The sequence below is a fragment of the Ruegeria sp. AP11 genome (assembly GCF_056535865.1).
On record NZ_JBQFJB010000001.1, the window covers coordinates 2651053 to 2766395 of the forward strand.

At 60.7% G+C, this 115343-nt stretch carries 96 protein-coding genes and 1 tRNA gene (2 of these 97 only partly in view); 62 read left to right on the forward strand and 35 right to left on the reverse strand.

Going from position 1 to position 115343, the window contains the following annotated elements:
- Positions 1-467, reverse strand: the 5' end (the start) of a protein-coding gene (locus tag ACR3E4_RS13280; protein WP_480529968.1) for a xanthine dehydrogenase family protein molybdopterin-binding subunit. 1774 nt of this gene lie to the left of the window's left edge; only the first 467 of its 2241 coding nucleotides appear in the window; it begins with the start codon at positions 465-467; its stop codon lies off the left edge, out of view.
- A 3-nt stretch (positions 468-470) separates the two neighbouring features.
- Entirely contained in the window at positions 471-935 is a 465-nt protein-coding gene (locus ACR3E4_RS13285; protein ID WP_480529966.1) for a (2Fe-2S)-binding protein, read from the reverse strand.
- Positions 936-1033: 98 nt separating this feature from the next.
- Here ACR3E4_RS13285 and ACR3E4_RS13290 point away from each other — a divergent pair, with 98 nt between their 5' ends.
- Positions 1034-1612, forward strand: coding sequence for a TetR/AcrR family transcriptional regulator (locus ACR3E4_RS13290; RefSeq protein WP_480529965.1), 579 nt, complete (start codon positions 1034-1036; stop codon positions 1610-1612).
- On the opposite strand, the gene kynU is transcribed toward ACR3E4_RS13290, so the two are convergent.
- Positions 1605-2798 carry a kynureninase gene (kynU, locus tag ACR3E4_RS13295; protein WP_480529963.1) on the reverse strand — a complete coding sequence of 398 codons (1194 nt, stop codon included), beginning with the start codon at positions 2796-2798 and terminating at the stop codon, positions 1605-1607. The two genes, ACR3E4_RS13290 and kynU, sit on opposite strands and share 8 nt — an antisense overlap.
- 197 nt (positions 2799-2995) lie before the next feature.
- On the opposite strand from kynU, the gene ACR3E4_RS13300 reads away from it, so the two are divergent.
- From ACR3E4_RS13300 to ACR3E4_RS13320, 5 genes are all read left to right on the forward strand, one after another.
- A complete protein-coding gene (locus tag ACR3E4_RS13300; protein WP_480529961.1) occupies positions 2996-3445 on the forward strand; it encodes a methyltransferase family protein in 450 nt (149 codons plus the stop codon).
- Positions 3446-3577: 132 nt separating this feature from the next.
- Entirely contained in the window at positions 3578-5149 is a 1572-nt protein-coding gene (locus tag ACR3E4_RS13305) for a Re/Si-specific NAD(P)(+) transhydrogenase subunit alpha (RefSeq protein ID WP_480529959.1), read from the forward strand.
- Between the two features lie 13 nt (positions 5150-5162).
- A complete protein-coding gene (locus ACR3E4_RS13310) occupies positions 5163-6617 on the forward strand; it encodes an NAD(P)(+) transhydrogenase (Re/Si-specific) subunit beta (protein WP_480529957.1) in 1455 nt (484 codons plus the stop codon).
- A 153-nt stretch (positions 6618-6770) separates the two neighbouring features.
- Positions 6771-7127, forward strand: coding sequence for a VOC family protein (locus tag ACR3E4_RS13315; RefSeq protein ID WP_480529955.1), 357 nt, complete (start codon positions 6771-6773; stop codon positions 7125-7127).
- 107 nt (positions 7128-7234) lie between these two features.
- Positions 7235-8521: a DUF3422 family protein gene (locus ACR3E4_RS13320; protein ID WP_480529953.1), complete on the forward strand. Its 1287-nt coding sequence runs from the start codon at positions 7235-7237 to the stop codon at positions 8519-8521.
- 108 nt (positions 8522-8629) lie between these two features.
- Here ACR3E4_RS13320 and ACR3E4_RS13325 read toward each other — a convergent pair whose 3' ends face one another.
- The 3 genes from ACR3E4_RS13325 to ACR3E4_RS13335 all read right to left on the reverse strand — a co-directional run bounded on the left by ACR3E4_RS13325 (position 8630) and on the right by ACR3E4_RS13335 (position 12406).
- Positions 8630-9610, reverse strand: a complete 981-nt coding sequence (locus ACR3E4_RS13325) for an ABC transporter permease (protein ID WP_480529951.1) — start codon at positions 9608-9610, stop codon at positions 8630-8632.
- Positions 9603-10610, reverse strand: coding sequence for an ABC transporter permease (locus ACR3E4_RS13330; protein WP_480529949.1), 1008 nt, complete (start codon positions 10608-10610; stop codon positions 9603-9605). Before ACR3E4_RS13330 ends, ACR3E4_RS13325 begins: the two co-directional genes overlap by 8 nt.
- 89 nt (positions 10611-10699) lie before the next feature.
- Positions 10700-12406, reverse strand: coding sequence for a peptide ABC transporter substrate-binding protein (locus ACR3E4_RS13335; protein WP_480529947.1), 1707 nt, complete (start codon positions 12404-12406; stop codon positions 10700-10702).
- Positions 12407-12691: 285 nt separating this feature from the next.
- Here ACR3E4_RS13335 and ACR3E4_RS13340 point away from each other — a divergent pair, with 285 nt between their 5' ends.
- The 5 genes from ACR3E4_RS13340 to ACR3E4_RS13360 are packed head-to-tail and all read left to right on the forward strand — an operon-like array spanning position 12692 to position 19243.
- Complete coding sequence (locus ACR3E4_RS13340; protein WP_480529945.1) at positions 12692-14512, forward strand: ABC transporter ATP-binding protein; 1821 nt, start codon at positions 12692-12694, stop codon at positions 14510-14512.
- Between the two features lie 5 nt (positions 14513-14517).
- Positions 14518-15684 (forward strand): acetylornithine deacetylase, encoded by a 1167-nt coding sequence (argE, locus tag ACR3E4_RS13345; protein ID WP_480529943.1) that lies wholly within the window; start codon positions 14518-14520, stop codon positions 15682-15684.
- 29 nt (positions 15685-15713) lie between these two features.
- Complete coding sequence (locus ACR3E4_RS13350) at positions 15714-16880, forward strand: M20 aminoacylase family protein (RefSeq protein ID WP_480529941.1); 1167 nt, start codon at positions 15714-15716, stop codon at positions 16878-16880.
- A gap of 18 nt (positions 16881-16898) precedes the next feature.
- A complete protein-coding gene (locus ACR3E4_RS13355) occupies positions 16899-18062 on the forward strand; it encodes a M20 aminoacylase family protein (protein ID WP_480529939.1) in 1164 nt (387 codons plus the stop codon).
- 17 nt (positions 18063-18079) lie between these two features.
- Positions 18080-19243 carry a M20 aminoacylase family protein gene (locus ACR3E4_RS13360; RefSeq protein ID WP_480529937.1) on the forward strand — a complete coding sequence of 388 codons (1164 nt, stop codon included), beginning with the start codon at positions 18080-18082 and terminating at the stop codon, positions 19241-19243.
- Positions 19244-19285: 42 nt separating this feature from the next.
- Here ACR3E4_RS13360 and ACR3E4_RS13365 read toward each other — a convergent pair whose 3' ends face one another.
- The gene (locus tag ACR3E4_RS13365; RefSeq protein WP_480529935.1) at positions 19286-20608 is read right to left on the reverse strand and encodes a 3-deoxy-D-manno-octulosonic acid transferase; all 1323 of its coding nucleotides are present in this window, start codon (positions 20606-20608) and stop codon (positions 19286-19288) included.
- A 1-nt stretch (position 20609) separates the two neighbouring features.
- On the reverse strand, positions 20610-21617 hold the full coding sequence (gene moaA / locus ACR3E4_RS13370; RefSeq protein ID WP_480529933.1) for a GTP 3',8-cyclase MoaA: 1008 nt from the start codon (positions 21615-21617) through the stop codon (positions 20610-20612).
- A gap of 92 nt (positions 21618-21709) precedes the next feature.
- On the opposite strand from moaA, the gene ACR3E4_RS13375 reads away from it, so the two are divergent.
- Positions 21710-22126 (forward strand): hypothetical protein, encoded by a 417-nt coding sequence (locus tag ACR3E4_RS13375; protein WP_480529931.1) that lies wholly within the window; start codon positions 21710-21712, stop codon positions 22124-22126.
- Here ACR3E4_RS13375 and ACR3E4_RS13380 read toward each other — a convergent pair.
- The 3 genes from ACR3E4_RS13380 to glmU are packed head-to-tail and all read right to left on the reverse strand — an operon-like array spanning position 22114 to position 25979.
- A complete protein-coding gene (locus ACR3E4_RS13380) occupies positions 22114-22806 on the reverse strand; it encodes a DNA alkylation repair protein (protein ID WP_480529929.1) in 693 nt (230 codons plus the stop codon). The genes ACR3E4_RS13375 and ACR3E4_RS13380 overlap by 13 nt on opposite strands.
- On the reverse strand, positions 22803-24623 hold the full coding sequence (gene glmS / locus ACR3E4_RS13385; protein ID WP_480529927.1) for a glutamine--fructose-6-phosphate transaminase (isomerizing): 1821 nt from the start codon (positions 24621-24623) through the stop codon (positions 22803-22805). The genes ACR3E4_RS13380 and glmS overlap by 4 nt, the downstream gene beginning before the upstream one ends.
- 3 nt (positions 24624-24626) lie before the next feature.
- Entirely contained in the window at positions 24627-25979 is a 1353-nt protein-coding gene (glmU, locus tag ACR3E4_RS13390; protein WP_480529925.1) for a bifunctional UDP-N-acetylglucosamine diphosphorylase/glucosamine-1-phosphate N-acetyltransferase GlmU, read from the reverse strand.
- Between the two features lie 134 nt (positions 25980-26113).
- Between glmU and ACR3E4_RS13395 the strand changes: the two genes are divergently transcribed.
- The 3 genes from ACR3E4_RS13395 to ACR3E4_RS13405 all read left to right on the forward strand — a co-directional run bounded on the left by ACR3E4_RS13395 (position 26114) and on the right by ACR3E4_RS13405 (position 29340).
- Positions 26114-26785: an HAD-IA family hydrolase gene (locus ACR3E4_RS13395; protein WP_480529923.1), complete on the forward strand. Its 672-nt coding sequence runs from the start codon at positions 26114-26116 to the stop codon at positions 26783-26785.
- A 39-nt stretch (positions 26786-26824) separates the two neighbouring features.
- On the forward strand, positions 26825-28015 hold the full coding sequence (locus tag ACR3E4_RS13400; RefSeq protein WP_480529921.1) for a DegT/DnrJ/EryC1/StrS family aminotransferase: 1191 nt from the start codon (positions 26825-26827) through the stop codon (positions 28013-28015).
- 161 nt (positions 28016-28176) lie between these two features.
- Positions 28177-29340 (forward strand): isovaleryl-CoA dehydrogenase, encoded by a 1164-nt coding sequence (locus ACR3E4_RS13405; RefSeq protein WP_480529919.1) that lies wholly within the window; start codon positions 28177-28179, stop codon positions 29338-29340.
- Between the two features lie 48 nt (positions 29341-29388).
- Here the strand turns inward: ACR3E4_RS13405 and ACR3E4_RS13410 are convergent, their stop codons facing one another.
- Positions 29389-29994: an OmpW/AlkL family protein gene (locus tag ACR3E4_RS13410; RefSeq protein ID WP_480529917.1), complete on the reverse strand. Its 606-nt coding sequence runs from the start codon at positions 29992-29994 to the stop codon at positions 29389-29391.
- Between the two features lie 136 nt (positions 29995-30130).
- On the opposite strand from ACR3E4_RS13410, the gene ACR3E4_RS13415 reads away from it, so the two are divergent.
- The 30 genes from ACR3E4_RS13415 to ACR3E4_RS13560 all read left to right on the forward strand — a co-directional run bounded on the left by ACR3E4_RS13415 (position 30131) and on the right by ACR3E4_RS13560 (position 58663).
- Positions 30131-31657 (forward strand): AMP-binding protein, encoded by a 1527-nt coding sequence (locus ACR3E4_RS13415; RefSeq protein WP_480529915.1) that lies wholly within the window; start codon positions 30131-30133, stop codon positions 31655-31657.
- Positions 31654-32193, forward strand: a complete 540-nt coding sequence (locus tag ACR3E4_RS13420) for a hypothetical protein (protein ID WP_480529913.1) — start codon at positions 31654-31656, stop codon at positions 32191-32193. Before ACR3E4_RS13415 ends, ACR3E4_RS13420 begins: the two co-directional genes overlap by 4 nt.
- A 2-nt stretch (positions 32194-32195) precedes the next feature.
- Positions 32196-33803, forward strand: a complete 1608-nt coding sequence (locus ACR3E4_RS13425; RefSeq protein ID WP_480529911.1) for a carboxyl transferase domain-containing protein — start codon at positions 32196-32198, stop codon at positions 33801-33803.
- 1 nt (position 33804) lies between these two features.
- On the forward strand, positions 33805-34227 hold the full coding sequence (locus ACR3E4_RS13430) for an ASCH domain-containing protein (RefSeq protein ID WP_480529909.1): 423 nt from the start codon (positions 33805-33807) through the stop codon (positions 34225-34227).
- 3 nt (positions 34228-34230) lie between these two features.
- Positions 34231-36159, forward strand: a complete 1929-nt coding sequence (locus ACR3E4_RS13435) for an acetyl/propionyl/methylcrotonyl-CoA carboxylase subunit alpha (RefSeq protein WP_480529907.1) — start codon at positions 34231-34233, stop codon at positions 36157-36159.
- A 74-nt stretch (positions 36160-36233) separates the two neighbouring features.
- Positions 36234-37088, forward strand: a complete 855-nt coding sequence (locus ACR3E4_RS13440) for a hydroxymethylglutaryl-CoA lyase (RefSeq protein ID WP_480529905.1) — start codon at positions 36234-36236, stop codon at positions 37086-37088.
- 3 nt (positions 37089-37091) lie between these two features.
- Positions 37092-37880 (forward strand): crotonase/enoyl-CoA hydratase family protein, encoded by a 789-nt coding sequence (locus ACR3E4_RS13445; protein WP_480529903.1) that lies wholly within the window; start codon positions 37092-37094, stop codon positions 37878-37880.
- A 187-nt stretch (positions 37881-38067) separates the two neighbouring features.
- Complete coding sequence (locus ACR3E4_RS13450; RefSeq protein WP_170325678.1) at positions 38068-38433, forward strand: NADH-quinone oxidoreductase subunit A; 366 nt, start codon at positions 38068-38070, stop codon at positions 38431-38433.
- Entirely contained in the window at positions 38424-38957 is a 534-nt protein-coding gene (locus ACR3E4_RS13455; protein ID WP_480529901.1) for a NuoB/complex I 20 kDa subunit family protein, read from the forward strand. Before ACR3E4_RS13450 ends, ACR3E4_RS13455 begins: the two co-directional genes overlap by 10 nt.
- Positions 38958-38968: 11 nt before the next feature.
- The gene (locus ACR3E4_RS13460) at positions 38969-39571 is read left to right on the forward strand and encodes an NADH-quinone oxidoreductase subunit C (RefSeq protein WP_480529899.1); all 603 of its coding nucleotides are present in this window, start codon (positions 38969-38971) and stop codon (positions 39569-39571) included.
- 3 nt (positions 39572-39574) lie between these two features.
- Positions 39575-39751 (forward strand): hypothetical protein, encoded by a 177-nt coding sequence (locus ACR3E4_RS13465; RefSeq protein WP_480529897.1) that lies wholly within the window; start codon positions 39575-39577, stop codon positions 39749-39751.
- 126 nt (positions 39752-39877) lie between these two features.
- Positions 39878-41101, forward strand: coding sequence for an NADH-quinone oxidoreductase subunit D (locus tag ACR3E4_RS13470; protein WP_170352614.1), 1224 nt, complete (start codon positions 39878-39880; stop codon positions 41099-41101).
- Entirely contained in the window at positions 41101-42234 is a 1134-nt protein-coding gene (gene nuoE / locus ACR3E4_RS13475; RefSeq protein WP_480529895.1) for an NADH-quinone oxidoreductase subunit NuoE, read from the forward strand. The genes ACR3E4_RS13470 and nuoE overlap by 1 nt, the downstream gene beginning before the upstream one ends.
- A gap of 31 nt (positions 42235-42265) precedes the next feature.
- Positions 42266-42487, forward strand: coding sequence for a DUF5337 domain-containing protein (locus tag ACR3E4_RS13480; RefSeq protein ID WP_480529893.1), 222 nt, complete (start codon positions 42266-42268; stop codon positions 42485-42487).
- Between the two features lie 12 nt (positions 42488-42499).
- Positions 42500-43798, forward strand: coding sequence for an NADH-quinone oxidoreductase subunit NuoF (gene nuoF / locus ACR3E4_RS13485; protein ID WP_480530585.1), 1299 nt, complete (start codon positions 42500-42502; stop codon positions 43796-43798).
- 5 nt (positions 43799-43803) lie between these two features.
- The gene (locus ACR3E4_RS13490; protein WP_480529891.1) at positions 43804-44220 is read left to right on the forward strand and encodes an MAPEG family protein; all 417 of its coding nucleotides are present in this window, start codon (positions 43804-43806) and stop codon (positions 44218-44220) included.
- A gap of 8 nt (positions 44221-44228) precedes the next feature.
- Positions 44229-44576: a hypothetical protein gene (locus ACR3E4_RS13495; RefSeq protein WP_480529889.1), complete on the forward strand. Its 348-nt coding sequence runs from the start codon at positions 44229-44231 to the stop codon at positions 44574-44576.
- Positions 44577-44674: 98 nt separating this feature from the next.
- A complete protein-coding gene (locus tag ACR3E4_RS13500) occupies positions 44675-45079 on the forward strand; it encodes a DUF5333 domain-containing protein (protein ID WP_480529887.1) in 405 nt (134 codons plus the stop codon).
- 3 nt (positions 45080-45082) lie between these two features.
- Entirely contained in the window at positions 45083-47104 is a 2022-nt protein-coding gene (gene nuoG / locus ACR3E4_RS13505; protein WP_480529885.1) for an NADH-quinone oxidoreductase subunit NuoG, read from the forward strand.
- A gap of 204 nt (positions 47105-47308) precedes the next feature.
- Complete coding sequence (gene nuoH, locus ACR3E4_RS13510) at positions 47309-48346, forward strand: NADH-quinone oxidoreductase subunit NuoH (RefSeq protein ID WP_480529883.1); 1038 nt, start codon at positions 47309-47311, stop codon at positions 48344-48346.
- A gap of 1 nt (position 48347) precedes the next feature.
- Positions 48348-48842 (forward strand): NADH-quinone oxidoreductase subunit NuoI, encoded by a 495-nt coding sequence (gene nuoI / locus ACR3E4_RS13515; RefSeq protein WP_170331439.1) that lies wholly within the window; start codon positions 48348-48350, stop codon positions 48840-48842.
- A complete protein-coding gene (locus tag ACR3E4_RS13520; protein WP_170545589.1) occupies positions 48839-49249 on the forward strand; it encodes a carboxymuconolactone decarboxylase family protein in 411 nt (136 codons plus the stop codon). The genes nuoI and ACR3E4_RS13520 overlap by 4 nt, the downstream gene beginning before the upstream one ends.
- Positions 49246-49848: an NADH-quinone oxidoreductase subunit J gene (locus ACR3E4_RS13525; protein ID WP_170793604.1), complete on the forward strand. Its 603-nt coding sequence runs from the start codon at positions 49246-49248 to the stop codon at positions 49846-49848. Before ACR3E4_RS13520 ends, ACR3E4_RS13525 begins: the two co-directional genes overlap by 4 nt.
- 79 nt (positions 49849-49927) lie before the next feature.
- Complete coding sequence (gene nuoK, locus ACR3E4_RS13530) at positions 49928-50233, forward strand: NADH-quinone oxidoreductase subunit NuoK (RefSeq protein ID WP_005984024.1); 306 nt, start codon at positions 49928-49930, stop codon at positions 50231-50233.
- A gap of 6 nt (positions 50234-50239) precedes the next feature.
- Positions 50240-52402: an NADH-quinone oxidoreductase subunit L gene (gene nuoL, locus ACR3E4_RS13535; RefSeq protein WP_480529881.1), complete on the forward strand. Its 2163-nt coding sequence runs from the start codon at positions 50240-50242 to the stop codon at positions 52400-52402.
- Positions 52402-53946 (forward strand): NADH-quinone oxidoreductase subunit M, encoded by a 1545-nt coding sequence (locus ACR3E4_RS13540; protein ID WP_480529879.1) that lies wholly within the window; start codon positions 52402-52404, stop codon positions 53944-53946. The genes nuoL and ACR3E4_RS13540 overlap by 1 nt, the downstream gene beginning before the upstream one ends.
- Before the next feature lie 15 nt (positions 53947-53961).
- A complete protein-coding gene (gene nuoN / locus ACR3E4_RS13545; protein ID WP_480529877.1) occupies positions 53962-55404 on the forward strand; it encodes an NADH-quinone oxidoreductase subunit NuoN in 1443 nt (480 codons plus the stop codon).
- A 54-nt stretch (positions 55405-55458) separates the two neighbouring features.
- Entirely contained in the window at positions 55459-56208 is a 750-nt protein-coding gene (locus ACR3E4_RS13550) for a biotin--[acetyl-CoA-carboxylase] ligase (RefSeq protein WP_480529875.1), read from the forward strand.
- A gap of 11 nt (positions 56209-56219) precedes the next feature.
- Positions 56220-56999: a type III pantothenate kinase gene (locus tag ACR3E4_RS13555; RefSeq protein WP_480529873.1), complete on the forward strand. Its 780-nt coding sequence runs from the start codon at positions 56220-56222 to the stop codon at positions 56997-56999.
- The gene (locus tag ACR3E4_RS13560; protein ID WP_480529871.1) at positions 56996-58663 is read left to right on the forward strand and encodes a ribonuclease J; all 1668 of its coding nucleotides are present in this window, start codon (positions 56996-56998) and stop codon (positions 58661-58663) included. The genes ACR3E4_RS13555 and ACR3E4_RS13560 overlap by 4 nt, the downstream gene beginning before the upstream one ends.
- On the opposite strand, the gene ACR3E4_RS13565 is transcribed toward ACR3E4_RS13560, so the two are convergent.
- Complete coding sequence (locus ACR3E4_RS13565) at positions 58660-59361, reverse strand: NUDIX hydrolase (RefSeq protein ID WP_480529869.1); 702 nt, start codon at positions 59359-59361, stop codon at positions 58660-58662. The two genes, ACR3E4_RS13560 and ACR3E4_RS13565, sit on opposite strands and share 4 nt — an antisense overlap.
- Positions 59358-59756, reverse strand: coding sequence for a DUF983 domain-containing protein (locus ACR3E4_RS13570; protein WP_480529867.1), 399 nt, complete (start codon positions 59754-59756; stop codon positions 59358-59360). The genes ACR3E4_RS13565 and ACR3E4_RS13570 overlap by 4 nt, the downstream gene beginning before the upstream one ends.
- A gap of 220 nt (positions 59757-59976) precedes the next feature.
- On the opposite strand from ACR3E4_RS13570, the gene ACR3E4_RS13575 reads away from it, so the two are divergent.
- Genes ACR3E4_RS13575 through ACR3E4_RS13590 form a run of 4 tightly spaced genes read left to right on the forward strand, consistent with a single transcriptional unit; the run spans position 59977 to position 61860 of the window.
- Positions 59977-60432, forward strand: a complete 456-nt coding sequence (locus ACR3E4_RS13575; RefSeq protein ID WP_480529865.1) for an EF-hand domain-containing protein — start codon at positions 59977-59979, stop codon at positions 60430-60432.
- Positions 60433-60438: 6 nt separating this feature from the next.
- Entirely contained in the window at positions 60439-61053 is a 615-nt protein-coding gene (locus ACR3E4_RS13580; RefSeq protein WP_480529863.1) for an RNA polymerase sigma factor, read from the forward strand.
- Positions 61046-61390: a hypothetical protein gene (locus ACR3E4_RS13585; protein WP_480529861.1), complete on the forward strand. Its 345-nt coding sequence runs from the start codon at positions 61046-61048 to the stop codon at positions 61388-61390. Before ACR3E4_RS13580 ends, ACR3E4_RS13585 begins: the two co-directional genes overlap by 8 nt.
- Positions 61387-61860 carry a periplasmic heavy metal sensor gene (locus ACR3E4_RS13590; RefSeq protein WP_480529859.1) on the forward strand — a complete coding sequence of 158 codons (474 nt, stop codon included), beginning with the start codon at positions 61387-61389 and terminating at the stop codon, positions 61858-61860. Before ACR3E4_RS13585 ends, ACR3E4_RS13590 begins: the two co-directional genes overlap by 4 nt.
- A 4-nt stretch (positions 61861-61864) precedes the next feature.
- Here ACR3E4_RS13590 and ACR3E4_RS13595 read toward each other — a convergent pair whose 3' ends face one another.
- Positions 61865-63265, reverse strand: coding sequence for a diguanylate cyclase (locus ACR3E4_RS13595; RefSeq protein WP_480529857.1), 1401 nt, complete (start codon positions 63263-63265; stop codon positions 61865-61867).
- 89 nt (positions 63266-63354) lie between these two features.
- Between ACR3E4_RS13595 and ACR3E4_RS13600 the strand changes: the two genes are divergently transcribed.
- The 5 genes from ACR3E4_RS13600 to ACR3E4_RS13620 all read left to right on the forward strand — a co-directional run bounded on the left by ACR3E4_RS13600 (position 63355) and on the right by ACR3E4_RS13620 (position 67725).
- Positions 63355-63639: a DUF3572 domain-containing protein gene (locus ACR3E4_RS13600; RefSeq protein ID WP_480529855.1), complete on the forward strand. Its 285-nt coding sequence runs from the start codon at positions 63355-63357 to the stop codon at positions 63637-63639.
- 18 nt (positions 63640-63657) lie between these two features.
- The gene (locus tag ACR3E4_RS13605; protein ID WP_480529853.1) at positions 63658-64350 is read left to right on the forward strand and encodes an HAD family hydrolase; all 693 of its coding nucleotides are present in this window, start codon (positions 63658-63660) and stop codon (positions 64348-64350) included.
- Positions 64351-64467: 117 nt separating this feature from the next.
- Positions 64468-66027 carry a trimethylamine methyltransferase family protein gene (locus tag ACR3E4_RS13610; protein WP_480529852.1) on the forward strand — a complete coding sequence of 520 codons (1560 nt, stop codon included), beginning with the start codon at positions 64468-64470 and terminating at the stop codon, positions 66025-66027.
- Positions 66028-66142: 115 nt separating this feature from the next.
- Positions 66143-66730 (forward strand): heme NO-binding domain-containing protein, encoded by a 588-nt coding sequence (locus ACR3E4_RS13615; protein WP_480529851.1) that lies wholly within the window; start codon positions 66143-66145, stop codon positions 66728-66730.
- Positions 66727-67725, forward strand: coding sequence for a diguanylate cyclase domain-containing protein (locus tag ACR3E4_RS13620; protein WP_480529849.1), 999 nt, complete (start codon positions 66727-66729; stop codon positions 67723-67725). Before ACR3E4_RS13615 ends, ACR3E4_RS13620 begins: the two co-directional genes overlap by 4 nt.
- A gap of 15 nt (positions 67726-67740) precedes the next feature.
- Here ACR3E4_RS13620 and ACR3E4_RS13625 read toward each other — a convergent pair whose 3' ends face one another.
- The 8 genes from ACR3E4_RS13625 to ACR3E4_RS13660 all read right to left on the reverse strand — a co-directional run bounded on the left by ACR3E4_RS13625 (position 67741) and on the right by ACR3E4_RS13660 (position 75326).
- Positions 67741-68427, reverse strand: coding sequence for a CbiX/SirB N-terminal domain-containing protein (locus tag ACR3E4_RS13625; protein WP_480529847.1), 687 nt, complete (start codon positions 68425-68427; stop codon positions 67741-67743).
- A gap of 62 nt (positions 68428-68489) precedes the next feature.
- Complete coding sequence (locus ACR3E4_RS13630; RefSeq protein ID WP_480529845.1) at positions 68490-69422, reverse strand: AEC family transporter; 933 nt, start codon at positions 69420-69422, stop codon at positions 68490-68492.
- Between the two features lie 46 nt (positions 69423-69468).
- Positions 69469-70266, reverse strand: a complete 798-nt coding sequence (locus ACR3E4_RS13635; RefSeq protein ID WP_480529843.1) for an MBL fold metallo-hydrolase — start codon at positions 70264-70266, stop codon at positions 69469-69471.
- Positions 70263-71069, reverse strand: coding sequence for a TatD family hydrolase (locus ACR3E4_RS13640; protein ID WP_480529841.1), 807 nt, complete (start codon positions 71067-71069; stop codon positions 70263-70265). The genes ACR3E4_RS13635 and ACR3E4_RS13640 overlap by 4 nt, the downstream gene beginning before the upstream one ends.
- Complete coding sequence (locus ACR3E4_RS13645; RefSeq protein WP_480529839.1) at positions 71069-72187, reverse strand: DNA polymerase III subunit delta'; 1119 nt, start codon at positions 72185-72187, stop codon at positions 71069-71071. The genes ACR3E4_RS13640 and ACR3E4_RS13645 overlap by 1 nt, the downstream gene beginning before the upstream one ends.
- 7 nt (positions 72188-72194) lie before the next feature.
- The gene (tmk, locus tag ACR3E4_RS13650; RefSeq protein WP_480530583.1) at positions 72195-72806 is read right to left on the reverse strand and encodes a dTMP kinase; all 612 of its coding nucleotides are present in this window, start codon (positions 72804-72806) and stop codon (positions 72195-72197) included.
- 11 nt (positions 72807-72817) lie between these two features.
- Complete coding sequence (locus ACR3E4_RS13655; protein ID WP_480529837.1) at positions 72818-73984, reverse strand: D-alanyl-D-alanine carboxypeptidase family protein; 1167 nt, start codon at positions 73982-73984, stop codon at positions 72818-72820.
- Positions 73985-74000: 16 nt separating this feature from the next.
- Complete coding sequence (locus ACR3E4_RS13660) at positions 74001-75326, reverse strand: SPOR domain-containing protein (RefSeq protein WP_480529835.1); 1326 nt, start codon at positions 75324-75326, stop codon at positions 74001-74003.
- Between the two features lie 204 nt (positions 75327-75530).
- Here ACR3E4_RS13660 and ACR3E4_RS13665 point away from each other — a divergent pair.
- Positions 75531-75620, forward strand: a tRNA-Ser gene (locus ACR3E4_RS13665).
- 84 nt (positions 75621-75704) lie between these two features.
- Here ACR3E4_RS13665 and ACR3E4_RS13670 read toward each other — a convergent pair.
- From ACR3E4_RS13670 to ACR3E4_RS13700, 7 genes are all read right to left on the reverse strand, one after another.
- Positions 75705-79070 (reverse strand): hypothetical protein, encoded by a 3366-nt coding sequence (locus ACR3E4_RS13670; protein WP_480529833.1) that lies wholly within the window; start codon positions 79068-79070, stop codon positions 75705-75707.
- Positions 79070-82873, reverse strand: a complete 3804-nt coding sequence (locus ACR3E4_RS13675; protein WP_480529832.1) for a hypothetical protein — start codon at positions 82871-82873, stop codon at positions 79070-79072. Before ACR3E4_RS13675 ends, ACR3E4_RS13670 begins: the two co-directional genes overlap by 1 nt.
- Positions 82863-83897, reverse strand: coding sequence for a hypothetical protein (locus tag ACR3E4_RS13680; RefSeq protein ID WP_480529830.1), 1035 nt, complete (start codon positions 83895-83897; stop codon positions 82863-82865). Before ACR3E4_RS13680 ends, ACR3E4_RS13675 begins: the two co-directional genes overlap by 11 nt.
- Positions 83897-85993 carry a hypothetical protein gene (locus ACR3E4_RS13685; protein ID WP_480529828.1) on the reverse strand — a complete coding sequence of 699 codons (2097 nt, stop codon included), beginning with the start codon at positions 85991-85993 and terminating at the stop codon, positions 83897-83899. The genes ACR3E4_RS13680 and ACR3E4_RS13685 overlap by 1 nt, the downstream gene beginning before the upstream one ends.
- Position 85994: 1 nt before the next feature.
- Positions 85995-95741, reverse strand: a complete 9747-nt coding sequence (locus ACR3E4_RS13690; protein ID WP_480529826.1) for a DUF6603 domain-containing protein — start codon at positions 95739-95741, stop codon at positions 85995-85997.
- Positions 95738-96490: a hypothetical protein gene (locus ACR3E4_RS13695; RefSeq protein WP_480529824.1), complete on the reverse strand. Its 753-nt coding sequence runs from the start codon at positions 96488-96490 to the stop codon at positions 95738-95740. Before ACR3E4_RS13695 ends, ACR3E4_RS13690 begins: the two co-directional genes overlap by 4 nt.
- Positions 96491-96558: 68 nt before the next feature.
- Positions 96559-96756, reverse strand: coding sequence for a hypothetical protein (locus ACR3E4_RS13700; RefSeq protein ID WP_480529822.1), 198 nt, complete (start codon positions 96754-96756; stop codon positions 96559-96561).
- A gap of 277 nt (positions 96757-97033) precedes the next feature.
- Here ACR3E4_RS13700 and ACR3E4_RS13705 point away from each other — a divergent pair, with 277 nt between their 5' ends.
- The 4 genes from ACR3E4_RS13705 to ACR3E4_RS13720 all read left to right on the forward strand — a co-directional run bounded on the left by ACR3E4_RS13705 (position 97034) and on the right by ACR3E4_RS13720 (position 104974).
- Positions 97034-97924, forward strand: coding sequence for an adenylate/guanylate cyclase domain-containing protein (locus ACR3E4_RS13705; RefSeq protein WP_480529820.1), 891 nt, complete (start codon positions 97034-97036; stop codon positions 97922-97924).
- Between the two features lie 115 nt (positions 97925-98039).
- A complete protein-coding gene (locus ACR3E4_RS13710; protein WP_480529818.1) occupies positions 98040-98501 on the forward strand; it encodes a hypothetical protein in 462 nt (153 codons plus the stop codon).
- Positions 98502-98516: 15 nt separating this feature from the next.
- Complete coding sequence (locus ACR3E4_RS13715) at positions 98517-102935, forward strand: serine/threonine-protein kinase (RefSeq protein ID WP_480529816.1); 4419 nt, start codon at positions 98517-98519, stop codon at positions 102933-102935.
- A gap of 458 nt (positions 102936-103393) precedes the next feature.
- Positions 103394-104974 (forward strand): AAA family ATPase, encoded by a 1581-nt coding sequence (locus ACR3E4_RS13720; protein ID WP_480529814.1) that lies wholly within the window; start codon positions 103394-103396, stop codon positions 104972-104974.
- 18 nt (positions 104975-104992) lie between these two features.
- Here ACR3E4_RS13720 and ACR3E4_RS13725 read toward each other — a convergent pair whose 3' ends face one another.
- The 4 genes from ACR3E4_RS13725 to ACR3E4_RS13740 form a co-directional block, all read right to left on the reverse strand.
- Positions 104993-106048 carry a TAXI family TRAP transporter solute-binding subunit gene (locus tag ACR3E4_RS13725; RefSeq protein WP_480529812.1) on the reverse strand — a complete coding sequence of 352 codons (1056 nt, stop codon included), beginning with the start codon at positions 106046-106048 and terminating at the stop codon, positions 104993-104995.
- Positions 106049-106078: 30 nt separating this feature from the next.
- Positions 106079-108646 (reverse strand): coiled-coil domain-containing protein, encoded by a 2568-nt coding sequence (locus ACR3E4_RS13730; RefSeq protein ID WP_480529810.1) that lies wholly within the window; start codon positions 108644-108646, stop codon positions 106079-106081.
- Between the two features lie 321 nt (positions 108647-108967).
- Complete coding sequence (locus ACR3E4_RS13735) at positions 108968-109678, reverse strand: aspartate/glutamate racemase family protein (RefSeq protein WP_480529808.1); 711 nt, start codon at positions 109676-109678, stop codon at positions 108968-108970.
- Positions 109675-110379, reverse strand: coding sequence for a GntR family transcriptional regulator (locus tag ACR3E4_RS13740; RefSeq protein WP_480529806.1), 705 nt, complete (start codon positions 110377-110379; stop codon positions 109675-109677). Before ACR3E4_RS13740 ends, ACR3E4_RS13735 begins: the two co-directional genes overlap by 4 nt.
- A gap of 111 nt (positions 110380-110490) precedes the next feature.
- Between ACR3E4_RS13740 and ACR3E4_RS13745 the strand changes: the two genes are divergently transcribed.
- Complete coding sequence (locus ACR3E4_RS13745; RefSeq protein ID WP_480529804.1) at positions 110491-112185, forward strand: thiamine pyrophosphate-binding protein; 1695 nt, start codon at positions 110491-110493, stop codon at positions 112183-112185.
- On the opposite strand, the gene ACR3E4_RS13750 is transcribed toward ACR3E4_RS13745, so the two are convergent.
- Complete coding sequence (locus ACR3E4_RS13750) at positions 112146-113066, reverse strand: LysR family transcriptional regulator (protein ID WP_480529802.1); 921 nt, start codon at positions 113064-113066, stop codon at positions 112146-112148. The two genes, ACR3E4_RS13745 and ACR3E4_RS13750, sit on opposite strands and share 40 nt — an antisense overlap.
- A 97-nt stretch (positions 113067-113163) precedes the next feature.
- Between ACR3E4_RS13750 and ACR3E4_RS13755 the strand changes: the two genes are divergently transcribed.
- The gene (locus ACR3E4_RS13755) at positions 113164-114297 is read left to right on the forward strand and encodes an enolase C-terminal domain-like protein (RefSeq protein WP_480529800.1); all 1134 of its coding nucleotides are present in this window, start codon (positions 113164-113166) and stop codon (positions 114295-114297) included.
- Positions 114294-115343, forward strand: partial view of an NAD(P)/FAD-dependent oxidoreductase gene (locus tag ACR3E4_RS13760; RefSeq protein ID WP_480529798.1) — the 5' portion only. Its footprint extends 201 nt past the window's final position; 1050 of the gene's 1251 nt are visible here — the first part of the coding sequence; its start codon is at positions 114294-114296; its stop codon lies beyond the right edge, outside the window. The genes ACR3E4_RS13755 and ACR3E4_RS13760 overlap by 4 nt, the downstream gene beginning before the upstream one ends.

Genomic DNA, 115343 nt, shown 5'->3' on the forward strand with positions numbered 1-115343 from the left:
ATCCGCATCCGCTCGAACCCGTCTTTCATCGAGGTCGAGCCGCCGGTGACCTGCAGGCTGAGCGTTCGGCCCAGAACGCCCAGAGCCTCACCCAGATTGTGCTGGAAGTCCGAGACGTCATAGCCTTTGTTCGGCAGACCCTCACCCACCAGCGCATGGTTGTAATAGGCCGCCGCAGCCGGTCCGTGCAGAACGCGGATATCGTCCAGTTCGACATCCAGTTCCTCGGCGATCAACGCGGCCCATGTGGTCATTACGCCCTGACCCATCTCGGCGCGGGGGGCGAACAGGGTGACGCCCTGCTGGTCGATCAGAACAAAGGGGCTGAGCGCCGTTTCACCGTCTCGCGGTTTCAGCGGGTTGGCGGCAGGGCGGGTGACGTAATAGGCACCAAAGGCCACACCGCCCACAATGGCGGCCGAGCCGATCAGGAAGGTGCGGCGCAGGATTTTTCCGATGCTGGCCATGGATCAAGCCTCCTTCAGCTTGGATGCGGCGTCGTGGATGGCGGCGCGGATGCGGGGATAAGTGCCGCAGCGGCACAGGTTGCCCTGCATCGCCTCGTCAATGTCGGCATCGGTGGGTGCGGGGTTTTCGGCCAGAATAGCCGCGGCCTGCATGATCTGACCGGACTGGCAATAGCCGCATTGCGCCACCTGATGATCAACCCACGCCTGCTGGATCGTGGCCATGGCGTCGGGCGTGCCTAGACCTTCGATCGTGGTCACATCACCCCAGACGTCCGACAGCGCAACCTGACAGGACCGCACCGCCTCACCATCGATATGCACGGTGCAGGACCCGCAGGCGGCGACCCCGCAGCCGAATTTGGTGCCGGTCAGGCCGATCTCATCACGCAGAACCCAAAGCAGGGGGACATCATCGGGAAGGTCAACCTGATGGGTGTTGCCGTTGATCTTCAGAGTGGTCGCCATGGCGCACCTCATTTGGCTGTGGCTGGTTGCTGACATAATTATCGAAAAGTGTCAGGGTGTCAATTGACAAAATCGGCAGAAAATGTCAGAGCGGATTTATGAAAGACGAACTGAACGATCCCAAGCAGCAAGCAATCCTGGCTTCGGCGCTGGAAGCCTTTGCAACCTACGGGTTTCGCAAGACATCAATGGATGACATCGCCAAGGGCGCGGGCATGTCACGTCCGGCGGTGTATCTGCATTACAAAAACAAAGAGGCGATCGTTCGCAGCCTGACGCAAGCGCACTATGCCGAGAAGATCGAAAACGTGGCGCAAGCCCTGTCCGGTGACGGCAGCGTTTCTGAACGACTGGCGCGCGCGATTGATTGGCAGACCAAAGGGCTGTCCGAGATTCTCACCTCACCCCATGGCAAGGAAATGCTGGATACCAGCAAGTCGACTGCCCCGGATATTCTGGCCGAAGGCGAGGCCGCGCTGGCCGCGCTCTATGCCGACTGGCTGCGGGGCGAGGACCGCGCCGGACGTGTCCGCCTGCCCAACGGGCCGGAGGAGACGGCCGAGACCATCAACGCAACCCTGATGGGCGTTAAGCTGACCGCAAGCAGCGCCGATGAATTCGAGCGGCGCATTTCGCAACTGGCCGAACTGCTGGGCGCGGGGCTTGAGGTCAGGTGACGCGCTGACGGATTTTGTATTCCGGTTTGTCCCAGAGATTGTTGGCGATGATATCGGCCAGAATGTCGACCGCCTGTTCCACATCGGTTTCATCGACATAAAGCGGCGTGAAGCCGAACCGCATCACGTCTGGCGCGCGGAAATCACCGATGACACCCCGCGCAATCAGCGCTTGCATGGCGGCATAGCCTTCCGCGAACCGGAACGAGACCTGACTGCCGCGCCGCTGCGGATCGCGGGGGCTGGCGAGCGTCAGGCCGGGGCAGGTGGCCTCGACCCGGGCGATGAACAGCTCGGTCAGTTCGATGGACTTGGCGCGGACATCCGCCATGTCGGCCATGTCCCAGATATCCATCGCCGCTGACAGCGCCGACATTTGAAGCACCGGAGGGGTTCCGACCCGCATCCGCTCGATCCCCGCACCGGGACGGTAATCCAGATCAAAGGCAAAGGGGGCCTCATGCCCCAGCCACCCCGACAGCGCCGGGCGCACCTTGTCCGACAGGCGCGGGGCGATATAGATGAAGGCGGGCGCACCGGGGCCGCCATTTAGGTACTTATACGTGCAACCGACCGCGAAATCGGCATTGCACCCGGCCAGATCGACAGGGATGGCACCGGCTGAATGAGCAAGATCCCAGACCGTGATCACCCCGTTTGCATGGGCCAGTTCGGTCAGCGCCTTCATGTCGTGCATGCGGCCTGTGCGGTAATCGACTTCGGTCAGCATCAGCACCGCGACCTCTTCGGTGATCTGTGCGGCAACACCTTCGGGGTCGACCACGCGCAGTTCATAGTCGGGCCCAAGCGACCGCAGCAGGCCGTCCGCCATGTATAGATCGGAGGGGAAATTGCCGTTGTCAGACAGAACCACCTTGCGGTTCGGGTTCAGTTCCAGTGCCGAAGCGACCGCCTGATAGACCTTGATCGACAGGGTGTCGCCCACCACGACGCTGCCGGGTTCGGCCCCGATTAGGCGTCCGATCCTGTCGCCCAGGCCCGTGGGCAGGCCCATCCACCCGGCCTTGTTCCAGCCGGTGATCAGCAATTGCCCCCATTCGTCCTGCATCATGCCCGCCACGCGGTCGCTGGCCGATTTCGGCAGCGGACCCAGAGAGTTGCCGTCCAGATATAAAACGCCGTCAGGCAGGTGGAACATGGATTTGGTTTTGGAGAAATCAGTCATGGCAGGGCTATGCCTTTCGGAAACGGTCAGGTTGTAACCGGCCTATCTGATCCGGTCTGGCCTGTCTATTGTTGCAGACTGCGATGCGCCTTGTGGCGATGCGACACCCTGCGCTTTTGCCAATGCTGTCAGAAAACGGTAGGACAGCGATCAGAAGCGACATGTGCCACTGTGTGTCGCCGTGTTAGGGGATGGCCATGCGCCTGATCGACATACCGCCCCTCTGGCTTGTGGGCTTCGCCGTGCTCGCCTGGGTGCAGGCACGCGTATTGCCTTTGGGCCTGTCACTGGATGGTGCGGTGACCGATCTCCTCAGCGGTATTCTGATCGGCGGCGGTATCATTCTGGCCATCATGGCGGTGCTTGAGTTTCGCCGCCACAAGACGACGGTTTTTCCACATGAAATGCCGACGTCCATGGTGCAAACCGGGATCTACAAGCGCAGCCGCAACCCGATTTATCTGGGCGACGTTCTGATCCTGGCCGGGCTGATCCTGCGCTTTGATGCGGTGCTGTCGTTGGTGCTGATCCCGATCTTCGTCTGGCTGCTGGAACGACGCTTTATCATCCCGGAAGAAGATCGCCTGCGCCGCACATTTCGCGCCGATTTCGCCCGATACGAACGCAAAACCCGAAGGTGGATCTGAGGGTGTGTGCCTTAGGACACAACGTTATAATTGCTGCGCTTGCGAAACAATCTTGCGCAAGATAAGTGTCTGCTTGTCAAACAATGCCGGACACCCGCCTGGCTTGAACCAAAAATTAGGGGGAACCGACTGGTGAAGATAGGAACGCCAAAGGAAATATTTAGTGGCGAGAACCGGGTCGCGATGACGCCGGACTCGGCGGCTCAGTTGCAGAAGCTGGGATATGAGTGTCTGATCGAGAAGGGCGCGGGTGCTGCTGCGGGCTTTTCGGACGCCGCGTATGAGGCGGCGGGTGTCGAGGTCGTCAAGACCGCTGCCGCGCTGTGGAAGGCGGCTGATATCATTGCCAAGGTACGCCAGCCGAACGAGACCGAGCTGAAGCGGCTGACCAAGGACAAGACCCTGATTTCGTTTTTCAATCCCGCCGGGAATGAAGAGGGGATGGAACTGGCCAAGTCCAAGGGCGCGACCGTTATCGCCATGGAAATGGTGCCCCGTATCAGCCGCGCGCAGAAAATGGACGCGCTGTCGTCCATGGCCAATATCGCAGGCTACCGCGCGGTAATCGAGGCGGGCAACAACTTCGGACGCTTCTTCACTGGTCAGGTGACGGCGGCCGGCAAGGTGCCACCCGCGAAGGTGCTCATCGTCGGTGCCGGTGTGGCTGGTCTGGCGGCCATCGGCACCTCGACCTCGCTGGGCGCGATTACCTATGCGTTCGACGTGCGCCCCGAAGTGGCCGAACAGGTCGAATCCATGGGGGCCGAGTTCGTCTATCTGGATTTCGAGGAAGAACAGCAGGACGGCGCGGCCACCGGCGGGTACGCCTCGGTCCAGTCTGAAGAGTTCCGCGAGGCACAGCTGGCCAAGTTCCGCGAACTGGCGCCGGAGATGGACATCGTCATCACCACAGCCCTGATCCCCAACCGCCCGGCGCCCAAGCTGTGGCTTGAGGATATGGTCAAGGCGATGAAGCCGGGCTCGGTCATTGTTGACCTTGCGGCGGAACGCGGTGGCAACGTCGAAGGCACCGTGCCGGATGAGAAGGTGGTGACCGACAATGGCGTCACCATCATCGGCTATACTGACTTCCCCAGCCGGATGGCGGCGCAATCCTCGTCGCTCTATGCGACCAACATCCGTCACATGATGACTGACCTGACGCCCGAGAAGGACGGCAAGGTCAATCACGACATGGAAGATGACGTGATCCGTGGATCGACGGTGACCCATGAGGGCGAGATCACCTTCCCGCCGCCGCCGCCCAAAGTGCAGGCGATTGCGGCGCAGAAAAAGCCCGAGGTCAAGGAACTGACCCCGGAAGAGAAGAAGGCACAGGAGATTGCTGCCTTCAAGGCGCAGACCCGGCAGCAGTTTACCCTGTTGGGTGTGGGTGGCGCGCTGATGCTGCTGGTGGGGCTGGTTGCTCCGGCCAGCTTCATGCAGCATTTTATCGTCTTTGTGTTGGCCATCTTTGTGGGCTTCCAGGTGATCTGGAACGTCTCGCATTCGCTGCACACACCGCTGATGGCGATCACCAACGCGATCTCGTCGATCATCATCGTTGGGGCCCTGATGCAGATCGGATCGGGCTCGTTCCTGGTCATTCTGCTGGCGGCGCTTTCTGTCTTCATGGCCGGGATCAACATTTTCGGCGGCTTCCTCGTAACCCGGCGCATGCTCGCCATGTTCCAGAAATCTTAAGGAGGCCAGGTAGATGGATTTTGGCTTCACCACTGCCGCTTACGTCGTTGCGGCTGTCCTTTTCATCCTTTCCCTTGGCGGTCTGTCGAACCAGGAAAGCGCCAAGCGCGCGGTCTGGTATGGCATCGTCGGTATGGCGCTGGCGGTTTTCGCCACGCTGGTTGGCCCCGGTTCAGGCCTGTGGCTGCTGTCGCTGCTGCTGATCGCGGGCGGCGGTCTGATCGGCCAATATGTGGCGCAGCGCGTGCAGATGACCGAGATGCCGCAGCTTGTGGCCGCGATGCACTCGCTGGTTGGTCTGGCGGCTGTGTTCGTGGGCTTCAACGCGCATTTCGAGATCGGCAACGTGGCGCAGGTCATGGCGATTGCCGACAGCGCGAAAGAGGCGGACCTGTCCGATCTGGGCGCTTTCGCCAAGCTGATTGCCAAGAAAACATCCGCGGAACTGGCGATCCTGCATGTGGAACTGTTCCTGGGCATCTTCATCGGTGCGATCACCTTTACCGGGTCGGTTGTCGCTTATGGCAAACTGGCGGGCAAGGTGACCTCGGCGGCGACCAAGCTGCCCGGCGGCCACGCGCTGAACGCGGCTGCTGCAGGTCTCTCGCTGATCTGCCTGATCTGGTACACCTCGACCGGTGGTCTGTTCCCTCTGTTCCTGATGACGCTGGCGGCGCTGTTCATCGGCTATCACCTGATCATGGGCATCGGCGGCGCCGATATGCCGGTGGTTGTATCGATGCTGAACTCGTATTCGGGTTGGGCCGCGGCGGCGATTGGCTTCTCACTGGGCAACGACCTGCTGATCGTTGTTGGTGCTTTGGTGGGCTCGTCCGGTGCGATCCTGTCCTACATCATGTGTAAAGCGATGAACCGGCATTTTGTCAGCGTGATCCTGGGCGGCTTTGGCGGCCCGCAGGGAGAGCAGATGGCGGTTGAGGGCGAACAGATCGCCATCGAAGCAGATGGTGTGGCTGCGGCTCTGAACGACGCCGATAGCGTGATCATCATCCCGGGCTACGGTATGGCGGTGGCGCAGGCGCAGCAATCGGTTTCCGAACTGGTCCGTAAGTTGCGTGCAAAAGGAAAGAACGTCCGATTTGCCATCCACCCCGTGGCGGGTCGTCTGCCGGGCCATATGAACGTTCTTCTGGCCGAAGCTAAGGTGCCGTATGACATCGTGCTGGAAATGGACGAGATCAACGAGGACTTCCCGGAAACGGACGTGGCGATCGTGATCGGCTCGAACGACATCGTGAACCCTGCGGCGCAGGAGGACCCCAACAGCCCCATCGCCGGTATGCCGGTTCTGGAATGCTGGAAGGCGAAACAGGTGTTCGTGTCGAAACGCGGTCAGGGCACCGGCTATTCGGGCATCGAAAACCCGCTGTTCTTCAAGGAAAACACCCGCATGTTCTATGGCGACGCCAAAGCCTCGCTGGATAAGCTGCTGCCGATGATCGACTGAGCAGGGTTATTTGATCCAATTGCAAAGGGCGCCTGCGGGCGCCCTTTTCTTGTTTGTCCAGGATGGGGGCTTTGCCCCCAAACCCCCAGAGTATTTTCGGCCGATGAGGGCCGTAGGATGTGGTAAGATGGTGCATTACTCAGGAGGGTGGCGATGCAGAAGGTGAACGGCATAGGCGGTGTGTTCTTTCGGGCCCGCGATCCGCGGGCGCTGAGCGCGTGGTACGAGGAGCATCTTGCGGTCAACTACTACGATCCCGTACCCTGGATGCAGCGCGAGGGGTATACGGTGTTTGCGCCATTTGCGCAGGATACGGAGTATTTCGGTCGACCTGAGCAGCAGTGGATGATCAACTTTCGCGTCGATGATCTGGCGGCCATGATCGCCCAGCTTCAGGCGGCTGGAATACCGGTCGAAACCAATCCGGAATGGGATAGCGAGGTTGGAAAGTTCGCCCGGATTCATGACCCCGAGGGCAATCCCATCGAGCTGTGGGAGCCAAATCAATGAGATAGCGGGATTGCATACCGTGGTATCCATGTAAGTATATGAAATAAAAAGAGAATTGATGTATTTTTCAGGTTCCGTATAGTGCGCGGGTCGAAACGGAGCCTCAGATGACCCCCATGGACGACCACCCGCTGCGTTATGCGCTGGCCAACGAACTGCACGCGCGGCCGTTTCCAACGGCGAATACACCTTGTACCGTTGTCTTTCTGGCGATCAAGAAACCCGAGGTGGCGGTTGCGCGGGATCGTGGTGAGGACATTGCGCATCTGATCAATCTTTTGGACCGTCACGGGGCACAGCATCCCCGGCCTGACGCCACACATTATTCGGGTCAGATCGGGCGTCATTTCCTCAAATGGGAACAGCATACGGAATTCGTGACGTATACGTCGATCACTCCTAACGTGAGTGATCGCCCGTTCAATCCGGCTGACTTCGAGGTTTTCCCCGAAGATTGGCTGATGGCCGGGCCAGGCCTGCGGGTGACTTCGACCATGATCCGTGTTGTTGAACGTCAGGATGATGCGTCAGTCCGTGCGGCTTTGACCGATTGGTTCGAACCCGAGAGTCTCGCTGTCGCGCAGGTGTTGGATAATGCCGCTATTTGCGCCAGTGATTTTCGTATCGATCCGGCCGGGCATATGCGGTTTGCGCTGTTTGTGGAGAAGGGAACGGGCGAACGCCGCACCGGTCGGGTGATTCAGCGTCTATGCGAGATTGAAACCTATAAAGCCATGTCGATGCTGGGTTTTGCCCGCGTCAAGCAACTTGCACCGCGTGTCGGGGAACTGGATGGGCAGTTGACGCGATTGATGGGTCAGATGCGGGACGATGCGGCGCATCCCGATGCGTTGTTGCCGGATCTGTTGTCGATCTCGACCGAGCTTGAGACCCTTTCGGCCCAGTGTTCATTCCGGTTCGGTGCAACCGGGGCATATGAGGCCCTGGTCAATCAAAGGATCGAAGTGTTGCGGGAAGAACGGTTCGAGGGTGGCCAGACCTTCGGTGATTTCATGATGCGCCGCTACGATCCTGCCATGCGCACGGTGAAATCGACCGAACGGCGGCTGCAGACGCTGTCAGATCGTGCGATCCGGGCGGGTGAACTGCTGCGGACGCGTGTGGATGTCGAGCGCAGTGCGCAGAACCAGGCTTTGCTGGAGAGCATGGATCGCCGTGCCGATCTTGCGCTGCGGCTTCAACATACGGTCGAGGGGCTGTCGGTGGTGGCGATCAGCTATTATGCGGTGTCTCTGGCCAGCTATCTGCTGTACCCGTTGACCAAGGCAGGGATCAGCAAGGGATTGCTTACAGCAATGCTGACCTTGCCCGTGGTCGCGTTGGTGTGGTGGTCCATCCGCCGTATTCGCCACCGGCTGGAAACCCATGATTGACCGGATAAAATCCCCTGTTCATCTGGCTCTAAATATCCCGGAGCGCGAAGCAGAGCTTCGCAAATGAAACAGCCGCCCCGAAGGGCGGCCGCATTTTTTTCAACGCAATCAGCGCCCGCGAATGCGCGGATCCAGCGCATCGCGCAGGCCATCGCCCAGGTAGTTCACACTGAGAACCGTCAGCGAGATCGCAAGGCCGGGCCAGAACACGCGTTCGGGGTATTGCTGCAGATAGTCGACGCCATCAAACAGCAGGCGGCCCCAGGTCGGGAAATCTGGCGGGAAGCCAAGGCCGAGGAAGGACAGTGCGCTTTCCGTGATGATCGCCGTTGCAATCCCCAACGTGGCCGAAACCATAATCGGCGACAGCACGTTTGGCAGGATATGCCGGGTGATGATCTGCGAATTGCTGGTGCCGATGGATCGCGCGGCCAGAACGAATTCGCGCTCCTTGATAGCCAGCACATCGCCGCGCACGATCCGCGCCGTGGGCATCCACGAGGTGATGCCGATGGCGCAGACGATCAGGATGAAAATCCCGCGCTCCAGCCCGAAGGCTGCGGACAAAGGCTCGCGGAACAACAGCATCATGACCAGCAACAGCGGCAGCAGAGGCAGGGCCAGGAACAGGTCGGTCAGGCGCATCAGCGGCCCGTCAAGCCGCCGGAAGAACCCGGCCAGAACCCCGATGAACGACCCAAGGAACAAGGCCAGCAGCATCGCCGTAATGCCGACCGAGACCGAGGTTTGTCCCCCGGACATCATCCGGGCCAGAATATCCCGTCCCAACTGATCGGTGCCGAACGGATGCGCAAGGCTCGGCCCCTGATTACGGGACCGAATGTCGATCTGGGTTGGATCAATGGTCCAGATGAAAGGCCCGAGATAGACGGCCGCCACGATGAAGATGAACAGGACAGCCCCGATCATAGCACCTTTGTGCGTTTTGAACTGATCCCACACATCGCGCCATTGGCTGCGGGGGGGCGTGGCCAGTTCCTCCATCACGTCCGCCGTTGGCAAGGCGGTCGAGGCCGGCGCCAGCCCTTCGTCAGGGATCAGCGTGTCTGATTTGTCGGTATCAGTCATAGCGAATCCTCGGGTCAAGAATGCCATACAGAACGTCTGCGATCAGGTTGAACAGCACGATCAGCACGGCAAAGATGAAGGTCAGGGTCTGCACCATCGGTAGGTCATTGGCCTGAATGGCCCCGATCAGCAACTGGCCGATGCCGTTCACTTTGAACACTTGCTCGGTGATGATGGCGCCGCCAAAGATGGCAGGGATACCCAGCGCGATCACGGTGACCACGGGGATCATCGAGTTGCGCAAGACGTGGACCATGACCACGGTGTATTCGCTCAGGCCCTTGGCGCGGGCGGTGCGGACGTAATCCTGATTGAGGTTGTCCAACATCGAGGCGCGCATGAAGCGGGAAAGCTGTGCGGTGATCTGCAGCGCCAGAACCATGACCGGCATGATCATCTGTTTCAACTGTACGACAAAGCTGTCCCAGCTGTTGACCACGTGAGTCGTGTCATAGATCGACGGGAACCAGCCCAGCTGGACCGAGAAGATCACGATCACCAGCACGCCCGAAAAGAAGGGCGGGACCGAGAAGCCGACCATCGACACGAAGGTGCCCATCTGGTCGAACCAGGAATACTGTCGGTAGGCCGAATAGATGCCGATGGGCAGGGCGATCAGGATGGCGACCACATATGCGGTGCCGACAACCCACAGGGTCTGTGGGATACGCTGAACGACGATGTCCATGACGGGTGAGCGAGTCTGCCACGAAATCACTCGCAGGTCGCCTTCGGAAAAGGTGGTGCCAAAGATCGAGTCGATCAGCACCTGCGGTTCAATCCAGAAGAACTGCACGATCCACTTCCAGAACCGGATATGCATCGGCTGACCGAGGCCAAGCGCCTCGCGCATCTTCTCTTTGACTTCAGGGGGGACAGTAAGCGGAACCTGCGCCATCGGGTCGCCGGGGGCGAGTTCGAGAAGCAGGAAAATGACGAGGCTGATGAACAGCAGTGTGGGAACGGCCAGCACCAGTCGTCTGATGGTGAAGTTTAGCATTAAGAGGCGCCTTTATATGCGTCTTCTTGTTGGGGTGCTGCAAATGACCGCGCCCCGAAGGCCGGGGCGCGGCATTGCACGGTTAGGGCTTAGGAACCGGTCTTGCGGTGCCAGTCCGCAATGTTCCACAGCTCGCTGTCCCAAACGTTCAGGACAACGCCACCCAGCGTGTTCGAATGCGCCGACAGACGACCGCGGTGTACCAGCGGGATCATGCCACCGTTTTCGACGATGATGTCATTCAGCTTCTTGGCGATCTCGGCGCGCTGCTCGAGACCGGCGGTTTCGGCCAACTGAGCGTGCAGAGCGTCGAACTCCTCGTTGCAGAAGCGGCTGATGTTCTCGCCCTGCCACTGCGACTCGGGCTTCGGTGCCTTGTCGCACAGACCGTTGCCCAGATAGGACTGCGGGTCGGTGCCGTTGAAGGTGTTGGCATACATTTCAACGTCAGCATAGAACTTCTGGAAGGTGTCGGGCGAGCCCGGATCACCACCGAAGAAGACCGATGCGTTGATGTTGCGCAGCTCGGTTTCGATGCCGATCTGGCTCCACCATTCCTTGATCAGCGCCTGGAAGTCCTGACGGACAGCGTTGGTCGAGGTCTGATAGACGATTTTCAGCGGTACACCGTCTTTTTCACGAACGCCGTCGCCATTGGTGTCAACGATCCCAGCTTCGTCCAGCAAAGCGTTCGCGCCCGCGATATCCTGCGTATCACAGGTCATCGAGGTCGAGTTGAACGCAGCAGGAGCTGGAACCCAGTTGCAGGTCACTTTGCCCGCCTGACCATAGCCGATTTCGACCAGCAGCGGGCGGTCGATGGCCATGGACATGGCTTTGTAAACGGCCGGGTCCTGCAGGAACGGATGCGGATGCGCGGCCGTCGAGCGTTCGCCTTCGGCCAGCTCTGGCGAAGGGTTGGTCTGGTTCAGCATGATACGCTCGACCAGCGGGCCGAAGCCTGCGACCGGCGTGCCTTTGCCGCCTTCCTGCATCTGCGCGATCACTTCGGGCGCAAGCTGCAGGTTCCAGGCATAATCGAATTCACCGGTTTCCATTACGGCACGACCAGCAGCTGTTGCATCACCGCCGCCCTTGAATGTCACGGTCGCAAAAGCAGGCTTGGCCGGATCACGATAGTTGTCGTTGGCGGCAAAGGTGATCACGTCATTCGGCTTGAATTCGGTAACCACAAACGGCCCGGTGCCGATGGGGTTAAAGTTCTGCTCGGTGCATTCGGGTGCTTTGGCGCCGAGGCAGTCCGCGAACTGGGCGGCCTGAATGATCGGGCTTTCGCCACCCACGAACGGGCCATAGGGGAAAGGAGTGGGGGCGTCGAATGTGACTTTGACGGTCAGATCATCCACGGCTTCGACCGAGGTGACGCCTTCGAATTTGGTCACCTGCGCACAGCCGCCCTCGGGGTGCATGCAGTAATCAGCGGTGAATTTCACGTCGGCCGAGGTGAACGGGGTGCCATCCGACCAGGTGATTCCCGGTGCGATTTTCCAGGTGATCGAGGTCAGATCTTCGCTGACGCCACCATTTTCCACGGTCGGGATTTCCGATGCCAGATACGGCACCATGTTGCCGTCCTGGTCATAGCGCGCCAGCGGTTCGATCACCAGCGAAGCCGATTCCACATCCTTGGTGCCGCCTGACAGGAACGGGTTCAGGATCGACGGCGCTTGCCAATAGATGATGCTGACATTGCCGTCCGAACCGCGCTCGGCAAAGGCCATCGGGGCCATCGCCGTGCTTGCGATCGCACCAAGCAAAAGGGTTTTGATTTTCATCATACACTCCATGTTGGACACTTGCGTGTCTCGATTATCTCCGCAATGCCTGCGGATTGGGCGTTGCCGCAATGGGGTGTAAGTCGTTGATAAACAACGATGGTGGATGTCACGCTAACGTGTATTCCGTCTTCTCCCCAAAACGGTTACGCGGCGTATCGAAACAGAGTTTTGAAAAATTGCAAGCCTTGGCTTGCGGTTTTTGACCAATTGGTTTGACTTTTCCCATCTCGCCGCCTTAGCGTTTGGCATCCGTTCAGAATTGCCGCGAAGGGGAGAGCGCGCGTGCTGGATCAGCCAATTGCCCAGATAAAAAAACTGCGTGTCGAGTTTCAGACCAAGGATGGCCCCGTCGTGGGGGTCGAGGATGTTTCGTTCGAGGTCAACCCCGGCGAAACCGTTTGTATCGTTGGTGAATCGGGGTCGGGGAAATCGGTTTCGTCGCTGTCGCTGATGCGGTTGGTCGAATTTGGCGGGGGTGAGATCGCGGGCGGTGAGCTGCTGTTTGATCGCCGCGACGGGGCCGAGATGGACCTGTCCGAGGCCGACCAGGATCTGATGAAACAGATTCGCGGCAATGAGATCGGGATGATCTTTCAGGAGCCGATGACAGCTCTGAACCCGGTATTCACGGTTGGCCGTCAATTGACCGAAGGTTTGCGCATCCACAAGGACATGTCCAAGACCCAGGCCGAGGAACGCGCGCTGGAACTGCTGCGACAGGTCCGCATCCCTGAACCAGAGCGTCGTTTGAAACAATATCCGCACGAGCTGTCGGGCGGTATGCGCCAGCGGGTTGTGATCGCCATGGCGATGGCGTGCGAGCCGCGCCTGCTGATCGCGGATGAGCCCACGACCGCGCTGGATGTGACCATTCAGGCCGAGATCCTGGCGCTGATGGATCGTCTAAAGCGTGAAACCGGCACGGCGGTGATGTTCATCACTCATGACATGGCCGTGGTCGCGCAGATGGCCGACCGCGTGGTGGTTATGTTCCGGGGCAACAAGGTGGAAGAAGGCACCGTCAAGGAAATTTTCGAAAACCCGCAGCACGATTACACCAAGGCGTTGCTGGCGGCGGTGCCGAAGCTGGGTGAAATGCAGGGCAAGTCCGCGCCTGAACCGATGAAGCTGCTGGGTGCCGAAGGCCAGACCATCGCGCCGATTCCGGGCACCGAAGAGGTGCTGCTGACGGTCAAGAATCTGACCACGCGATTCGCGGTCAAAGGTGGCCTGCTGCGCCGGACGATCTCGAACGTTCATGCGGTCGAGGATGTCTCGTTCACGCTGAACCGGGGACAGACCCTTAGCCTTGTGGGTGAATCGGGCTGCGGCAAATCTTCGGCCGGGCGGTCGATCCTGCGGTTGGTCGAACCGATGCGGGGCGAGGTCAATCTGGATGGCGTCGACATCATGAAGCTGGACCAGAACGGGTTGCGCAAGGCGCGGCTGGACATGCAGATGATTTTTCAGGACCCGTTCGCCTCGCTCAACCCGCAGATGCAGCTGGTCGATCAGGTGGCCGAGCCGATGCGCAACTATGGCGTGGCGACGGGGTCCGAACTGCAGGACCGGGTGGCACAGCTGTTCGACAAGGTGCAACTGCCGCGCAGCTTCATGCGCCGTTTCCCGCATGAGATGTCGGGCGGTCAGCGCCAGCGTATCGCAATTGCCCGCGCTCTAGCGTTGAACCCCAAGCTGATCATCGCGGATGAGGCGGTCTCGGCCCTGGATGTGTCGGTGCAGGCGCAGGTGCTGAACCTGATGATGGAACTGCAATCCGAACTCAGCCTCAGCTATCTGTTCATCAGCCATGACATGGCTGTGGTCGAACGGGTCAGCCACCATGTGGGTGTGATGTATCTGGGCCGTATCGTCGAACTGGGTCCGCGTGCCCGCGTGTTCGAGAACCCGCAGCACCCCTATACTCAAGCGCTGATGAAGGCGGTTCCGATTGCGGACCCGAACAAGCGGAAGTCGGAAAAGGATTTGAATTTCAAACCCATACCGTCGCCAATTCATCCGATTGATTACACGCCCGAACCTTCCGAGTACAATGAGGTCGAGCCGGGGCATTTTATCCTGACCACCGACAGCGGGTACTGATCCGCATGGCACAGCGCCTGACGCCGCTTGAGATCATGACCAGGCTGATCTCATTCCCGACGGTAAGCCGCGACACCAACCTGCCATTGGTGGATTGGGTCGAAGCGTATCTGCGTGAACATGGGATTGAATCACACCGCTGGCCCGACCCGGAGCAGCCGCATAAGGCGGCGATTTTCGCGCATGTGGGTCCGTGGGAAGATGGGGCCGTAGTTCTGTCGGGTCACACGGATGTGGTGCCGGTGGATGGCCAGCCGTGGGATACCGACCCGTTCACGGTGACCGAGAAAGACGGGAAATACTTCGGGCGCGGCACCTGCGACATGAAAGGTTTCGATGCGCTGGCGATCTGGGCGCTGGTCGAGGCGCATCAGGCAGGCGTCAGGCGCCCGCTGCAATTGGCGCTTAGCTTTGATGAAGAGGTCGGTTGCACTGGTGCCCCGCCCATGATCGAGGCGATGAGCAAAACGCTCCCGAAAGGTTCAGCGGTGATTGTGGGAGAACCATCGGTCATGCAGGCGGTCACCGGACACAAGGGCGGGTTCGGCTATGACACGCATGTGGTGGGGTTCGAAGTCCACAGTTCGATCATGCACACAGGCGTCAGCGCGATCATGGAAGCAGCGCCTCTGATCGACTGGGCCAATAAGCGCAATGCCGAGAGTATGGCGTCGCAACCGTCGGATATTGCAGCCGTGTTTGATCCACCCTGGACCACCTGCCATGTGGGGATGATCGAAGGCGGAACGGCGCATAATATCACCGCTAAGGATTGCCGCTTTGCGATGGATTTTCGCACCGTGCCCGATGAAAGCAAGGCCAGCTGGCGCGATGCCTATTTCCAGCAGGTGCGCGCGATTGAGGCCCGTATGCAGGCGGTTCGCCCCGAAGCGCGGATCAATCTGACCGAAGCCTTTTCGATCCCTGGTCTGGTGCCCGAAACGGATGGAGAGGCAGAGGCCCTCGTGCGTGCCCTGACCGGCGACAATGCCAGCCATGTGGTGAGTTATGGCACCGAAGCGGGTCAGTTTCAGGAGGCGGGTTATTCTGCGGTGATTTGCGGCCCGGGTGACATCGCGCAGGCGCATCAGCCGAATGAGTTCATCTCGGTCGCGCAATTCGAAGCGGGCCACGCGTTCATGCAGAGGTTGGTCGAAAAGCTGTCGACCTGACCCGCCAACCATGTGAAGGGAGACCTAAGATGCCGGTGAAGAACAGGCTTGCCGAGACCCATGGCGAGATCACCAAATGGCGCCGCCACCTGCATGCGAACCCAGAGCTGATGTATGATGTTCATCAGACGGCGGCCTTTGTGCAGGACCGGCTGAAGGAATTCGGCGTCGACGAGATCACCCCGGGCATCGGAAAAACAGGCGTGGTTGCGGTGATCAAGGGTCGCACCGATACCAAAGGCCGGGTCATCGGGTTGCGCGCCGACATGGACGCCCTGCCGATTGAGGAGGCGACGGGGCTGGACTATGCCTCGACCGTTTCGGGCAAGATGCATGCCTGCGGGCATGACGGCCATACCTCGATGCTGCTGGGCGCGGCGCAATATCTGGCCGAGACGCGGAATTTCGACGGCACCGTGGTGCTGATCTTTCAACCGGCCGAAGAAGGCGGGGCCGGAGGACTGGCCATGTGTCAGGACGGGATGATGGACCGCTGGGGCATTCAGGAAGTCTATGGCATGCACAATATGCCCGGCCTTCCGGTCGGAGAGTTCGCGATCCGCCCCGGGGCACTGCTGGCCTCGTCCGATGAGTTCGAGATCGTGGTTACCGGCAAGGGCGGCCATGCCGCCGCGCCGCATGAGGCGGTGGACACTACGCTGGTTGCCTCGCATATCGTGGTGGCCTTGCAATCGGTTGTGGCGCGCACGGTCAACCCGATCAAACGTGTGGTGCTGACCGTTGGGACGTTCGTGACCGACAGTGTCGCATCAAACGTGATTGCGCATACGGTTCGATTGCAAGGGACCGTTCGGACGTTGGACCCCGAATACCGAGCGATTGCCGAGGAACGGGTGCGGCGGATCGCCGAAGATACGGCGTCGGCCTTTGATGCGACGGCTGAAATGACGTGGACACCGGGTTATCCGGTGACGGTAAATTCCGAGACCGAAACCATCTATGCCGCCGAAGCGGCAGCGGCGGTGGCGGGCAGGGTCAATGACAGCACCGATCCGATCATGCCGTCGGAAGATTTCGCCTACATGCTTGAAGAACGGCCCGGAGCCTACATCTTTATCGGAAACGGGGACACGGCCATGTGCCATCACCCGGAATATAATTTTGACGATGACGCCATTCCCGCCGGGTGCAGCTGGTTTGCTGAACTGGTCGAACGGCGATTACCCGTCGCATAACAAACAGCGGAGGATCATATGCCAATTCGAAACCGGCTTGCGGAACTGCATCAGGAAATCACCGATTGGCGTCGGGACATCCATGAGAACCCGGAAATCCTCTATGACACGCACCGCACCAGCGCGCTGGTTGCCGAAAAGCTGAAAGAGTTCGGCTGTGATGAGGTGGTGAGTGGCATCGGGCGCACCGGCGTGGTCGGGGTGATCAAGGGCAAGACCGACACCAAGGGCCGCGCCATCGGCTTGCGCGCTGATATGGACGCGCTGCCGATGCAAGAGCAGACCGGTCTGGACTACGCCTCGAAAACCGAGGGCGCGATGCATGCCTGTGGCCATGACGGGCACACCGCGATGGTTCTGGGTGCCGCAAAGTATCTGGCCGAGACCCGGAATTTCGATGGCACTGCCATCGTGATTTTCCAACCCGCCGAAGAAGGCGGAAATGGTGCCGAAGCCATGTGCAAGGATGGCATGATGGACCGGTTCGGCATTCAGGAAGTCTATGCCATGCACAATGTGCCGGGCGTGCCCACTGGTCAGTTCGCCATCCGCTCGGGGCCGTTGCTGGCAGCTGCGGATGAGTTCGATATCCATCTGGAGGGCCGTGGCGGTCACGCGGCCAAACCGCATGCGACCGTGGATACCACGGTGATGCTGTCTCAGCTGATCGTGGCCCTGCAGACGGTTGTATCGCGCAATGCCGATCCGATCGAGCAGGGCGTTCTGTCTGTGACCTCGGTCGAGACTTCGTCGAAGGCGTTCAATGTCATTCCGCAATCGGCCCGTGTGCGCGGTACGGTGCGCACCCATTCCAACGCGATGCGCGCAGTGATCGAGAAACGTTTGACCGAGATTGCCACGGGTATCGCTGCCACAATGGGCGGCACGGCCACGGTGACTTACAACAAGGGCGTTCCGGTTACGATAAACGCCGAGGAACAGACGGGTTACGCCGAAGAGGCCGCGATTGCCGTGGGTGGCAGCTGCGGCGAGGCGCCGATGGTGATGGGGGGCGAGGATTTCTCGTTCATGCTGGAAGAACGTCCGGGCGCTTTCATCATTCTGGGCAACGGCGACAGCGCCGGGTTGCACCACCCCGAATACAATTTTAACGACGAGATCATTCCAATCGGATGCTCATGGTTTGCCGAAATGGTCGAGCGCCGGATGCCGGCGGCTTGAATTAGGAGAGAAAAGAGATGCCAGTCAAAAACCGCTTTGCCGAATTGCAGGAAGAAATCACCGCTTGGCGACGGGATATTCACGAAAACCCGGAAATCCTGTTCGAAACCCATCGCACCAGCGCTCTGGTTGCGGAAAAGCTGAAGGAATTTGGCTGTGACGAGGTTGTCACCGGCATAGGCCGCACCGGTGTTGTGGGCGTGATCAAGGGTAAGTCCGACAGCAAGGGTAAGGTCATCGGCCTGCGCGCGGATATGGACGCGCTGCCGATTCACGAGGCGACGGGGCTGGACTATGCCTCGAAAACCGATGGTGCGATGCATGCCTGTGGGCATGACGGGCATACGGCGATGTTGCTGGGGGCGGCGAAATACCTGTCGGAGACACGGAACTTCGATGGCACCGTTGTCGTGATCTTCCAGCCCGCCGAAGAGGGCGGCGGCGGGGGCCGCGAGATGTGCGAAGACGGCATGATGGACCGCTGGAACATTCAGGAAGTTTACGGAATGCACAACTGGCCCGGCAAGCCGGTTGGCAGTTTCTCGATCCGTCCGGGTTCGTTCTTTGCCGCCACGGATCAGTTCGATATCACTTTCGAAGGGCGCGGCGGGCACGCAGCGAAACCGCATGAGACCGTGGATACAACGGTACTGGCGGCGCAGGCGGTGCTGGCGTTGCAGATCATCGCCTCACGCAATGCGGACCCGATTGATCAGGTGGTCGTGTCCGTGACCTCGTTCGAGACCGCGTCCAAGGCGTTCAACGTGATCCCGCAGACGGTTCAGATCAAGGGCACCGTGCGCACCATGAGCAAGGACATGCGCGATCTGGCCGAAAAGCGGATCAATGAGATTTGCAACGGTATTGCCGCAACCTTCGGGGGCACGGTGGATGTGACCTATATCCGCGGCTATCCGGTCATGGTGAACACCGACGAGCAGACCGCGTTTGCCGCCGATGTGGCGCGGTCCGTGTCAGGGGATTGTGAAGAGGCGCCTCTGGTCATGGGCGGCGAGGATTTCGCCTTCATGCTGGAAGAGCGTCCGGGGGCTTATATCCTGGTGGGCAATGGCGACACGGCTATGGTGCATCACCCGGAATACAACTTTAACGACGAGGCCATTCCGGCTGGCTGCAGCTGGTGGGCCGAAATTGTTGAGCAGCGGATGCCTGCGGCTTGATTGTGCAAGTGGGGGCTCTGCCCCCACACCCCCGGGATATTTTTAGCCAGATGAAGAAGGATCCCCTACGGTCAGGTTGAGCTGGCTGCAGAGCGTTTCGATGACCGTGTTCAAGGCATTGGCCTGCGTGTTGACGCAGGAATTCGCTGCGTTTCTTGCGGTTTGCAGGGCGTCCGGGTCCGAGAGCCATTGGGCGACCGTCGTTGACAGCTCTGCTGCGGTGTGGACCTGTGTCGCGCCGCCGGTTTCGATCAGCGGGGCGAAAGTTTCCGCAAAGTTGAAATATCCCGGACCGGTGATGACAGCGGCACCTGCCTGTGCGGGTTCGAAAGGATTATGGCCTCCGATTTCTTTCAGCGAGCCGCCGAGGAAGACGATCGGGCAGAGCGCATACCAGGTGCCCAGCTCGCCGAGCGTATCGGCCATGTAGATCTGTGTCTGCGGCATGATGGGCTGATCGGCGCTGCGCAGGGCAAAGGTGAGGTCGTTGGCTGTGATTAACTGAGCGATCTCGGTGCGCCTCTCGGGGTGGCGCGGGATCAGCAGCAGCAGCAGGTCGGGCCAACGGTCGAGCAGGGTCTTATGCGCGGCCAGAACGGTTTCCTCTTCGCCCTGATGGGTGGAGCTGGCGATCCAGACCGGGCGGTTGCCGATCTGATCCCTGATCTGCGACAGAGCTGTGGAATCCACCGGCAGCGGGTCTGACATGGCCTTGAGGTTGGTGCCGGGCTGTACCCGTTCGGGTGGGGCGCCCATGGCGATAAGATTGGTGGCGGTCTTGTCGTTCTGGGTCAGGAACAGATCGAAGTGGCCAAGGATGAACCGGGCGGTCTTGGGCCGTTTTCTCCAACCAGAGACGGATTTCTCAGACAGGCGGGCGTTCAGCAGGGCAATCGGCGCCCCGCGTTTTGCCGTTTCGACAATCAGCCGGGGCCAGATTTCGCTTTCGACGAATATGGCTGCGTCGGGTTGCCAGTGGTCCAGAAACCGGCGCACCGAACCCGCGCTGTCAAGCGGGGGGTATTGGTGGCGCGTGCGCGGAGGCATGCGTTTGGCGATCAGTTCGGCGGATGTGGGTGTGCCCGAAGTGATGAGGAATTCAGTGCCGGGCAGACGTTCGGCCAACCGATTGATCAGGCTGAGGACAGACAGGCTTTCGCCGACGCTGGCTGCGTGAAACCAGATCAGGGGTCCATCCGGGCGGATCAGGCTGGCATGGCCTAAACGTTCTTGCTGGCGGGGCTCGGGGACGTTGGCGGCCTGCAATTTGGCACGCACTTTGCGCCAGATCAGCGGCCCGATAAGCGAGGTCAGGCCGCAGTACAGTTTGTACAGCAGTGTTGGCTTTCCGAGGCGTCCGGGCAAGTTAGCCGCCTGTATGGCTCATGTGGCGGCTCATCTGGCCGTCGACGGCCTGCCGGGAATAGTCGAAATCATGCCCCTTGGGCTTGAGATTGATCGCCGCGCGGATCGCATCTTCCAGCGGTTTTTCGGTATCGGGATGGTCGCGCAGGGGCGCGCGCAGATCGGCCATATCCTCTTGCCCGAGGCACATATAAAGCTCACCGGTGCAGGTCAGGCGCACGCGGTTGCAGCTTTCGCAGAAATTATGGGACAGGGGGGTGATAAAGCCGATTTTCTGGCCTGTTTCTTCCAGCCGCACATAGCGTGCCGGGCCGCCGGTGCGTTCGGCCAGATCGGTGACCGCATAGTGGTTTTCGTATTCCTTGCGCACGTCCTTCAGCGACCAGTACTGATCCAGACGATCCTCGTTGCCGATGTCACCCATGGGCATGACCTCGATCCAGGTCAGGTCCATGTCGCGTTCGGCGCACCATTCGGTGATGTGGGGCAGTTCCGGTTCGTTGAAGCCCTTCAGCGCCACGGCATTGATCTTGATCCGCAGCCCGGCCCTTTGCGCCGCGTCGATTCCGTTCAGCACCTGTTTCAGGCGGCCCCATCGGGTGACTTTCGCGAATTTGTCATCGTCCAGCGTGTCCAGCGAGACGTTCACCCGGCGCACGCCCGCCGCATACAGATCATCGGCAAAACGGTGCAGCTGCGAGCCATTGGTGGTCAGCGTCAGTTCTTTCAGCGCGCCGCTGTCCAGATGCCGCGTCATGCTGTTGAAGAAGGACATGATGTTGCGGCGCACCAGAGGCTCCCCCCCGGTGATACGCAGCTTTTCGACGCCCATGTTCACGAAGGTTGTGCAGATGCGGTCCAGCTCTTCCAGGGTCAGAAGGTCCTTTTTGGGAAGGAACTTCATATCCTCGGACATGCAATAGACGCAGCGGAAATCGCAGCGGTCCGTGACGGATACACGCAGATATGTGATGGCGCGGGCAAATGGATCGATAAGCGGAGCTGTCATGCAGGTATAGGTAAAGCGCAGGCCGCCCACCGGCAAGGGCGAACTGTGTTTTTGGCTGGCGCAGATGGGCGCAGCGCTCTAGGTATTTCAGTATGAGATATGTATTGTTTCTGGCTTGCTCTCTGATTGCTGGTTGCGATGCGGTCCGGTCCACGACGGATCGTGTTTTCGGAGCCGCGCCAGCAGAGCCTGAGGTCGCACCTGCTGTTGCCGAACCCGTTGAAGAGGTCGCAACACCGGTGGTTGGCGCTGTTGGTTGGATCGGGGCCAAAAGAACGATTGCGGGTTTGGGTGATCCCAACACGCCGGGGCGTTGGCTGCAGACACCGCTGGTCGAGACCGAGATCAACGGGCGCATCGTGGTGCCCCGGACAGGTGCACAGGCCTATGTGGCGCTTGTCCCTGCACCCGGACCAGAGGGTGGCGGCAGCCGTTTGTCGCTTGAGGCGATGCGGGCCCTGCTGATCCCGTTCGATGAGTTGGTCGAACTGGACGTTTATTCAGACTGAAGGTATTTCCCGGCCTCTTTGCGGGCGAAGGGTTTCATCGCCGCACCGTGTTGGGCAAGGAAATCAACCACGCGATCGGGATCGTGTTTGGAAAGCTCGCGCAGCCACCAGGCGACGGCTTTCTGGATGAACCAGTCCCGGTCTGGGACATATCCCGCGGCCCAGCCGAGCACGCGGTCACGGCACGCCAGTTCTTCGGGCTTCGGGTGGTTTTGTTTGGTCCAGGGCAGGGTGGAAACCAGCGCAGCGCGCCGGGACCACATGTGATCGGACCGGGTCCAGAGCTCAACCTGATCCAGTCGTGAGGGATCAGCCGTCAGCCGTTTCTGTATCGCCATGCAGGCATGGTCCGCGATGGCCCAGGCATCGAAATCGGGCAGCCAGCTTTGCAGCAGGTCCCAGACGGCATCGTCAGGGCGTATCCGCGCCTGTGTCAGCAGTTTTGCGGCGGCCACGCGGGCTTCGTGTATGTTGGTCTGCCAGAGGGCCGAGGCCAGATCGACCCGTGCGGGCACATCCAGTTCTCGCCGCCAATCTTTGGTCAGATCATTCAGGATCGGGTTTGCGACGCCCAGATAAAGGCGATCGACCTTATGATAGGCCGCCACCTGTTCGGCCCGTGCCGGATCGGCGTGGGCCTTGATCTGATCCAGATGGGTATTCAGCAGAGCATCGCTCATTCGACGGTTACGGATTTTGCCAGATTGCGCGGCTGGTCCACATCCGTCCCCTTGGCGACGGCCGTGTGATAGGCCAGCAGTTGCGCAGGGACCGAATAGAGGATCGGCGTGAGGCTGGGGTGAACATGCGGCATACGGATCGTGCTCCAGGCTTCGTCCCCGGCCTCGGCAATGCCGTCATCGTCAGATACAAGGATGACTTTGCCTTTGCGCGCCATCACCTCTTGCATGTTCGATACGGTCTTATCGAACACCGTGTCGCGCGGGGCCATGACCACCACCGGCATGTGCTTGTCGATCAGGGCGATGGGGCCGTGCTTCAGCTCACCCGAAGCATAACCTTCGGCGTGGATATAGCTGATTTCCTTTAGTTTCAGCGCGCCTTCCATGGCCAGCGGATACATCAGGCCGCGACCCAGAAACAGAACGTCGCGCGCCTCGGACAGGCGCTGGGCCGACTTGCGGATGGCGCGGCCTTGGTCCAGTGCGGTGTTCAGGACCGACGGCAGCCCGCGCAGCGCAGCGGCGTGATCCGCCAGTTCTTCGGCGCTCAGCGTGCCCCGGTCCGCCGCAGCCTTGAGCGCCAGCATCAGCAGCACGCTGAGCTGACAGGTGAAGGCTTTGGTCGAGGCCACTCCGATCTCGACCCCGGCATGGATCGGCAGGGCGATATCGCTTTCCCGCGCAATCGAGCTTTCGGGAACGTTGATGACCGAAGCAATCTTGTCCGCCTTGCCCTCGCAATAGCGCAGTGCCGCGAGCGTATCAGCGGTTTCGCCCGATTGGCTGACAAACAGCGCCAGCGTTCGGTCGGTGATCGGAGGTTCGCGATAGCGGAACTCGCTGGCGATATCGACCTCGACAGGCATTTTGGCCAGTTGCTCGAACCAGTATTTAGCGGTCAGGCAGGCGTAGAATGCGGTGCCACAGGCGACCATGGTCAGCCGGTCAAGCTTGGTGAAGTCCAGATCTTCGGGCAGAACGATCTGATCGCTGCCGGTGGGCAGGTACGAGCGGATTGCCTCGGCCACCACCACGGGTTGCTCGGCGATTTCCTTGGCCATGTAATGCTTGTGCCCGGCCTTGTCCGTACGGGACTGATCCAGCTTGATCCGGCGCATCTCGCGGTTGGCAATCTCACCGGCCTCATTGCGGATCTCAAGCGAGGTGCGGGTCAGAACCGCCCGGTCGCCTTCTTCCAGATAGGTGATGCGATCGGTCAGTGGCGCCAGCGCGATGGCGTCCGAGCCCACATACATCTCACCATCGCCATGACCGATGGCCAGCGGTGATCCCTTTCGAGCCGCAACGATCAGGTCGTCCTGCCCGTGGAACAGGAAGGCGAGCGCAAAAGCACCCTCAAGCCGATCAATGGTCTTATAGGCTGCGTCGACCGGGGTCAGACCTTGCGACATATAAAGCTCGGTCATCAGGGCAACGGTTTCCGTATCGGTTTCGGTCTCGAATCCGATGCCGTGATCGGCCAGTTCAGCGCGCAGTTCGCGATAGTTCTCGACGATGCCATTGTGCACCACGGCGACCGGCCCGGCCTTGTGGGGGTGGGCGTTGCTGACCGACGGCGCGCCATGGGTGGCCCAGCGGGTGTGGCCGATGCCGGACTTGCCGGGCAGCGGATCGTGCACCAACAGGTCGCTGAGGTTGACCAGCTTGCCGACCGCCCTGCGGCGGCCAAGAACACCGGCATTGACCGTCGCGATCCCGGCGCTGTCATAGCCGCGATATTCCAGCCGTTTCAGCGCCTCGACCAGAATGGGCGCGGCCTCGTGGCTGCCCAGAACACCAATAATTCCACACATAACTCAGGCTCCCTTGTCGCGGCGCGCCTTTTTCGCCTTCAACATTTCAAACAATTTTCGCGCATAGCCGGGCTTGTTGTCCTGCTTGGCGCGCGCCACGGCCAGAGCATCCGGTTCAACATCCTTGGTCACCACGGTCCCGGTTGCGGTCATCGCGCCATCGCCCACAGATACCGGAGCGACCAGCATTGTGTTGGACCCGATGAACACGTTCTCGCCAATCGTGGTCTTGTGTTTCATCACACCGTCATAGTTGCAGGTGATGGTACCGGCGCCGATATTTGTGGCGGCCCCGACGGAGGCATCACCGATATAGCTGAGGTGGTTGACCTTCGCGCCCTCGGCAATCTCGGCATTCTTGATTTCGACGAAATTGCCGATGCGGGTGTTTTCCGCCAACTCGGTTCCCGGGCGCAGACGCGCATAGGGGCCAACGGTGGCGCCCCGGCTGACATGGCAGCCTTCCAGATGCGAAAACGCACGGATTGTGGCGCCGCTTTCGACGGTCACACCCGGTCCGAAAACCACGTTCGGCTCAATTACCGTATCGCGCCCGATGATGGTATCTGCGGCCAGATAGACCGTCTCGGGCGCCATCAGCGTGACCCCAAGTTCCAGCAGTTCGCTCCGCGCCCGCGCCTGAAAAATCGCATCCGCTGCCGCAAGATCGGCGCGCGAGTTCACGCCCAGCGTCTGCGCCTCATCACAAGCGACGGCAGTGACGCGCAGGCCGCGGTTGCGGGCGATCTCGACCACATCGGTCAGATAGTATTCGCCCGAGGCGTTGTCGTTGCCGACCGCATCGATCAGCGAGAACAACGTTTGCGCATTGCACGCCATAAGACCGGAGTTACAGAAGGTTATGGCGCGTTCCTGATCCGACGCATCCTTGAATTCGACGATCCGTTCCAGCGTTTCCCCGTTCATCACCAGACGGCCATAGCGCGCGGGATCGGCGGCCTTGAACCCGAGGATGACCAGATCATTCTCGGCCCGTGCTGCGATCATACGTTCCAGCGTGTCGGGCTGCAGGAACGGTGTGTCGCCGAACAACACGACCGCATCGCCCTCGAACCCGGTCAGCGCATCGCGGGCCTGGGCGACGGCGTGTGCAGTTCCGAGCTGCTCTTCCTGTACAACAATCCGGGTTGCTTCGTCTTCGGCCTGCGCAACTTTCGAGACGGCCTCGGCCCCGTGGCCCGCGACGATTACGGTATGGGCAGGGGACAGGGCAGATCCGGCGCGCATGGCGTGAACCAGCATCGGCACCTGCGCGATAGGGTGCAGCACTTTGGGCAGGTCAGAGTTCATTCTTGTGCCTTTCCCGGCAGCAAGAATGACAAGGGCGGTGGTCATGAAATCGTTTTCTCTTTGTGTTTTGTTGCGCCCCGTTTTATCCGCTGAGGTCAAAGGCGCAAGCGGTTGAGCCATCAAACAAGATTGCCGTTTGCAACATGGGGTGGCGAAAAACCGCTGAGGCAGGAGGCGATATGCGTACAGTGATCTTCGATCTGGACGGGACTTTGGCGGATACGTCCGGCGATCTGCTGGCGGCGGCCAACCATTGTTTCCGGCAGATGGGGCATGGCGATGTGTTGGTTCACGATCAGGATGCCGGGGTCGCCTTGCGCGGTGGGCGGATGATGCTGACCCATGGCCTGAAACGCGTGGGCGCTTATGCCGAGGACACGGTTCTGGCCTATTATCCGGTTCTGCTGGAGGCTTACGCCGAAGCGATTGATACGCACACCCGGTTCTATCCCGGTGCGCTGGAAGCGGTGGAGCGACTTGCGCAAGATGGCTATGGGGTAGGCATCTGCACCAATAAGCCCGAGGGGCTGGCAGATTTGTTGCTGACCCGATTGGGCGTGCGTGACAAATTCGCTTCGTTGGTAGGCGCGGACACATTGCCCGTGCGCAAACCCGACCCGGAACCGCTGCGTGAGGCGGCGCGGCGTGCGGGGGGGCATCCGGATCATTGCGTTCTGATCGGTGATTCCGATACCGACCGGAATACCGCGCGGGCTGCCGGTGTACCTTCGGTTCTGGTCACATTCGGCCCCTCGGGTGACGATATGGCTGCGCTGGAGCCCGAGGCATTGCTGCATCACTTCGACGATTTGCCGAAAATGGTCTCGGATTTGATCGGAGCGGCGGCCTGATCTCTTGACCCTTGCACGTTCCGGCCCCAGAACGAATCCATGACCGAGACATTCACTGGCAGTTTCACCCAACAGGAACCCATTCCCGAAGAAGCGATCGAGGCCGCATTGGCCGTGATGCGCCACGGGCGCCTGCATCGCTATAACGTCGCACCCGATGAGCTGAGCGAGACCGCTTTGCTGGAGCAGGAATTTGCCGCTCAGATGGGGGCGAAATACTGCCTGGCGGTGTCGTCGGGGGGGTATGCGCTGGCGACTGCGCTGCGGGCGGTCGGGGTCGGGCCGGGTGATCCGGTTCTGACCAACGCGTTCACGCTGGCTCCGGTCCCCGGGGCGATTGCTTCGGTCGGGGCGAAGCCGGTCTTTGTTGGCGTGACCGAGACGCTGACCATCGATCTGAATGATCTTCAGGCCAAACTGGGGCAGGCAAAGGTCCTGATGCTCAGCCATATGCGCGGGCATCTGTGTGACATGGATCGACTGATGCAGATGTGCGACGCGGCGGGTGTGATCGTGATCGAGGATTGCGCGCATACGATGGGGGCGGCCTGGCGGGGGCAGCTTTCGGGGCGTCAGGGGGCTGTGGGGTGTTACTCATGTCAGACCTATAAGCATGTGAATTCCGGTGAGGGCGGGCTGCTGGTCACGGATGACCCGGAACTGGCGGCGAAGGCGACTATGCTATCCGGGTCGTATATGCTGTATGAACGCCATCTTGCAGCGCCTGCGCCGCAGGTGTTCGAGCAGATCAAATACACCACGCCCAATGTTTCGGGTCGTATGGACAACCTGCGCGCGGCAATCCTGCGTCCGCAATTGCGGGATCTGGACCGGCAGGTCGCGCGCTGGAACGAACGCTATGACGAGATCGAGCGCGGATTGCGTGAAACGCCGGGTCTGACGGTGGTGGAGCGTCCGGCGGAGGAATCCTATGTCGGGTCTTCGATCCAGTTTCTGTTGCTGGACTGGACGCCGGAGCGTATTGCCGAGGTGATACGCCGTTGCACCGCGCGCGGGGTTGAGTTGAAGTGGTTTGGAGGGGCAGAGCCTTCGGGTTTCACCTCACGCTACGACAGTTGGCGCTACGCGGACAGTGTGCCGATGCCGGGGAGTGACCGGATCCTGGCCGGTATCATGGATATGCGCGTTCCGCTGACGTTTTCGCTGGACGATTGCCGCCTTATCGCGCGGATCATCCGAACCGAGGTGAGCGCGGTCCATCAGTCGTAACCCAGCGGAGTGCGCTTTCAGCGTACGCTCGATTCTTTGGAAAACGCCGCCCCATGCAGGGCGGCGTTTTGCGTTGCCCACACGCATCGTTGACCGGAGGCGGAATCGCTGCTATCTGTTTATTGAACACTTGTTCATTAACGCGGTTGGAGGAGCCCTGCATGTTTATGGCCACAATGCAATTTGATCTGGGCGAGGACGTGAACGCCCTGCGTGAAATGGTGCATCGCTGGGCACAGGAGCGCGTGAAGCCGATGGCGGCGGAGGTCGACAAGTCCAACGCCTTCCCAAACGAGCTGTGGAAAGAGATGGGAGAGCTTGGCCTGCTGGGTGTCACCGTGCCTGAAGAGTATGGCGGTGCGGGGATGTCCTATCTGGCGCACACCATCGCCGTGGAAGAGGTGGCGCGGGCCTCGGCCTCGGTATCGCTGTCTTATGGGGCGCATTCGAATCTGTGTGTGAACCAGATCAAGCTGAACGGCACGGATGAGCAGAAGCAGAAGTATTTGCCGCGGCTGATCTCGGGCGATCATGTGGGGGCGCTGGCCATGTCCGAGCCCTCGGCCGGTTCGGATGTGGTGTCGATGAAGCTGCGCGCTGAAAAGCGCAATGATCATTACCGGCTGAACGGGAACAAATACTGGATCACCAACGGGCCAGACGCGGATACTCTGGTCGTTTACGCCAAGACCGACCCGGAGGCGGGGTCGAAGGGCATCACCGCCTTTCTGATCGAGAAAGAGATGAAGGGTTTTTCCACATCGCCCCATTTCGACAAGCTTGGGATGCGGGGATCGAACACGGCCGAACTGATCTTTGAAGATGTCGAAGTGCCGTTTGAAAACGTGCTGGGCGAAGAGGGGCGGGGTGTCGCCGTTCTGATGTCAGGGCTGGATTATGAGCGGGTGGTTCTGGCCGGGATCGGCACCGGCATCATGGCCGCCTGTCTGGACGAGGTCATGCCCTATCTGGCCGAGCGCAAGCAGTTCGGCAAACCCATCGGGTCGTTCCAACTGATGCAGGGCAAGATCGCGGACATGTACACCGCGATGAACTCGGCCCGGGCTTATGTCTATGAGGTTGCCAAGGCGTGTGACCGGGGGGATGTGACGCGGCAGGATGCGGCGGCGTGTTGTCTTTATGCGTCCGAGCAGGCGATGGTGCAGGCGCATCAGGCTGTGCAGGCGCTGGGCGGGGCCGGGTTCCTGTCGGATTCTCCGGTCAGCCGCATCTTCCGCGATGCCAAGTTGATGGAGATCGGTGCGGGCACCAGTGAAATTCGCCGGATGCTGATCGGTCGGGAAATGATGAACGAAATGCTGTGAAGGAAAACGCCCCGCGATTCAACGAACTGCGGGGCATCTTTCAAAGGATCAGAACTGATGCACGTAGGACAGGCCAACCAGGAACGGATCGACTTCGGCGGTGCCGATTTTGGTGCCGTTCACCGAGACATCCGCGTCGATATCGAACCAGCGCACGTTCAGACGCACGGCCCCTTTTTCGGTAATCTGATAGTCCAGGCCCGCTTGCAGCGAAACACCAAAGGAATCGTCGACTTTCAGGCCGTCGATCGGAGAATCTTCGTCGAAGAAGATGGTATAGTTCAGACCCGCGCCAACATAGGGTTTCCAGGCGCTGTTGGTGGGGAAGTGATAGTTCAGCGACAAGGTCGGCGGCAGTTGCTTGACGCTGCCCGCGTCAAAGCTGCCAGCGAGGGTAATATCGTGCTTGAACGGTGTCGAGGCCAGCAACTCGATACCCAGATTGTCGCGCACGAAATACTCGGCGGTGAAGATCGGGCGGGTGCTCGAGCCGATACTGGCGCTCGCGCCGTCCAGCGTGCCGTTGTCGGATTTAGGATCGACATAGCCAACACCGATTCCAAGCGTCCAATCGCCCTGCGTCTGGGCAAAGGCCGGCGCTGCAAGTGCAACAAGGGCGGTAGACAGGGTCAAAGCGGCGAGTTTTCTGGTCATATTCATGCCTTTGGTTCTGTTAATGCCGCAGTTTTGAACCGGGAAGAATTCAAGGACTCTGATCTGTATCAAATTTCGGGGCTGTCTATTGGTTCCTGTGGCGAAGCAAAGTCCCGTAAAACAAGGGAAAACCAGCGTGCTTTCCACTGAGTGCATACCGGGTTTGCGCTCCGATGGCAGCTGGGACATCCCTGACAGGCTGAACATGGCGCGGCAGTGTCTGGCGCAGCCCAACGACCGCGTGGCGCTCATCGATCTGACCGGCCAGCGCGCTGAACCTGTCACCTTTGGTGCGCTTGCGGGGCAGGTGGACAGTATTGCGCGGGCGCTGCTGGGACAGATCCGACCAGGGGATCGGGTGGGGGTATTGCTCAGCCAGTCGCCGTGGTGTGCGGCAGCCCATCTGGCGATCTGGAAGATCGGTGCGATTTCGGTGCCGTTGTTCAAACTGTTCAAACGGGATGCTTTGGCCTCTCGCATCGGCGATGCGGGCGCGCGAATTGTTCTGACGGATGCCGAAGGCGCGGCGTTGGTCGGTGAGCTTGCCCAACCTTTGCTGGCAGATCAGATCGGACAGGAGGGCGACCCGGTGCCCTTCGCCAATACCGGTCCCGAGGATCCTGCGGTTCTGATCTATACCTCGGGCACCACCGGCAGCCCCAAGGGCGCGTTGCACGGGCATCGGGTGCTGACGGGCCATCTGCCCGGCGTGTCGATCAGCCACAATCATCTGCGCGACGGTGACTGCCTGTGGACACCCGCCGACTGGGCCTGGATCGGCGGGCTGTTCGATGTGCTGATGACGGGGCTGGCGCTGGGTATTCCGGTCGTCGCGGCGCGGCTGGACAAGTTTTCGCCCGAGGCCTGCGCTGATGTGATCACGCGCGGCGGTGTGCGCAACGTATTCTTCCCGCCGACGGCATTGCGGATGCTCAAGGCGGCGGATCAGGCGATCCCCGGCCTGCGCTCGGTTGCATCGGGTGGTGAGCCGCTGGGGGCCGAGATGCTGGCCTGGGGGCGGCAGGCGTTTGGCCTGACAATCAACGAGTTCTACGGCCAGACAGAATGCAACATGGTTGTGTCCTCCTGCGCACAGGACTTTCCCGTGCAACCCGGCTGCATTGGCAAATCGGTGCCGGGGCATGAGGTTGCGGTGATCGATGAGGATGGTCAGTTGTCTGACGACGAGGGTGATGTGGCCATCCGGCGCGGCTCGGCCTCGATGCTGCTGGAATACTGGAACAATCCGCAAGCGACCGCTGAGAAGTTCTGGGGCGATTGGCTGATCACCGGAGACCGCGGCGTGTGGGAGGGCGACTATCTGCGCTTCGTTGGCCGCGATGATGATGTGATCACCTCGGCTGGCTATCGCATTGGACCCGCCGAGATCGAGGATTGCCTGCTGACCCACCCGGCGGTGGCGACAGTGGGCGTGGTCGGCAAACCTGACCCGCTTAGGACAGAGATCGTGAAGGCCTATGTGGTTTTGAAACCGGAAGTCGAAGCGTCGGAGCAGGAATTGCAGGATTGGGTCAAGGACCGTCTGGCGCAGTACTCCTATCCGCGTGAGGTGGCGTTTTTGGAGGAACTGCCGATGACGGTGACGGGGAAGGTGATCCGGAAGGAATTGAAGGCGCGGGCGGCGGGGGAGTTGAACAAGTGATATTCGAATTGAGAAGCTTCTTAATTTTGGCGACTACGCTGGGTGCAGTTGGCTTGGCAACACAAGCCGAGACAGCTGCCCCCGAAAGGTTTGATACAGTCGCATTTTTGCGAGCCTGCACTGATCTTGTTCCAAATGTCGACTATGCGCTTCCTATGGATGTGGAATGTGTCGGCCAAAGCCACAGGATGTGCACGTTGGCGGACCCAAGTGCTGAGGTCGAAAGATGCGTTTTGGTGGTGTCAAAGTGGATGCGCGACAAAACGATTTCGGAGTGGTCTCAAATCCCAGAAACAAACCGTCTTGGTTACGAAGATCCTCCTGCGGCGCAGGACGTAATAAGAGATGCAAAGATAATATTCGACAATGAAATATTAGCACAATTTGCACCAGCGATAGCTGATTGTGACGATATTCAGATCGAAGGTGTCTCCGAGCAGGATGCTTGTGGCTATGCGGACGCATTGGCTGGCTGGCTCACGCTGAGAATTCTCCAACGCGCGACTGAACGCGAAGAAGAAAAACAGGTGCCTTAGACATGAAACTCACATCCAAAGCCATGCCCACCTCTGAGGGCTTCAGGGCAAACCGCGCGGCTCATCTCGACGCGCTGTCCCAAATCTCTGCCGCCGCTGAAGCCGCCCGCATGGGCGGAGGTGAGAAATCCCGCGCGCGGCATGAATCGCGGGGCAAGATGCTGCCGCGTCGTCGGGTGGCGAACCTGCTCGACCCGGGGTCTCCGTTCCTTGAAATCGGCGCGACGGCGGCGCATGGGATGTATGGCGATGCCGCACCCTGTGCTGGGGTCATTGCGGGCATTGGCCGGGTGCAGGGGCGTGAGGTCATGGTGGTGTGCAATGATGCCACCGTGAAGGGCGGCACCTATTATCCGATGACGGTCAAGAAGCACCTGCGCGCGCAGGAGATCGCCGAGGAAAACCATCTGCCCTGCATCTATCTGGTCGACAGCGGCGGCGCGAACCTGCCCAATCAGGATGAGGTCTTCCCCGACCGCGACCACTTTGGCCGCATCTTCTATAACCAAGCGCGGATGAGCGCGAAGGGGATTGCTCAGATTGCCGTGGTGATGGGGTCCTGTACGGCGGGCGGGGCCTATGTGCCCGCGATGTCGGATGTGACGATTATCGTGCGCGATCAGGGGACAATCTTTCTGGCCGGACCGCCTCTGGTCAAGGCCGCGACCGGAGAGGTGGTGAGTGCCGAGGATCTGGGCGGTGGCGACGTGCACACGCGCCTGTCCGGTGTGGCGGATTATCTGGCCGAAGATGATGCCCACGCGCTGGCGCTGGCGCGCCGGGCGGTCGGGTCGTTGGGGGGTGCCGGGCTGAAGCCCAGCCTACGGTTCGAGGCATCGGAAGAACCCGCTTATGATCCCGAGGAAATTCTGGGCGTTGTCCCAGCCGACCTGCGCACGCCGTATGACATCCGTGAGGTGATTGCACGGCTGGTCGATGGCTCGCGCTTCGATGAATTCAAGCCCCGGTTCGGCGAGACGCTGGTGACCGGTTTTGCCCATGTCAAAGGGTGTCCGGTGGGCATCATCGCCAATAATGGGGTGCTGTTTTCCGAGGCCGCGCAGAAGGGCGCGCATTTCGTGGAACTGTGTTCGCAGCGCAAAACGCCGCTGGTGTTCCTGCAGAACATCACCGGGTTCATGGTTGGCCGCAAATACGAAAACGAAGGTATCGCGCGGCACGGGGCCAAGATGGTGACGGCGGTCGCGACGACTTCGGTGCCCAAGATTACCATGTTGGTGGGCGGGTCCTTCGGGGCCGGGAACTATGGCATGGCGGGGCGCGCCTATCAGCCTCGGTTCCTGTGGACATGGCCGAATTCGCGCATTTCCGTGATGGGTGGAGAGCAGGCCGCGGGCGTGCTGGCCACCGTCAAGCGCGACGGGATTGAACGGCAGGGCGACACGTGGTCGGCTGAGGAAGAGGCCGAATTCAAACGCCCGACGCTGGAGATGTTCGAGGAACAGTCGCACCCGCTCTATGCATCGGCGCGTTTGTGGGATGACGGCATCATCGACCCGCGCAAAAGCCGCGATGTGTTGGCCTTGTCGCTGAGTGCTGCGCTGAATGCCCCGATTGAGGAGACACGTTTCGGCGTGTTCAGGATGTAAGATGAGCAGACTGGAACAACTGAAAACCCGCTATCCGGGCGCGCAAACTTTCAAGTTCGGCGACAATGCACTACTGAGCGCCGAGCTGCTGGACTTGGTGCGCGCAGGGAAAAAAACCGCGACCTGCGGCGCGTTGCGCGACTATCCGGAAGGCAGCGCTGATACGCCGGTCGTTGGGCGGCGGGATATTGCACTGGATTGGGATGATCGCCCGGCCTTGGTGATTGAAACTGTCGAGGTCTCGACCCGCCGCTATTGCGATGTGACCGAGGATTTTGCGTTGGCCGAAGGCGAGAATGAAACGCTCGAAGGATGGCGTGAGGATCACCGCCGGTATTTCGAGCGAAATGGCGGGTTCGATCCCGAGATGGAATTGCTCTGCGAACGGTTTCGCCTTGTCGAAGATCTGGCGGTTGAGGGGTAAGCCATGTTCAACAAAATCCTGATTGCCAACCGGGGCGAGATTGCCTGCCGGGTCATGGAAACCGCTCAGAAAATGGGTGTCTCATGCGTTGCGGTCTATTCCGATGCGGATAAGTCGGCAAAGCATGTGCAGATGGCGGATGAAGCCGTTCATATCGGTGGTGCGGCCCCGGCTGAGAGCTATCTTAAGGGCGATGTGATCATTCAGGCCGCGCTGAGTACGGGCGCGCAGGCGATCCATCCCGGCTATGGCTTTCTGTCCGAGAATCCGGATTTCGTGGATGCGGTTGAGGCTGCGGGGCTGACCTTTATTGGCCCTTCGGCGGATGCGATCCGCAAGATGGGTCTGAAGGACGCCGCCAAGGTGTTGATGGAGCAGGCGGGGGTTCCCGTGGTGCCCGGCTATCATGGGGACAATCAGGACCCGGAACATCTGTCGGGCGCGGCGGATACCATCGGCTACCCTGTTCTGATCAAGGCCGTTGCGGGCGGTGGCGGCAAGGGGATGCGGCTGGTCGAGCGGCCCGAGGATTTCGCGACCGCTTTGGACAGTGCGCGTGGTGAGGCGAAGACCGCCTTTGGCAATGATGCCGTTCTGGTCGAGAAATTTGTCGCCAAGCCCCGCCACATCGAGGTGCAGGTCTTTGGTGATGGTACCCATGCGGTGCATTTGTTCGAGCGCGATTGCTCGCTCCAGCGGCGGCATCAGAAGGTGATCGAAGAGGCCCCGGCCCCCGGCATGACAACTGAAATGCGCGAAGCGATGGGGCAGGCGGGCGTGCGCGCGGCTGAGGCCATCTGGTATAAAGGCGCGGGGACGGTTGAGTTCATCGTCGATGCCTCGGACGGGCTGCGACCGGATCGGTTCTGGTTCATGGAGATGAACACGCGCCTGCAGGTCGAACACCCTGTGACTGAGGCGATCACCGGTGTCGATCTGGTGGAATGGCAGTTGCGGGTGGCGGCGGGCGAAAGCCTGCCGAAACAGCAGGATGATTTGTCGATCAACGGGCATTCCTTCGAGGCGCGGCTTTACGCCGAGGATGTGCCCAAGGGCTTTCTGCCTGCGACCGGTACTCTGACCCATCTGCATTTCCCGCAGGAATGTCGCGCCGATAGTGGTGTACGGGCAGGGGATACGATCAGCCCGTGGTATGATCCGATGATCGCCAAGGTCGTGGTGCACGGCCCGACACGCGCGGTCGCCTTGGAGAGCCTGCATCGCGTCTTGCGCCGCACCGAGGTTGCCGGGACGGTGACCAACCTTGCATTCCTTGGCGCCTTGACGCGTCACAGCGGGTTTGCGTCGGGCGATGTGGATACCGGGCTGATCGGGCGCGACCTTGAGGATTTGGTACAGTCGGCTGACACTGGTCATGCGTCAGCGGTGGCTGCGGCTATGACGGCGCTGGGTCTGGCAGACACAAATTCTGTAACAGGCTTTACCCTCTGGGCTCCGTTACACCGCGCGGTGCAGTTGCTGCGGAATGGAGAGAGTGTTGATCTGGATGTACAGGTCGAAGGCCCGGATCGGCAGGTTTGGGAGGTTGAAGGCGCGCAACTCGTTGCACAGCACCTCGGTAGTTGGACCATCGATGGAAAACCCATGCCCAACGTTGCCTTCGCAGGATCTCAGGTCACCGTGTTCGATGATTATGGGCAGGTGTTCGAGGTCGTGGACCCTCTGGACCGTGATGCCAGTGCGGCGGGCGACAACAACGTGATCGAGGCGCCGATGCCCGGTTTGGTCAAGGCCGTCTTTGCCTCGGCTGGGCAGGCGGTGAAGGAAGGCGACCGTCTGGCCATCCTGGAAGCCATGAAGATGGAGCATTCGCTGCTGGCCGCGCGCGACGGTGTAGTGGCCGAGGTGCTGGCCGAAGCAGGCGCTCAGGTCGAGGCCGGGGCGGCGCTGGTTCGGCTGGCTGAGGATTGATCTGTTCGGACAGTGCATTGCGTGGCACAGTCATCCGTATTTGAAACGAGAAGAAGCCGGGAAGGAATGCGCTGATGAAAGAACGGGTCGAGATATTCGAGGTCGGGCCGCGGGACGGGTTGCAAAACGAACAGCGCGAGATTCCAGTGGCCGAGAAGGTGGCGCTGGTCGATTGCCTCAGCCGGGCCGGGTTCAATCGGATCGAGGTTGCCAGCTTTGTCTCTCCCAAATGGGTGCCGCAGATGGCGGGCAGCGGTGATGTTCTGGCCGGGATCTCGCGGGCCGACGGCGTGCGCTATGCTGCGCTGACGCCGAATATGCGCGGGTATGAGGACGCGTTGGCGGCCAAGGCGGACGAGATTGCGGTGTTTGCTTCGGCGTCCGAAGGGTTCTCGAAGGCGAATATCAACGCGACGATTGCCGAATCCATCGAACGGTTTGTGCCCATTCTCGAAGCGGCGCGGCATATCGATCTGCCGGTCCGGGGCTATGTCTCCTGCGTGACGGATTGCCCTTATGACGGACCGACACCGCCCGAAAAAGTGGCCGAGGTGGCGGATGCCCTGTTTGCCCACGGCTGCTATGAGATTTCGCTGGGCGATACGATTGGGCAGGGGACCCCGGACAAGATCGCGCATATGTTGCTGGCCGTGCGTGAACGGGTGCCGGTTACCCGGCTCGCGGGGCATTTCCACGACACCAACGGACGGGCGATTGATAATATTGACGCCTCGTTGGCGCTGGGCGTGCGGGTATTTGATTCCGCCGTGGGGGGGCTGGGTGGCTGCCCCTATGCGCCGGGCGCTGCGGGTAATGTCGCGACCGAAGCTGTAGCCGCACATCTGGAGCGGTTGGGATATGAGACCGGTCTGGATGCGTCTGTTTTGGAACAGGCGGCAGACATGGCGCGGGCAATGCGGGCGGAATAGGAAATGTTCGAGACCATTACGCTGAATACAGACGCACGCGGCGTCGCAACACTCACGCTGGATCGTTCTGAAAAGCACAACGCGCTGTCCGCGCAGATGATTGCCGAGCTGACGCAGGCCGCCGGTCAACTGACTAATGATGAGGCGGTGCGGGTGGTGGTTCTGACCGCCTCGGGCAAGAGTTTCTGTGCCGGTGGTGATCTGGGATGGATGCAGGCGCAGATGGCGGCCGACCCCGAGACGCGCTTTGTCGAGGCGCGCAAGCTGGCCGAGATGCTGAATGCGCTGAACACCCTGCCCAAGCCCTTGATCGGAGCATTACAGGGCAATGCGTTTGGCGGCGGGGTCGGTATGGCATCGGTCTGTGATGTGGCGATCGGGGTAGAGAGCCTGAAGATGGGCCTGACCGAAACCCGTCTGGGTCTGATCCCGGCCACCATCGGCCCCTATGTCATCGCCCGCATGGGTGAGGCGCGGGCACGACGGGTCTTTATGTCGGCTCGCCTGTTTGATGCGGCGGAAGCGGTCGAGCTGGGTCTGCTGGCCCGGACAGTGCCCGCCGACGCTCTGGCGGATGCGGTTGAGGCCGAGGTGCTGCCTTATCTCTCCTGCGCGCCCGGAGCTGTCGCCTCGGCCAAGGAGCTGGTCCGGTCGCTGGGGCCATCTATTGACGATGCAGTGATCGACCAGACCATTCGCGGGCTGGTCGCGCGTTGGGAAACCGATGAGGCGCGCGAGGGAATCGCCGCGTTCTTCGACAAGCGAAAACCTATATGGAATAAACAGGTTTAGCCCGATTGCCGCGACTCTCGGCTGGGATGCAACGTCAGCGCCGCTTGTTGGGAAAGCAAGCGCAATAATAGCTCTCTGCGCGTCTGTGTTCGGTTGACCCTCTGACCCCGCACGGATAGAGAATGTCCAGTCAACACGCCAATTGACCGTGCGTCCCTTTGGGGTTTGCGCAGGAAAGGAGCTATACGTGGAAGACCTGCTACGGGAGTACCTCCCGATTCTGGTGTTTCTGGCCGTTGCCGTAGGCCTTGGAATCGTCTTGATTCTTGCCGCTGTTGTATTGGCCGTCCGCAATCCCGACCCGGAAAAAGTCAGCGCATATGAATGTGGCTTCAACGCCTTCGATGACGCGCGGATGAAATTCGATGTCCGATTCTATCTGGTCTCGATTCTCTTCATCATCTTCGATCTGGAAATCGCCTTCCTGTTCCCTTGGGCCGTCGGCTTCAAAGACATCAGCGATGTCGGCTTCTGGTCCATGATGGTGTTCCTGGCGGTGCTGACCATCGGCTTTGCCTATGAATGGAAGAAGGGGGCCCTGGAATGGGAGTGATGACGGGTGCAAACACCGGCGGCGTCGACAAGGAAGTCGCCACCCAGGCCCTGAATGCCGAGCTGCAGGACAAGGGATTCTTGCTGACATCGACCGAAGACATCATCAACTGGGCGCGCACTGGTTCGCTGCACTGGATGACATTCGGTCTCGCCTGCTGCGCGGTTGAGATGATGCACACCTCGATGCCGCGCTATGATGCGGAAAGGTTCGGTATCGCGCCGCGTGCCTCTCCGCGTCAGTCGGATGTGATGATCGTGGCCGGTACGTTGACCAACAAGATGGCCCCGGCACTGCGCAAGGTCTACGACCAGATGCCCGAGCCACGCTATGTGATCTCAATGGGATCCTGCGCCAATGGCGGCGGCTACTATCACTATTCCTATTCGGTCGTGCGTGGCTGCGACCGCGTTGTGCCGGTGGATATCTATGTGCCCGGCTGCCCTCCGACCGCCGAAGCATTGCTGTACGGTCTGATGCAACTGCAACGCAAAATCCGCCGTACCGGCACGATTGTACGCTGAGGAGAGTGGGGATGAGCGAAGCACTCAAGGAACTCGGCACGCAGCTGGAACTGAAACGGGCCGATTGCGTTCTGTCCTGGGACGTGACCCATGGCGAGCTGAATGTCGATGTGGCGCCTTCGAATCTGGTAGAGTTCGTCGAGTTTCTGCGGAACGATCAGAACTGCAAGTTTTCGACCCTCGTGGACATCACCGGCGTCGACTACCCCGAACGGGCCAAGCGGTTCGACGTGGTCTATCACTTCCTGTCGATGTACCAGAACCAGCGTATCCGCCTGCGGGTCTCGATCCGCGAGGAGGACATGGTGCCCTCGATCGTTGACGTCCACCCCTCGGCCAACTGGTTCGAGCGTGAGGTGTTCGACATGTTCGGCATCCTGTTCTCGGGTCACCCGGATCTGCGGCGCATCCTGACCGACTATGGGTTCCGGGGCTATCCGCTGCGCAAGGATTTCCCAACCACCGGTTACACAGAGGTCCGCTATGACGAGGCGCAAAAGCGTGTGGTCTACGAACCGGTCAGTCTGGTGCAGGAATACCGTCAGTTCGATTTCATGTCCCCGTGGGAAGGTGCCAACTACATTCTTCCGGGGGATGAGAAACAGGAGTCGTAAGTCATGTTTGAGTTCCTGATCTGGATAATTCTGGTGGTGGCGACGGTCGTGCCGATGATCAAGCTGCTGCCGCATTTCGGGATCAACAAGAACTGGGCGTTTGCCTGCATTATCTCTCCGGTCGTGATCGTCTTGTTGTGGATGATGGCGATGAAACTGCAAGAGATGGAGCGGCGCTGACATGATGGGCGAATTGATCATTTTGGGCGCATTGGGCGTCTTGCTTGCAGGGGCTGCAGCCAAGGCAGCCGAAGCCGAAAAGGTCCGGGTCCGGGCTGAGGCGAAAAAGAACAAACGAGGGCGTTGATGGACGGCTCAAGATATGATGACGGCAGCACGGACGCGCTGAGCGGAGAACAGAAGATCCGCAATTTCAACATCAACTTCGGCCCGCAACACCCTGCGGCGCACGGGGTTCTGCGTCTGGTGCTCGAATTGGACGGCGAGATCGTCGAGCGTTGCGACCCGCATATCGGCCTGCTGCACCGTGGTACCGAAAAGCTGATGGAGAGCCGGACGTATCTGCAGAACCTGCCGTATTTCGACCGGTTGGATTATGTGGCGCCGATGAACCAGGAACACGCCTGGTGTCTGGCCATCGAAAAGCTGACCGGGGTCGAGGTTCCGCGTCGCGGCTCTCTGATCCGGGTCCTCTATTCCGAGATCGGGCGTATTCTTAACCACCTGCTGAACGTGACCACGCAGGCGATGGACGTCGGCGCGCTGACCCCGCCGCTCTGGGGTTTCGAGGAACGCGAAAAGCTGATGGTGTTCTATGAGCGTGCCTGTGGTGCCCGCCTGCACGCCGCCTATTTCCGCCCTGGTGGGGTCCATCAAGACCTGCCGCCGGAACTGCTGGATGATATCGAGGCGTGGAGCCACGAATTCCCCGCCGTTCTGGACGATATCGACGGTCTGCTGACCGAAAACCGCATCTTCAAACAGCGCAACGCCGATATTGGTGTGGTGACCGAGGATGACATCCAGAAATACGGCTTCTCGGGCGTTATGGTGCGCGGATCAGGTCTGGCATGGGACCTGCGCCGCGCGCAGCCCTATGAATGCTACGACGAGTTCGAGTTCCAGATCCCCGTCGGCAAGAACGGCGACTGCTATGACCGCTACCTCGTGCGCATGGAAGAAATGCGCCAGTCGCTGCTGATCATCCGTCAGGCCATCGCCAAAATCCGCGAATGCCCCGGCGACGTTCTGGCGCGTGGCAAGATCACCCCGCCGAAACGCTCGGACATGAAGACCTCGATGGAAAGTCTGATCCATCACTTCAAGCTGTATACCGAAGGCTTCCACGTCCCCGCGGGCGAGGTTTATGCCGCCGTCGAGGCCCCCAAGGGCGAATTCGGCGTCTATCTGGTCGCCGACGGCACCAACAAACCCTACCGCGCCAAACTGCGCGCGCCGGGTTTCCTGCACCTGCAAGCCATGGACCACGTTGCCGGTGGGCACCAACTGGCCGACGTCGCTGCCATCATCGGCACCATGGACGTCGTATTTGGAGAGATTGACCGCTAATGCTCCGCCGTCTGCATCCCGAACAACCCGACAGCTTCGCCTTCACCGCTGCCAACCAGCAATGGGCCGAAGCGCAAATCACGAAATACCCTGAGGGGCGTCAGGCTAGCGCGGTTATTCCCCTGCTATGGCGCGCGCAGGAGCAGGAGGGCTGGTTGAGCCGCCCGGCGATCGAGTCTGTCGCCGACATGCTGGGCATGGCCTATATTCGCGTGCTCGAAGTGGCCTCGTTCTACTTCATGTTCCAACTGCAACCGGTTGGGTCTGTAGCACATATTCAGGTGTGCGGCACGACCTCCTGCATGATCTGCGGGGCCGAGGATCTGATTGCGGTCTGCAAGGACAAGATCGCTGCGAAACCGCATGAACTCTCTGCCGATGGCAAGCTGAGCTGGGAAGAGGTCGAATGTCTCGGGTCCTGCACCAACGCGCCGATGGCGCAGATTGGCAAAGATTATTACGAAGACCTGACGGCTGAGAGCTTCGGCCTGATCATCGATGATCTGACGGCGGGCAAGGTGCCGGTGCCGGGCCCGCAAAACGGGCGCTATGGGGCGGAACCGCTGAAAGGGCTGACCAGCCTGACCGAACATGACAGCGGCCGGACGCAGTACAATGCCAGCGTGCAACTGGCGACCGATCTGGGCGACACCGTCAAGCGCATTGACGGATCAGAGGTGCCGATCCTGACGCCGTGGCTGGACAAGGATGGCAAACAGGCGGGCGCTTCGGCGGCTGCGAAACCTCCGAAAGCGCCCGAAGCGCCGAAACCGGCGGCGAAACAAGCTGCTGAGGCGAAGGCCAAGGCCAAGGAAACCAAACCTGAAGCTGCCGAGGTCAAGGAAGATCAACCTGAGACGCTGACCAGCGCGAGGGAAGGCAAGGCAGATGACCTCAAGCTGCTGAAAGGCGTCGGGCCCAAGCTCGAAGAAACACTGAACGAACTGGGCTTCTACCACTACGACCAGATCGCGGCCTGGACGCCCGAACAGGTGGCCTGGGTTGACGCCCGGCTGAAGTTCAAGGGCCGGATCGAACGCGACGGCTGGATCGAACAGGCGGCCAAGCTGGCGGCGGGTGAGGACACCGAGTTTGCCAAACGTGCCAAGGAAGACGGCACTTACGAAGACTAGGACAGATGCCCATCCGGGGCATCGGGATGAGATGGACAAGGACAAGGAACAGGCCATAGCCCGAAAGGGCCGACATATCGGCATCGTCATCGCCGTGACGATGGTGGTTTGGCTTGGCATGACTTTATTTGTCGGCCCCGCGCTGGGGATGCCGGGGCGCTATGCGCTGTTGTTTGATTTTGCCGCTCTGGCAGGATTCATCTATGCGGGCGTGAACATATTTCAACTCTGGCGCATGCGTCAGGACAGCTGAAGGTAAGACATGATGCTGAAGGATCAGGACCGGATCTTTACCAACATCTACGGGATGCACGAGCGCACGTTGCGCGGCGCGCAGGCCCGGGGGCATTGGGACGGCACTGCTGGCCTGATCGAAAAGGGGCGCGACTGGATTATCCAGACGATGAAGGACTCGGGGCTGCGCGGACGTGGCGGTGCGGGTTTCCCGACCGGCCTGAAATGGTCGTTCATGCCCAAGGAAAGCGATGGGCGCCCGTCCTATCTGGTTGTAAACGCGGATGAATCCGAGCCCGGAACCTGCAAGGACCGCGAGATCATGCGCCACGATCCGCATACGCTGATCGAGGGGTGCCTGATCGCGTCTTTCGCGATGAACGCGCATACCTGCTATATCTACCTGCGCGGTGAATATATCCGCGAGCGTGAGGCGTTGCAGGCGGCAATTGACGAAGCCTATGACGCGGGGCTGCTGGGCAAGAACGCCGCCGGATCGGGCTGGGATTTTGATCTGTTCCTGCATCACGGCGCCGGGGCCTATATCTGCGGCGAGGAAACCGCCCTGATTGAAAGCCTTGAGGGCAAGAAGGGTATGCCGCGGATGAAACCTCCGTTCCCGGCTGGTGCGGGTCTGTATGGCTGCCCAACCACGGTGAACAACGTGGAATCCATCGCTGTTGTGCCGACCATCCTGCGCCGGGGTGCGGATTGGTTCGCGGGCTTTGGCCGTCAGAACAACGCAGGCACCAAGCTGTTTGCGATCTCGGGCCATGTGAACAACCCCTGTGTCGTCGAAGAGGCGATGTCGATTTCCTTCGAGGATCTGATCGAAACCCATTGCGGCGGCATTCGCGGCGGTTGGGACAATCTGCTGGCGGTGATCCCCGGCGGCTCGTCCGTGCCGTGCGTGCGTGGCGAGAACATGCGCGATGCGATTATGGATTTCGACTATCTGCGGGGTGAGCTGGGCTCGGGCCTTGGCACGGCGGCGGTGATCGTGATGGACAAGTCCACCGACATCATCAAGGCGATCTGGCGTCTGTCGAAATTCTACAAGCACGAGAGCTGCGGCCAGTGTACGCCCTGCCGCGAAGGCACCGGCTGGATGATGCGCGTCATGGACCGTCTGGTGCGTGGCGAGGCGGAACTGGAAGAGATCGACATGCTGTTCGACGTGACCAAACAGGTCGAAGGTCACACGATCTGCGCCCTTGGCGATGCGGCCGCCTGGCCGATCCAGGGTCTGATCCGCAACTTCCGTGAAGAGATCGAAGATCGCATCAAGGCCCAGAAAACGGGCCGCATGGGTGCGATGGCGGCGGAGTAAGTCTTATGGAAGCATATGCTGAATATTCTCACGCGATTGCCGCGTTGGTGATCTTTACCCTGATCGTTTTGTTCATGTCGCCGTTCTCGGCCTTGGCCAAGGCGGGCAAGGGGCTGGCACCGGGTGCGACTCCGGATCAGGACTATTCAGACAAGGCTTATCGACTGAACCGTGCTTATCTGAACGGCACCGAAACCCTGCCTGCATTTCTGACCGTGACGGTTGCTGCGATCCTGTTGGGCGCAAGCCCGTTTTGGATCAATCTGCTTGCATCTCTGGCGCTGCTGGCCCGCATTTTGATGTTGGTGATCCACCTGCGCGGACTTGGCAAACCGCATAGCGGACTGCGCTCGGTCGCCTATGTGGCCGGTTGGGTCTGCATGGTTCTGACGGGCCTTTTCGCATTGGTGGCGGCGTTCTGATGATGCGAATGACACGATCCCTGACCGGTGCGCTGGCTGTGATGACGTTGCTTGTGGCGTGTGGAGAAGCACCGTCAAGCGCCACGCGCGTTGCCTTTGACGGCCAGTATTTCCGCACCAAGGCCAAAGCCGTCGACAAGAAGCGAATGCCGACTCAATTCACGGTCACCGTGAATGGGGTTTCCGCCTCGTTCGATGGCGCGCGCGAGGCTGGGCGCTTTGAGGGCACCAAATATTGCGTGCAGAATTTCGGATCCTCGCGGATCAAATGGTCCGTTGGCCCCGATACCGAGCCGCAGAACCTGCGAATCGAGAATGACAAACTGGTCTTTGCAGGAACGTGTCAGCGTCCATGAGCAAGGTTATCAGATATCACGCGCCGGAAGGTCGGGCGATATTGTCTAGCAGGGCGGATGGGGGGCGTCTTGGGGAACCCAAGACGAAAGGAAACCTCATGTCTGTTTTGAAAAAGCTCGCTCTGGCCACCGTGCTGATACTTCCCGTCGCCGCCGAGGCGAAACCGCCCTTGCGCGAAGTCAAAGAGATTGACAACGAACTCTACTACATCGCCATCGCAAATGAGATCTCGGAATACTGCCCCTCGATCAGTGGGCGTCGGTTAAAAGCGATTAGTGTGATGTGGGGCCTGCGGTCCAAAGCGAATGAACTGGGATATTCGGACACCGAAATCCGCGCCTATGTGGATTCGGATGCCGAGAAAGACCGGATGCGTGCCAAGGGCGAGGCATACCTGTCTAAAAACGGCGTGTCCTACGAAAATCCCAAATCCTTCTGCAAGCTGGGCAAGAAGGAAATCGAAAGAAACAGCGCCATTGGCGTGTATTTGAGGGCGAACTAGACCATGTCTGACCTCCGCAAAGTCAATATCGACGGGCAGGAAATCGAAGTCGATGGTGCGATGACCCTGATCCAGGCCTGTGAAGAGGCCGGGGTCGAGGTGCCGCGCTTCTGCTATCACGAGCGTCTGTCGATTGCCGGGAACTGCCGGATGTGTCTGGTCGAGGTTGTGGGCGGGCCGCCGAAACCCGCCGCCTCGTGCGCGATGCAGGTGCGCGACCTGCGCCCAGGGCCGGAAGGGCAGCCGCCCGTGGTCAAGACGAACTCGCCCATGGTCAAGAAGGCCCGCGAAGGGGTGATGGAATTCCTGCTGATCAACCACCCGCTGGATTGCCCGATCTGCGATCAGGGCGGCGAGTGTGACCTTCAGGATCAGGCGATGGCCTATGGTCTGTCCGGCACGCGCTTCAAGGAAGCCAAGCGCGCGGTGGATGATCTGGATCTGGGGCCGCTGGTTGGCACTGCGATGACCCGTTGTATTAGCTGTACGCGCTGTGTGCGGTTTACCACCGAGGTCGCGGGGATCACCCAGATGGGTCAGACCGGGCGGGGGGAAGATGCCGAGATCACCTCGTATTTGAACCAGACACTGGATTCGAACCTGCAAGGCAACATCATCGACCTGTGCCCGGTGGGCGCGCTGACATCGAAGCCTTACGCTTTTACCGCCCGTCCGTGGGAACTGACCAAGACCGAAAGCATCGATGTGATGGATGCTCTGGGCTCAAACATCCGCGTCGATACCAAGGGCCGCGAAGTCATGCGTTTCCTGCCGCGTAACCATGACGGCGTGAACGAGGAATGGATCAGCGACAAGACCCGTTTCGTCTGGGACGGGCTGCGCCGTCAGCGTCTGGACAAGCCCTATGTGCGTGAGAACGGCAAGCTGCACCCCGCAACGTGGCCCGAGGCGCTGACCAAAGCAGCCGAGGCTCTGAAAGGGGCCGAGAAACCGGCGGGCATCGTCGGCGATCTGGCCCCTGTCGAGGCGGTATTCGCCTTGAAACAGATGATCGAAGGGCAGGGCGGTGTTGTCGAATGCCGCACCGATGGCGCGCGTTTGCCTGCGGGCAACCGCAGTGCCTATGCCGGAACTGCCGCCATCGAGGACATCGACAGTGCCGAGCGTATCTTGCTGATTGGCACCAATCCGCGTGACGAAGCTCCGGTCCTGAACGCCCGCATCCGCAAGGCCTGGGCACATGGGGCCGAAGTGGCTCTGGTCGGGCCTGCGGTTGATCTGACTTATGACTATCACCACATGGGCGGCGACCGCGCGGCGCTGCAACAAGTTGTGGATATGGGCGGCGATGATGAGATCAAGGGCAAACGCTCCTTGGTTATTGTCGGGCAGGGCGCGCTGCAAGAGGCCGACGGTGCCGCCGTTCTGGCTACCGCGCAGGCCATCGCGGCCAATACCGAAAGCGGCCTGCTGATCCTGCACACCGCGGCGTCGCGTGTCGGCGCGATGGATGTGGATGCCACCAACGCAGGCGGCATGGAGGCGGTCAGCGCGGCTGACGTGATCTATAACCTCGGCGCGGATGAGGTCGAGATTGGTGAAGGCGCGTTCGTGATCTATCAGGGCAGCCATGGCGACCGGGGCGCACACCGCGCCGACGTGATCCTGCCGGGTGCGGCCTATACCGAGGAGAACGGATTGTTCGTGAACACCGAAGGCCGCCCACAACTGGCGATGCGCGCCGGGTTCGCGCCGGGTGAGGCCAAGGAAAACTGGGCGATCCTGCGGGCCTTGTCCGCCGAGTTGGGCGCGACGCTGCCCTTCGACTCGCTGGCGCAGCTTCGCACCGCGCTGATCGAGGCGGTTCCGCATCTGGCCCGCATCGACGAGGTGATCCAGAACGAGGTTCAGGTGCTTGATGCAGGCCCGCTGGGCAAAGCAACCTTCCGCAATGCGGTCAAGGATTTCTACCTGACCAACCCGATTGCCCGAGCCTCGCAATTGATGGCCGAGCTGTCGGCGCAGGCGCAGGCCCGCAAATCCGAGAAGATTGCGGCGGAATGAACCGGGCACGTTTCATATCGCAAGCAGGTGCGGGTGCCGGTTGGCACACAGCTGCACCTCAAATGCGTGTGGACCCCACGATTAAGGGTGGCGCTGAAGCGGCAGATGCTGTTTACACCAACGCGCCGACCCAGCCGCAGATTGCGCAGGCATCTGGCCTTTGCATCGCGCGCGGAAAACGGAATACCCACGGTGTGAGGACCAATGGCTGAATTCTTTAACACCCCCGGCGGAATAGCCATCATCATTCTGGCGCAAGTGCTTGCGGTTGTTGCCTTTGTGATGATCTCGCTGTTGTTCCTTGTCTATGGCGACCGCAAAATCTGGGCCGCCGTCCAGATGCGCCGCGGACCCAATGTGGTTGGCGTTTATGGTCTGCTGCAATCGGTGGCGGATGCGCTGAAATATGTGGTCAAAGAGGTGGTGATCCCGGCAGGGGCCGACCGAACCGTTTTCATCCTTGCGCCGCTGACATCCTTCGTGTTGGCGATGATCGCCTGGGCGGTGATCCCGTTCAACGATGGCTGGGTTCTGTCGGATATCAACGTCGCCATCCTCTATGTCTTTGCCGTGTCTTCGTTGGAGGTTTATGGCGTGATCATGGGCGGTTGGGCGTCGAACTCAAAGTACCCGTTCCTTGGGTCTCTGCGCTCGGCGGCGCAGATGATTTCCTATGAGGTCTCGATCGGCCTGATTATCATCGGCGTGATCATCTCGACCGGTTCGATGAACTTTGGCGACATCGTCCGCGCGCAGGATGGCGGGCTGGGCCTGTTCAGCTGGTACTGGCTGCCGCATTTCCCGATGGTCTTCCTGTTCTTCATCTCGGCACTGGCCGAAACCAATCGCCCGCCGTTTGATCTGCCCGAGGCGGAATCGGAACTGGTTGCCGGTTATCAGGTCGAATACTCGGCCACGCCCTTCCTGCTGTTCATGGCGGGCGAATACATCGCCATCTTCCTGATGTGCGCCTTGACCACGCTGCTGTTTTTCGGCGGCTGGCTGTCACCCATCCCGGGCCTGCCCGATGGCGTGCTGTGGATGGTTGGCAAGATGGCGTTCTTCTTTTTCCTCTTCGCAATGGTCAAGGCGATTACGCCTCGCTACCGCTATGACCAATTGATGCGTTTGGGCTGGAAAGTCTTCCTGCCATTCTCGTTGGTCTGGGTGGTCTTTGTGGCCTTCGCGGCGAAATTCGACTGGTTCTGGGGCGCGTTCGCGCGTTGGAGCGTAGGAGGCTGATATGACCCAAATCGACTACACCCGCGCTGCCAAGTATTTCCTGCTGCAGGACTTCTGGGTCGGTATGAAGCTGGGGCTGAAGTATTTCTTCGCCCCCAAGGCCACCGTGAACTATCCGCACGAAAAGGGCCCTCTGTCCCCGCGGTTCCGCGGCGAACACGCCCTGCGTCGTTATCCGAACGGCGAAGAACGCTGCATCGCCTGCAAACTCTGCGAGGCGGTCTGCCCCGCACAGGCCATCACCATCGACGCCGAACCGCGCGAGGACGGCAGCCGCCGCACCACGCGGTACGATATCGACATGACCAAATGCATCTATTGCGGTTTCTGCCAAGAGGCCTGCCCGGTCGATGCCATCGTCGAAGGCCCGAACTTCGAATTCGCCACCGAAACCCGCGAAGAGCTGTTCTACGACAAGGAAAAACTGCTGGATAACGGCGAACGCTGGGAAGCCGAGATCGCTCGCAATCTGGAAATGGACGCGCCGTACCGATGACCGACAGCCCGACAAATCCGTTCGAGCTGATGATGAAGCAGGCTCAGGACATGGCCAAAGCGATGAACCCGGCGATGGAGAATTTCTCGCCCAAAGGGTTCGAGGCGCTGTGGCCGACCATGCCGAAAGAGGTCATGGAGATGATGTTTGGCAACACCGTCAACAAGGACGGGCTGGATGCCAAGACCCGCCTGCTGCTGACGCTGGCCGGGCTGACCTGTCAGGGCGCTCAGGCGGACTCGGCGGTGCGTCAGACCGTGCGGCACGCGCTGGAGGCCGGTGCCAAGAAACAAGAGATCGTGGAAACGATCGGCCAGATGTCGGTTTTTGCCGGCATCCCGGCCATGACCCGCGCGCTGGATCTGGCGCAAGAGGTCATGGGCGATAACGAGGATGAGGATCAATGACCGTCTTTGCCTTCTACCTGTTTGCCATCAGCGCCATCACCGGCGGGCTGTTCACTGTTATCAGCCGCCAGCCCGTGCACTCGGTGCTGTGGCTGATCCTGTCTTTCCTATCGGCGGCGGGGCTGTTCGTGCTGCTGGGGGCCGAGTTCGTGGCGATGCTGCTGATCATCGTCTACGTGGGCGCGGTCGCGGTGCTGTTCTTGTTCGTGGTGATGATGCTGGACGTCGACTTTGCCGAGCTCAAGGCCGAGATGGCGCGCTACATGCCGCTGGCCCTGCTGATCGGCCTGGTGATCCTGATGCAATTCGTCATGGCCTTTGGGGCTTGGGACAGTGCGCAGGGTGCGGCGGCCAATCTGGCGCAGCCGGTCCCGACAGACCGCCACAACACCGAGGCGCTGGGTGTTATCCTTTATGATCAATACTTCCTTCTGTTCCAACTGGCGGGCCTGATCCTGCTGGTGGCCATGATCGGTGCCATCGTGCTGACGCTGCGCCACCGTCAGGACATCAAGCGTCAGGACATCATCGGCCAGATGATGCGCGACCCGGCCAAAGCGATGGAGCTGAAGGATGTGAAACCGGGGCAGGGGTTGTGACAGACCCGATTTTTTTAAAAAAAATCGGCTCGAAGTCTTTTCAAGACTTCGGTGCCGCGAGAAGGACAGGAACGGCCATATGATCGGACTCGAACATTACCTGACTGTAGCGGCGACGCTGTTCGTCATCGGCATCTTCGGTCTCTTTCTGAACCGCAAGAACGTCATCATCCTGCTGATGAGCATCGAGCTGATGCTGCTGGCGGTGAATATCAACCTCGTGGCGTTTTCCAGCTTTCTCGGCGATCTGGTCGGGCAGGTCTTCACGCTGTTCGTGCTGACCGTTGCGGCGGCTGAGGCGGCGATCGGGCTGGCCATTCTGGTCTGTTTCTTCCGCAACCGTGGCACCATCGCGGTTGAAGACGTCAATATGATGAAGGGGTAAGAGAACATGGAAACCACCATCCTCTTTGCCCCGCTGGTGGGCGCAATCCTCTGCGGCTTCGGCTGGAAGTTCATTGGTGAGAAAGCCGCCATGTGGACCGCCACTGGTCTGCTGTTTCTGGCCTGTCTGCTGTCCTGGATCGTGTTCCTGACATTTGACGGCCACACCCAGCAAATCGAGATCATGCGCTGGATCGAAAGCGGCTCGCTGTCGACAAGCTGGGCCATTCGTCTGGACCGGCTGACCGCGATCATGCTGATCGTGGTGACGACCGTATCGGCGCTGGTTCACCTGTACTCGTTTGGCTACATGGATCACGATCCGCAATGGCGCGAAGGCGAGAGCTATAAGCCGCGTTTCTTTGCCTATCTGTCCTTCTTCACCTTTGCCATGCTGATGCTGGTGACAGCGGACAATCTGGTTCAGATGTTCTTTGGCTGGGAAGGCGTGGGTGTCGCATCCTACCTGCTGATCGGGTTTTATTACCGCAAGCCAAGCGCCAATGCCGCGGCGATGAAAGCGTTCATCGTCAACCGTGTGGGCGATTTCGGCTTTGCGCTGGGAATCTTCGCGCTGTTCTTCCTGACTGACAGCATCAATTTCTCGGATATATTCGCATCGGCTCCGGCACTGGCGGAAGAGAAACTGCACTTCCTGTGGGGCGAGTGGACCGCCATCGAGGTGATCTGTGTCCTGCTGTTCATCGGCGCGATGGGTAAATCGGCGCAGTTGATCCTGCACACCTGGTTGCCGGACGCGATGGAGGGCCCGACGCCGGTGTCGGCGCTGATCCACGCCGCGACCATGGTAACCGCCGGTGTGTTCCTCGTCTGCCGCATGTCGCCGCTGATGGAATTCGCGCCTGGCGCGACCGGGTTCATCACCTTCCTCGGTGCCTCGACCGCGTTCTTCGCGGCCACCGTGGGGCTGGTGCAGACCGATATCAAGCGCGTCATCGCCTATTCGACCTGTTCGCAGCTGGGCTACATGTTCGTGGCGGCTGGCGTCGGCATGTATTCGGCGGCGATGTTCCACCTGCTGACGCACGCGTTCTTCAAGGCGCTGCTGTTCCTTGGGGCCGGTTCGGTCATTCACGCGATGCATCACGAGCAGGAGATGACGGAATACGGCGGGTTGCGGAAGAAGATCCCCTATACCTTCTGGGCGATGATGATCGGGACGCTGGCGATTACCGGTGTGGGTATTCCGCTGACGCAGATCGGGTTCGCCGGGTTCCTGTCGAAAGACGCCATCATCGAAAGCGCCTTTGCCGGAGGCACGGGATACGCGTTCTGGATGCTGGTGATCGCGGCGATGTTCACCTCGTTCTATAGCTGGCGCCTGATCTTCCTGACCTTCTATGGCGAGGAACGTGGCGACAAGCACACTCATGAACATGCGCATGAAAGCCCGATGACCATGCTGGTGCCGCTGGGCGTCTTGTCGTTGGGCGCGGTGTTCGCCGGGATGATCTGGTACGGCAACTTCTTCGGCCACGCAGACAAGGTGGGCAAGTTCTACGGCATTCCGGTGGCCGAGGCCTCGGAACATGCCGAAGGGCACGATGCCGATACCCATGCCGCGCATGTGGCGGACGGAACCGCCGACGCGCATCACGGTGATGAGGCCAAGGCGGACGAGGCCCACGCGGATGACGGGCATGGCGAGGACGCAGCCCATGGCGGTGACCATCACTATGCCTTTACGGGCAAGCCGGGTGAAGGTGCGCTTTATATCGCACCCGACAACCATGTTCTGGATGATGCGCATGCGGCGCCCAAATGGGTCAAGGTATCGCCCTTCGTCGCGATGCTGCTTGGGTTCCTCGTGGCCTACTGGTTCTATATCGTGAACACCTCGCTGCCCGCACGTCTGGCCGCGAACCAGCGTCCGCTGTACCTGTTCCTGCTGAACAAGTGGTACTTTGACGAGATCTACGATGCGATCTTTGTCAAACCCACCGTGGCGCTTGGCCGGTTCCTGTGGAAACGCGGCGACGGCAACACCATTGACGGCTTCCTGAACGGTGTCGCCATGGGCGTTGTGCCCTTCTTCACCCGCCTCGCAGGCAAGGCGCAGACGGGATACATCTTTACTTACGCCTTCTGGATGGTTCTGGGCATCGCCGCCCTGGTCACCTGGATGTCGATCGGCGGAGGCGCAAACTAATGGACAATATCCTATCTATTGTCACCTTCATCCCCGCCATCGCAGCAGGCATTCTGGCCCTGTTCCTGCATGGCGAAGACGCAGCCGCGCAGCGCAACGCGAAATGGGTCGCGCTGGTTGCGACCAGCGTGACCTTTCTGGTTTCGATCGGCATCTATACCGGCTTTGATCCGTCCAATACCGGCTTCCAGATGGTGGAAGAGGGCGAATGGCTGCTGGGTCTGAAATACAAGATGGGCGTCGATGGCATCAGCGTTCTGTTCGTGCTGCTGACCACCTTCATCATGCCGTTGACCATTCTGGCCAGCTGGAACGTGACGGACCGCGTCAAGGAATACATGATCGCCTTCCTGCTGCTGGAAACGCTGATGCTGGGCGTGTTCATGGCGCTGGATCTGGTGCTGTTCTATCTGTTCTTCGAGGCGGGCCTGATCCCGATGTTCCTGATCATCGGCATCTGGGGCGGCAAGGATCGCATCTATGCCAGCTTCAAGTTCTTCCTCTACACCTTCCTCGGCTCGGTGCTGATGCTGGTGGCGATGGTTGCAATGTATGCGGATGCAGGCACCACGGATATCGAGGCGCTGATGAGCCATCAGTTCTCGTCCGAAGGGTTCAGCGTGCTGGGCGTCTATATCGTCGGCGGCATGCAGACGCTGATGTTCATCGCCTTCTTCGCCTCGTTTGCGGTGAAGATGCCGATGTGGCCGGTGCACACCTGGCTGCCGGATGCGCACGTGCAGGCGCCGACTGCAGGCTCGGTCGTTCTGGCGGCGATCCTGCTGAAGATGGGCGGCTATGGCTTCCTGCGGTTCAGCCTGCCGATGTTCCCTGTGGGCTCGGCGGTGATGACCGATGTCGTGCTGTGGATGTCGGCCATCGCCGTTGTCTACACCTCGCTTGTGGCGCTGGTGCAGGAGGATATGAAAAAGCTGATCGCCTATTCCTCGGTCGCGCATATGGGCTTTGTCACCATGGGTATCTTTGCCGCGAACCAGCAGGGCATCGATGGTGCGATCTTTCAGATGCTCAGCCACGGGTTCATCTCGGCAGCACTCTTCCTGTGTGTCGGCGTGATCTATGACCGGATGCACACCCGCGATATCGACGCCTATGGCGGTCTGGTGATCCGGATGCCCGCCTATGCGCTGGTTTTCATGCTGTTCACCATGGCCAATGTCGGCCTGCCAGGCACATCAGGGTTCATCGGCGAATTCCTAACCCTGATGGGCGCGTTCCAGGTCAACACATGGGTGACCGCAGTGGCCGCGACCGGTGTGATCTTCTCGGCCGGTTATGCGTTGTGGCTGTACCGTCGGGTCGTGTTCGGTGATCTGATCAAGGAAAGTCTGAAGGCGATGACAGACATGAGCTCGCGTGAGCGGCTGATCTTTGCGCCGCTGATCGTGATGACCATCCTGCTGGGCGTCTACCCGTCGTTGGTGACCGATGTGATCGGGCAATCCACCGCTGCGCTGATTTCGAACTATGACATGGCTCTGGCCGCGGCGGACGCCGCCACCCAGACAGCCGCTTCGCATTAAGGAGGCTTTGGAGACATGATCCAGGCTGATCTGACAATTATCCTGCCGGAAATCGTTCTGGCGATCTATGCGATGGCGGCGCTGATTGGGGCTGTCTACACGTCGAAAGACGGTCTTGCGCCCGTGCTGGTCTGGGCCACTTCCGGCCTGATGGCGGTGCTGGCGATCTGGATTGCGATGAATGGCGACGGCACCAACGTGGCCTTCAACGGCATGTTCGTGGATGATGGCTTTGCCCGCTTTGCCAAGGTGGCGATCCTGCTGTCCGCCGCTGCAGTTCTGGTCATGAGCCAGGACTACATGGCGCGCCGAGGGCTGCTGCGGTTCGAATATCCCCTGCTGGTCGCGCTGGCGGCTGTCGGCATGATGATGATGGTCAGCGCAGGCGATCTGATGTCGCTGTATATGGGGTTGGAGTTGCAATCCCTGTCGCTCTATGTCGTCGCCGCCCTGCGCCGCGACAGCGCCAAATCGACCGAGGCAGGCCTGAAGTATTTCGTGCTGGGCGCGCTCAGCTCGGGTCTGCTGCTTTATGGGGCATCTCTGGTCTATGGCTTTACGGGCACCACGCTGTTCTCGGGCATTATCCAGACGGTGCAGCATGGCGAATTGTCACTGGGTTTGCTGTTTGGCCTGATTTTCCTGATCTCGGGTCTGGCCTTCAAGGTCTCTGCCGTGCCGTTCCATATGTGGACACCGGATGTGTACGAAGGGTCTCCGACTCCGATCACCGCCTTCTTTGCGACCGCCCCCAAAGTGGCTGCGATGGCGCTGTTCGCGCGCCTGCTGCATGATGCGTTTGGCGGCGTGGTGCAGGACTGGCAACAGGTGATCGTGCTGTTGTCCGTGCTGTCGATGTTGCTGGGCGCGGTTGCGGCTATCGGGCAGCGAGATATCAAGCGGCTGATGGCGTTTTCGTCGATTGCCCATATGGGCTATGCGCTGATCGGTCTGGCCGCTGGTACCGAATTGGGTATCAAGGCGATGCTGATGTATCTGGCTATCTATGTAACGATGAATATCGGCACCTTTGCCTTCATCCTTATGATGGAGCGTGACGGCAAGCCGGTGACGGATATCGACGCTTTGCGGCAATTCTCGAAACGCGATCCGGGCAAAGCGCTGGCCCTGCTGATCCTGATGTTCAGCCTTGCGGGCGTGCCGCCGATGCTGGGCTTCTTTGCCAAGTTCGGCGTCTGGCAGGCGGGTATTGACGCCGATCTGTTCGGGCTGGTCATCGTGTCGGCCATCGCCTCGGTCATCGGTGCGTTCTACTACCTGCGGATCGTGTTCTACATGTATTTCGGTGCCGAGAACGAAGACCCGATCGAAACCCGCTCGACCCCGGTTCTGTGGGCAGCGCTGATGGGCTCTGCGGCCCTGATGCTGATCGGTGTGTTCTACCAGTTCGGCGTGGAAGGCGCAGCGGCGGCTGCGGCGGCGACACTTGTCAACTGATCCCGTCGTGTTTCACTCATCTGAGGCTCGGTCATTTGACCGGGCCTTTTTGACATGAGCGATTGGCCACAGGGATACGGCCTGCATGTGTTGCAGGAGGTCGACAGCACTCTGAACGAGGCTGCGCGGCTTGCGCCGGTTGCGACCGGTCCGGTCTGGATCATGGCGCACCACCAGACGGCTGCGCGCGGACGGCGCGGCCGGGCCTGGGCGAATCCCAAGGGGAACCTCGCGGCTACCCTGCTGATGCGGCCTGATGGAAATCCCGAACAGGCGGCGCTGCGCAGCTTTGTGGCCGCCCTGGCACTGTTTGATGCTTGCGTGGCGGTGACCGGGCGCGCGCAAGGGCTGACGCTGAAATGGCCCAACGATGTGTTGTTGAATGGTGGAAAGCTGGCCGGGATTTTGCTGGAAAGCACCGGTCAGGGCAGGGGGGTTGCGCATCTGTCTATCGGTATCGGCGTCAACCTGACCGAGGCGCCCACCGCGGATAAAGTTGAACCCGGCGCTGTGCGCCCCGTTTCGCTGATGTCCGAAACCGGTGCTCAGGTCACGCCCGAGGACTTTCTGACCGAACTGGCCGCAGCTTACGCGCGGTACGAGACACAGTTCACCACGTATGGTTTTGAGCCGATCCGCACCGCATGGCTGTCGCGGGCGGCCCGATTGGGTGAGGTCATAACCGCCCGTACCGCAACGTCGGAGACGGTCGGAACCTTTGAAACGGTGGACGCGGGCGGCAACCTTGTCCTAAAAACCGCGAAGGATCGCGTCAGCATACCTGCCGCGGATGTTTTCTTCTGAAGGAGGCGGGAATGCTTCTGGCCATTGATTGCGGCAATACAAACACCGTTTTCTCGATCTGGGATGGCGAGAACTTCCTGTGCACGCTGCGCACCTCGACCCATCACGCTCGGACGGCGGATGCGTATTTCACTTGGTACTCGACCTTGGTGAAACATTACGGGATCGAGGCCGACATAACGGATGTGATCATCGCCTCGACCGTGCCACGCGTGGTCTTCAACCTTCGGGTATTCGCCGATCGGTTTTTTGGTTGTCGTCCCTTGGTGGTTGGCAAGCCCGACTGCCTGCTGCCGGTCAATCCGCGCGTGGATGAAGGAACGGTGCCTGGGCCGGACCGTCTGGCCAATGCGGCGGCGGCTTTTGACCGCCATGGCGGCAATGTGGTGGTGGTCGATTTTGGCACGGCGACCAATTTCGACGTGGTTGCGGCGGACGGGGCCTATATCGGCGGCATCATCGCCCCGGGGGTGAACCTGAGCCTTGAGGCGTTGCATCAAGGCGCGGCAGCGTTGCCGCATATCGACATTACCAGACCGGAGAAGGTGATCGGCACGAACACGGTTGGCTGTATTCAGTCCGGCGTGTATTGGGGCTATTCCGGCCTGATCGAAGGGCTGATCTCACGCGTGAAGGCCGAATACGGAATGGCGATGAAGGTCGTCGGCACCGGCGGGCTGGCACCTCTGTTCGATCAGGCGGATGTGGGCTTCGACGCTATTGAGGATGATCTGACGATGCACGGGCTGACCGTGATCCATCGCTATAACAAGGAAAATGGCTCGACATGAGCAATGAACGACTGATCTATCTGCCGCTGGGCGGTGCAGGCGAAATCGGTATGAATGCCTATGTCTACGGATACGGCGCGCCGGGGAAAGAACGGCTGATCCTTGTCGATTTGGGCGTGGCGTTTCCGGACATGGATACCTCGCCCGGCGTCGATCTGATCTTTGCCGATATCAGCTGGCTGAAAGAGCGTGCTGACCAGCTTGAGGCGATCTTTGTCACCCATGCGCACGAGGATCACGTCGGAGCGGTTGCGCATTGCTATGAGGCGTTGGGCGCGCCCATCTATGCCCGCGCGTTCACCGCCAACATCGCGCGGCGCAAGATGGAGGATCAGGGCCATCCGGCCGAGGCGGTGCGGACGGCATCAGCCTGGCCGGAACAGATCAAGGCAGGGCCGTTTACGGTTGGTTTTCTCCCCGTATCCCACTCGATCCCCGAAAGCGCGGGGTTGGTGATCGATACGCCTGCGGGCCGTGTCGTGCATACGGGCGACTTCAAGCTGGATGCGAACCCGGTGGTGGGCGAACCCTTTGACCCCGATCTGTGGGCTGAGGTCGCCAAATCGGGTGTCAAAGCGCTGGTCTGCGACAGCACCAATGTCTTTTCGGCCCACGCGGGGCGCTCGGAATCCGAAGTGGGACCCGAGATTACCCGTCTGGTGCAGGATGCAAGCGGTATGGTGATCGCAACGACGTTTGCGTCGAATGTTGCGCGGGTCAAGACGCTGGCAGAGGCCGGGCAAAAGGCCGGGCGCTCGGTCGTGTTGCTGGGCCGGGCGATGCGGCGCATGATCGAGGCCGCGACCGAGACAGGCATTCTGACTGATTTCCCAAAAGTTGTAAGCGCCGAAGAGGCCATTGACCTGCCGCGCCAGAACCTGATGCTGATCGTCACCGGCAGTCAGGGTGAACGCCGTGCCGCCAGCGCACAACTGGCACGCGGCAGGTATCGCGGGCTTGAGGCAAAAGAGGGCGATCTGTTTCTGTTTTCGTCCAAAACCATCCCCGGAAACGAACGCGGCGTGATCCGTATCATGAACCAGCTGAGTGAGAAGGGCGTCGATGTGGTCGATGACAGCTCGGGCCTGTATCACGTTTCGGGTCATGCCAATCGGCCCGATCTGGAACAGGTGCATAAACTGATCGACCCCCAGATGGTGATCCCGATGCATGGCGAGCATCGCCATCTGCGCGAACACGCCAAGCTGGCCGAGGCAGGCGGGCGCACCGGAATATTGGCGGTCAACGGCACCATGCTGGATCTGACTGGCAATGCGCCCAAGGTGACAGATTACGTCGAAACGGGCCGAACCTATCTGGATGGTACCGTGAAGGTGGGTGCTCTGGACGGCGTAGTGCGTGACCGCATTCGCATGGCGCTGAACGGTCATGTCACGATCACGGTCATTCTGGATGAAGAGGATGAACCTCTGGGCGAGCCCTGGTGCGACACCATGGGTCTGCCCGAGATAGGATCGTCCCGCGCGGGGTTGGTTGAGGTGTTGGAAGAGGACCTCAATCAGTTTCTGATGCGCGCGGGGGCCAAGACCCTGCGCGACGATGACAAGCTTGAGGAAGGCCTGCGTCGGATTGCCCGCCAAACTGCGCAGGCCGAGATCGGCAAGAAACCCGAGGTTACCGTGGTGGTCAGCCGGATGCGTTAATCCGCATAAGGCATCGGATAGCCCCGAAGCTGCAGGAACAGGCTGGCCTCTTCGTTGTTCAGAAAGAAGGGCACGGTTTCCGGCGGGTTCGGGTCTGCCGCACGGGCGGCGATTTCGGCCAGAACCACCTCGGTGATGAAGGGCAGATCGTATTCGCGGGCCTGCCGGATTTTCACCCACTGCAGATGGGACAACTCGTCCGAGGCGTGGGTGAAATCATCCAGATCGCCCTGAATGGCATCGGCATCGACCAGAAAGAACCGGGCGTCGAACCGGCGGGGGCGTCCGGGCGGAGTAACCGCGCGAAAGACAAATTGCAGGGCCGAGGCTGCGGGGACAAAGCCCATCGCGGCAAAGCTCTGCCAATCTGCGGGCGCGGTGCTGGGCCAGACGCCCGGTTGGCCAAGGACAAGTCCGGTTTCTTCCCACAATTCACGGATCGCAGCGGCGGCCAGAGCGTTTTGTAAACCCGCCTCGGATTGCTGCGACAGGCGGTCCGCACAAAGATCGGGAAGCGGAGAGGCCAGCGGTATTTCGGCATCCGCCGGGTCGACCGCTCCGCCGGGAAAGACGAACTTGTTGGGCATGAACGCGGCTTTTGCACCGCGCTGCCCCATCAGGATCGAGGGATCGCCCAGCCGGTCACGCAGGACGATGACCGTAGCGGCATTGCGAATGGCGGTCTTGTCCGCGCTCATGCGGTTTTGCCAAACCCATGCATCCGGCGCGCCCATTGATAGGCGACGACCGCCCCTTTCAGACGCGGCAACAAATAAAGCGACAGCGCGACACAGCCGATCGAAAAGCCGATTGCCATGGTCCAAGGGTCAGGGCGCCATTCCACGTATGAAATATGCAGCGCCGGTGCCAGAAGATGCCCCACGATCAGGATCGTCAAATAGGCTGGCCCGTCATCGGCACGGTGATGAAACAGCTCTTGCCCGCAATGCGAACAGGTATCGTTTACCTTGAGGTAGCTGTACAGCAGCTTGCCTTCACCGCAATTCGGGCATTTGCAACGGAACCCCCGGATCAATGCCGGTTTGGTCGGGCGTTCTTCCTCGATCGTCGTGTCGATGGTCTGATCAGTCATGTGACTCTCGCGCGTTTATCCTGGGGCGATATAGGCCGGGCCGTGCCTGGCAGGAAGGGGGGTGCGTCGCTTTGCGGCGGTGAAGCCCAACCTAGCAGGAATCGAGGCCGTTTCAATCAGAGACAAAAAAGTTGAACAAAGCGCGACGGAAATCTGCCATCGCCGCGTTTGAGTAGATATGAACGGCGGCACAGGGTCGCCTGTATTGGGGAAATACGCTATGAAAAACAAAATTCTGGTTTCGGGTGTTGTCGCAATGGCTCTGGCTGTCACCGCTGGCGCGGTCTTTGCCAAAGGACCACGTATGACGTTCGAAGAACTGGACATCGATGGCGACGGCAAGGTGACGCTGACCGAGATCACCGAACAACGGACGATGGAATTCTCCTCTGCCGATGCCGATGGTGACGGGCAACTGAGCGTTGAAGAAATGCAGGCGGCTGCCCGGGTCAGGGCAGACGAGCGTGTGAAGAAGATGTTTGAAGAGCTGGACGCAAACACGGACGGGTTTCTGAGCGACGATGAATTGCCGAAACCGCGCCGGGCCTCCAAGATGTTCGAACGTATCGACGCCGATGGTGACGGTGCGATTACAGAGCAGGAATATGCGGATGCAAAGGACCGGATGGGGGGCAAGTACAAGCGGCATCACAAGTCGGGTTTCGACAACAATTGATGCGGGATGGAGGATCTGACCTCTCATTCGGATATGGTGCATGGCGGTTCTTCCGCCGTGCCCGATCCCAGCAACGAGGCGTTGCTGGGGCTGTTTGCTGATGGCGACGTCATGGCGGCCCGGACGTTGACGGACAGGCTGGGGCCCCGCAGCTATTCGGTCGCGCTGCGAATGCTGGGCAACCGGGCCGAGGCCGAAGATGTGACGCAAGAGGCGATGATGCGCCTTTGGAAGATCGCTCCGGACTGGGTACCGGGGCAGGCGCAGATATCGACCTGGTTGTACCGGGTGACGCTGAACCTGTGTGTGGATCTGCGACGCAAGAAGCGACCTGATACGTTAGAGAATGCGCCCGAGCCTGAAGACGGCGCCGCCAGCGTGGTCGACAAGATGCAAGAGGCCGCGCGGCGGGATGCACTGCAGGAGGCGTTGGATCAATTGCCGGACAGGCAGCGGCAGGCCGTTGTGCTGCGGCATATCGAAGAACTGCCCAATCCGGAAATTGCCGGGATCATGGAGATTTCGATTGAAGCGGTGGAGAGTTTGACCGCGCGGGGCAAACGGTCTTTGACGGCGATACTGGCCGGGCGCAAAGAAGAACTGGGGTATGAAAATGGCTGATCAGGACAAAGAGCTGGAAAATCTGTTTGCGCAGGCGCGCACCGGGCGTGATGCGTTTCCTGACGATCTTGCGGTTCGGATCGAAACCGATGCCGAAGCCGTCAGGTTGAAGCGTCTGGCCAAAACCCCACGTCCCAAATGGCGTCTGCGTCTGGGGGCTATTGGGGGCTGGCAGGGTCTGGGCGGGCTGATTGCGGCCAGCGCGGCGGGCGTCTGGATCGGCTTTACCGCCCCGACTTTCCTGCCGGATCCGGCCGAGTATTTTGTGTCGCAAGAAGCGACCTATCTGATTGCCGACCTGAGCTTGGATGACACTTATCTGGAGGATGCGGAATGACCGAGACACCTGCACGTAAACGCAAGTGGATGCCGATCCTTCTCGCGGTCTCGCTGGCTGTGAACCTGCTTGTCGCGGGGGTGGTCTTTGGAACCGCGCTTCGGTTCAAAGGAGATCATCGCGCCAGCGCCCCACCGGGCTTTGGCTCTGCACTTTACCGGGCGCTGCCGAAAGCCGAACGCAACGCATTGCGGGGAGAGCTGTCGTCGGTGCGGGGAAAGGGTTCGCTTCGGCGCAAAGAGGATTTTGGCGCGCTCAGTCAGGCCCTCAGGGCGGTGCCCTTCGATGCGATGACAGTCCAGGTGTTGCTGGAACAGCAGGCCCGGGAAACATCACAGCTGCAAAAAGCGCTTTATATGCAATGGCTGGCGCAGGTCGCAGCGATGAGCGACGATGAACGCGCCAGCTATGCCGATCGGTTGGAAGAGGTGGTCAAGCGTGGCCCGCACAAGAACATCAAGCGTCACTGACCTCTTACGCGGCGCTCTTTCGAATCTGCACCTGATTTCGCCCCGCTTTCTTGGCCGCATAGAGCGCTTTGTCCGCTGAGCGAATCAGGCGATTGACCTGATCGCCCTCATATTCTGCGGCAAGGTCTTGAGGAGTGCACAGTTTCAGGCCAACGCTGATGGTGACAGGGATTGCGGTGCGGTGATCGGGTAGTCGAAAGGGCGTATTGCAGATGCTCTCGCAGATGATGTCCGCCTGCTCCAGGGCCTGCTTGGCCGTGATGTCGGGCAGAGCGATCATGAATTCCTCACCCCCGATCCGGGCGACGAAACCGGACGACCCTTTCGCGGTCTGAAGCCTGCGCGCGGCTTCGGACAGGACCAGATCGCCCGCAGCGTGACCAAAACGGTCGTTTATGGATTTGAAGTGATCCAGATCGGCCAGCATCACCGCAAAACCGCGCCTGCTGTGCAGGGACAGGTGCGCGATCTGGTCCAGCGCGCGCAGGGCGTATCGCCGATTGTGAAGACCGGTCAGGGGATCAATCAGCGACTCGGCAAGCCCTTTGCGCAAGGTGGCGCGCAGCCGGTCATCGCGGGTTTTTCGGGCGATCTGGGTCTCCAGCCTCAGAGAAATCTCGTCGGTGTTGAACCCGTCGAGGCAAACCGCATCTGCGCCGCGATCAAGCGCTTCCGCGGCCAGGTTCGGATCACCGTCCTTCAACACCGCGATCAGCACCGTGTGCCGCGTGCCATTGCGTGAGCGCAGGTCGGCCAGCAGTTTCAGGTCCGAGGCGTCAGACCCAAGCTCGACCACGATTGCGTCCGGTGGGTTTGCGCCCAGAACACCCTGCAGGTTGGGCAGGGTATGTGCACTCAGCGGATGTCGACACTGCGCGCTGAGGGCTTTGCGCCACAGCGCACCGGTGCGGGGGGTCTGCGTCAGTATTGCAATCCGGGCCGCAGAGGGCGGTGCAATCAGCGGGGCTGCCGGTTCAGCAAAGCCAATCGACTGCTGGTCGTCTTTGACGCCAAGTTCCTGCCGGTCAGCACGTGCGCGCAACAGGCTGCGAACGCGGGCCAGCAGCAGCGTATCCTTGAGCGGATAGCCAAGTACATCATCCATCCCATCCGATAGTGCCCGCAGCCGCGCTGCCTTGTCATTCTGCGGCGTGAGGGCGACGATCGGTACATCCGCCAGAGCCGGATCGGCCTGCATCAGCCGTTTGATATCCGCAGCCGAACCATCTGGCAGGGTCTGTGCCGTCAGCACCAGATCAGGTCGGGCCCGGCGCAGCAGCGCCGCAAGGCCCGCGACTTTCTCACCCTGAACAACGTGATACCAGGCCGCCGTCAACTGCACCTTCAGCATTATGCGATTGGTCGAAACGCCGTCGAGGACGAGTATGGTGCCTTGCACAGACATGGCCGTTCACCGTTAGATTGCATGCGTTGCCAAAGTGTTTATGAGTCTGGTTAATAAACCCTTTCCAAGACACGATCCGAGGCCAGTTAATGCCGATCACTGCCGAATTCGCCGAAACTCTGGCCCTGAACGCCCTCGGCTGGCTGGTCGGGAATGATGAACTTTTGCCTGTGTTTCTGGGCGCCAGTGGTGCCTCTGCCGATGACTTGCGTGCGGGGGCAGGTGAGACAGAGTTTCTGACCTCGGTGCTCGATTTTCTTTTGCTTGACGATTCGTGGGTGATCGCCTTTTGTGACGCCAATTCCATCCCCTATGACCAGCCAGGTCAGGCCCACGCAATACTGTCGGGGCGCGCGGAGATGCACTGGACCTAAACTGCAGGAGCCCCCTTGATGCCCATAGACGCCCTATTGTTCGACAAGGACGGTACACTGTTCGATTTCGCTTCGACATGGGGTACCTTCGGTCGTGTCGCATTGCAGCGCCTGTCGGATGGGGATGTGCAGCGCGCGTCGGAGATGGGGAAAACCATCGGGTTCAACTTTGCGCAAGAGAGTTATGAAGCCGACAGCATTGTCATCGCGGGTACGGTCGACGAAATCGCCGAGGCGCTGCTGCCTCATCTGCCCGACAGGTCGATGTCCGAAATTGTCGAGATCCTGAACCGGGCTTCGGCAGAGGCGCAGCAGATTCCGTCCGTGCCATTGGCTCCGTTTCTTGAAGCGTTGCGGCAAAGCGGCCTGAAGCTTGGGGTTGCCACCAATGATGGCGAGATGCCAGCTCTGCAGCACCTGGCTTCGGTCGGCGTGCGGGATCATTTCGATTTCGTTGCCGGATATGACAGCGGCCATGGGTTCAAACCCGGACCGGGGCAGATGCTGGCCTTTGCCAAACATGTTGACATTGACCCTTCGCGTATCGCCATGGTCGGGGACAGCCTGCATGATCTGGAAGCCGGGCGCGCGGCGGGAATGGTGACAATCGGCGTTCTGACGGGATTGGCCCCGGCCGAGATGCTGGAGCCTCTGGCCGATGTAGTGCTGCCGGATATCGGGCATATTCCGGGTTGGCTTTCTAACAACTAACAGTTGCGGCGAAAATCGTCACGCCATGTGGCGAAACCGACACCTGTTGTCGCAGACAGAGCGGCCATAACGTGGTCTTCGGGGCTTGCTGAATAAAAGCCTGCCCGGAGGATACCCATGGCCGACAGCAACACTCGCAAACGTCGCGGCGGTGGTCGCGCAGGTGCCGCCGCCCGTCGCGGCAGCGCCGTGATCGATCAGATGCCCTGGAACCCGCCGGTCAATATCGATCAGCCGACGGAACCGCTGAGCCCGGAGGGGGTCGAGGCGATTCATGAGGGCGCGATGCGCATCCTCGAAGAGATCGGGATCGAGTTCTACAATGAAGAAGCCATCGGCATCCTGCGCGAGGCCGGTTGCACCATAAATGGCGACAACGTTCGCATGGGCCGCGATTTCGTGATGGAGATGGTGGGCAAAGCCCCGAGCAAATTCACCATCACTCCGCGCAATGTGGACCGCACGATCGAGGTTGGTGGCCGTACCATGCTGTTCGGCAACGTATCCTCGCCCCCGAACTATTGGGATATGGAGATCGGCAAGAAGGTCGCTGGCACACGGCGGATGTGTCAGGACCTGTTGAAGCTGACGCAGTATTTCAACTGCATCCATTTTGCAGGCGGCTATCCGGTCGAGCCGGTGGATATCCACGCCAGCATTCGCCATCTGGACGTGCTGTATGACAAGCTGACGCTGACCGACAAGGCGATGCATGCCTATTCGCTGGGCAAAGAGCGTGTCGAAGACGTGATGGAGATGGTGCGCATTGCCGGCGGTCTGAGCCATGAGGAATTCGAGGCGACCCCACGGATGTACACCAACATCAACTCGACCTCGCCGCTGAAACACGACCATCCGATGATCGACGGCTGCCTCAGGCTGGCGCGGCGCGGGCAAGCGATTGTGGTGACGCCATTTACGCTGGCCGGGGCGATGGCCCCTGTGACGATGGCGGGCGCGGTGGCTCAGTCTCTGGCCGAGGCGCTGTGTGCGATTGCGCTGTTCCAATATGTCCGGCCGGGTATTCCCTGCGTGATCGGGACGTTCACGTCGAATGTCGATATGAAATCCGGCGCGCCTGCATTTGGGACGCCGGAATATATGCGCTCGACCCAGATGACCGGGCAGATGGCGCGGTTCTACGGATTGCCCATGCGGTCGTCCGGGGTGTGCGCCGCCAATGTGCCGGACGGTCAGGCGATCTGGGAGACATCGAACTCGCTTTGGGCGGCGGTGCAGTCGGGGACCAACATGGTCTATCACGCGGCGGGATGGCTTGAGGGCGGGCTGATTGCCAGCCCCGAGAAGTTCATTATGGATTGTGAAATTCTGCAGCAGATCCAACGCTATATGCAGCCCGAGCTCAATGCGACCGGCCCCGATGAGATCGCGTTGGAAGCGATTCGTGCAGTTGGCAATGACGGGCACTTCTTTGGCATCCAGCACACGCAGGATCGATACTCGACCGCCTTCTACCAGCCATTCCTGAGCGACTGGAAGAATTACGAGGCCTGGGAGGCCGCAGGTGGCATCTGGACCGCCGAGCGTGCGCACCGCATGTTCAAAGAGATCGTGAACACCTTCGAGCCACCTGAAATGGATGTGGCGATCCGCGATGAACTGGCCGATTTCGTTGCCCGCCGAAAGGCGGAAGGGGGGGCGCCGACCGACTTCTGATGCCTTTGGTTTCAGCGTGAGATTACATCGCATTGTCATGATCCGACCTTGGATTTTGGGCTTTTGTTAAGCTTTCTGGGGTCACCTGAACCGGATTTCTGATCCGGGGATTTTCATGCATGGGCTGATCAACAGGGCGATCCAATCTTTTGTGTGCGCTACCTATGGGCGCCAGTGCTGGCTGCAGGCGATGCAGGCCGCAGGGTTGGATTTCGATGAATTCGAGGCGATGCTGATCTACGAAACAGACGTTTCGACCCGCGTGCTGGACGCCCTTTGCGCCGATCTGGAGCGTCCGAAATCCGAATTTCTGGAGGATCTGGGAACTTACCTCGTTTCGCATCCGAACATGGAGGGGCTGCGCCGTCTTCTGCGGTTTGGCGGGGTCACTTATGTAGAATTCCTTCATTCGCTCGATGATTTGTCGGACCGTGTGCGCCTTGCCGTCTCGGACCTGGTGTTGCCCGCGCTGGAGTTGACGGAGCAATCGCCAGCAGAATTCCGTCTGCACTGCTTTCCCGGCTTGCCCGGTTATTCCAGTGTGATGACCGGTGTCCTGCGTGCGATGGCGGATGACTATGGCGCACTGGTGTTTCTCAATCATGATGACCAACAAGGCGGGTCCGAGGTGATCTCGATCACGCTGGTCGAAAGCGCGTTCAGCGAAGGGCGATATTTCGATTTGGGGGCACGGAACGCATGATGTGTACGGATGGTCTGGCGGGTTTGCTGGAAACCCTTTGCCCGATGTTTGTGCTGGTCGACGAGGCCGGGCGGATCACACAGGTGGGGCCAACACTGCAGAAGCTGCGACCGGATCGCCCCATGGCTGGCGCGTGCTTTCTAAGCGTTTTTGAGTTTTTGCGCCCCAGATCGGTCGCCAACGTCGCCGAACTGATGGCGACACCCGGACGGAAACTGCACTTCAGATTTCGGGATGCGCCGCAGACTGCGCTGAAAGGGCTGATTGCACCAATGCCGGGCGGCGGCGGCGCTGTTGTCAACCTGTCCTTCGGCATTTCCATTCTGGACGCGGTACGCGATTACGCCCTGACCAGCGCGGATTTCTCGGGGACCGATCTGGCGATCGAGCTTCTGTATCTGGTTGAGGCAAAATCTGCAGCGATGGAAGCGTCGCGATCCCTGAACCTTCGGCTGCAAGGGGCCATGCTGGCCGCGGAAGAGCAGGCCTATACCGATACGTTGACCGGGTTGAAAAACCGCCGGGCGATGGATCATCTGCTGGGTCATCTGATCTCGATGAAGGCGACATTTGCACTGATGCATCTAGATCTGGATTATTTCAAATCCGTCAACGACCGGTTGGGGCACGCCGCCGGTGATCATGTATTGCAGCAGGCGGCCCAGATCATGCTGGCTGAAACACGTGGCGATGACACTGTGGCGCGTGTGGGCGGGGATGAATTTGTACTGATTTTCAAGGGTATGACGGACTACGATAAACTGAGCCGGATCGCAGAACGTCTGATTTTGCGCCTGTGCGAGCCGATGAAATTTGAAGGGGCGGAATGCCGGATTTCCTGCAGCATCGGAACCGCGTTATCGACCCAGTTCGAAGTACCCAAAGCAGTCGATATCCTGCATGCCGCCGATCTTGCGCTTTACGCTGCGAAGCGGGCCGGACGGTCCTGTCATCGGTTCTATTCGGAACTGTCAGGCGCGCAGCAGTCCAGTTGAGGGCCGCTGAAACATTCAAAGCTGATCCAGAGTCTCGGCTATGTGATGCTGGACTTGTGGCAGCTCTGATATCACCGGCATGACGTGGCCGGTGAAGGCGGCGCGCTGCAACTCCTGCGGGACATCCTCCAGCACATGCCCACCGGTGCAGGCAAAGAAGGGCAGGCAGATGGCGTGCTCTCCGGTCCCAGCGGCCGCTTCAGAGATTGAGGGGGGCTGTTCGACAAAGCCGGTGCGGATGGACTTGAAAGGAACGTGCTGAGACAACGTCTTGGAAAAATCCTGAGCGACGCGCGCCGGGTTTGGGCTGCGTCCTGATCCATGCGCCGCAAGCACAAGGTCGGTGTTGTCAGCGCCCCATCCTTTGTCCGATAGAACCGCGCCCAGCGAACCGGCCACCAATCGAGGCAGTTCTGGATCAACGCCCAAAGGGTCGAGAACCCGCACCTGTCGCGACCCGATCCGCTTTGGCAACGCGCTGGTCACGAACCAACCGCGAGCCATGAAGAGTGGATAAACCGCCGTATCCTCTGGCAGTTCGTCCAAGCAGGTTTCCAACGCCTGGGGCGCTGCCAAAGTGGCTGAGTGAACCTTGGTCCGGTCGCACATGGCACCAACCTGCGCAGCTAAGGCCGCCAATGCGGCCTCGGCTGGGGCAGGGTCTGAGGGTTGGCCGTGGGCGACGATGACGGCGTTTGGCATATGCGGGCTCCGGTTTGGTCCTGCGATAGGTGTCGTGACGGCGGATAAAGTCAATGGGTTGATTAGTTCAGAAGCGTCAACCAGAACCAGACCGAAAGAATTGACGTTGCCGTCCCGATCAGAACCGAAGAGGCGGCGACCCGTTTGGCACGTCCGTAGATATTGGCGAAGATATAGGCGTTGAACCCCGGTGCCATCGCAGCAGTCAGCACGCCCGAGCGGAACAGGTCCTGCGGCAGTGAAAGGGATGTTCCGAACAGCCAGAACAGGCTGGGATGCAGCACCAGAGAGATTGCGCAGACAAACATGATCGCGCGCAGATCGCCTTCGGGGCGGTACATCACCAATACCCCTCCCAGCGCGAACAAGGCTCCGGGCAATGCGGCACGAGTGATCAGATTCAGCGCATCATCGACCACCGTTGGGATGCCGACACCCGATAGGTTGACGATGAACCCCAAGGTAATGCCGAGGATCAAGGCGTTCTTGAACATGGTAGTGAACACGGATCTGATCATCCGCATGCCGCCATGGCCCCGATTGCGAAAGACCTCCATCACCGTGATCCCAACGCAGTAGCAGAATGGCGAGTGAAAGGCGATGATCGCAAAGTTGCCGGTCAGGTTTTCGGGACCATAGGCGCGCTCGGTGATGGGCAGGCCCAGCAGGACCGAGTTTGAAAACAGACAGCAGAAGCCGATGGCGATGCAATCCTCCCATTCTCGGTGAAAGATCAGGCGCGCACCCAGCATGCCGATCGTGAAGCACAAGGCGGCAGCGGTGTAGAAACTGCCCAGAAGCCGGGGGTCGAAACTGGCGCTGAGATCCAGATTGGCAATCGCAAGAAACAACAGGCAGGGGATCGCAAAGCCCTGCGTGAATTTCATCAGACCGTCAATATGGGCTTCTCGGAAATACCCCAGCCAGGTTGATAGATATCCGGCCCCGATGACCAGAAAGACGGGTAGGATGACATCAATCAGGCTTTGAAACATGGCGATGCCATCGCGCTAGTGGTGGGTACGGGCAGCGGCCCGGTCATCAAAGCGATTGCCGGATCACCATCCCGTCATATGCGGGCGTGATGTGGTCCGGGGTTTCGGCCTCGACCGTGGCATAATCCATATCGATATGCATGTTGGTCAGAATGGCGCGTTTCGGGGTCAGGCGCTCGATCCAGCCCAGCGTCTTTTCCAGATGTGCATGGGTTGGATGGGGCGAGCGGCGCAAGGCGTCGATGATCAGGCAGTCGAGCCCTTTCAGAGTGTTCCAGGCGTCGTCATAAATCTCTGCAACATCAGGAAGATAGGCGATGTTCCCGATCTTGAACCCCAGCGCGTCAATTGATCCGTGGTTTACCAGAAACGGCTGCAAAGCGATCGCTCCGCCCGGGCCGTCGATCTCGAACGGTCCGTCGATGGTGAGCAGATCGAGGATCGGCGGGTAAGGAGAGCCCTTGGGCTGTACGAAAGCATAGCCAAACCGGCTGAGCAGGTCGTTCTGCGTGTCGCCATCGGCCCAGACCGGAACGCGGGCCTTCATGTTGAATGCAATCATCCGCAGGTCGTCCAGACCGTTCGTGTGGTCCGCGTGCGAATGGGTATAGACGACCGCATCCAGACGGCCGGTCCCGCTGCTCAGCAACTGGCTGCGCATATCCGGAGACGTGTCGATCAGGACCGTGGTGGTCCCATCCGGCCCGTCACGCTCGACCAGCATGGAACACCGGCGGCGCACATTTCTGGGATTGTCCGGATCACAGTCCCCCCAGACACCGCCCAGCCGGGGGACGCCTCCGGATGATCCGCAGCCCAGAATTGTGCAGCGCAATTCACTCATGCGGCGGCCTTGTACGTGGCGGCCTTGGTGAACAGCCGGTCGAAATTGGCCTGCGTTTGGGCGGCGAAGTCACTGTAATCCATCCCGAACACTTCGGCCCCTTTGCGGGCAGTGTGGGCGGTATAGGCGGGCTCATTGCGCTTGCCGCGATAGGGCGGCGGCGCCAGATAGGGCGCGTCGGTTTCTACCAGAATGCGGTCGACCGGGGCGCTGGCGAAGATATCGCGCAACTCCTGACTTTTGGGGAAAGCAGCGATGCCGGACATGGACAGGTAAAAGCCCAGATCAAGCGCCGCGCGGGCCAGTTCAGCCGAGGAAGAGAAGCAGTGCATCACGCAGGAATAGGGCGCGTTGCGGTATTCTTCGGCCAGAATGCGCGCCATGTCGTCATCGGCGGCACGGGCATGGATGATCAGCGGCAGCCCGGTTTGTTGCGCGGCCTCGATATGGATGCGCAGCGATTGTTTCTGCACCTCTGCCGAGTCCGCAGTGTAGTGATAGTCCAGCCCGCTTTCACCGATACCGACGAATTTCGGATGACGGGAAAGTGCGACCAGTTCGTCAACCGTGGCCATCGGCTCGTCCGCCGCGCTCATCGGGTGGGTGCCGGCGGCGTAGAAGACCGGAGCGTGGGCCTCGGCGATGGCGCGCACGCCGGGTTCGTTGTGCAGGCGGGTGCAAATGGTGACCATCCGCGTTACACCAGCCTCGGCGGCACGGGCGACGATTTCGTCCAGCTGGCCGTCGAAATCCGGGAAATCCAGATGGCAATGGCTGTCGGTAATTTCAGGGGTGGGGCTCATCAGCGGTGACCGGCGGTTTCCTGTATCTTGAACACCGTATCTAGAACAAGCGAGGCAGGGTCAAGGTTCACCGCCTGCCCATGCCGCGCGCGTGAAGTAATCAGGGCGGCGGCCTCGGCCCATTGGCGGGCCTTGTGTGGTGAACCGGACAGGCGGGCCAGCGTTTCGGCCTCGTTCGGGGCGGCCTCGGGTTGTGGGGCGGCGCCAGTTGCACCGGTCAGCGCCAGCCGGGACAGGGCGATGTCGATCAGGGACAGAAGCAGGTCGAACCGCTCAGCAGCACCACGCTGGGCTGCGGTTTCCGCCAGCCTCAGGGCGCGCTGCCGGTCAAGCCGGGGCAGGGTGCCCAGAATAGCGATCAATTCGGCATAAAGCTCCAGCCCGCCCAGATTTATCAGACGCACCGCGTCGCCTACCGAACCCGCCGCCAGAGCCGCCAGATGATCCGTCTGCGCGGGCAGTTCCGCTTCGGTTTGCGCCAGCGCGGCCTGCATATCCGCGACCCCCAGAGGCGACAGGCGCAGGATCCGGCAGCGGGACCGGATGGTGGGCAGCAGACGCGAGGGTTGATGCGAAATCAGCAGCAGTGTGGTACGTGCCGGGGGTTCTTCGAGCATTTTCAGCAGCGCGTTGGCAGCGCTGGTATTCATCTCATCCGCCGAATCCACGATGACGACCCGTCGACCGCCATCGGCTGAGGACAGGCCAAAGAAACGGCCCAGTTTGCGAACATCGTCAACCACGATCTCGTTACGCAGACGTCCCTGATCGTTCACGGATCGGGTGATGGCAGCCAGCCCCGGCTCAGCCCCCGCCAGAATGCGATGTGCGACGGGATGGTCCGGGTCAATGTCCAACGTATCCGGTGGTGGCGGTGCCCCGAACAGACCGCCGTCCTCCGTCGGAGGTGTGGCCAGCAGAAACCGCGCGATACGCCAGGCAAGCGACGCTTTGCCGACACCGCGCGGGCCGGTCAGCAGCCAGCCGTGATGCAGGCGATCCGAGGCATAGGCGGTCAGAAAGGCCTGTTCGGCGGCGTCCTGACCGAACAGCCGCAGGGTTTCCCGAGGATGGGGGGCGCCGGGGGCCTGATCCGGGGTTGGGGTGTCGTCGCTCATGTCTCGTCTATCGCAGGGTTGCTGTGACGAGTTCTGTCACATCCTGCGCGACGCTGTCCATGTCCCGGTTGCCATCGACGATCCGGAAACGATCCGAAAATTCCTGCGCCAGTGCCAGGAACCCGGCGCGCATCTTCTGTTGCAGGTCAACGCCGAAATCCTCGAACCGTTCTTCCGCGCCCTGACGCCCTTTGGCACGCGATAGGCCCGTATCAGGATCCATGTCGATCAGCAGTGTCAGGTCTGGTTCGCGCCCGATCATCAAGCTATGCAACTGGTCTACCATTCCGCGCAGATCGCCGCGCGACAGGCCCTGATACATGCGGGTGCTGTCGGCGAAACGATCGCAGATCACCACTTTGCCCGCAGCCAAAGCCGGTTCGATTGTGCGTTCAAGATGATCACGGCGGGCGGCGGTGAACAGCAGGATCTCGGTCTCGGCCGACCAGCGGTCCGGGTCACCTTGCAGAACCAGGCTGCGGATTTCCTCGGCCCCCGCCGAGCCGCCGGGCTCACGCGTCAGGACGACCTCGCGGCCTTCGCGGCGCAGGTGATCGGCCAGCAGGCGTGCCTGCGTGGACTTACCCGATCCGTCAATGCCTTCAAAGGTCAGGAACATCCCGCGCGGCGTCACATTTGCTCCAGCGGGATATTGACGACGTCTTTCAGGACGATGCCGCCAACGGTCATCATTCGTACAACGAACCCGCCTTGCGCGACGTCTCTGTCAGCCACCAGCGGGCGGCGGATTTCCGGCAGACCTTCGGGCTGGATCACCAGTTCGGCCAGTTGCTGACCCTTCGATACCGGCGCGTTGATCGGGCCGTCATAGACCACCTCGGCTTTGATGTCCTTGTCCCCCAAAACTGGGAACAGCAGGGTCAGGTCCTCTTCGGGCACCAGCCCCACGGTCTTTTCCGCGCCCATCCAGAGCTTGGCCTGCGCTACCGGTTCGTCCGCCTTGGCAACTGTCCTCTCGACAAAATTTCGAAACGACCAGTTAACCACGGCCTCAGCCTCCTCTGCCCGTTTGCCGATGCTATCGAGTCCTGAAAGCACAAAGACAACCCGGCGGTCGCCCTGTTTGGCCGAGCCGACAAGACCATAACCGGCCTCTTGCGTGTGACCGGTTTTCAGCCCGTCTGCTCCAATCCCCAGATTCAGCAATGGGTTGCGGTTGCGCGAGTTCGAAGGCGCGCGGCCATCAAACTCGAACACTTCCTCGGCGAACAGGGGGTAGTATTCCGGGAAATCGGTGATCAGGCGATTTGCCAGAACCGCCAGATCATGCACGGACATCATATGCCCGGCAGCAGGCCAGCCGTTGGAATTGGCGAAGTTCGAGTTGTTCATGCCCATCTGCTGGGCGCGTTGGGTCATGAAGCGGGCGAATCCGGCCTCGGTCCCGTCGGGGCTGAGGGCTTCGGCGATCACCACGCAGGCGTCATTGCCCGACAGCACAATGATCCCGCGCAACAGATCCTCGACCCGCACGCGATCCTGCGTGTTCAGGAACATGGTCGAGCCGCCATAGCTCATGGCGTGCTCCGAGACGGGCAGGGTTTCGTCCAGCGTCAGACGCCCATCGCGCAGGGCCTCGAACGCGACATAGAGCGTCATGAGTTTCGACATCGATGCCGGGGGCAAGGGCTGGTCTGCATCTTTCGACAACAGCACCGTGCCGGTTTTCTGGTCCATGACATAAGCTGCGCGTGCGGTGGTGTCGAAGGCGAACGCAGGCAGGGCCAGAACAGTCAGCCCAAGGGCCAGGCATGTGGATTTTAAGGCAGACAGCATCTTGGGTCTCCTGTTTTTAGTTCTTGGCCGCGAAGGCGTCGGTGAAGCCAAGGTCTTTGACATCATTCAGCAACGCGCGGCGTTCGGCCCGGGTCGAGGCTGGACCGACCAGCACCCGCCAGACCGACCTGTCGTCGCTTTTCAGCTCGGCCACATCGGCGGACATGCCGTTGCGGCGGATCTTTTCGGCAGCGCTTTTGGCATTCGCTTCCACGCTGAATGTCCCGGCCTGGACAAAGGGCTTGGCCAGACCGCCCGTCGTTTCGGGGCTTGCGGCGGCGGCTGCAGCGGCTGTGGTAGGCTCGCTGGCATCGATCGCTGCGGCGGCCCCGGCAATCGGGTCCAGCGGCGTTTCGGTGATGGCGTTGGGGTCTTTCTTTTGCCACCACTTGCGCTTGGCAGGCTTCTCTGCCGGCGGAGTGATCTCCGGATCGGACAGAGCGGCTGTCTGACTGCCGGCCAGCGCGGCCTCGGTGCCGGTTTCGGCCAGAGGAGCGGTAGCTGCCTCAGCAGCCTGGGCACCAGCCTCTTCGGGTGTTTTCTTCTGCCACCATTTCCGTTTCGCGGGGGCTTCGCCGGTCGCAGCTTCGACGGTTGCTTCAGCGACGTCTGTAGCCGCGTCAGTGACTTCGGCGCTGGCTTTTGCGGTTTCATCCCCGGATGAAGCGGCCGCTGCACCAGCAGCCGCACCGGCAACTGCAGCAGCGCCGGCGGCGTTGGTCTCATCCGCAGGCTTCTTCTGCCACCATTTCCGCTTGGCGGGTTTTTCTGCCGCATCCGCCTGTGCCGTATCCGTGGCTGCCGCGTCTGCCTCTGGCGTATCTGCGTCCCCCGGTTCTTCGGCAATTGGAGGCGGAGCAGGTTCGACCGCCTCGCGTCGCAACGCGACCACTTCGATCCGGGTCGGCGCACCGGCCAGCATGCCCAATTGCGATGCGGCTGACGATGATACCTGTAGCGCAGGTCCGGGCAGATTCCGCTCGCGACGGAACAGCGCTCCGGTGACGGTTTTGTTGTTCGAAGTGTTCTTGATCAACACCCGTTCGGGTTGCGAGACGTCAGGATGCGCCACCCAGATACCACCCAGCGACGGGCGCCCGTCCCAAAGCCCGGCCTCGGTTACCTGAAACACCTCGGGGGCTTCGACATCACGTTGATTTGATGCGTCTGCAGAGGGGAACAGTTCAAACCGGTTGGTATTGTCTGCGTTTTTGCTTTCGGATTCTTCAGCCGGTGGGTCCTGCAATCCGAACCCTTCTTCGCAGCCTGTCAGGGCCACCATACTCACGGCCAGAAACGCCAGCCGTTGCGGCCCAAAGCGTGTGCCAGTCGCTCGCTTCATTGTCTCATCCCTTGCCTGACCAGGCCTTTTCGGCCGTGCCCCTACCGCGTGCGCGCTGGTTCTTGTTGCCAGTCTCGTGCGGTCTCATGCGCGGATCATAACGCGGGTGTCTGGCCATGGAAAGAGCGCTGCTTTCGCTTCGGCAATAATTCCCGCTTTATGTCTTGCCTCTGTGCGCAACTGGGCTTAGACCCGGCCTCACGCGGGGAGGTGGCAGAGTGGTCGAATGCGGCGGTCTTGAAAACCGTTGAACGTGAGAGCGTTCCCAGGGTTCGAATCCCTGTCTCCCCGCCACTCACCCTCTCGCGAAGCGCTTACGATGGATTTGCACAGCTTCTGCCCGGTTTCCCACGTAATATCAGACATCTGCCCGATCTTTTACCTGCGGCGTTCAAAGCGGCGGGCAGCGACGTGGCGGCTTTGACGGATCAGGGCGGCAAGATCACCGTGATTTAACTGCGCCTCGGCCACCGGATCGCGGGTGGAACTGACGATCGCCACCAGCAATTCGTCATCCCGCCTTGTCGGGCTGGTGACGGCATGGGTCAGGTCAGCCGCGAATTCGACCGCACGGGGAACACGGGCTTCGACCGGGGCGCTCAGATGCCTCCGCCCTACGCCGGATTCGGCCAGTTCCCAACCCGATGGCGGGTTGGTGGACGATCCGTTCAGCAGGGCGACCACCGCCTGTCGCCATGCCGCGTCGATGGGGATTGTGGTCAGGTCGGTTGGTGCATTCGCCAGTCGTATCAGGGACACCGACACCTGATTGCCCGCCAGCACATTGGTGTCGCGGTGATGCACCATCACATAGGTCGGAAACGTTCCAGGCCTTCTGCGGATACGAACGAAACGGTTATTCTCGACCCGATCATAAAGTTGTGCCTCGTTGGGAAGGTTGCCCGCACCCCAGGGCACGGCTGCCGGCGATCCGTGCACATAGACGTCCGGGCTCATATCCAGCGTGAAGGTCCGGGGCGGGGTCGAGGTGCTCAGAGGGTCAACTGGCGCAGCCACGAGAGGGACCTGCCGGGTGTCCAGATTGGTAGCCCGCAGATAGGTATTGCCGACCGAGGAGGGACTGTCCGAGATGTTCAGCTCCCATATCCCGCGGCTTTCGAGCGCGGCACGCAGCAGCCGCAGATTGCCTTCGCGGAATATTGCTAGATCCTGCACCACGGCCTGTGGCAGGCCGTTCAGTTCGCCGCTCCAGGTCCAGCTTGGGGTACTGCCGGAAAAGCTGAGAACACCGCGCCATACCCCGGTGCCGCCGCCGACAAAGACGATATTCGGATCGTCGGGATGCACGATGACCGCATATTGCGGCGCTTTGGTGCCGGACGTTCCAGTCACAGGGTCCAACCCCTGATTGCGCAGGCCGGTGGGATGCCAGGTCTCCTCGCCATCGAACCACCACAGCGTATCCATCCGGTCCGCCTGACCAACCTCGCCAGTATCGGTCATTTTCGATTTCGAAGTGGTCGTCACATAGAACGAACCGTGACTGCCCAGCGATTGATCATGGGGGAAGATATCGGTCCATAGGCCGATATAAGGCAGCTTCTCTGACGGTCCGGCCGGAACATCCTCGTTTTTGCGGATGCGGTTCTTCATCTTCTTTTCGGTGAACCTGTGACGGGTCCATTTGTCCTCGCCCGCGTCATAGGAATACTGAAAGATGTTCCTGGTGGTCAGAACCAGCAGGCGGGCACCGTCAAAATCATTGGTCAGGTCACCGCGGCGCGCCCAGCGGAGGGTGACGGCGACCTCATCGCCGCCGAACTTGTCCTGATTGTCGCGTTCTGATCCGGGGGTGCGGGCATCCTCACCTTTAGGCAGTGTGACCCAGACGTTATCCGCGTTCGCGGGGTTCCAGTCGGGTGAAAACCACACCCGATTTGTACCGATCGCGACGCGAGTTTCGTCGCCTTCGCCCGCAATCGTGGCGATCCCGCTATAAAATAGCGCAGCATCGCTTTCCTTGGTTTCACTTTCGGGCGGACTTGTGCCTGTGGGGACCGTGGTTCGAAACACAGGCCGGGTGAATCTCCCACGGTTCTCGCGCCAATGGGCTTCGATGTACTGACCCAGATAGTAGGCCGGATTGGTGCTGTGATAGGCCACCCCTCCGCCATCGCCCTTACGCCACAGCCGCCAGATCGAGCTGCCAATTCGCTCGATCCGGCCATTGTCCTGCGTTCCCGCAATCAACGCGCCGGGCTCTTGCGGGTGGCAGGCCAGAAATCCGGGTTCCGAGACCGCAAGTCCATAATTCAGCGATTCCATGCCTGAACCGCGATCAGCGAAGACACCGCCATCGCATCCGATCCAGACATCGACACCATCGGTCCGGATGACGTGGACATCGGCATGTGCCTTGTTGCCGATATAAGTCGGGTCGGTATCGGCGGACAGCGCCTTGGTGCTGTCAAAATCGGCGCTGTAATCGTCGGCGGCATGGGTGCCGCTGATGGTCAGCTTGTGCATGTTTGCGTTGGAAGTGGTCCCGCCTGTGACACTGATCGTTGAGCCTGCGACAAAAACAATATTCTCATTCGTCGGATCGACCGCGATCGAGTTGTTATAGTCCGATGAGTTCCCGTCCACTTTCAGCGTGTCACCATCCATCTTTGGTTTGCCGAACAGGCCCGGTGGAACATTATCGACCACCCGCGCAGGGCCGGTGCCTTCGATCCGCCACAGACGCGCCCGGTTATGCGCCCCGGTGCCCAGCACATAGACCACATCCTGATTTGAAGGTGCGATGGCAAGGCTGAGCCGCACCGCGCGCTGCACGCCGTCCAACTCGATTTTGGTGTAGTCGCTGTCTGGCCCGCCCTCGGTGACATAGACCGCAGTCTTTCCGGTTTCATGATGCGTGAGCGCGGCATAGATGCGTTTGGGTGTCGAGTTCGACCACACGACGTCCGACACATGCGGCCAGCTGTTCGGGTTGAAATCAAATGGCGCCCGCTCGATCCGGTCCCAAGGCGCGTCGGGAACGAACGGACCGTCCCGGAAATACAGACCCGAGGATGCCGCTGCGATCATGGTGTTCGGATTCGTCGGATCAAGCGACAGCGGTGTTCCGGGGTCGTGGGTCAGGCGATAGATACCGGCCCCGCGCAGGGCAGTTCCTTCTCGCAACCAGGGGATTGTCCCAACGCTGGATGTTGCGTTGGACAGCGCGCCGTCAAGGCGCAGTATGCCGACGCCGCCGTAATCACTGTTATGTGTGCGACCTGTTGTGGCGGTCAACTCGCCGGTTGCAGCGTAGATCACGTCCTCGTCTGCGGTTGCCCCGAATTTCACATCCAGCGCGCCGATGGTCAGTGACTGCACGCGGCCACTGGTCCCAGATGTGGCGCTTGGGTTTACGCCCCAGCTTCCCAGCGGGCCCCAGCTTTGACCTGCATCCAGTGTCACCCAGACGCCGCCATTGGCCGAGCCCGCGTAGGCACGGCTGCCACTGGGCGAGACCTTCAGATCGCGGATACGCCCGGCCACGATCGGGTTGCCGGTGGCCTGACCGTTCAGCATCCCGGTCGGTCCCAGCGGAATCCAGCGGTTTGCGTCTGTTAACGCGCCCAGAGCTTCCAGAGCGCGCAGATAGTCTTCGCGATGGCCGAAGAGTTCGTCAAACAACCCTTCAGGCGCGTGGATATCGTTGAAGGCGTTGAAATCCAGACGCCGGGCGGCGAAATCTACGCCCGAGCGCCCACGGCCCGGCCATGCATAGCGCATCAGGTCTCCTCCTCTTGGCTGCCGGGAATCGGTGCGGTGGCGATGCGCACATAGCCCTCTTCAATCGCAGCGGGGACATCCGGCAGCAGCGCCGCCTGCGTTGCGGCCAGAATGGGATCGTCTTTCCACGAAAACGGCGTGTCGCGGCGGGTCCAGATCTGATCCTCTCCGAAACTGGCGATCTTGGGCAGACGCACCTTGTCGGGGTCGATCAGCACCGGCCCGATCCGGGCGGACGGAGCCATGCGCCCAAGCCCCGGATCAACCCAGTCGCGCGCGAGCTGCAGCGACTTTCTGGGCAGAATGCCCGAGGTCAGATGCACTTTGCCCGCTGGATGCATCAGGATTGTCAGGCGTATGACCTCGCCCAGATGAATGGGAAACTCATCCTCGCCGACAAGATAGGGGTGATCTATCGGATCGGGTTCGGGGATACGTGCCGCGCCGAGAGCCGCGAATTGCCCTTTGCGGCGTCCACTTTCAAGCGCGCGGGTTTTGACAATCTTGTCGACAACATGGAAGCGCCGATAGTCGTCATTGATGAAGTAGCCATAAACCCCGTCATCGTCGCGCGTGAATTCACCAAGCCTTGCCCGAAACGCGCGATCTGCCAGATCGTCATAGACCGCCTTGCGGGCCTCTGCCGCACCGGGCGCTGAAAGGTCCAGCAGATCGAGGTCGTCAAAAATCTGCATCCGGATCGTTGCCCGAACCATTGCCATGGGCCGCCCGACAAGTCCCGCGATATGCGGCGTACCAAGCGAGGCGAACGTGTCGATGGACCAGAGCGTAGTATCGACGGCGCGCAGAAACGCGGACAACGCGGTTTCGCGTTTGTCACCCAGCGCGGTGCCGCCACGGCTGCGGGCGTCGGCCTCGATCATTGCGACTGCGAAACGTCCCAGCGGTTCGGCGGCTGGGGTAAGATCATATAGCGGCCCCGCATCCGCCGGACCCTCGCGACCCGGAGCGATCTCCCATACGACGCCGCCTCCGATGGGCTCGTGCTGAAGCTGGCCCAATGGCGTGCCAGCGGCATCGAAGACTTCAAGCGCCTCGTCGATAAGGTCAGGCAAAAGGAAGCCCGCGACCGGGTTGATCATAAGGTCGGGGCGTTCCTGATCGATCGTAGCCTCGCGGGGCAGTGCCGCGCCATCGGCCGGATCGGCCAGCCGGAAGGCAATGCGCGACGGACGGGTCAGTCGCGGTGGCAGTTCCAGCGCCGGACCGGGCGCAACAAGGGCTGCGGGATGCACGATTTGGCCGGGGTCGATATCCAGAATCCGCCCAAAGGCATCGACCAGCCGTGCCGCGGTGATCCGAACCCGCCCTGAAAACAGCAGTTGCGGCACATCAATCGGCGCAATCTTGGTACCGGTCTCTTCGACCTGTCCGTCGGGTGCATCCGGCAGACCCAGCAGCGCCTCGTGAATGCCGCTGAGCGTGGCCGAGATCACATCCGCATTGATCAGATGTTTATAGACCGCCCGAACCTCTTTTTCGCCGTCTTCGTCCAGTTGGCCTTCGTCATCCGCATCGCGCAATTCCTCGGCGGTCATCCAGTTCGTCACCGTTGCCGTCAGGCTTTCCGATGCGCCGTTGTTGATCGGGCTGCGGCCCGAAATGGTTCGGCTGGCATCCCCCGGGGGCAGCGTCGCGTCATAGTCCACCTGATCGAGCACCCAACCGGTCAACCTGTCGCTCAGATCAAGCTGAACTTCCCATTCCAGCCAGATAGGCGACCAGGGTTGTGCCCAGACCGTGACGCCAATGGGTGCGGCGTCCACGCCATCCAGTAGCGAATGCCGACGCAATTGATCGCCCAACGCGGCCTCCATCGGGCCGGGCGTTGCAACCTCTCCGGCTTCGCTGCGCGCGGTGAAGCCCGGGACCGTTCCGTCATATACCCCGTCCCGCGAAAACCGCAGCGCAACCTCGCCCTTCAGGCGGGCGGCCAGAACGCTTTGCGGGAACGGGCTGGTCGGGGCGGCCTGTTCCGCAAGCCAAGGTGTGGTGAACGGATCGGTGATCACTGCATTCTGGGCCAGCCGGACAACCTCGTCGGGAATAGCGCCATGCGGGAAGGGGCCCAGATGCTGGCGCCCGGAAATGCCGCCCGGAACAATAATCGGAATCTGGCTTGGCCAGCGGCAGGTCAGCGTTCCGTCGGGCGAGGCTACGCCGTCCTCTTGATGGCGGAGCGAGCGTTTGGCGTCGCGGATCGCAACCACAGGTTCCAACGCGCGGAAATAGCGCGGTCCGGGGCGACGGACATTGCGGACCTTGGGTTCGGCGCGCGGGCGGCCTTCGCGTTCGAAGTGATTTGACGCAAATCCAAGGTTCTCGGGCACAATGCCAACAACGCCTGGCTTAGTGGCAGACCATGTGAGTTCGGTTGCAAATGTGCGCTCGGTTTCCTCGCGCGCTGTGCTGCCTGCCCGGTTGCGGGCGGCACGGCCCGCGATCAGGTTCTCTGGCCCGCCGCGGTCAATGATTTTTTCAACCGAATAGTCGCGTCCGCGCTCGGCCTCGAAACGTGCGGCGTGTTCACGTTCTTCAATCTCGATCGCGCCGTTGGGTTCCCCGAGTTTTGCGACCTGATCATTGGCCAGTGCTGCGATCAATCGCTCGGTCTCGGCCCGGGCTTCGAGATCGCCGCCCTCCATCACCGATGCAATCAAAGCGGCGATACTGTCTTCGACCTGAGGCCCAAGCGCGGTGCGCGGGCGTTGTGGATCGGGGCGCTGATCCGCCGGAACCGGGCCCGTGACGGGTACGCCGTGGACAACCCCGTGCAACAATGTCGCGTAGATATGTTTGGGCTCAACGGCCACAAATCGCCCGCCTTCCGGCAGGAACACTTGAGCACCCTGAACGCCGGACAGCGCTGTTGAGTTTGTCAGTGACCCCGACGGCACCAGTGAGAACCGGCTGGCGTTTTCAAGGCCAAGCTCGGCAATGGCTGCCTGATAGACCGTGACCTGATCCGAGGCCGCCGTCTGACCGCTGGTGTCGCTGTTGACCCGCCAGCCCAGATCTTCGGTCACATTTGCAAAGCCCGAAGCGGTGCGCGCAGAGTCCAGCGGGTCTTCGGCCGGGCGGCTCCACCATCCGGCGACCAGATATGTGGCCGCATTGCCAAAGACGCCATTGGGTGCCGCGTCCAGAATATCGTCCAGAGGATCGTGGAAGGCAAAGCGGTTGAAGGTGGCATCATAGCTTGCGGTCCAGGCCAGGCTGCCGCCAGCGCCTGCATTCAAATCCTGCCCCTTCAGCGTTTTTCCGGTTGGCGCAGCACCCTCGGGCGTTTCTTCCTTCCAGTCTTCCAGCGGGATCACGCGGGTCGTGTCGGCTTCGATCACCCAACCCCGGACGTCCATCCGTTCCTCACCCTCGGGTGCCAGAAGCCGCAGCACCAGCCAGCGGTTCGGCAAGGCGGACAGCCCGAGCCCGTCACCGCCGACATCCTGCATTTGCCCGTTCATCACCGCGTCTGGCATCGCCCAATGCAGATGAATGCCGGAAGGGCGCGGCGCGCCGGGGTCAAGAGGGGCAGGGGTTTGCTCTGGTGGGTCGCCATCAGGGGTCGAGACCGCACCTGGCAGGCGCACGAAAGCTACGGTCGAGCCTTCGCGGACATACAGCGCCTGAACGTCGATCGGAACGATCAAACGCGGTTTGCGGATTATCTTGGGATCCCATGTCGCGAAATCACCGACCCCCAGCCCGGTCCGCGTGATCACCGACCAACGGGGTGAGGCGATGGCAAGGTTCAACTGATCGGGGTTAAGTTCAATCGGCATCGAACACCCTTTCAAAATCGGCGGCCATCGTGGTGACCGTTTTCGAAATCGTTGGCCGGAAGACGGCGGCGATATCGAAATCCACTGTTATCTGAGGGTCTCCGAACACCTGTCGGTAGGGAAAGCGGATCATCTGCAGAGCAAACTCTGCGCCATCCAGTTCGGTCCCCATGCCGAGGCTGGCATCTTCCAGAAAGGCCCGGCCGGTATTGGCCAAATCCAGCACACCGGGGCTGCCGGGTCGAAATCGAACGGGCAGGCGTTTGGCGTCGGCCACGGTTTCAACTTCCAAACCGTTGTTGCCCACATAATTCGCCGTCTGCACGTTGCGCGCCGGGATCGAAGCCGAATAAGTATTTGCCGCCGTTTCCGTAAGCGTAACCCCGAATTGCAGACCGCGCTTGGGTTCTTCGATGTGCACCACCTCGGGCAATCCGTCGAACAGCGCCAGCATGACTGCAGGCGCCAGCCGTTCGAGGCGCAAGAGCTTCAGCCGGTCGGGGTGGGACTCGGGCAGGATTTCCTGATCATTGCCGTCCGGCTCGCGCGCATAGGCCCGGACATGCAGGCCCGGCCATCCCGACACCGCCCGGGACCGCAGCAGAAATCCGGTCATCAACCCGGCGGGGCCAGCCTGCCTCTGTTCACCGCCCGGCAGGCGCACAAGCCGTTCCTCGCTGTCGATCTCGTCTTCGATTGCGCCATACAGACGGTCAAGCTGCGCCCTGTCGCCGGTATTGACCGTGCCGATGGACAACGCCCCTTGGGTCAAAGCATCTGTCCAGCCCCGATCCACATAGAAAAACCGAATGGATTCAATGGGCAACAACGCGCTGTCGGCGACAATGTTCGAAAAGGGCACGCCTTCCAACAGCCGCAGCCGTGCCAGAAACTGCCGCACTTCTCGAGGCGTGATTTTCTCGTCATCGGTAAAATCATCGACATCCGTTCCGACCAAAACGCCTTCGATGGCGGCGACGGCCTGGTTCAGAACGGTCTCTGCGGTCAGCGTTGCCTTGACCATCACTCCACCTCTTTCCTGCGTGTTTCCGTTGCGCGCCGGATCGCAGTTTCCAGCGCGTCCTCGGCAGGTTGCGCAACCGCCGCCCGCGGGCGCGGGGCCAAATCGGGCCCACCGCCACCCTGCGCCAGAACACCGCGCAGCGCTTCATCCAGTCCGGCGTCCAGCACCTGCAAGACGGTTGGATCGACTGTGTCGGACGGTGCCGCACGGGCCACCGCGACCTGATCCAGCAGACCGGGGTCGCGCAACCGTTGCGCCTGCGCCAGAACCTGACGTTCAATGCCAAGACCATTGGCCAGATCGGTTAGGGGATTGGTCGCCAGATGTTCAATCGGACGACCCGGATCGGCGATCGGACGGGCATCGCCAAAGTTTGCGACCAGATCGGCGGCGGCCACGTTCAGATACCGCTTGCCGATTTCACGCGCGACGCCCTGGTTCAGTTTCAGGTCAAGAGTTCCTGCGAATTGTCCGATCTGGCTGAGTTTGCCGTTCAGAAGACGCGCCCGTTCTGCCCCGAACTGCTCGCGCCGCCAACGCATCAGCGCGGCAACAAACGAGGGTTGAGACAGCGCCAGCAATCGCCCGATTTCAAACGCGATGGCCAGCGACAGGTCTTCGCGACCGTCCGGTATGGTCAGGCGCAATTGGTCCGATACATGCGCCAGAACCGGAAGGTCCGCTTCCTGATGTCGCCGGCGCGTGGCGAAAGGTACGAACGGACCGCGGAACCAGGCACGGCGATCTTCGCCTTCGCGGGTTTTGTGGGCCAATCCCACATGTCCGGTCCCAGTCACCTCGGGCGGGATGCGGGGCTTGTCCGCCGGGGGTGGACCATCGCCAGCCTCGGGGGGCAGGCAGACAGGCCGGGGCGGTTTGGCATCGGGGCCCGGCAATGTGCCCAGCAGTCCCACATCGAGTTCCTGCATGATCGTATCCAGCGAGCCTGCGCCGTTGCAGGTAAAACTCCAATGCGCCAAGACCGGGAAACGATAGGTCTTTTCCTGCAACACGGCCTCGAAAGGTATGCGGAAGCCCGCTTTCATTGCGTCGCGCACGACAAAGGCCGCGTCGTCGGAATGGGCGGTTATCGCGGCGTCGGATATCCGCGCTGTTGTGGTTTCAGCCGACCACTCACCGGCCCGTGCCGAAGTCGTCGCTGTCGCACGGGTCGGATCAGCAGAGCGTGCGCGCGCCGTTCCGTTGGTGACGGCGCGACCGTTGGGGCCAACGGGCGGCAAATCTCCGTCAAGCAGCCCCGGCGCGACCGTCATCTCGACCTCGGCCCCCATGAAACGCAGATCGGGGTCTGCGGGCAGGTCCTGCGCGATCAGCGCGGCGTCAAAGACAAACTCGGTCGCTAAAAACGTTTTGATCGGCGGAGTGGGGGCGGGCAGGGCATCAAGCTGGCCTTCGAGGTTCAAAAGGCACGCCATATACCGCACCGGTTTGCAGGCAACCCTGTCGAATTGCGGCAAGCGATTGGCCAGCACCACCGCCATGAAGCCATCGTCGTCGCCCAGAGCGTTTTCCGTGTCCGCAAGGCTGACCTCGCGCACATGGGCCAGAAGCCTGAGGTCCTCGACTGTCGGAAAGACCTTGCGCACAACTGTTGCCGGTACCGCCAGATACAGACCTTTCAGCACATCCGATGGCCCGTTCATTGGCACGCCGGGCGTGACGCATTCGGCAATTGGCGTTTCGACCGAAATCTCGCCCTCACCTTCGGCAATAACAACAAGCGCCAGCCAGGGCGTGTTGCGATCTGCGGCTTCATCGGGGGCATGGGGAACATCAGGGTCGCCGGGGCGCAGCGGTCGGCGTTCCCACGGCATGGTCCGCCGCTTTATGACGATCTGCGGCAGGCGGCTTTCATACGCGCCTTCGGAATTGGCAGGCGGAAAGGTTGACAGAATCTGGTCAGGCGGCAGTTTGAACCGGGGCGAGGTGATCCGGACCCGGCTTGTTTGCGTTTCGACATTCAGGTTGGATGTATCGGGTGAATCCAGTTCATGCCGGGCTACCAGATCATAATCTCCGGCTTCAAGCGGTGGAACGAAACCGTCATAGAGTACAAATTTCCCAACCGCGACCATATCAGCAGTCCTTCTTCTTTTTAGGCTTCTTTGGTTTCGTCCATGAAATCTTTACCGGCTTTCCGCCCGTCGCCTGCGGTCGGTCCAGCAGATCTTCGAGGCTGCGGGTCTCCAACAGCGCGGCAAACCGATCAGCGTCTCCGCTTGCCAGCATCACACCGGCAAGCCGTCCCTGCGCCTTGGATTCGACAGCGACGCTGACCGGCCCGCCATCGTCTGTCGCAGCAATTTGCAGGATCAGCGCGGTGCGTGCCCCCATGTTGACAACGACGGGTGCTGCACCCGTTTCCTTGGCGCCGGTCAGAGCCAGCGCAAAATCGCGGGCGGCGTCGGGGTCGACCGGGCCTTCCAGCAGCAAAACCAACAGCGGCTGGAAGTTGTCAAAGCGGGTGGTGATCCGGCCCTGACGCGTCAGCTTGGCGGCTTTGATCCAACCCATGCCAGCCGCTTCGTTGCGGCGACCGATGCGCGCCCCGGCCGCGTGGACCGAACCACCTGCAAACAGGGCCCGGCTCCACCCCACGAAGGCCAGTTCGCGTTCCGCCATCCAGCCCGTGACGCCGACCTTGGTGCCGCTATTTCCCAACGCTTCGACGATGATCCGAGAGGTTCGGCCCGGCAGGTTCACCCGTCCGCGTATCGGGGCATCGGTTTCCAGAACCGCACCACCCAGCCCAATCGCCGTCACCCGCGCCGCTCCGCCCGAGGTGGCGATAGTTCCCGCACCAAGTCGCGGGTCGGAACGACGGGCGGCGGGCATGTCGAACACCGCGATCTCGCCCGGGGTAAGCTGTGCGGTTTCCACCGTCGCCGCCCGAGCAGGCCCGGTTGCCACCTTTTCAAACGCCGCCAGCCGCGATGCCGCAGCACCATCTTGCCCGAGCCCCCGAACGAAACTGGTATTTCCGCGCGCTGAATGTGTCACCGGAGCATGTGTTCCCGCGATCACGGTTCTTTGTCCGCGCGCGGCGGTGTCGATGCGTGTCAGGTGCGCCGGGATATTCGGCGACACCCGCGCCGTCATCGCAGCCATGCTTGGCGCGGCGACCCGTGGAATATCGGCGGCGTCTCTGATCGAGGTCATTCGTGCCACGGCCTCGGCGCGAATTTCGGGGCTTAGTATGGCAACAGCACGCGGTGGTTTGACCGTGCGGTTCAGGGTTTTGGCGGGCGCTTCCCTCTGTACGCGCCCTCGCGTCACGGGTTCAGGCACCACCAGCCGTTCACCCAGCGAGCCGATGCGACCCGGCGCCACCCGTGCATTGGCACGACCGGCCAAAGCGGCCTTGCCCATGCCGTTCTGTGCCAGAATGTTCTGTTCCAGCTCGAATACGCGGTCGGGCTCAAGATCGATTGGCACGGTCGCCACCAGTCCGCCTACATCGGTCAAGAAGCCCGGACGAACGGTCGCCTCGGTGACAAACGGAAGGGGTTTGCGCCGTCCGGCTTCGACCTGATTGAATGCGATCTCGGGCGGTAACCTTCCGATGCGCAAGGGTTTTACCGTCATGTGCGCGCCTTCAAGCGCGTCCAGTACCTCGCCTTTGGGCATGGACTTGTTGTCCATCTCCTGCGGCGGCCCCCAAACGGCGACCGGGAACTTGCCGGTGTACCGGCCCAGAACGGTAATTCCGCTCTCATTGATCCGCTCTTGCCCTGTGTTCACGTGGATCAGGGACAGCGACAGTTCGGCCCCATCCAGCGAGGCATTGAGGGGCGGCAGACCAAGCGGCAGCGTCTCAAAGTTCTGGGGGCTTGCATTTCCAACCACCAGCCGGTCGGCCGGAAGGGTGGTCGTTACCGTCATCTCAAATTCGCTGAGAACTTCAAAGGGATGGTCGACGGACCCGTCCGCGGTTCCTTTTTCCTCGCCCGGCGGCAGGGCACCGTTGCCTGCGATGGCCGAGATTGCCCGCGCCGTACCCGGCTGCGCCTCTTCCAGGTATTTGACGACAAAATCGGTCCAGTTGATGTAATTCGGAGATGATTGCTCCTTGGCACCGAACTTCACCTTCAGCTTAACGGGGCCGACCTTGAAACGCGCCTCGCCGCGGAATTCCGGCCCTTCTACGTAGATGCTGGCGCCCAGGCTGATCTTGATGGTGATCTTGCCAATCCAGACATCAATCGTGACACCGGCGGAAATCCTGGCATAGGCCTCGGCCTCATAGCGGAAGGGATCGAAATAGATGATGACATCACAGCCATAGGCAACATAGGCCCAGGCGGGCCCCAGTTCAGCCGACGCCTCCAGACCGCCACCCGCCATGATGGCTTCGGAAGTCAGCGCAAAGTAATTGCCGCCCTTGATGACGATGTTGCTGGTCGGCTGCCAGTGGAAGCCAAGGCGCGGCACAACCGGATAACCATCTCGGTGGAATTTGGGGTGGTAACCACCGAATGTCAGGACAAACTCGCCCTTTTTCGGGCCGCCGAACCAGGAGACATAGGCAAAACCACCGGTCAGGCGCACGCTTTCATGAAGCAGCCAGGAATTGTCTGTCAGTTGCGCCTGAATCCAGATGACGCCCTCTTCGGTCGAGAACCGGGCAACCAGCGCGATTTCGATCGAGACCAGCCGGAACTGCGGACGCGGCAGCGCCATGCGCGCAAGGCCAAAAATATTCAGCTCGAATCCGTTGCCGAATTCGACGGCTACAACCGCCACACCGTCTACAATCATGAAGCTGGTAAAGCTGATCCCTGCCGCGAACCAGAAGGTGCCTTTCCGGGGCGGGAAAGTGGCGCGGACGCTGTCCATCTCGGCCATCGGGTCCGACGGGGCCGAGGCGCTTGGGTCGAGCGCCCGGATCATGACGAACTCATCGAATTTCGAAAGATCGTCGGGAACAATGATCTCACGGTTGATGCCAAAACCACCACCTATACCGGTCAGGAAAAAGGCGGGTGGTCCACCGATGGGGCCAACAACGGCACCATAGGCAAAGAAGGCGGTATAGCGCCCTTCATCGCTTTCCTGAATGGAAGCATAGCCGCCGTAGATTGACAGGCCATAGGCCGCGAACCGCGCCAGCAGCATGCCGACATATTCGACATTTTCAGGTACGCCGGGATCCGAGTACTTTCTGAGGCCCCCCGCAAGCTGCACGCCCGAAAGATCGGCGCTGACCGCCAGCCCGGCCAGATCGATATTCCAACTGCCGGGATCATAAATCGGCCCGGCATCAAGCGAATAGGTCAATTGCAGGTCATCTACAGCGGCAGTCAGCCCGGCGATGGATATATTGCCGTCGAACAACAGCGAGATTTTCTCAAGCTCTTCTCCGGTCTGGGTGACACCCAGCCCGACCTGATCGACATAAAGCGGACCGAAACCTTTCTTGATCGACAGCCACCATGGGCCGTCGCCTTCGCCCGCCGACAGCCGGACCATCACCGGGTCTGATCCGTGTTTCTGGATGGCCAGTGCCGGGCTGAACATCGGTGCCAGCGCCTGCCCACTGTCCGAGCTTTCGTCCATGATCCCCTGCGCCACGGGGTTGCCACCGGTCCCGCCGGACACACCGACCGCAAGGTCCGAAAGCTGAACCTGAACGCCGCCCGCTGACGGGCCGTTGCCGATACGGCCAAACAGATGCAGCGCGATTGAGCCGAGCGAGAGCCCGAAATCCACCAGCGGCCCGCCGTCTTTGCCGATCCTCACCCCCAACCCGTTGGCGGCAATCGACGGCGCAAAACCCAAGGTCGGGCTGGTTTCGACCAGTCCGATGACGATGCCCGCAGGCGGGGTGTCCTTGATCCAGCGGTTGTCATTCTCGATTGAGACAACCACGTCGCCAGAGGTCAGCGGCAGGCGTGAGGTGAGGCCGACATTGACGCCAATCGCATTGCCATCGCGCGCCAATCCGACCGTCAGGATGCTGTCGATTGTCACCGATGGGCCCGCATCGGCAAAGTTCTCGATCAATCGGATCATCCGGGCAACAAAATTGTCCCGGATTTCGGCCGGGTCCTGTCCCGGCGTCGGGATAAGCTGGAACAGCGCCAGATCAAGCTGGCTGGTATCGCCATCCAGAAGGACAACCCCTTCAAGGACATCTTCGACATCGCTGTTGCCTGTGCCCGGGATCGGTGTTTGCAGAAGGTCCTGCACGGGCTGGGTTTGGCGCAGGAAATCGATCACCAACCCCAACGTCAGGGTCAGCAGGCCCGAGGCCACGTGGGCTGGTTCCGAAAGCGGCCCCGAGCCGTCATCGAACACGACCTCGACGCCTATCGGATCAAGCAGCGTGCGCAGCGTCACCACCTGCACGCCGTCCGCCGCAATCGCAAGACCGAGGCCGACAGATGGTACCCCAATACTGTTTCCGACTTCGAAAGAAACAACAGGGAAGAGGTTCGCGCCTCCGGCGTCGATTACGGCGGGTCCGATGCTGCCGGACAGTTCATCAAGCCCGTCGACGTCGAAGGCCATTGTTGTAGTCACGGCCTCGACAAACGGCAGGCCTGTATCCGTGTACTCAATGGCAAATCTGAATGGCCCGGTCTCAAGCGACAGCGTGACGGGGCCTGCGGTGATGTCCAGTCCGGTCGCGCTGGATGCGGCGGATACACCCGCGGGCAAGGCCGGGTTCAATGCAGAAGCCAGCGCATTCAGCGCGCCTGCAGCCATCGCCGGCCAGCGCGCGGCAAGTTCGGCCTCTGGGTCGTTGGCCCACGCAGATAGTCTTGCGCCGGTGAAGGCCAGGGGTGCCCCTTCGCGCAGCACCAGTGCATCGCCGACCGCTGCCGTCACATTTCCTGCCGTACCACCCGCGTCGACCAGAGCGTTCAGAGCCAGAGGCAGCGCGGTTTCGACCGCCATGCTGACCAGAGAGGCCAGCCCCGGAGTGTTCGGATAAAGCGGCAAATCTGTGCCGCTGGCATTCCTGAGAAACAGGCTGACATCGGGGTTCACTTCCAGATGCACCGCGCTGCGCCCGGATATCGCGCTGGGCAATCCGGCAAAGACTGCAATGCTGGGTGCCACAGGTCCGGTTCCACTGATGAGCAGGCCGACCCGCCCTCCGAACGCCAGTTGTTCGGGGGCCCCGCCAATGGCATTGCCATCCAGCGCCAGCCCCAGATCAAGCGTTCCGCCCGCGCCTGCCACTTCAATGGCGACGCCATTGGCGACATCCCAACGCCCGGGCGCGCCCGGTAGGCCAAGGAATGGTCGGAGCGCATCAAAGGCCGCTACCACGCGGCCAGCGTCGTAGCCACCCGCCAACCCGAACACCGCCTCGCTCTTGAGCCACGCCACCGGATCGCGGAAAAGTCCGATCGGGGCGAGCATAGCCCGGTCACCCTCCGCATCGGGCGCCGCCAATAGGCCCAGAAGATCAAGTACGCCGTCGATGACAGCCTTCGCGCCGTCATCCTCGTCACGCATGTATTCAATGCCGAACTTGACCGCGCTGGCGATGGCCAGCGGCGCGCCTTCACGCGCGATGTCCGCACCGTCTGCATTCGGCCAGATTGGCAGGTTCAGAGGTGATGCGCCGGGTGGTGTCCAATCCAGCCGGATTTCCAGCGGAACCAGTGAAGCCGTCAACGCGCCGGATGCGACCGATCCAATGCTCAGGTTCGCTGAGACGTCTCCGGTGCTGGCAGCGCTCGCGGAAAGGCTCCATTCCGGCAGCCCGAGTGCCGGGCTGGCCCCGGCCAGAGAGAAGCTGAGCGAACGCGACGCGATGTCGATGCTCAACCCGGGAATCTCAGCGAAAACCACGTCGATGGCATCCTGAAGGTCCAAAACCCGTGTGGCGCTTTGAAGTGCATCGCGCATCTGCGCGTCGGGCTCGTGCAGCATGCGGTCCAGCGCCGTTGCAACCAGCCCGTCAAGGTCATCAATCACGCCGGCAGCGCGCAGCAGATCGCCAAGCGCGCCCATCTCGGGGCTGGGATCGGCCAGAATCTCGGTGATCACCGATGACAGCAGGACCCGCACTTCGGGCAGTGCCGTTGTGACGATGCCTTCGGCGGCGGCGGCTCCGGCTTCGCGCAGAACCCAGACACCCCGGGCCAGACCGAAGATGCTTGCATCATGCAACCGGATTTCGGCCTCGACCGGGCCGGATGTGCCCAGCGGCACGGCGATATCGACCGCGATCCAGCGCAGCTCTTGCGCAGCGCCCACGCCCGATCCCGGTCCGCCCAGCAGCCAGCCTCCGTCGCGGCGGATTTCCAGATGTAGCCGAATGCTGCGTTCTTCAGTCAGCGAGGGCAGGGGGTCGAGCGCGATCGCGCCCAGTTCCACGGCCACATGCCCAGATACGGTCAACCCACCGCTGCCGGGTTCGATTGGCAGCAACAGACCCAGCCCTGCGCCGGTAACCGCAGTACCGGCTTCGAATGCGGCTTGTGTTCCCGCCCGCTCGCTGAGCCCGGCTGCCGCCGCCGCCGTAAGCCCGGCCTCTATCGCCTCACGGTCAAAAACGCCGTAAGCGCAATGCATCGCCAAACCTGCGCCCGCCGCGCCGGGCAGGTTGCTGGGGGGACTCAATTCGGCGGACGGATCGGCAAATCGCGAAAGTCCGGCCAGTGCGCTCAGGGCGGCCCGGGCAAAGCCAAGCGCATCGTCGTCTGGCGCGGCTGGATCGTCGGCGGGTAGCAGCCCGAGAAAGGTTCTCAGCGCGTTGGCGCCGGGGTTGAGGTCGAATATCGAAAACGCCACTGGGGTCAGCGGCATGCCCAGCGTCAACAGTTGGTTGATCGATCCTGTGCCGACGCCTTCAGCCGCCAGCCACGCCGCATGAGCGCTTGCCGCGTCCGCGACGACTGCCACATCGCCCCCGGCGGTCGAAAACGCCTGGAAAATCCGCTGAAGCCGTGCGGTCTGGCCGGCACTGCCATCGGGGTCGCCAGACAAAAGCGCCACGTCAGCGCGCGGACCCAGCGCGACAAACCACTCACCAGGGGCGGTGGTCGGCGCTTCGAACGTCTCGGGCGCGCGCCCTGCCGGGCGCAGATCGATGCGCCGCGCGTCCGGGGCCGAATCGAACGGGAACGCGTCGGCTTCGGGTGCAACGGCGACATGAAGGATGGTGCCGGGCGGCGCTCCGAAAAGCTCATCAAGATCCAGGGCGTCGCGCAGGCTTGACCCGGTGGCGTTTGGTATCTCGTGCCGCGTCGCCCCTGTCGGCAAGGTCTCGGGCGGCGCGATCAGGCCATCGGTGCCGATCAGACGCGCCTGCAACGCGTCGATGCCCGCCGAAAGCGTATCAATTTGCGCGCGCGCCCCTCTCAATCCTTCGCGCGCGCCCAACTCGACCAGGATATCTGACGCGAGCGTCGCGGAATCCAGTGGTGCTTCGCCGGGTCGCCAGAGGCGCAGCGCCTCGGACAAAACCAGCCCGTCGCCGGGGGCGGCGCGTCCTGGCATCTTCCACAAGGCCATGGCCGGACCGCCCAGTTCCGGCGCCAGATTCAGCCGGTACGGGTTGTCCGGCGCACCCAGCCCCGCCAGCGCCCCGAAGCGGTCGCGATTACCGGAAAGCACCCGTGCAAGGGGTTCCAGAACGCGGCGCAGCGAACCACTTTGGTCGCTGATCAGCCGCCCAAGCCATGCACGCATCGCCACGTTGGGATCGGCGATCAGGTCCGACAGGGGCAGGCGGTTGATGGCCGTATTTTCGGCCAAGACGGTCGCGCGGCGCCAGCCGATGGCGGTCAGGATGTCCACCACCCACGGCGCGGCAACGGCGTTGCCCAAATGCCCGATCAGTTCTTCGAGGGCGTCCCACTGTGCCGGAAGCAGCGCATCGAAGCCCTGATCCAGATCGGGAATGGCAATCGGTATCTCGATCTGATTGACCACAAGCGCCGGGTTGGGTGCGGCGAAGCGCACCGTTAATCCGCCGGTTGCGCTCCAGCCAAATCGGGCGCTGACGCGGTCGGCGGCAATGGCCAATGGGTCATCGCCCAGAGCCGTGCGGCGCGTGCCGCGGCCGCGGGCGTCGATGTTCAGGGACACTTCGGCGGCAAAGGCCGCGTCAACGGCAGAAAGGTCTGCGCGCAGGATCAGGATATCAACGCTGGTATCCAGGACGGTACAGCGCTCGCCCAGTTCGGATTGGGTGGCGGTGAACCCGACAGCGATTTCAATGACGCCCGGATCTGGCTGCCGCACCAGCAAGCCAACCGGTCCTGCAACGCCAATCCGCCACGGGTCTGCAACTGTTCCGGAACCGGTCACCGGGTCGCCAGCCTGCGATGCTTCGGCCAGAAGCCCGCGCAAAGCCCCGAGTACGTCAGGAACATCTGCGGTGTGGCTGTTCAGCACGGTCAGCCAGTGCGCCCGAACCGCTGCCAGCGGATCGGCCAGGAAGGCCGACAAATCGAGGGTCGGTAATCCGGGTGCCCCTGCGGGTGGCGAAATCCCCAGCAACACCGAAATTGCGTCGCCCGGAGGCCCGAGTTGCCCGAGAAGATCTGCAATCACATCTCCGATCAGCGTCGTGCCAACCTCGGCGATGGCATCGGGGGTTGAAAGGTCCAGAACCTCATATGAATTGCCCGAGATCACCACCTGATCGAGCGCCAGAACCGCAATCGGCTTGCGCGACGGACCCAAGGCGATGCCGGACCTCAGGGCTTCGATTCCGGGATCACCGGCGAGGATCGGCGCGCCCGCGCTTCCCAGCCGCAATTGCGCGGACAGGGCGGGAACTGCGACCGAGTCTCCGGTGCCGAGGTCGAGCTTCAACAAATCCGCCACTACTTCGACCCGGGTCGATCCCTGTGAAATTCCGAAGGAAATAGATGGCGTCACGATGGGCCGACCGGTCGGCCCGGTGACGGCAGCAATCTCCAGATCGACACTGATCCCGCCACCAAGATCGATGGACAGCGTGTCACCGGACAGGCTCGCCGCGCCACCAATCAGGTCCGAGGCCGCGCTCATCCATGCCGTCTTGGCTGCGGCGCTGCCCATCAGGGCGGCAAACCAATCGGCAAGGACAGCCGGGCCTTGATTGACAAGGCCCTCGATGGGCAGGGGCGGTACGGACCCGGCAAGGCCCAGAAGTTCGGCAAGCGCTGTAATTTCCGGGGTCGCCCCGCCATCCGCCATCGCCTGGATGATGCCCAGGATCAGCTCCAGCGCAGCCTCGTCGAGCGCATCAAGGTCAGAGACGGATAGCGCAAAATCACGCGGCGCCGCGAAGCCCGGCAGGAACAGACCGCCAAGCGTCAGCGCCACCGCGGGGTCGCCATCACCGGCCGCCGTGGGGGCCGTGAAGGCCAGACCGATCGCCCTGAGACCAGCCTGTCCGCTGGGCGGATTGGGATCGACGACGATTTCACTTGCCAGGATCAGCTTGCCGCCCGGATGGCCAATCAACACCGGATCGGGCACAGAGTGCCCGTCTTTTGCGGCCCGGAACAGAGGCACAAAGAACGATGTGGCCGTATCGGGGTTGGTTGTCTTCAAGCGGACGCCGAGACCGATGTGCACCTCGGATTCCGGTTCATCATCGATCACGAAGAAGAACGTCGCGACGCCGTCGTCGCTGGCCACGACCGGCAGCCATTGATGGCCTTCGGCGTCGATTTCGGTTTCGCCTTCCAGCAGACGATCCAGCACCGCCAATAGCGCATCGCGTTGCGTTTCGTTGGCCAGCATTCTGCGCAGATAGGATACAGGATCGGCCAGCCAGTCGTCATTCAGCGCGCCGTTTTCCCCTGCCAGTCCAAGCGCTTTCAGGACGTCTTCAAGATCTCCGAAATCGGCGGCGTCAAGGCTCATCGGGCTCTCCGATCAAATCCGTGCCGCGCCATGGTGCCGATAGTCAGACCTTCGGCCTGCGCGGCCAGGTTGAACGCGATCAGCCCTTGTCGGTCGGTGTCCTGACCGGCGCGATTTGCCAGTGCTTCCGCCAAGGTCAGAACAGCACCCCATGCAAATGCGGTCAAGGCATCGGCCCAAAGTTCGACAATCGCCTCGGGGCCAATCGGGCGCATCGGTGCGGTGGCCATCAGCCCGGCCGGGCGTTTTTCGGTTCCAACCGCGAAGGGCACCGTGATCACCGTATCATCGGTCTGATCTGTCCTTACGGGGATTGTGACCAGTATCCGGCCAGCTTCGGTTTTCAGTTCAACGCGGCTGACAAAGACCAGCATTTCGCTGTCGCCGAGCACCCAAACCGTTTGATCGTCGCCCGCAAGCTTGACCGCCGCGCCACGAAAAAGCGTTACTGCCGTTTTCGTTGCAAGGTCGATCCTGGGTCCGACTCCACCCGCCTGAACCGGTTCTTCGGGGACCAGATGGGGACAGAGTTTCCTGAGCTGCCGGAACAGTCGTTCGCAGATTTCATCGATGCCTTTTCCCGGATTGGGATCAAGCACCCGGTCAATCGCATCGCGCATCGCGCCGTTGTTGATCAGACGTTCAATCTCGGACGGTTCGGGATCGGGGCGGGGCGCAAATGTAGGACGCTTTCGCGGGCGCGTCGCACCGCGGGCTTTCTGACGAGGATATCGGGGCTTTTTGCCCATGAACGCTCCCCCAGCTGACCGACATATGCAGCAAGCATCAGTTTGGTTGCGTCAATCGGTGCGTCGTGTCAGTCGCCGTTGTTTGCCCGCATCAGGCGATCAGAGACAAAGCCCAGAGCCGCCCACAAAACAACGAAGCCCAGAAGCTCCAGGCTGAAACTGCCCCATTTGAAAAAAATCTGCGCGATTGTAAGCGCAATCAGAAACGGAACAAATTCCACACGCAAAGCGCGTGCCAGACCGATTTTAGCGAGTAGCGTGTACATTGCCCACCAATTCACGGATTTAAATCGATTAATGAGTTCAGCTTGCCCTTACGTCAGCTGGTTGGTCAACTTTGAATTGAATTCGGTCGGATTGAGGCCGAAATCCGCGCATCGCAGGATGTCGTCTGATCGATATGTTCCCACCGAAACATGCCTGATAACCTGTGGCACCGGCACACACAGGTTGATTTTCCCGGCACCGCCATTTTACGCTGGATCATACCCATATGACTGCTGAAGACGTATCATTTCCAAGAATGAGATCGCGGAATTCACTGTGGAATCAAAACCCGCCACCACGATAATTGCCGATATCTCGGACAGCACTCCGTTCTATATAGAAATGGGGGACGATCAGGCGCAGAAGTTCATACAACTCGAAATCGACCGCTTGAGAGACGTCGCCACGTCCTTCGGCGGCACCATGGTGGGGCAAAAGGGCGACGACGCCCTATGCTACTTTTTTGATCAAGATGCTGCAGTGAGGGCGGCATTGGAAATGATAAGCCGTCCGCATGGCACGTTGTTGTCCGTTCACGCGGGTGTGCATCATGGCCCGATCGTTTTTGCAGAGAATGGCATATTCGGTGAAACCGTTAATCTGACGGCCAGACTGGCGGCTGCCGCGAACCCGGGCGAGGTTTGCATCAGCGAGAGTGTTGCAAACTACCTGAGCGCCGAGTTGAAGCAGATGCTTACTCCCATCGGTCCTCTTCGCCTGAAAGGGGTGAGCGATCCTGTGAGGGCCTATTCAATGCAGGTGCCCACAGATGGGCTGAGCACGGTTTTACACGCACCGACACGGGTTGGCCGCAGTACCAATATGGACGACCAGAGCGATAACTTTGCCCTGATCCTGTATCACGACGACCGTTCGTGGCGTTGTCGTGAGGGGGGTGAGCTTAAAATCGGCAGGTCGAAACAATGCGATGTGGTTTTGCCTCAGCCCTGGGTGTCGCGGCTGCACGCGGTACTGAGCATGAAAAATGGCAAACTCATGCTGACAGATCGCAGCTCATCCGGGACCTATGTAAAGTTTGAAGACGCAAGGGAAATTCAATTGAAGCGCGAAGCGATTATGTTGGCAGGCAGCGGTCTGATTTCGCTGTCTCTGCCGTGCCAGCACGCAGACGCCCGGCCCCTGGATTTTGAAATCGTGCGTCGATAGCTGCCTTTTTTTGAAGCAGGTTTCCGGCTTCTGTGGTGAAAGTCTCAGAAAGATATATCCGTTTCGTGCTAGGATCGCCCTGCAGTCTTGATTTCAACAAGTTCAGGAGGGAAGCATGCCATTTGTTTTTTCGAACCAGTTGTGTCGCGGCGGTTTGATCCTGGGGGCGGCCGCGTTGCTATCCGGGGTGGAGGTTGCGGCGCAATCGGATATGCCGAATGCCTGCCCGGTAGATGGTTGCGAAGTTCGTATCGCATCTGTTGAAAAAAATGGGGACGAACTTACAATCACTTACGAGGCAAACTTCAACCCCGACGTCTCGAAGAACCACCTTCATGCGTGGTGGGGCGAAAGCTATGATGTCAAGCAGGTGGGCCGGAATGCTCAGAGTGAGTTTGATGTCGAGCAAGGACGCTGGCACCGGCACGATGACTACCCCACCTATGTGACCAAAGAAGCGGCCTCAACATCCGCGCGGGAGGGGGCCACGACAATGTGCGTCACCGCCGCCGACAGAGACCACAATATTCTGGACGCGACCAAGTATCATTGTGTTGACGTGCAGGAGCATCTCTGAAGCAAGGGTCCCGTCATGAGTTTCCCTGCTTTTATAGGCCGTTATGCCGTAGAACGGGAAATTGCCAGCGGCGGCTTTGCGGCCGTCGTTCTGGCGCGGGACGAAGAACTGGAAGTCCCCGTCACACTCAAGATCTTGCACGCCAATCTTGCTGCCAATGACGCGGTCATAAGTCATTTCCTTGAAGAAGCCCGGTTGCTGAGGCGTATTCGGTCGCCGCGTGTCGTGTCTGTTCACGATGTGGGCCGGTTGGAAGATGGGCGTCCCTATTTTGTCATGGACTATGCGGACAGGGGCACTTTGGCCGAACGCCTCAAACGTCTTGAACCGGCGGTTTTGGCGCGGCGCGAAGGCGTGGGTGTTTTGATTGACGCGCTCGCCGATGGTCTGGCCGCGGTCCACGATGCCAATGTCGTGCATCGCGACATCAAGCCCGCCAATGTGCTTTTACAACGTATCAAGCGTCCGGTGGATCATGAGACTACGGACATCTTCACTGCGCTGGTCGAGCAAGACGAAAGAGTGTTTCTGGCCGATCTGGGGATCGCAAAGGACATGGCGATCGGTGTGACCGGGGCAACGATGATGGCCGGAACGCCGCTTTATCAAGCGCCGGAACAGGTTGAAAGCGGACAACCTGTTTCTCCGATGACCGATATCTATTCGGCGACGGCGCTGATGTGGCACGTGTTGACGGGCCGTGCGCCGCCGCCATTTCATCGTATTTCCGAGAACCTGCCCGGACTGCCCGAGATGTGGCGCGATTGCATCGAGCACGGAATGGCGCTGGACCCCGAAGCGCGGTTTCAGGAAATGGTTTCCTGGCGCGATGCGATGAACGACGCGCTGGACCGGGATCGGCGAGAGGCCGAATCCGAGGCGGTAACGCAGATATCGGAAAACCGGGTCGAGTGCCCCTACAAGGGGTTGGCGGCTTTTCAGTCCGAAGACGCGGGCTATTTCTTTGGCCGCGAAGATCTGGTCGAAGAACTTGTCAGCAGGCTGCAACAAAGCAGAATGCTGGTCTTGGGCGGCTCTTCGGGCAGCGGCAAGTCATCGGTTCTGCGCGCCGGGCTGCTTCCTGCCGTGGCTGCAAACGCGATTCCCGGAAGCGAGAACTGGCGTGTTTGCGTATTCACTCCGGGTCGGGATCCGATGACGGATCTGTATTTCCAGCTCATCGGGGACAATTCGCATCTTACCGCGCAGGTTTCATTGAATGATTTTATCGCCTATCCCAGCGCCGCGCGTCGTCTTGCCATGGCCAATGAAGGCGAGTTGCTGATTTGCATCGACCAGTTCGAAGAGCTTTTTACACTGGTCACACAAGAGCGCCGACTGAATTTTATTGAAGCGCTGTCCGCCATGACCGATCCGGCGGACAGTCGGGTTCGGACCGTCATCACAATTCGTGCCGATTTTTACGCGTCTTGTGCGGAAATTCCCTGGCTTGCGGACCGGATATCGGAAAACCAACTGTTGGTGGGGCCGATGACGCGTGCGGAACTGCGTCGCGCCATCAGCGAGCCTGCTCGTGCGGTTGGCCTGCATATGGACAGGTCCCTGATCGACGCGATTGTCGACGAAGCGGGGAAAGAGGCCGGTTCGCTGCCTTTGGTGGCGCATTCGCTTTATGAAACTTACATCCGGCGCAAGGGCGCAACCATGTCTCTGGACGGTTACCGTGAGGCAGGTGGCGTGACAGGTGCGATAAGTCAGACAGCGGAAACCCTGTTCTCGAACAGTTTTGACGACGATCAGCAAAACGCCACGCAGCGATTGTTCTTGCGACTGGTGACCCCCGGAGAAGGCACACCGGATACACGCCGGCTGCTTCCGATAGATGAAGTCGAACAGGACATCGCACCGGATACCACACGGAAGGTTGTCGAGGCGCTGACAGACGCACGTCTGCTTACGGTGGATGAAAACACGGTCCAAATCGCCCATGAAGCCCTTCTTCGCACATGGCCGCGATTGCACTCGTGGATCGAGGACAGCCGGGACGATCTGCGCATGCGACAGCGCATTCAGCATGACGCAAGCGAGTGGGACAACGACAATCGAGAGCCCGACCTCTTGTATCGCGGAACACGGTTGCTGGCGGCAGAGGAGTGGTCGGCCAAAAACGAAAACGTTCTGGGCAAACTCGAGCGGGAGTTCCTCGGGCAGGCGCGTGATGCGCGCGAAACGGCGCTGGCAGCCTCAGAGCAGCGCAGGCGGCGGCGTCGGCTGTACTATCAGGTTGCTGCCGGGGCGCTGGCGGTGCTGACCATCGGGGCAACGGCGGCTTCATTTCTGGCCATTCGTGCCTCCAATCTGGCAGAGAGCAACCGCAAGATGGCTGTTGCGGCGACCGCCGAAGCGAATGAGCGTTTTGCGCGTGCGCTGGGTGCGGCGGCGCATGGTTTGTCCCAGTCGGACCCGCTGCTTGCGCTTTCCCTTAGTGCCGAAGCCATCGTCCGGGCCAAGTCGGCCGGTTCGACCTCGGATGCGCGCTCTGCAATGCTGTTGGCGCGTCAGAGGTTGAGCGAGCCCGGTCTTATCCCATTGGGCAGCCCTCTGACAGTGGGCGACGCCCAGACCATGGACATCGATCCGGTAGGCCAGCGGGTCGCCGTGGGGCTGCGCGACGGGCGTATTGTAATTCACAGTGTCAGGGCGGATGAAGGGATTCTGGCAGAATTGGTCGGCCATTCCGGAGGTATCCGCGATATCGCGTTTTCGCCGGACGGCACCAAGTTGTTGTCGGCTGCAACGGACGGGGACATACGGTTATGGGATGTTGATCCCACCCGGTATGGTCCGTTGACGACGCTGTTTTCCGGCGACGATCTGGCGTTCGGCGTGGCTTTCGATTCAGTTGGTAAACGCGCCGCTTCGGCGACAGGCGACGGCACCGTTCGCCTGTGGAATCTGTCCGACGGAATGCAGATCGGCCCGCCCCTGGCGGAGCAACCGCTTGGCTTTAAAAGGGTGGCCTTTTCCCCGGTGTTGGAGGGACTGGTCGCAGGCAATGTTGACGGTGGCATTTTCGGCTGGGTGGATCGAGACGCGAGGACCGCTTTTCCGCCAATTCCGGGCGGCCCGCTGGGTCCTGATCCGGACCATCTTTCCTTCAGCCGGGACGGCAGCTTTTTCGCGGTATCTCATACAAACGGAAAGGTTACATCGATCGGTTTCCCCTCGGGCAGCCCGATCGTCGACCGCTTTGCCAATGCGGATGATGTTGTTGCGGCGACGTATACCCGTACCGACGACATTCTGGTGGGTGCCACGGCGACGGGGGCGCTTCTTCTGGAGGATTCTGATCTGCAGCCTGTTGGATCTGTGGTGCAGGCGCATAGCCAGAGTATCGTTGATATCGATAGCGCAAGTCAGGTTCCCATATTGGCGACACTTGGACGGGATCAGCAGGTCAGGCTGTGGCGGATCGCGGCTGAGCCCAGCGAGGGCGACGCCCTGACCCTTGCGGGTGGGGCCAAGGCCCTTGGGGTTGCATACAGCCCGAATGGGACCAAGGTCGCCGTCGGAGACAGTGATGGCAATGTGTGGGTCTGGAATGTGGGCTCGACCATGAAACCCCTACGGCTGAAGGGGCACAGAAATCAGGTTTGGGCCATAGCGTTCTCGCAAGACGGTCGGCATCTCGTCTCGGGGGACCGGGATGGCGATATCCGGATCTGGGACGCAAGCGCACTGCAGATTGTGGATCAGTATAATCTGGGGCAGACGCCCGTCTGGAACATTGCCCCGACCGCCTCATCGGTGTTGTTTGCGGCAACGGGGAATGGGGTTCACAGGATTGACGCGGCGGATACAAGCATCGTCCATACGATTGATCTGCCCGAGACGGCCATAAACCGTGTGAGCGTATCCCCTGACGAATCCAGATTGGCGGCAGCGTCCGCCGATGGAAAGGTCTATGTCTGGAGTATAGCGGATAACAGTTTGGAACGAGTCATAGACGCAGACGACAACACATTGTGGAGTGTTGCGTTCTCGGCCGACAATTCAAGACTAGCATCGGCGTCAAGCGACGAGGTGGTGAAAATCTGGGATTTGGAAACCGGCCAGGAACTTGCCTCTTATGGCGGACATAAAGGGGGCGCCACAGATATCGCTTTTCTGGGGGATCAAGCAACTCTGGTCGCGGTAGACAGATCCGGAGAATTGCATTGGTGGGATACGGTGGCCAATCGGCGGCTCATGCCAGTGCAGAAAGTGCATGCCGCCCCAAGCTGGAGAATTGCCCTTGCGCCCGATGGCCAGTCCTTTGCGACCACAAGCGAAGAAGGCGTGACCCGCGTCTGGAACAGGCTGAGCCTGGCGATTGCCTGCATGTTGAGCGCGCCATCTTTCGATGCAGAGAGGCGTGTTCAGTATCTGGGCAGCGAAAAGCCGACAACCAGCTGTGATCGCTTTCTTGAGTAGCACCTGCAGCATTGTCAGCCAGCCTGTCGCCGCAATGCCAGTCAGATTGATCGTTCGGACCGCTGGGGACGTCTCTAAATGCAGAAATTGCATTTGCCTGCAGTGGAATCCGCCCTCGGCCTAGATTTTCCACTTCGTTTCCGACAGTATATTAGTCACAGCTGCGGTGTGTTTATGGTTTGTAAGACTGCTGCTTATTGATGTGGGGATTTCGAGCGTTTCGACATTGGCTTTCTGCCTTGAAGCCATCAGGCTTGGGTCTTCGAGTTGATGAGGGCCATTGCACTGAACCGTCGGCGTGAACTGCGAGTTTGGGGGTTATGGAAGGCAACAGGGCGCAACCATCAGATTCTTCGGAAAGGGCGACCGTATCGGAACCGTCTGGCGCCATTTATTGGAGCCAGGCGCATGAGCTTGCGCGCGAGCGGCTGAATTTCGCGACGGCCAGCCGGGTTCCCGTGACGCTGTTTGTTGGCCGCACCGGAACCGGGCGGACCCTGTTGGCGCAGGAACTGATCGCGACAAACACTTCGGCCTTCGTCGTTCGGATGCTCGACAGCCTGGATCATTTGTCGGGCGAGGTGTTCTCGGATGTGTTGACCGCGTTCAACCCGAAACGAAGCCCCACCGTAACCCCTGCGCAAAGCCGCGAAAAACTGATCGCTCTGCTCGGGTCGCTGCACGCGGCGCGGCGGTTTCCGGTGCTTGTGGTTGATGACGCCGAGCAATTGTCGAACCTCTATCTCGGGGCGCTTTGTGACCTCTGTGATCAGGCTGTGGAGCAGCGCCCGCTGATGAAGCTTGTCCTGGTCGGGAGTCCGGATTTGGCCGATATCCTGTCGGGCGTAAGACCGGATCTTGTTGGCCCAGCATTTACCCTGGACTGCATGAGCGAGAAGGACGTTGGCGGTTATGTTCCTGCGCGTCTGGCAAGGATCGGCCTGCAGGATCGTAAATTGGACAAGGGTGCAGTACGCGAATTGTTTGTTCTATCAAATGGTATTCCGGCAAAGCTGAACGCCATTTGCGATGCGCTGAAAGAGCACGGACCACCGGACGGACCAGCAACAATCGACAAGGCTCAGGTGCGCCGGGTTGCCGCTTTGGTCAGAGCTTCCGATTCAGCGGGGCAGCGCAGAGGCGATGCCGAAGGGCAGCGCCACACGCCCGCCAATGCCGAGCTTATGGCACGGGCGAACCAGGTCGCAGGCATTTTGCAGAACGCTTCGGACACCGACCGGAGCGAGCCTGAGGTCCCTAAACAGGGTAAACGCCCACTTGGCCGCGCTGCAGCGCTTGCAGCAGGGGCGCTGGCGCTGGTCGGGGGCGGGGCCTATCTGTTTGCGACGGGAGGGTTTTTGACTGATCGGGCCGAAGCACCGTTGAGTGAAGTGATCACCGGTACGACCAATGTGAGTGGTAATGTTCCGACACCGCGCAGTTTTTTGCCCGGCACGGCAGCCGAAGCCGAGGCGCGTGTCGCGCGCATTGCCAAAGCGCTGGGCGGGGCCGAGACCACGGCAACGGGTCAGTATCTGGCTGCGCTCGATCTGGCGGAAGCCGCACCTGACGCAGCCGCGGTTGGATACGCACGCGCGGCGCTTTCAGGGCATGAGCGATCTGCATATTACCTCGGGCAGATTTATGAGACCGGAGAAGGGGTGCCTGTGGATCATGCGCTTGCGCGGATCTGGTACAACCGGGCCGCCTCTCAGATCGCGGGAGCCGCTGCACGCCTTGAGGACCTGCAGCCTTCGACGGAAGGTGGCGTGATCACCGTGCCGATACCTCTGTTCTCGCAAAAGATGCCGGATGGTACAGTCGAACTGGTCTGGACCAGCGGCGAGGGGGCCGATCCGATGGCCTACCGCGTCGAACTGTCATCTACGTTCAGCGACACCGCCCTCTATTCCGGGCGGGTCAGAACATCGGCCATACGGCTGAGACCTCCGCAAGCGGCGCGCACATGGCGGGTGATCGCATTGGACAGAAACGGCAGGGAAGTCGCCTCGCCCTGGATGGAGATCAGGCTGAGATAACCTCAGCCTGAACTGGTTTCAGCATCCGATAACTGCACAGATGCGGGCGCGATAGGCGGCGTTTGCCTCGCTTTCGATATTGGGTTGAACAGCGGTTTCGACCGGCCCGCACTCAAGCTGATAATTTTCGCTCAGACCTAAATTCACGCATTGCGAAATATTCCAGCCGGGCGGAATGTCGTTGAGGTCGACATCATTCCACTTGGGATGGCCCGATTGCTGAAGCGTTTGAAACTCTTTGGCGATCAGATGCGCCACATCGGCCACCGCATTGCAACTGGCCCGATGATAACCGTTCCGTTCCGGCGTGTATTCATAGGTCATCAGAACCGCTTTGACCGCCACAACGTCGATGGTCTCCTGCTGGAACGGATAGGTGCCCGCTTCGATCTTGGAAGGGGTATAAACGGCAGACAGGGTCGGGTCGGTCACAGACAGCAAATGCAGCTTTTCCGGGTCGATCTGGTCGGTCTGGAACAGTTTTGTCGGTGCGCCTGCAACATAGAAGAACGCATCGATGCTGCCCTCCTGCAGCATTTGCAGCGATGTATCCGCATTGATTGTCAGACGTTCCGCTGGATTGACACCCGCCAGATCCAGAACCAGAGACGCGGTCAGGAAGGTGCCGCTGTCCTCGACCCCAACGGCGACCTTGCGGCCGGTCAGATCCGCCAGCGAGTTGATGTCGCGCTTGGCGAGAATATGCACCTCTTCGTTATAAAGCGGGAACGCGATGCGAACGCCGTAAATGGCGCGCGCAATTTCCGGGTCTTCGCTGGAATAGGTCTTGAGATATTCCAGCACATCACTTTGCACGATACCCAGCTGGGTGAAACGACGTTGGCGGACGCCTAGGAAATTCTCAAGCGATCCGGCGCTTTCGCGAACGTTCAGGTCAATTCCGCAGGCCGAGGCCAGCCCGCTCAGATCCCCTCCGATCTGGATGTAGGTTCCCGTTGGCCCCCCGGTCAGGATATTCCGCTCGAATGCCGAAGCGGTCGCGGGCAACATAAGGCTCAGGCCCGCCAAAAGGACGGTTCTGGTCAGCAGCTTCCCCAGCCTGAACAAACGCATGTCTTACCTCCCTCTCAAACAACAAAAAGACTAACAGAACTCTCCGGACCGCACCAAATGGAGCAGCATGTGACGGTTGACCTCTCCGGTGGCGGTCTGCAGTGCGTCTACGGCGCACGCCCCGCTTGCCAGTTCGGCGGCCAACGTGTCGATGACATCACTTGAAAGACTGCCCAGACCCGGTGCGCCAATCAGCGCCGCGCGCACAACCTCGATTGGTTTTTGCGGCCCTGACACGGAACCGGTTGGCTCATCGGTCGGAGTGGGTTGCGGGTCGTCCGCAACGGACTCTTCCCCGCGCTGGATAACGGACGGGGCAGGTTGCGTCGCCACTTCTACGGACGGGCCTTCCAGCGCCTGAAGGCTTGCGGCAAGGTTCGACAATTGGTTCCGATACAATGCGGCCTGCTCGCGCAGCGCCTCCAACTCGGCCCGGGCCTCTGCCGTCTGCGCCTCAGCCTCCTGCAAATCGGTTTTCTGTTGATCAAGCGCCGCTTCCGTTTCCTGCGCTGCTTGCGTTCGGGCCTCGGCCAACTCTTCCAGCTCTGATCGTACTGCATCGCGTTGCGAGGCCAGTTCGGCGGTTTCCGAGGCAGCGCGATCCAATTCGTCGCGCGCAAGGGCAATCTCATCCAGTACTGCGTTCAACTCGGTCTCGGCTGTTGCCGCCTGTTCAAGCAACTCCAGGGTCCGGTCACGTTCCTCGGTCGCCGCTGCAGTCTCGGCGGTCAGCGCATCGCGTTGGGCCTCAAGCTCGGCGATCTGAGTGCTGATCGTGTCGCGCTCACTGGTCGTTTCCGCAAGGCTCGCAGTGACGGTTTGCGCTTCGGCGCGCAGGCTTTCAAGCGCGGCGGCCTCTTGCGCGCCCGCCTCCAGGGCGGTCTGGATCGCGGATTGTAGCTGTGCAAGCTCATCTTCGGTCGCGGCCAGCTCAACGGTCTTTTGCTCGCGCTCCTGACGCAGATCGTTCAGCGAGGCATAGAGGTTCACCTTGCTTTGCTCACCGGTTCTGATCTCTTCCGACAGGGATTGCCGCGATGCGTTCAACTCGGCCAATGCCGTCTCTTGCTGGGCCAGGTTTTCTTGGGCCGCTGCCGTCTGGGTCTGCAGCGCCGCAAGTCCCTCGGTTGCAGCGGCGCGCTGGGCCTCCGCGTCTTCGATATCGGCCCGAACTGTATCAAGCGCCTGCCGAGCTTGCGTCAGTTCACCTTCGATTGCGGATTTGTCGGTCAACAGCTGTTCGGTCGCGGCTTCCTGATCTCTCAACGCAGCAAGTCGGCCCTGAACATCGGACAATGCGCTTTCTGCGGCGGCCTGCTGTTCCTGCGCGGTCTGCGCTGCGGTTTCAGCATCCGTACGTGCAGCCTGCAGCGCGGCGATCTCTTCCGACATTGCCGCACGCGAGTCGCTGAGTTGGGCATTAGCCTGATCAAGCTCGCCCTGAGTTGCTTCAAGCTGCTGTCGAGCGGTGCTCAGCTCTGCTTCGACAGATGACTTTTCGCTCAGGGCAGCCTGCACCGCGACTTCCGTCTCGGCGATACTGCTGCGTAATTCGTCCAGTTGATCGCTGTTGCGCGCAAGTTCGGTATCAAGAGCGGACTTTTCCTCGGCCAGTGTCTGAAGCGCCTGTTCTGCGGATGCGATTTCGGCGGCGTTCTGGACTTTGTCAGAGTTCTCGACGGCCAGAGCCTCCAGTTCTCCGCGCAGCGCCGCTTCCTGCTGCTGCAGCGCGCTCAGCGAGGTTTGGAGTTCACTTTCGCGTTCGGTCGCGGTCGCAATGGCGGCGGTCAAGGTTTCTTCCTCGGCGCGCCGGGTATCGACGGCTTCCTGAAGGCGGGTGAGGTCATTTGTTACGCCGGTTATACTCTGCTGCAGCGCTGAAAGGTTGGTTTCGGCCTCACTCAACTCTGCTTGTCGCGCGCCCAATGCTGTTGCGGCTTGATCCAGCTCGCTTTGTTTGGTGGCAATTTCAGCGGTCACGCTGTTCAGGGCCGACCTGTTTTGCGCCAGAGTTTCGTTCAGCGCGTCCAGCTGGGTGTTGGCTTCAAGCTGGCTGCGGGTCAGGTCCTCAACATCTGCGGCAAGCTCGGATGCAAGCATACGATCCGCTTCCATCTTGGTCTGAAGGTCTCGTGTCTCAAGCTTCATTTGCTCAAGATTGCCGACCTCGGCGGCGGCAGTTTCGATCTGCACATTCAGATCCGCAAGCCGAACTTCGGCCTGTTGGGTGGAGGCTTCAAGCCGACCCAGCTCTTGCCGCCGCTCGGCAATCGCAGACTGGCTGGCCTGACTTTCCTGTTCCAGCTGGCCGCGTGCTTCTTCGAGCTCGGCAAGGCGCGAGGCGTTGTCGCGCCGCTCAGAATCCACCGAGGTGATTTGCGCCTGCAATTCCGAAAGCTCGGTTTCGGCCTTCGCAATATCCGCCACCAGCGTGTCGCGGGTGGATTGTGCGCGGGTTATTTCCTCTTCCAGAAGGGCCAGAATTTTCCGAAGTGTCGCGGCGGTTTGCGGCGGCTCTTCGGTAATGGCTGAGGGATCTTCGGTGTCTTGCGCCAGAACAACCGGCGTCCAGGCTCCAAAAACCAGAACGAATATCATTAAACGAAACAGCCGAAACCGGACCATACACCCACTCTCCAATAGAAAGCTGTAGGGTAAATGTTCCACAGATTTATGAAAAAGTCTAACCCCAGCCCTGATGGCAACCCGTAATTGAGATCACTGAATTCGTCTTTTTCGCAACGTGAGCATCCGATGGGCAAATTCGCCTGACATGTGAGTATTCGACCAGAGCCGAATAGGTGCCACGGATCGTGAGTTCACCTGTTGTCGGCAGAGGCATATTGGCCTTCTGCTTCGCAATCGTTCGCAAAGGCTCGTCAGTTCGCCGCACCTGCTTGGACAGAAATGGCCCGATCCTCAATATCTCGGCGGTGTCAGCCCTGATTGGAACCAGCTGACAAGCGAGACAATAGAAAAAACCGGCAGTCCCGTCGCCTGCTGAATATCCGCCGCATAGGGGCACATATTGGTGCATTCCAGAACAATCGCGCCCAGTTCGGGATGGTTTGATTGCAACGCAAGCGCGGCCTCGACATTGTCCGCGCGGGCCTTTTCCACGTCCAGCGTCATTTCATTGTCGAGGATGGCCCGAGTGAACTCGCGCCCGCCCTCGGTGGTGCCGATTGGTGTGTCCTGCGGCACCTGCGCGCCCAGCAGGTGGCCCTGGGTCAGGGTCGAGGCCGAGATCGTCAGAATCCCTGTGCGTTTGCCTGCCGGAAGGGCGCGGTTCACCATGTCGACCTGCATCAGCGAGGAGGTCACGACCGGAACCGGAACCGCCTGAGACAGTTCCTTCTGGAACAGGGAGAGGAATCCGCAATTGGTGGTGATCCCGTCCGCGCCGTCTTTGACCAGTTCCTGCGCGGCGTCGATGAAGGCCTCCAGCATCCCTTCGGCCTTGTGCCGGACGACCCGGTCGGGCGAGGCATCGCGGACAATGCGATAGAGCACCGGGAATGGCCATGTCAGCGCATTGCCCATATCGCCAGGAATACGGGGGAATCGTGCGTCCAGCATCAGGATACCGACGGACGCGCCGTAGATGGATTTTCCGCCCCGAACGATCATGCCTGTGCCTCTTCGATGATGCGGGCCGAAATGACGTCGGACCCTTCCATGTAGATGCTGGATATCCCTTGCCGCACGGCCTCTTGCACCTGATCCATGCGCTTGGTGATATGGTTGCCCAAGATATGCGCAGCGTCGTCTGCGTTGCGATCCAGAAGGGCCTGCATGACCTGTTTGTGCTCGTCTTTCGAACGGTGAAGCCGATCCATGCTCATCGAGATCCAGCGAATATAGCGGATGCGCTCGTTGATCCGGGTCAGGGTCTGCAACAGCTCGGCGTTGCCGGACAATTTTGCGATACCCAGATGGAAGGCCTCATCCCGGTTGACGGCCTCCGCGACGGTCAGGCCCGTGATGTCGATCCCGGTGGCATAAAGTTCATCTTTCAGCGACCGCAGGTCTTCGTCTGTGGCCTTGGCACAGGCTGCACGGACGGCTGCGACTTCGATGATCTGGCGTAGTTCGAACAGATCAAACACGCCCTGCGCGTCCAATGGGCGGCAGAAAAAACCCTGGCCGGGGCGGAAATCGAACAGCCGCTCGGCCACCAGCCGGTTCAACGCTTCGCGCAGGGGGGTGCGGCTGACGCCCAGCTCTTTTGACAGGGCCACCTCGTTCAGGCGGTCCCCGGGGCGCAGGTGGAAAGAGACCGCCATCGCCTTGACCTGATCATAGATGTCATCGACGCGCGGGCCCGCCATGTTGTCTGTCCTTTCGATTGCGATTCACAAGTGCCACAAGTGGTTCTTGAAATCAATATACAAAACTGTATACAGATATGTGTGCAATTAGATCTAAGGGAATCATTGGCCATGACGGGAACGAATTATCTGACCGGGGCAGAGGCAATGGTGCGCATGCTCGAAGCGCATGGCGTGACGCATATGTTCGGGCTGTGCGGTGATACCACGCTGCCATTCTATGACGCGCTGGCGCGCATGGATCATGGCATTCAGCATATTCTGACCCGGGATGAACGGCACGCGGCCTATATGGCGGACGGCTATGCGCGCGTGACCGGCAAGCCGGGCGTGTGCGAGGGGCCTTCGGGTGGGGGCGCGACCTATATTCTACCTGGAGTGGTCGAGGCGAACGAAAGCTCGGTTCCCATTCTGGCGATCACGTCGGATGTGGCGACGTCCAGCCGAGGCAAATATCCGTTGACCGAACTGGACCAGCCCGCCCTGTTTCAGCCGCTGGCGAAGTGGAATACCTCGCTGGATGATGCCACAAGACTGCCGGCCATGGTGCGCGCCGCGTTCCGGGCAATGACCACCGGCACGCCGGGGGCAACGCATCTGGCGCTGCCGTTTGACACGCAGAAGGCGCAGGTGGACGAGGTCGAGATCTGGGCCGACGCGCGGCATCGCAGCTATCCGGCCGAACGTGCCGGACCCGATCTGGACGCAATCGAAGCTGCGGCAGAGATACTGGCACAGGCAAAAAACGCCGTCGCCATTTGCGGCGGCGGGCCGGTTCTGTCCGGGGCCGAAGGCGCGCTGCGCCGCGTTGCCGGTTTGCTGGATATGCCGGTTGCCACCACCGTATCGGGGCAGGGATCCATCGCCGAGACCGATCCGCTGGCTCTTGGTGTGGTCGGATCAAACGGAGGCGTTCCGGCGACGCGCGCAGTTGTGGATCAGGCCGATGTGGTCCTGTTCATCGGTTGTCGCGCGGGGTCGGTCACCACCGAACGCTGGCGCAGTCCGGGCCGCGACGCCACCATCATCCATATTGACAGCGACCCGATGGTGATCGGTGCCAACTATCCCACCGAAGTGGCGATCTGCGCAGATGCCCGGCTGGCGCTGGAAGCTTTGGCAGACGCACTGGAAACACGGCAGGACCTGCCCAGCCTCGGCGGCACCGCCAAGGCGCGTGCGGCGTGGGAGGCCAAGCTGGCCGCGTTCGCGCCACTCGCGGCAAGCCGCGAGACCCCGATCCGCCCCGAGGCGGTCATGGCCGCGTTGATGGATATCCTCGATGATGATGCGATTGTCGTGGCCGATCCCGGCACGCCATGCCCCTATTTCAGCGCGCATTATCGCTGGCGCAAACCGGGGCGCCAGTTCATCACCAACCGGGCGCATGGGGCGTTGGGGTATTCGCTGGGCGCCGCCATGGGGGCGCATATCGGTCGCCCGTCGGTCAAGACTCTGTCCGTCATGGGCGACGGATCCTTCGGGTTCACCTGTGGCGAGTTCGAAACCATGGTCCGGCACAATATGCCGATTACCTCGATTGTGTTCTCAAACTCGGTTTTCGGCTGGATCAAGGCAGGGCAGAATGCCGGGTTCGGCCAGCGGTATTATAATGTCGATTTCAATCGCACCGATCACGCGGCGGTGGCGTCTGCCTTTGGCGTGAAGTCATGGACGGTCAAAGATCCCGAGGAACTGCCCAAGGTTCTGAAACAGGCCATCGAACATGACGGCCCGACGCTTGTCGATATTCATTCGCAGCAGCTTCACGATGCGGCTGCACCTGTTTCGGAATGGGTGGCGTAAGCCGCAATAGATTGGCTCAGCTGGTCCAGAAACGCCTGCGCGATTGTCGATAGGGGCCGCCCCTTGGCGGTGATGATTGCGAGGTCCAACATGACCGCTGGCCGGAAGGGGCGGGTCTGATACCCGCTCTCTCCGTCGAAGGTGACGGTAAAGGGATCGATCATCGCCACGCCCATGCCCTGTTTGACGAAACTCAGCAGGTTTTCGGACAGATGCGTGTGGATTTGCGTCCGCCATGTGCGCCCGGCAGTCTGGAAAATGTCACGGGTCCGGCGGTGAGTCTGGTGCTCGGGGCCCATGACGATGAAGGGTTCGTTTTCCAGAATGTCCGGCGTCAGAACGTCATGCTTGGCCAGCGGGCTGCCTTCGGGGAAGGTGGCCAGCGTTTCGAACTGAAACACCTGATAGTTCAGTGTGTCGTGCAGGATCGGCATCTCGACAACGCCGATCTCGAACAGGCCTGAAATCACCCATTCCTGAATTTTGGACGAATATTGCGACTGAAAGCTGACCGACAGGTTCGGGCGGCTTTTGGCAAAGCGCGCGATTTCTCGCGGCATGAAGCCAAACGACAGCAGATGAGGGGCCGCGACCTGCAACTGTCCGGGATGTTTATTCTGCAGGTCGGTCACCGCCTGCGCCACATGGTCCAACCCGCGCACGACCGTGTCGACCTCACGGTAGAGCAGTTCCGCCTCGGGCGTCGGCAGCAGGCGGCCCTTGTTGCGTTCAAACAGCGGCAACCGCGCCTCGCGTTCCAGCTGCGCCAGCAGGTTGCTGATCCCCGGTTGTGAAATGCCAAGAACCGAGGCCGCGCCGGTCACGGTTCCGGTTTCCATAATGGCGTGAAAGGCCTGTAACTGACGAAACCGTAGGGACATCTTTAGGTTATCATTTTTTCTGATGAAGTCTCAAAGATATAGTATTTGAAATGATATGGGGGTCAAGGCAGGCTAGCGCTCGGCAACAGAGGGTGAAATGAGCGACCTGGACCAGAAAATCATTGGGTACGATCTGTGGCACCTGAAGCTGCCGGTCACGTCGCGGCGGGATCATGGTATCGGGTCTGTCGAAGGCGCGTGCGAGGTTGTGATCCTGCGGTTGCGGTCCGAAGACGGCACCGAGGGGTTTGGCGAAGCCTCGCCCTGGTCCGTGTTCACCGGCACGCCCGAGGCCACCTATGCCGCGCTGGACCGGTATTTACGCCCTGTCGTTGTCGGGACCCGCGTCGGGGACCGGGCCGCGATCATGGCGCGCGCAGCCAATGCCGTGGCCCACTGCACCGAGGCCAAGGCGGCGCTGGAGACCGCGCTGCTGGATCTGGCGGGCCGTCTCAGCGGTGTTCCTGTCTGGTCTCTTCTTGGCGGAAGATGCCGCGACAGCATCCCGCTGAGCTGTTCCATCGCCAATCCGGATTTTGCGCAGGATATCGATTTGCTGGCGCGGCTGCACGAGGATGGCGTCCGCATCGTCAAGCTCAAGACCGGGTTCCGGGATCATGCCTTTGATATCATGCGGTTGGAATATCTGGCGCAGAACCATCCCGAATTCTCGGTGCGCGTGGACTATAATCAGGGGCTCTGCATTGAAGACGCCCCCGCACAGGTACGTGACGTGGCGCAGTTCGCCCCCGATTTCATCGAACAACCGATAAGGGCGCATCACTTCGCGATGATGGCCCGGCTGCGGCAGATGATCGACGTGCCGCTGTTGGCGGATGAGAGCGTGTTTGGCCCCGAAGACATGGAACGCGCGGCGCGTGAAGGGATCTGCGACGGGGTGTCGGTGAAAATCATGAAATCCGGTGGTCTGGCACGTGGTCAGACCGTTGCCCGCATCGCGGCAGCACATGGTCTGACGGCCTATGGCGGCGACATGTTCGAGGCCGGTCTGGCACATCTGGCAGGCACCCACATGATCGCCGCGACCCCTGAGATTACGCTGGGCTGTGAATTCTATCAGGCCTCTTATTTCCTGCACGAAGATATTCTGGAGCAGCCGTTTCGGATCAAAAACGGCCAGGTCATTGTCCCGACTGAACCGGGGTTGGGCGGCAGGCCGGATGTGGGCAAGCTGGACCACTATGCGGTGGCCAAGGCGGTGGCGGCATGAGTGACAAGAAGACCATCGCCATCATCGGAGCAGGCATCGTCGGGGTGTCGGCAGCAGTCTGGCTGCAACGCGATGGTCATGATGTGATCCTGATCGACAAGGCCGGGCCGGGCGAAGGCACCTCGCACGGTAATGGCGGCGTTCTGGCCTCGTGTTCCATCGTGCCGGTGACGGTTCCGGGGCTCTTGCGCAAAGCGCCGAAAATGTTGTTGAGCCCCTCGCAGCCCTTGTTTCTGAAATGGGGCTATCTACCCAGGCTGATCCCATGGTTGACGCAATATCTGAGCCACGCCAATGCAGACGATGCCGCACGGATTGCGGCGGCCCTGACCCCCATCGTCGGCGACAGTCTAAACGATCACCAAACGCTGGCCGCCGGTACGGGTGCCGAGAAGTGGATCGTGCCGTCGGATTATCTGTTTCTTTACAATGACCGCGCCCATTTCGAAAGCGACGCTTTCGGCTGGAAGCTTCGGCGCAAGCACGGGTTTCAGTGGGAAGAACTGGAAGGCGACGCATTCCACACATACGATCCGGTGTTCAGCAAAGAAATCGGCTTTGCCGCCAGACTGCCAGACCATGGCCGGATCACCGATCCCGGGCGCTACGTGAAAGACCTCGCCGCGCATGTCGAGGCAAACGGAGGCCGGATACTCTGCGCCAGCGTCGAAGATATCGTGCGTGAAAACGGCCGCGTCACCGGCGTGCGTGCGGACGGAGAAACCGTGCCTTGCGATGCCGCCCTTGTGACCGCAGGGGTCTGGTCCGGGCCATTGGCGAAACGGTTGGGCATTTCTGTCCCGCTTGAAAGTGAACGTGGTTATCATCTTGAATTGGTAGAACCTTCTGCGATGCCGCGCAGCCCGGTCATGGTGGCCTCGGGCAAGTTTGTTGCCACGCCCATGGACGGGCGGATACGCTTGGCGGGAATTGTGGAATTTGGCGGGCTGGATGCTGCGCCGTCGCGCGCGCCGTTCGAGTTGATGCGCAAGAATGCCCGGGCGGCGTTCCCCGGCATGACATGGAAGGAGGAAGTGGAATGGATG

What these genes read in the sequence shown, in the direction of transcription:
- ACR3E4_RS13435 (WP_480529907.1), top strand. Translation starts at nt 34,231, where the DNA reads ATGTTCAACAAAATCCTGATTGCCAACCGGGGCGAGATTGCCTGCCGG.
- ACR3E4_RS13645 (WP_480529839.1), bottom strand. Translation starts at nt 72,187, where the DNA reads ATGAGCGACGACACCCCAACCCCGGATCAGGCCCCCGGCGCCCCCCAT.
- ACR3E4_RS13630 (WP_480529845.1), bottom strand. Translation starts at nt 69,422, where the DNA reads ATGTTTCAAAGCCTGATTGATGTCATCCTACCCGTCTTTCTGGTCATC.
- ACR3E4_RS13465 (WP_480529897.1), top strand. Translation starts at nt 39,575, where the DNA reads ATGTTTGAGTTCCTGATCTGGATAATTCTGGTGGTGGCGACGGTCGTG.
- ACR3E4_RS13310 (WP_480529957.1), top strand. Translation starts at nt 5,163, where the DNA reads ATGGATTTTGGCTTCACCACTGCCGCTTACGTCGTTGCGGCTGTCCTT.
- ACR3E4_RS13745 (WP_480529804.1), top strand. Translation starts at nt 110,491, where the DNA reads ATGACGGGAACGAATTATCTGACCGGGGCAGAGGCAATGGTGCGCATG.
- ACR3E4_RS13610 (WP_480529852.1), top strand. Translation starts at nt 64,468, where the DNA reads ATGGCCGACAGCAACACTCGCAAACGTCGCGGCGGTGGTCGCGCAGGT.
- ACR3E4_RS13315 (WP_480529955.1), top strand. Translation starts at nt 6,771, where the DNA reads ATGCAGAAGGTGAACGGCATAGGCGGTGTGTTCTTTCGGGCCCGCGAT.
- ACR3E4_RS13755 (WP_480529800.1), top strand. Translation starts at nt 113,164, where the DNA reads ATGAGCGACCTGGACCAGAAAATCATTGGGTACGATCTGTGGCACCTG.
- ACR3E4_RS13670 (WP_480529833.1), bottom strand. Translation starts at nt 79,070, where the DNA reads ATGCGCTATGCATGGCCGGGCCGTGGGCGCTCGGGCGTAGATTTCGCC.
- ACR3E4_RS13490 (WP_480529891.1), top strand. Translation starts at nt 43,804, where the DNA reads ATGGAAGCATATGCTGAATATTCTCACGCGATTGCCGCGTTGGTGATC.
- ACR3E4_RS13625 (WP_480529847.1), bottom strand. Translation starts at nt 68,427, where the DNA reads ATGCCAAACGCCGTCATCGTCGCCCACGGCCAACCCTCAGACCCTGCC.
- ACR3E4_RS13655 (WP_480529837.1), bottom strand. Translation starts at nt 73,984, where the DNA reads ATGCTGTCTGCCTTAAAATCCACATGCCTGGCCCTTGGGCTGACTGTT.
- ACR3E4_RS13320 (WP_480529953.1), top strand. Translation starts at nt 7,235, where the DNA reads ATGACCCCCATGGACGACCACCCGCTGCGTTATGCGCTGGCCAACGAA.
- ACR3E4_RS13330 (WP_480529949.1), bottom strand. Translation starts at nt 10,610, where the DNA reads ATGCTAAACTTCACCATCAGACGACTGGTGCTGGCCGTTCCCACACTG.
- glmU (WP_480529925.1), bottom strand. Translation starts at nt 25,979, where the DNA reads ATGACCACCGCCCTTGTCATTCTTGCTGCCGGGAAAGGCACAAGAATG.
- moaA (WP_480529933.1), bottom strand. Translation starts at nt 21,617, where the DNA reads ATGACAGCTCCGCTTATCGATCCATTTGCCCGCGCCATCACATATCTG.
- ACR3E4_RS13350 (WP_480529941.1), top strand. Translation starts at nt 15,714, where the DNA reads ATGCCGGTGAAGAACAGGCTTGCCGAGACCCATGGCGAGATCACCAAA.
- ACR3E4_RS13695 (WP_480529824.1), bottom strand. Translation starts at nt 96,490, where the DNA reads ATGGGCAAAAAGCCCCGATATCCTCGTCAGAAAGCCCGCGGTGCGACG.
- nuoH (WP_480529883.1), top strand. Translation starts at nt 47,309, where the DNA reads ATGGCTGAATTCTTTAACACCCCCGGCGGAATAGCCATCATCATTCTG.
- ACR3E4_RS13600 (WP_480529855.1), top strand. Translation starts at nt 63,355, where the DNA reads ATGCCGATCACTGCCGAATTCGCCGAAACTCTGGCCCTGAACGCCCTC.
- ACR3E4_RS13500 (WP_480529887.1), top strand. Translation starts at nt 44,675, where the DNA reads ATGTCTGTTTTGAAAAAGCTCGCTCTGGCCACCGTGCTGATACTTCCC.
- ACR3E4_RS13590 (WP_480529859.1), top strand. Translation starts at nt 61,387, where the DNA reads ATGACCGAGACACCTGCACGTAAACGCAAGTGGATGCCGATCCTTCTC.
- glmS (WP_480529927.1), bottom strand. Translation starts at nt 24,623, where the DNA reads ATGTGTGGAATTATTGGTGTTCTGGGCAGCCACGAGGCCGCGCCCATT.
- ACR3E4_RS13525 (WP_170793604.1), top strand. Translation starts at nt 49,246, where the DNA reads ATGACCGTCTTTGCCTTCTACCTGTTTGCCATCAGCGCCATCACCGGC.
- ACR3E4_RS13615 (WP_480529851.1), top strand. Translation starts at nt 66,143, where the DNA reads ATGCATGGGCTGATCAACAGGGCGATCCAATCTTTTGTGTGCGCTACC.
- ACR3E4_RS13400 (WP_480529921.1), top strand. Translation starts at nt 26,825, where the DNA reads ATGACCGAGACATTCACTGGCAGTTTCACCCAACAGGAACCCATTCCC.
- ACR3E4_RS13575 (WP_480529865.1), top strand. Translation starts at nt 59,977, where the DNA reads ATGAAAAACAAAATTCTGGTTTCGGGTGTTGTCGCAATGGCTCTGGCT.
- ACR3E4_RS13335 (WP_480529947.1), bottom strand. Translation starts at nt 12,406, where the DNA reads ATGAAAATCAAAACCCTTTTGCTTGGTGCGATCGCAAGCACGGCGATG.
- tmk (WP_480530583.1), bottom strand. Translation starts at nt 72,806, where the DNA reads ATGTTCCTGACCTTTGAAGGCATTGACGGATCGGGTAAGTCCACGCAG.
- ACR3E4_RS13425 (WP_480529911.1), top strand. Translation starts at nt 32,196, where the DNA reads ATGAAACTCACATCCAAAGCCATGCCCACCTCTGAGGGCTTCAGGGCA.
- ACR3E4_RS13355 (WP_480529939.1), top strand. Translation starts at nt 16,899, where the DNA reads ATGCCAATTCGAAACCGGCTTGCGGAACTGCATCAGGAAATCACCGAT.
- ACR3E4_RS13285 (WP_480529966.1), bottom strand. Translation starts at nt 935, where the DNA reads ATGGCGACCACTCTGAAGATCAACGGCAACACCCATCAGGTTGACCTT.
- ACR3E4_RS13480 (WP_480529893.1), top strand. Translation starts at nt 42,266, where the DNA reads ATGGACAAGGACAAGGAACAGGCCATAGCCCGAAAGGGCCGACATATC.
- ACR3E4_RS13710 (WP_480529818.1), top strand. Translation starts at nt 98,040, where the DNA reads ATGCCATTTGTTTTTTCGAACCAGTTGTGTCGCGGCGGTTTGATCCTG.
- ACR3E4_RS13620 (WP_480529849.1), top strand. Translation starts at nt 66,727, where the DNA reads ATGATGTGTACGGATGGTCTGGCGGGTTTGCTGGAAACCCTTTGCCCG.
- ACR3E4_RS13430 (WP_480529909.1), top strand. Translation starts at nt 33,805, where the DNA reads ATGAGCAGACTGGAACAACTGAAAACCCGCTATCCGGGCGCGCAAACT.
- nuoN (WP_480529877.1), top strand. Translation starts at nt 53,962, where the DNA reads ATGATCCAGGCTGATCTGACAATTATCCTGCCGGAAATCGTTCTGGCG.
- nuoG (WP_480529885.1), top strand. Translation starts at nt 45,083, where the DNA reads ATGTCTGACCTCCGCAAAGTCAATATCGACGGGCAGGAAATCGAAGTC.
- ACR3E4_RS13595 (WP_480529857.1), bottom strand. Translation starts at nt 63,265, where the DNA reads ATGTCTGTGCAAGGCACCATACTCGTCCTCGACGGCGTTTCGACCAAT.
- ACR3E4_RS13405 (WP_480529919.1), top strand. Translation starts at nt 28,177, where the DNA reads ATGTTTATGGCCACAATGCAATTTGATCTGGGCGAGGACGTGAACGCC.
- ACR3E4_RS13290 (WP_480529965.1), top strand. Translation starts at nt 1,034, where the DNA reads ATGAAAGACGAACTGAACGATCCCAAGCAGCAAGCAATCCTGGCTTCG.
- ACR3E4_RS13495 (WP_480529889.1), top strand. Translation starts at nt 44,229, where the DNA reads ATGACACGATCCCTGACCGGTGCGCTGGCTGTGATGACGTTGCTTGTG.
- nuoL (WP_480529881.1), top strand. Translation starts at nt 50,240, where the DNA reads ATGGAAACCACCATCCTCTTTGCCCCGCTGGTGGGCGCAATCCTCTGC.
- ACR3E4_RS13560 (WP_480529871.1), top strand. Translation starts at nt 56,996, where the DNA reads ATGAGCAATGAACGACTGATCTATCTGCCGCTGGGCGGTGCAGGCGAA.
- ACR3E4_RS13395 (WP_480529923.1), top strand. Translation starts at nt 26,114, where the DNA reads ATGCGTACAGTGATCTTCGATCTGGACGGGACTTTGGCGGATACGTCC.
- ACR3E4_RS13700 (WP_480529822.1), bottom strand. Translation starts at nt 96,756, where the DNA reads ATGTACACGCTACTCGCTAAAATCGGTCTGGCACGCGCTTTGCGTGTG.
- ACR3E4_RS13380 (WP_480529929.1), bottom strand. Translation starts at nt 22,806, where the DNA reads ATGAGCGATGCTCTGCTGAATACCCATCTGGATCAGATCAAGGCCCAC.
- ACR3E4_RS13570 (WP_480529867.1), bottom strand. Translation starts at nt 59,756, where the DNA reads ATGACTGATCAGACCATCGACACGACGATCGAGGAAGAACGCCCGACC.
- ACR3E4_RS13680 (WP_480529830.1), bottom strand. Translation starts at nt 83,897, where the DNA reads ATGGTCAAGGCAACGCTGACCGCAGAGACCGTTCTGAACCAGGCCGTC.
- ACR3E4_RS13360 (WP_480529937.1), top strand. Translation starts at nt 18,080, where the DNA reads ATGCCAGTCAAAAACCGCTTTGCCGAATTGCAGGAAGAAATCACCGCT.
- ACR3E4_RS13445 (WP_480529903.1), top strand. Translation starts at nt 37,092, where the DNA reads ATGTTCGAGACCATTACGCTGAATACAGACGCACGCGGCGTCGCAACA.
- ACR3E4_RS13325 (WP_480529951.1), bottom strand. Translation starts at nt 9,610, where the DNA reads ATGACTGATACCGACAAATCAGACACGCTGATCCCTGACGAAGGGCTG.
- ACR3E4_RS13735 (WP_480529808.1), bottom strand. Translation starts at nt 109,678, where the DNA reads ATGATCGTTCGGGGCGGAAAATCCATCTACGGCGCGTCCGTCGGTATC.
- ACR3E4_RS13455 (WP_480529901.1), top strand. Translation starts at nt 38,424, where the DNA reads ATGGGAGTGATGACGGGTGCAAACACCGGCGGCGTCGACAAGGAAGTC.
- ACR3E4_RS13605 (WP_480529853.1), top strand. Translation starts at nt 63,658, where the DNA reads ATGCCCATAGACGCCCTATTGTTCGACAAGGACGGTACACTGTTCGAT.
- ACR3E4_RS13470 (WP_170352614.1), top strand. Translation starts at nt 39,878, where the DNA reads ATGGACGGCTCAAGATATGATGACGGCAGCACGGACGCGCTGAGCGGA.
- ACR3E4_RS13690 (WP_480529826.1), bottom strand. Translation starts at nt 95,741, where the DNA reads ATGAGCCTTGACGCCGCCGATTTCGGAGATCTTGAAGACGTCCTGAAA.
- ACR3E4_RS13460 (WP_480529899.1), top strand. Translation starts at nt 38,969, where the DNA reads ATGAGCGAAGCACTCAAGGAACTCGGCACGCAGCTGGAACTGAAACGG.
- ACR3E4_RS13640 (WP_480529841.1), bottom strand. Translation starts at nt 71,069, where the DNA reads ATGAGCCCCACCCCTGAAATTACCGACAGCCATTGCCATCTGGATTTC.
- kynU (WP_480529963.1), bottom strand. Translation starts at nt 2,798, where the DNA reads ATGACTGATTTCTCCAAAACCAAATCCATGTTCCACCTGCCTGACGGC.
- ACR3E4_RS13550 (WP_480529875.1), top strand. Translation starts at nt 55,459, where the DNA reads ATGAGCGATTGGCCACAGGGATACGGCCTGCATGTGTTGCAGGAGGTC.
- ACR3E4_RS13580 (WP_480529863.1), top strand. Translation starts at nt 60,439, where the DNA reads ATGGAGGATCTGACCTCTCATTCGGATATGGTGCATGGCGGTTCTTCC.
- ACR3E4_RS13555 (WP_480529873.1), top strand. Translation starts at nt 56,220, where the DNA reads ATGCTTCTGGCCATTGATTGCGGCAATACAAACACCGTTTTCTCGATC.
- ACR3E4_RS13300 (WP_480529961.1), top strand. Translation starts at nt 2,996, where the DNA reads ATGCGCCTGATCGACATACCGCCCCTCTGGCTTGTGGGCTTCGCCGTG.
- argE (WP_480529943.1), top strand. Translation starts at nt 14,518, where the DNA reads ATGGCACAGCGCCTGACGCCGCTTGAGATCATGACCAGGCTGATCTCA.
- ACR3E4_RS13585 (WP_480529861.1), top strand. Translation starts at nt 61,046, where the DNA reads ATGGCTGATCAGGACAAAGAGCTGGAAAATCTGTTTGCGCAGGCGCGC.
- ACR3E4_RS13715 (WP_480529816.1), top strand. Translation starts at nt 98,517, where the DNA reads ATGAGTTTCCCTGCTTTTATAGGCCGTTATGCCGTAGAACGGGAAATT.
- ACR3E4_RS13660 (WP_480529835.1), bottom strand. Translation starts at nt 75,326, where the DNA reads ATGAAGCGAGCGACTGGCACACGCTTTGGGCCGCAACGGCTGGCGTTT.
- nuoK (WP_005984024.1), top strand. Translation starts at nt 49,928, where the DNA reads ATGATCGGACTCGAACATTACCTGACTGTAGCGGCGACGCTGTTCGTC.
- ACR3E4_RS13375 (WP_480529931.1), top strand. Translation starts at nt 21,710, where the DNA reads ATGAGATATGTATTGTTTCTGGCTTGCTCTCTGATTGCTGGTTGCGAT.
- nuoE (WP_480529895.1), top strand. Translation starts at nt 41,101, where the DNA reads ATGCTCCGCCGTCTGCATCCCGAACAACCCGACAGCTTCGCCTTCACC.
- ACR3E4_RS13520 (WP_170545589.1), top strand. Translation starts at nt 48,839, where the DNA reads ATGACCGACAGCCCGACAAATCCGTTCGAGCTGATGATGAAGCAGGCT.
- ACR3E4_RS13635 (WP_480529843.1), bottom strand. Translation starts at nt 70,266, where the DNA reads ATGAGTGAATTGCGCTGCACAATTCTGGGCTGCGGATCATCCGGAGGC.
- ACR3E4_RS13410 (WP_480529917.1), bottom strand. Translation starts at nt 29,994, where the DNA reads ATGACCAGAAAACTCGCCGCTTTGACCCTGTCTACCGCCCTTGTTGCA.
- nuoI (WP_170331439.1), top strand. Translation starts at nt 48,348, where the DNA reads ATGACCCAAATCGACTACACCCGCGCTGCCAAGTATTTCCTGCTGCAG.
- ACR3E4_RS13725 (WP_480529812.1), bottom strand. Translation starts at nt 106,048, where the DNA reads ATGCGTTTGTTCAGGCTGGGGAAGCTGCTGACCAGAACCGTCCTTTTG.
- nuoF (WP_480530585.1), top strand. Translation starts at nt 42,500, where the DNA reads ATGCTGAAGGATCAGGACCGGATCTTTACCAACATCTACGGGATGCAC.
- ACR3E4_RS13565 (WP_480529869.1), bottom strand. Translation starts at nt 59,361, where the DNA reads ATGAGCGCGGACAAGACCGCCATTCGCAATGCCGCTACGGTCATCGTC.
- ACR3E4_RS13685 (WP_480529828.1), bottom strand. Translation starts at nt 85,993, where the DNA reads ATGGTCGCGGTTGGGAAATTTGTACTCTATGACGGTTTCGTTCCACCG.
- ACR3E4_RS13540 (WP_480529879.1), top strand. Translation starts at nt 52,402, where the DNA reads ATGGACAATATCCTATCTATTGTCACCTTCATCCCCGCCATCGCAGCA.
- ACR3E4_RS13750 (WP_480529802.1), bottom strand. Translation starts at nt 113,066, where the DNA reads ATGTCCCTACGGTTTCGTCAGTTACAGGCCTTTCACGCCATTATGGAA.
- ACR3E4_RS13675 (WP_480529832.1), bottom strand. Translation starts at nt 82,873, where the DNA reads ATGCCGATTGAACTTAACCCCGATCAGTTGAACCTTGCCATCGCCTCA.
- ACR3E4_RS13440 (WP_480529905.1), top strand. Translation starts at nt 36,234, where the DNA reads ATGAAAGAACGGGTCGAGATATTCGAGGTCGGGCCGCGGGACGGGTTG.
- ACR3E4_RS13730 (WP_480529810.1), bottom strand. Translation starts at nt 108,646, where the DNA reads ATGATATTCGTTCTGGTTTTTGGAGCCTGGACGCCGGTTGTTCTGGCG.
- ACR3E4_RS13740 (WP_480529806.1), bottom strand. Translation starts at nt 110,379, where the DNA reads ATGGCGGGCCCGCGCGTCGATGACATCTATGATCAGGTCAAGGCGATG.